Below are 112,108 nucleotides of genomic sequence, written 5' to 3'. Positions count from 1 at the left end.
GACCTACCTGGCCAAGCACCTGCAGGCCCTCGCCCGCGCGGGCATCGCCCGTCCGACCGAGGGTCGCGACGGCGGCTACGTCCTGATGCGCCCACCCGAGCAGATCTCGGTGCTCGACGTGGTCCAGGCGATCGACGGCCCGGAGCCGGCGTTCCGGTGCACGGAGATCCGCCAGCAGGGCGAGCTCGCCGCCCCTCCGGAGCAGTGCCGGAAGATCTGCGGGGTCGCGAAGGTGATGGCCGATGCCGAGCGGGCATGGCGCACCTCGCTGTCGGCGACGTCGATCGCCGATCTCGCCGGGTCGTTCGACACCAGCGGGATGCGCCGCGTGCTCCGCAGCTGAGCCGGATCGAGCCGGATCGAGCAGGAATCGAGAAGCACCCGGGGCCACGCCGGACCTAGCGTCGAGGACATGAACTCCATCGACACCCTCACCCTCGAGGTGGCCGACGTCGAGTCGGCCCGCGCCTTCTACGACGCCGCCTTCGGCGCCCTCCCGATCGAGCTCCGTGCCTCCGACTCGGCCACCAGCGGCTTCCGCGGTTACTCGGTCTCCCTCGTCGTCTCCCAGCCCCGACACGTCCGCGCCGTCTTCGACGCGGCCGTCGCGGCCGGTGCCACCGTCCTCAAGCCGGTCACCAGGTCGTTGTGGGGCGTCGGTGCCGTCGTCCAGGCGCCGGACGGCACCATCTGGAAGGCCGTCACCCAGTCCAAGAAGGACACGTCGCCTGCCACCGGTCGTCCGGAGGTCGACGAGGTCGTGCTGCTCCTCGGGGTGGGCGACGTCAAGGCCAGCAAGGCGTTCTACGTCGACAAGGGGCTGACGGTCGGCAAGAGCTTCGGTGGCAAGTACGCCGAGTTCGAGGCCCCCGCCGGTTCGGTCAAGCTCGCGCTCTACCCGCGCAAGGCCGCGGCCAAGGACGCTGGCGTGCCGGCCGACGGGTCGGGATCGCACCGGCTCGCGATCCGCAGCGGCGCCGGCAGCTTCACCGACCCGGACGGCTACGCCTGGGAGAGCGTCGAGGCCCGGCAGGACGCCTGAGCATGTGCCGGGTCGGGCGTCCCTACCCTGGGCTCATGAGCAGGTGGGACGACGGCACCGACGGCGTGGTCGAGCTGCCCGACGGGCGGTGCGTCCGCGGCACCGGCGCACGACGCCCGCGCGGCGACGTCCCGGCTCCCGAGCACGCCGTCTACCTGCTCGGCCGCGACCCGCAGGTCACCGGCTGGCCGAACCGGTGGGTGCGCTGGCCGGACTTCCGGCTGCCGTCCTCGACCGACGACGCGGTGGCCGCCCTCCGGGACGCGCATGCCCGTGCCGGGACCGAGCGGGTCGAGCTCGCCTGCGCCGGCGGCCGCGGCCGCACCGGCACCGCCCTGTCCGTGCTCGCCGTGCTCAGCGGCGTCGCCCCGGAGGATGCCGTCGCGTGGGTCCGCGAGCACTACCACCCGAAGGCGGTGGAGACCCGGGCGCAGCGGCGCTGGGTCGAGCGGGTCGGCGACCTACTCCTGGACTGAGCTGCTGGTCCCCAGCAGCGTGTGCAGCGCCTGCCGCCCGATCTCGATCGCGGTGCGGATCGCCTCGGCGTCGCGCGAGAGGCGGGTGACGTCCGGCGCCCCCAGCGGCGGTCGCAGCTGAGCGAGGTGCGGGATGCCCGCCGAGAGCTGCCGGTCGTCGTCGGCGTAGGTGTGGTGCCGGACGTCGTAGCTGCGCCGCGCGCCGCGTGCGAAGGCCAGGAAGTACGGCGCCAGCACGACCCCCTCGCCCCTGGTCGGGACCAGCCGCTGGTCCTCGCGGCGGGTGCGGAGGACGAGCACATGGGTCGCGCCTCCGGCGAGCGCCGACCGGTAGGGGACCGCTTCCGACAGCCCGCCGTCGACCCAGCTGCGACCGCCCAGGCGGACCGGGCGGCCGCTGAGCAGCGGCAGGCACGCGCTGGCGCGCAGTGCGGTCTGAAGGGTGCGCCGGTCGTGGATCAGCGGGGCCAGGTCCGTCGCCAGGCCGGAGCGGGCGTCGGTCGCGACGGGGTGGAACGAGATCGGGTTGGCGAGGATCGCGTCGAAGTCCATCGGCGTCACCTGCTCGTAGACGTGCTCGACGAGCACCCGCAGGTCGATCATCACGCCGCCGCGCAGCATCCGGCGGGCGTCGGTGACACCGGCGGCAGCCACCTCGTCCCACGCCCAGGACGGCAACCACCGCTGGGCTTCGCCGGTGAGCAGCCAGGCCGCGTTGAGCGCGCCGCCCGACGTCCCGTAGACCGCGTCGAAGCAACCGGTGAGCCCGGCCTCGTCCAGCCCGAGCGCCATCCCCGCGGAGTAGGCGGACCGGTTGCCGCCACCCTCGATCGCGAGCGCGACGCGGTAGCCGTCCTGGCGCGCGCCGGCGACGCTGCCGCTCTCACGGCGCGTCGCCAGCACCTCGAGGACGGAGGGGAGCCCGCTCACCCCCACGACTGTGCCACTCCGGACGTCGTCCGGCAGCCGATCACCGAACTAAGCAGCCGGCCGCTCGAGTCCCGGGGCCAGCAGCGGCCGGGCCAGCTCCCAGACGTCCTCGCCGATCGGTGCCGGTCGCAGCGTCTGTCCGTCGAGGTTGACGACGACCCGGCGGCCCTCGGCGTGCCGGACGCCGTGGTCGGTCGAGAGCACCTCGAACCCGTAGGTGACGCTGGTGCGACCGGCCCGCTCCACCCACACGTGGACGTCGACCTCGCAGATGCCGACGACCGGCTGGTGGTAGGTCATCGTCAGCTCCCGGATGACGAACACCTGCTCGCTCGGATCGAGCTCCCAGCCCACGCCGGACCAGAAGTCGATGACCGCGTTGTCGAAGAGGACGGCGTAACGAGCGTGGTAGAGCATCCCGTAGCCGTCGAGGTCGTCGAGGTAGATCCGCTTGCGGACGACGACACCGGTGCTGGTGTCGATGGTGCTGGTCGTGGCGTCGGCGGTCCCGGCCATGGTGGCTCCTCAAGAAATACGTTCGATCGGTCGTGTAGACCGTCAGCGTACGACCGATCGGTCGTTTACGTCCAGTCGTGCGTATAGTTGCGACCATGACCACCCCGACCCCCGCCCCCACCGCCGCGACGGACGGCCGCCGCGCCCGCGGCGATGCCACCCGGCGCCGGGTGGCGCGCGAGGCCTCGATGATCGCGACCGTCAGCGGGCTCGACTCGATCACGGTCGGCGGGCTGTCGGAGCGCACCGGCGTCAGCAAGAGCGGGATCCTCACCGTCTTCGGCAGCCGCGAGGCGATCCAGGTAGCCGCGGTCGCGGAGGCCCGGCGGATCTACCGCGAGGTCGTCATCGCGCCGGTGTGGGACCAGGAGCCCGGCGCCCCGCGGCTGCGCGCCCTGCTGGAGTCGTGGGTCGACTACCTGCGGGCCGGGGTCTTCCCCGGCGGCTGCTTCATCGCCGCGACCGCGGTCGAGTACGGCCACCGCACGGGCCCCGTCGCGGAGGCCGTACGTCGCCTCAAGCGCGAGTGGCTCGACCTGCTCGAGGCCGACCTGGTCACGGCCGGTTCGGCCAGCCCCGAGGACGACGCCTTCCGGATCGACGCCTACCTGACCGCCGGCAACACCCAGGACCAGCTGGCCGGCGACGAGACCTGGGCCGGCACCGACCGTGCGGTCCGACTGGCGCTCGCCGTCATCCCGGACTGAGCGCCACGGCAGAATGCCGGGCGTGAGCGACGAGAGCCCGGCCGACGGGCTGACCGAGGTCCTGGCCCGGCGGTTCCTGACCACCGATGCCGCGCGGCCGGAGAAGGTCGAGCGGTGGCACGCCCGGGGCCGCCGTACATCCCGGGAGAACATCGCGGACCTGGTGGACGCGGGCTCGTTCGTCGAGTACGGCCGGTTCGTCACCGCCGCCCAGGAGTCCCGCCGCGAGCTGGCCGACCTGGTCGTGGAGTCGCCGGCGGACGGCATCATCGGCGGCACGGCCACGATCGACGGAGCGCCGGTCGCGGTGCTGTCCTACGACTACCTGGTGATGGCCGGCACCCAGGGCATGCGCGGTCACCGCAAGTCGGACCGGCTCATCGAGCTGGCTGGGCGGATGCGGCTGCCGACGGTGTTCTTCACCGAGGGCGGCGGCGGTCGCCCCGGCGACACCGACATCCCCCTGGTCTCCGCGCTCGACGTCGGCTCGTTCGCGCTGTGGGGCGAGCTGGCCGGCGTGGTGCCCCGGATCGCCGTCGTGTCCGGTCGCTGCTTCGCGGGCAACGCGGTGCTCGCCGGGTCCGCCGACCTCCGGATCGCGACCCCTGAGGCGAACCTCGGCATGGCCGGACCCGCCATGATCGCCGGCGGCGGGCTCGGCGAGGTCGCCGCCGAGGAGATCGGACCGGTGTCGGACCAGGCCGCCAACGGCGTGCTCGACGTCGTCGTCGACGACGAGGAGGAGGCCGTTGCGACCGTACGGCGCGTGCTGGGCTACCTCCGCGGGCCCGCGGACCAGGGTCCGGCCGACGACCAGGCGGCGCTGCGCACGATGCTCCCGGAAAACGACCGCGAGGCGTTCGACGTGCGTCCGCTGGTGGAGGCCCTCGCCGACCACGACAGCGTCACCTGGCTGCGCGCCGACTGGGCGCCCGAGCTGGTCACCGCGTTCGCGCGGATCGACCGCGTGCCCGTCGGCCTGCTCGCCAACCAGTCGACGCACTCCGCCGGCGCGCTGACGAGCGAGGCGTCGGCGAAGGCCGCCGACTTCCTCGACCTCTGCGAGCAGTGGCGGCTCCCGGTCGTCTCGCTCGTCGACACCCCCGGCTTCATGGTCGGTCCCGAGGCCGAGCGCGGCGGCTTGGTGCGCCACGCGTCGCGGATGGTCAACGCCGGCGCCCGCCTCACCGTCCCCCTCGTCGGCGTCGTGCTGCGCCGCGGCTACGGCCTCGGCGCTCAGGCGATGCTCGGCGGCAGCACGCACCGGCCACTGCTGACCGTGGCCTGGCCGGGCGCCCACCTCGGCCCGATGGGTCTCGAGGGCGCAGTCCGGCTCGGGCTGGCGAAGGAGCTCGCCGCGATGCCGGAGGACGAGCGCGAGGCCGCCGTGGCCGAGCACACGGCGGCGCTCCGCAACCACGCGAAGGCCCTCAACGCAGCGCGGGTCTTCGAGATCGACGACGTCATCGACCCCGCCGAGACCCGGACCGTCGTCGCCGCGACGATCCGCCGCGCGCAGGCCTGACCTGCCACACCGGCCCGACTCAGAGGCTGACGGCCCCGGTGATCGTCGTCCGGGTGTCGCCGCCGATCCAGATGACGTCGGCGTCCGCCGGGTCGGAGTCGACGTGGATCCGTCCGGCCCGGCCGATCGCGGTGCCCTGCGCGGCGACGTACGACCGCGGCAGCGTGCCGTCGCCGATCAGCCACTGGGCGAGCCCGGCGTTGAGGGACCCGGTGACCGGGTCCTCGGGGATGCCGGCGTGCGGCGCGAACCCGCGCACCTCGACCTGCGCCTCGCCGCCCTCGGGGTGCGGGCCGACGACCCCGATGTCGAGACCCTCGCCGAACGCCGAGAAGTCCGGGGTGAGCGCCAGCACCGCGTCCGCGTCCCGAAGCCGTACGGCGACCCAGCCCGCGCCGTTGTCGACCCACCGGCTGTCGAGGACCGCGGCCCGGTCGATGCGCAGCGCGCGGACGATGCGGTCCAGGTCGATGGCCTCGACCGGGCCGGAGCGGATCAGCGGCGGGGCGGCGAACGCCAGCCGCTCGGTGCGGCGCAGCCGGACCAACCCGATCCCGCACTCCTGCACCAGCTGCCCGCCCTTCGGAACCCCGCCCGCCTCGAGCCACGCGTGGGCGGACCCCAGCGTCGGGTGGCCGGCGAAGGCCAGCTCGCCACCGGGGGTGAAGATCCGCAACCGGTAGTCGGCCGCGGGGTGGGTGGGTGTGAGCAGGAACGTCGTCTCCGAGAGGTTCGTCCACCGCGCGAACGCCGCCATCTGCTCGTCGGTCAGCCCCTCGGCGTCGTGGACGACCGCGACCGGGTTGCCGCTCAGCGCGGCGCTGCCGAAGACGTCGACCTGCCGGAACGGCCGGCCCGTCGGTCGCGCCGGCCGGCCGCTGACCGCGGCGGCGACCGCCGTCCGCGCGGGGTCGAGCTCGATCCCGAGCCGGCCGAGGACTGCCTGTGTCGTGCCGCTCTCCGCGCGCAGCAGGCCGAGCAACAGGTGCGCGCTGCCGATGCTGTCGTGACCGAGCCGAGCGGTCTCGCGCAGCGTCGCCTCCAGCGCCGCCTTGCTCTCGGTCGCGAACGGCACCTGCTTGACCTGGGGCTGGCGCCGCTTGCGGCGCGCGGTGGCCGGCGGAGGCGGTGGGGTCGCGTCGAGGTGGGCGGCCACCGTCCGCTCGGCCTCGGCGGGGTCGATCCCCAGCGCCTCGAGCACCTCGCGCACCCGGCCGTCCTCGACCCGCAGCACGGCCGCGAGCAGGTGCTCGGGCCCGATCTCGGTCGCCCCCGCCAGGATCGCCTGTCGCTGGGCGTCGACGAGCGCCTCGCGCGCCGGCCCCGTGAACCGCTCGAACATGGCGTCGAGCCTAGGTCGCCGCCGCCGCGGCGAGCGGGCGAGGGGTCAGCCCACCGGGCCCACCGGACCGACGAAGGGCAGCACGACCATGCACGGCACCGGCTTCCTGTGCGCCGGGTCGAGCGTGTTGAGGACGACCTGGGCCGCCACCGGGTCCGCCGCGATCTCGAAGTGCTCGCTGAGGTCGGTCTTGCAGAGGTCCTGCACGACGATGTTGCGCATCCCCGGCTCGCGCCCGCTCGTCCAGGGCACGACCAGCTGGTCGTACCTGGTCATGATGTTGGTGTACTCGATGTCGCCGACGAGCAGCCCGCCCTTGCGCAGCCGCTTCATGAAGTCCGAGCTGGCGGCGTACTGCCCGCAGGCCTGGCAGGTCGGGATGGCGTCCTCGTCGAAGCCGAAGACCTTGCCGAGCAGCCGGAACGCGTTGGCGATCTTGGTGCCGCGCCACAACGGTGCGAGCGAGATGTAGTTCTTCACGTACGGCGCGCCGCCCAGGAACTTCACGTAGTACTGGGGGACGACGGTGCCCTCCGAGTGGCCGACGATGTCGACCTGCTCGGCCCCCGTCGCGTCGAGCACGCGGTCGACGAACTCCTTGAGCTGCTGTGCGCTGCCCTCCATCGCCGCGAGCCCGCCGAGCTGGTCCTGGATGGGCAGCGCGTCGGGCAGCACCCCGTAGGTCAGCGCGAAGACGCAGTAGCCGTGGTTGGCCAGCAGCGGCGAGTAGGTCTGCCAGTTGGTGTTCTTGTTGCCGGCCGTCCCGTGCACGAGGACGACGGGACGCGGGTGCTGCTCGGTCGGCCGGCACGACCAGTCGTTGCCGCCGGGCGGGTCGGCGTCGATCCGGCCACCGGCCGTGACGGCGCTCAGGAGGAAGTTGTAGCTGACCCGCAGGTCACCGTCGGCTCCACCGGCTTCCCCTCGATCGGCGTAGCCGGCCGGCGCGAGGCCGCCGAGGAGTCCGACGAGGGCGACGATCGCGGTGACGGCCCTGCACAGGTGACGACGGCTCATGGGTTCCTCCGCTCTTCCGAGGAGCACAACTCCGGTCACCCGACACGGGTCACGCGGCGGATCAGCAGGCGTCGCCGTACGTCCCCCGGGAGAGCGCCGCGCCCTTCGGCGCGGTCCTGCCCCGCTTCAGGTCGTAGCCGCGCACCCAGTCGACCTTGACGACGGCTTTCCTCATCTCGGCGGTCCCGTCACCGACCAGGCTCATCCGGACCGTGAGCGGCACCCGCGGCACGGCCGCGCGGGCCGCGAGCGAGGCGATCGACCGGCCGTCGGAGAACCAGGTGATCCGGCGGTCGCGCACCTCGACGGCGAACGTGTGGGGGGTGCCGTCCTGCCGGTAGCCGCCGAAGGTCCTGCTCCACGCGGCTGCCCCGGCGTTGACGCCGACGGTGAGTCGGTCGTCGCCCGGTGAGAACCGGGCGACGGTGACGTTGTGCGCCCCGCAGTCGTACCCGGCGGGGTCCGCAGGCACCAGCTCCACGAGGAACGTGTAGTCGCGCCCCGAGGTCTCGTGCCGGAACGAGCGGGCGGACACCTCCCAGCGGCCGCGCCGCGCCGGTTGGTCCTGCAGCAGCAGCCGCGTGTCGCCGAAGTCCGGCTCGGCGGTGCCGTTGCGGACGAGGGCGCTGTGGAACTCGACCCCGCCGCCGTACTTCGCGACGCGGCCGGTGCCGTTGCTGCGCTCGACCCACCGGCCGGCGCCGATGTCGGCGCCGCGGTACGGCGCGCTGCCGATCGACTCCCCGAACTCCCAGGCGAAGTCCCAGAGCATCCGCCCCCACCCGTAGCTCTGCGCGGACGTGCGGCCGCCGCTCGAGCGCTCGGCCTGGACGCTGATCGAGGCGTGCGGGGTCTCAGCGACCCCCGGGGCCAGCGCGGCCGGGCCGGCGACGAGCGCCGCTGCGACCACGACGCCCCGCAGCAGCCGGCTGCGGAGAGAAGGGAACACGGTCATCACCCCGCCCCCACCGTGGTCTGCACGCGGACCGGCACGGCGGAGTAGACGCCTTCGTCGCTCACCGCGTAGACGGCGTACTTGTAGGTCCGGCCGGGGTCGACGTCGAGGTCGACGTAGGTGCCGACCGCTGCGCCGAGCCGGGCGACCACCTGCGACGGGTAGGCGGCGGAGGGGTCCTCGGAGTCGCGGCCGCTGCGCCGGGCGACCACGATCGCCGCGCGCTCCTCGTCGGCCGGCGCGATCCAGGTCAGCACCACCCGGTTCGCGGCCGCGACGGCGACCAGTGCGCCGAGCGGGCGCGGGCGGTGGACGAGCCGGACTCGCAGCGGCAGCGACGGGAACCAGCCGACCCGGTCGCCGTCCTCGGTCCAGTCGGCGAGGACGACGCGGTGGAATCCGTCGGTCTGCGGCAGGGCGCCCGGTCCGAACCGGCCGACGTCCACAGTGCCGTCGCGGCCGAGCGACCCGGTCGCGACGTCCGACCACACCTCGCCGCGGCGGACCTGCACGACCACCTTGCGGCCGGCGAGGACCGGCTTGCGCTCCCCGGCGGCGGCGCGGGTGGTGTCCGCAACCAGGGAGTACGCCTCGCCGACGACCGCGAACCCCCGCGGCAGCGGCACCTCGGCGGCGGACGGGTCGGAGGGGACCACCGCCACCTCGACGTCCTGGTGCACGGTCTCGAACCGGTGGGCCGGCGTCGCGCCACGGGCCCCCGCCACCCGGAAGTAGACGCCGTTCATCGCAGGCGCGGGGAAGTCGAAGTCGAACGAGCCGTCGGCCCGCGTGCGGAACGTGGAGTCCGGGACGTCGGCCCAGGCCGCGGCCGGGTTGCCCCGCCGCTGCAGGTGGACCTCCTGCACGCCGGTGCTCCCGATGTTGCCCTGCCAGTGGACCCGCTGGCCCCCGTAGCTGCCGGACCCGGGCGTCACCTCCAACGAGGGGTTCGACCCCGCTCCACTGCTGCTCGGCGCGAGCAGCAGCGCCACCACCAGGCCGACCACCGCCGTCCACCCTGCGAGGGCACGCCCGTGCGCGCGCTCCATCCCGTTCTCCCCCAGTCGATGCCTGTCCCGAACCTCGAGCATGCGTGCCCGCGGAGGCCAGGACCAGGGGTTCGGCGGAGGTCCGTCCGAACGATGTGGGACGTCCTCCGAGATGACCAGGCGGGGCCGACCGATCAGCCGATCAGCGGGTGCGGTACGCCGGCGCCCGGGCGTCGCGCTGCTCGGCCGACCGCTCCAGCAGCGGCAGCACCCGGGGCGCGACGACGGTGCCGAGCACCACGACGCTCGTCGTCCGTACGACGGACGGGGACCGGTTGAGCTCGAGCAGCGTCTCCTGCAGGTCGGCGTGGGAGGTCGCGCCGACCTTGCAGAGCACGTCGGCGGTGCCGGTCGTCACGTGGGCCTCGAGGATCGTCGGCAGCGCCTCGAGCTCGGGCGCGAGCTGGTCGAGGGCGCCCTGAGCGATCTCGAGGGTGACGAACGCCGACACGTGCTGCCCGGCGGCCTCGAGGTCGATGTCGGGACCGTAGCCGGTGACCACCCCGGTCGTCTCGAGCCGCTGGAGGCGCGCCTGCACGGTCGCCCGCGCCACCTTCGTGATCCGGGACAGCTCGAGGACGCCCGCGCGCGGGTGGTCGCGCAGCGCCGTGAGCAGGGCCAGGTCGAGCCGGTCGAGCGCCATGCTGTCCAGTATGACCAGTCCGGACGCGTCGTACTGCACACAAATGACCACATCGACCACCTCCTGATGGTTCGGTTGAGCAGCACGGCGGTGCGGAGTTGGCTGGGACCATGACCCTCGACCAGCTCACCGACACCGAACGCCTCGCCCAGCTGAGTCTCGAGCAGCTGCACCAGCTCGTGGGCCTCGTCGAGTACGACGACAGCCACGACCCGTTCCCCGTCACCGGTTGGGACGCGGTGGTGTGGGCGGTCGGCAACGCGACCCAGTCCGCCCACTTCTTCGCCTCCGCCTTCGGCATGGACCTGGTGGCCTACTCCGGCCCGGAGACCGGCAACCGCGACCGCAAGTCCTACGTGCTCGAGAGCGGCGCGGTGCGGTTCGTCGTCGAGGGCGGCGTCCACCCCGACAGCGAGGTGATCCGCCACCATGCGCGGCACGGCGACGGCATCACCGACATCGCGCTCGAGGTGCCCGACGTCGACCGCTGCATCGCGCACGCGGTGGCGCAGGGTGCCACCGTGCTCGAGGAGCCGCACGACGTCACCGACGAGCACGGCACGATCCGCCGGGCCGCGATCGCGACGTACGGCGAGACCCGGCACACCCTGGTCGACCGCAGCCGCTACCACGGTCCCTACCTGCCCGGCTACGTCGCGCGCAGCTCGTCGATCGTGCGTCCGGACGGCGCGCCGAAGCGGCTGTTCCAAGCCCTCGACCACGTCGTCGGCAACGTCGAGCTCGGCCGGATGGACGACTGGGTGGACTTCTACCGCCGGGTGATGGGGTTCGCGAACATGGCCGAGTTCATCGGCGACGACATCGCGACTGACTACTCCGCGCTGATGAGCAAGGTGGTCGCGAGCGGCAACCACCGCGTGAAGTTCCCCCTCAACGAGCCGGCGATCGCGAAGAAGAAGAGCCAGATCGACGAGTACCTCGAGTTCTACCGCGGCCCCGGCGCCCAGCACCTGGCGCTGGCGACCAACGACATCCTCACCGCGGTGGACCGGCTGCGCGCCAACGGCATCGAGTTCCTCGACACCCCGGACTCCTACTACGAGGACCCCGAGCTGCGGGCGCGCATCGGCGAGGTCCGCGCACCGATCGAGGAGCTGCAGGAGCGCGGCATCCTCGTCGACCGCGACGAGGACGGCTACCTGCTGCAGATCTTCACCAAGCCGGTCGGCGACCGGCCGACGGTGTTCTTCGAGCTCATCGAGCGGCATGGTTCGCTGGGGTTCGGCAAGGGCAACTTCAAGGCGCTCTTCGAGGCGATCGAGCGCGAGCAGGACAAGCGCGGCAACCTTTAGGTCCCGACAAGCTCGACCACCGAGCGGAGGAGTGATCGCATGGCGCACTACCAGCGGGTGGGCGACGTACCGCCGAAGCGACACACGCAGCACCGCGACCCCGACGGCAACCTCTACTACGAGGAGCTGATGGGGGAGGAGGGCTTCTCCTCCGACTCCTCGCTGCTCTACCACCGGCACGTGCCGTCGGCGATGGTTGACGCCCGCACCTGGGACCTGCCGGACCAGGCGACCGAGTCCAACGCGCCGCTCGCGCCGCGGCACCTCCGGCTCCACGACCTGTTCCCCGGCGAGTGCTGGCGGGACGTCGACGCGGTCACCGGGCGACGGCTGGTGCTCGGCAACGCGGACGTCCGCATCAGCTACGCCGTCGTCGGGCGGCCCTCGCCGCTCTACCGCAACGCCGTCGGCGACGAGGTGGTCTTCGTCGAGAGCGGCACGGCCACCGTGGAGACGGTGTTCGGCCACCTCGACGTCGACACCGGCGACTACGTGGTGATCCCGCGCGCGACCACCCATCGCTGGGTCCCCACCACGGGCGGCGAGCCGTTGCGGCTCTACGCCATCGAGGCCAACAGCCACATCGCCCCGCCGAAGCGCTACCTCTCCCGTTACGGGCAGCTCCTCGAGCACGCGCCGTACTGCGAGCGCGACCTGCGGGTTCCCACGGGTCTCGATACGTCCTCGCCCAGGGGCTCGGACCACTCGACCACCGAGCCGGTCGAGGTCTACATCAAGCACCGCGGCAACGGGCCGGGTGGCCTGGCCGGGTCGGTGCACGTGGTGCCGCACCACCCGTTCGACGTCGTCGGCTGGGACGGCTGCCTCTACCCCTACGTGCTCAACGTCGCCGACTTCGAGCCGATCACGGGTCGCGTGCACCAGCCGCCGCCGGTGCACCAGGTCTTCGAGGGCCACAACTTCGTGGTCTGCAACTTCGTGCCCCGCAAGGTCGACTACCACCCGCTCGCGGTGCCGGTGCCCTACTACCACTCCAACGTCGACAGCGACGAGGTCATGTTCTACGTCGCCGGCGACTACGAGGCGCGCAAGGGATCGGGCATCGGCATCGGCTCGATCACGCTGCACCCCGGCGGTCACGCGCACGGTCCGCAGCCGAGCGCGATCGAGGCGAGCCTCGGCGTGGAGCGGTTCGACGAGCTGGCGGTCATGGTCGACACGTTCCGGCCGCTCGAGCTCGGTGAGGCCGGGCGGGCCGGCGACGACGGCGAGTACGCCTGGTCGTGGGCCGGCGGCCGCCGGTGATCCCTGGCGGTCCGGCCCTCGGGTCGTTCGAGAGGGACGGCGTCGCCCGGCTCGGGATGCGGTACGGCGACCGGGTGCTCGACCTCGCGCCGGCGCTCGACCGCGCCCTGTCCGAGCGGGTCGCCGGCCCGAACCTCGACCGGCTGCTCGCCGCGGGGCGGGTGGTGTGGACCGAGCTGGCCGCCGCGGTCGCCGTGCTGGAGCCGCCGGAGGAGCACCTCCACGACCTGGCCGACGTCCGGCTCCGGCTCCCGTTCACGGTCGCCGACTACGTCGACTTCTACTCCTCCGAGCACCACGCCCGGAACCTCGGGCGGATCCTCCGCCCCGGTCAGCCCGAGCTGCCGGCGAGCTGGAAGCACCTGCCGGTCGGCTACCACGGCCGGGCCGGCACGGTCGTCGTCTCCGGCACCGACGTCGTCCGGCCGCGCGGGCAGCGGGTCTCGACAAGCTCGACCACCGGGGACCCGGTGTTCGGGCCCACGGTGAAGCTGGACATCGAGGCGGAGGTCGGGTTCGTCGTCGGCACCCCCTCGGCGCTCGGGACCCCCGTCCCCCTGGGGGCGTTCGCCGACCACGTGTTCGGCGTCTGCCTCGTCAACGACTGGTCGGCGCGGGACATCCAGGCCTGGGAGTACCAGCCGCTCGGACCGTTCCTCGGCAAGTCCTTCGCCACCTCGGTCTCTGCGTGGGTGACGCCGCTCTCCGCTCTCGAGGCGGCCCGGGTCGCACCACCGCCCCGGGACCCGCGTCCGCTGCCCTACCTCGACGACACCGGCGCGTCGCCGTACGGCCTGGACCTGCGGCTGGCGGTGCGGCTGAACGGCCACCTGGTGGCGGAGCCGCCGTTCGCGCAGATGTACTGGACGGCCGCGCAGCAGCTGGCGCACCTCACCGTCAACGGGGCGTCGCTGCGCACCGGCGACCTGTTCGCCTCCGGCACGGTCAGCGGCCCGGAGCCCCACCAACGCGGTTCCCTCGTCGAGCTCTCGTGGAACGGCACCGAGCCGATCACGCTGCCCGACGGCAGCGTCCGCACCTTCCTCGAGGACGGGGACGAGGTCGTGATCACCGCGACCGCTCCCGCGGTCGGCGGCGGGTCCCTCGAGCTGGGCGAGGTGCGCGGTCGCATCGTTCCGGGGTGAGGAGTGAGGAGGAGAATTGCCCGCACTGGTGCGGGATTCGCCTCCCCCGGTGGCTAGACTCGCGCGAATGACCGAGGCAGGCCGGCAGCAGGACGACTCCGTCGAGGCACTGCTCGAGGTGGTCGTGCTCAGCGCCGACGAGCTCAGCGGGTTCGCCAAGGTCGACCCGGCGACGGCGGACGAGCCGGTCGCGATCGGCGGCCGGCCGACCGAGGCCGAGCAGCAGGAGATCTCCTACGAGGAGTTCGGCGCCGCGTACGTCCGCCGGGTGCTCCACAAGGACCGCATCCTGACGATGGTCAACGAGCTGCTCGGCCCGGAGATCAGGCTCGGCCCGATCGGCGCCGGCCCGGGTCGCAGGGCCGCGACCGTCAGCGCGATCGGCACCTTCCGGCAGTGCAAGGGCGAGGAGATCCCCGGCGACCTGCTCTCCTACCGGGTGTTCCTCCCGATCAGCGTGGTCTTCGACGTCGACCTCCGGGTCGACAAGCACCGGTTCACCGCCGACGTCGTCGTGCCGATCATCCTGACCGTGCACACCATCGCGCCGCTGCGGGTGCGCATCGACATCACGGTGCCGGCCGACGACGAGGTCGCACTCACCCTGCAGAGCGACACCCGGCGCGGCGCGGTGCTGCAGAAGCTCGCCGGCCTCGAGAGCGAGCTGCGCCGGTTCCTGGTGAAGGTCGTGCGCACCGAGCTCGCCAAGCCGTACGTACGACGCGCCACCGACTTCGACATGGCCGCGCTCATCGACGACGCCTGGCCCGGCATCGCCGCCGTGATCCTCCCGCGGGGGCCGGAGGACCGGCTCGGCTAGCCGCTCCGGCCGGCCGGTCCGCCGCGCGCGGAACGGTCAACGGGGACTCAACCCGGACTCAACCCGCGGTGGGGACCGTGGTCTCGACATCCATCGACGAGACCCAGGAGCACCACCATGGCGCCACCGAGGGCGAGGGAACACCCTCGCCACACCCCTTCCCGACGCGGCCGAGCCCTCGCGCTCGTCGCCGCGACGACCCTCCTGCTCGGCTTCGCCGGCAGTGCGACCGCAGGTGTGGTCGTCACCGGCAAGCAGATCAAGGACGGGACGATCACCAGCGCGGACCTGCGTGACGCCGACCTGCAGGGGCAGGACTTCCGCGACGCGGCCCTGACCCAGGACGACTTCGACACCCTCGTCATCGGCCCCTCGGGCCCGAAGGGCGACCAGGGTCCGCAGGGAACGCCGGGCAGCGCCGGGCTCGTCTACGTCATCGAGCCGATGGCGATCCCGAAGAAGGCCACCCGGACCTGGGGCGCGAAGTGCCCCGCCGGCACCCGCGTGCTCTCCGGAGGGGGCTCCGCCGCCACCACCGGCATCGCCCTCCTGACGGAGACCGCGCCGATCGACGACGCCGGCACCGGCTGGTGGGTCGGCATCCGCAACGAGACCAACAGCAGCATCACGGGCTATGCCTGGGCGCTGTGCGTGGCCGCGTCATGAGCACCGCAGCCCGCACCAGGAAGAAGGAGGAGGACATGAAGCACGAGAAGTTCCGCAAGCTGGCGGCATCGACGCTGGTCGTCGGCGCACTCGGCGCGGCGCTGGGTGTCACCGGCGGCGCCCACGCCGCCGGCCTGATCACCGGTCAGCAGATCAAGGACGCGACCGTCACGACGAAGGACGTCCGCAACGGCACCGTCGGCACCGAGGACGTGGCGAACGGCAGCATCACGCCTGCCGACATCACGGGCGAGATCAGCGGCCCGAAGGGCCCGCAGGGCGAGCAGGGACTGACCGGTGCCCCGGGTCTCGCCTTCCACAGCTTCGCCGCAGCGCCGGCGGTCGACCTGCCCCCCGGAGGGGTCGCCACGTTCGTCGCGACCTGCGACCCGGGCCTGATCGCGGTCGGCGGCGGTGCCTTCACCCAGCGGCCGGGGCGCCGGCTGTGGGTGCTCGAGAGCGCGCCGCTCGGGCCGACCGGTGCCGAGCGCGGCTCGTGGGTGGCGCGGGTCCGCAACAACACCACGATCACCGTCCACACCCAGACCTGGGCCATCTGCGCGGAGGTGAAGTGATGGGCGGCAGGAACCTGCGGCGCGTCCGCTTCGTGCTGGTCGCCGCCCTGCTGCTGCTGGGGGTCACGGCGGGCAGCGCGACGGCCGGCGCCCTCATCACCGGGGCCCGGATCAAGGACGGCACCGTCGCCGGCGTCGACGTCCGCGACCAGAACCTGACCGGCGCCGACGTCGGCGACGGGAAGCTGACCATCAACGACGTGGGCGGACTCGCGCCCGGCCCCAAGGGCGACGCCGGGGCCCCCGGCTATCCCGGGGCCGACGGGGTGCCGGGCCTCGTCCAGCGCAGTGCCCCGCGCACCCTCGAGCCGGGCGAGCAACTGTCGTGGGTGGTCTTCTGCAACACCGGCGAGGCTGCCGTCAGCGGCGGGGTGTCCTCCGAGCGTCCCGACCTGGTCACGGTCGTGCGCTCCTTCGCCGACGGCTTCTTCTGGTCGGTCGAGGTCCTCAACGACTCGACGACGCAGGTCCGCGTCCACGGCTGGGCGATGTGCATCCCGGTCTAGCAGCTCCCGTCGAGTAGGCCGGGCCGCGTCGTCCGGAGGTCCACGAGACCTCCACGGCTCTTCCACGTCCGACGGCAACCGTGGTGCCACCACAAGGCAACCACCAAGGAGCACCACGATGGCCGTACGACGGGCAACGGATCGCCCTCACCACCCAGCCACATCGGGTCGCGCTCTCGTCCTCGCAGCCATGACGACCATGCTGCTCGGGTTCGCCGGGAGCGCGACCGCAGGTGTGGTCGTGACGGGCAAGCAGATCAAGGACGGATCGATCACGAACGCCGACCTGAAGGACGCGAGCCTGCAGGGCCGGGACGTCCAGGACGGGTCTCTCACCCAGTCCGACTTCACCATGCCCGTGATCGGGCCGGTCGGCCCGAAGGGCGAGCAGGGCGTGGACGGGACGCCCGGCCGCGCCGGTCTCGTCTACGTCGTCGAGCCGATGAGCATCCCCAAGGGCGCGACCCGGACCTGGGAGGCGAAGTGCCCCTCCGGCACCCGGGTGATCTCGGGCGGGGGATCGGCCGGCACGTCGGCCATCACCCTGCTGACCGAGTCGGCGCCGATCGACGACGCGGGCTCCGGCTGGTGGGTCGGGATCGAGAACCAGGCGAAGGGCACGGTGGCCGGATACGCCTGGGCGCTGTGCGTGACGGCGCCGTGAGCGCCAGGGGGAAGGTGGCCATCGAGAAGGGCCGCCGCCTGACCGGCTCGCTGCTCGTCGTCTGCGTGCTCGGCACGGCCCTCGGTGTCGCCGGCGGCGCGCAGGCGGCCGGACTCGTCACCGGCAAGCAGATCAAGGACGGCACGGTCACGACCAAGGACGTCCGGGACGCGACGATCACGACCGACGAGGTCGAGGGCAGCAGCATCACCCCGGTCGACATCGCCGGGGACGTCCGCGGTCCGAAGGGACCCCAGGGTGACCTGGGAGCCACCGGAGCTCCGGGCCTCGAGGTCGTGGACTTCGCCGAGGCGACCCTCGACCTCGCCGCCGGCGCCTCGGGGGTCCGGACCGCAACCTGCCCGCCGGGCCTGGTGGCCGTCAGCGGCGGCCCCGCCGCGGCTCAGGGAAGCCCGGTCCGGGTGCTCGACAACGCGCCGTACGGCACCGTCGGCAACGAGCGCCGCTCCTGGGTCACCCGGGTCCAGAACGACAGCCCCGTCACGGTGCGCGTGGACATCTGGGCCGCTTGCGCGGAGGTGCGCTGATGAGCATCCTGACTGCGACGAACGCGGAGCGCGTCCGCGTCGTGCTGGTCGCGACCCTGCTCCTGCTGGCGCTCACCGCCGGCAGCGCCACCGCCGGAGCGCTCATCACCGGGAAGCGGATCAAGGACGACACCGTCGCCGGCGTCGACGTCCGGGACCAGAACCTCACCGGTCGCGACGTGCGCGACGGCTCCCTGGACCCGACCGACGTCGGTGCCCTGGAGCCTGGCCCCCAGGGCGACCGGGGCCTGCCGGGATTCCCCGGCGCCAACGGGCTCCCCGGCCTGGTCCAGCGCAACGCCCCCCGCACCGTGCAGCCGAAGGAGCAGCTGCGCTGGACGGTCCAGTGCGGGCCGGGCGAGGCGTCCATCAGCGGAGGCGTCTCCTCCGATCGGCCGGACTCGGTGACGACGGCGCTGTCCTTCGTCGACGGGATCCACTGGACCGTCGAGGTGCGGAACGACGCCAACGTCCCGGTGAGCGTCTACGGGTGGGTCCTGTGCGTCCCCGCGTAAAGGAAGCAGAATCCGGGTGGACGTGGCCGCCGCGCCGCTTACGCTGACCGCCATGGAGCCCGCGTTCGGCGTCCTCGGCCCGCTGCTGGTGCGGGATCCCGCAGGCGACCCGGTCCCGATGGGCGGCCAGAAGCCACGTGAGCTCCTGGCCGCCCTCGTGCTGCACCGCGGGCAGATCCTCCCCGTCGACCGGCTGGTCGACCATCTCTGGGGCGAGGCCGCGAGCGCAGGTGCGGCGACCACGCTGCGCACGTACGTCGGTCAGGTCCGCCGGATCCTCGACCGGGCGGCGGTGCCGGCCACCCTGGAGAGCAGGGGCGGCGGCTACTGCTTCGACACCGACCCGACGGCCGTCGACGCCGAGCTGTTCGAGCGGCAGGTCCGCGAGGGCCAGCGCGTCACCGCGACCGACGGCCCGGCCGCGGCGGACGAGGTCCTCGGCCGCGCGCTCGACCTCTGGCGCGGCGACGTGCTCGTCGACCTCGGCCCGCCGGAGTTCGCCGCGCAGGCGGTGCTCCACCTCGGCGAGCTGCGGCTCGTCGCCTGGGAGACCTGGCTCGACGCGCAGCTGGCACTCGGCCGGCACCGGGCCGTGGTCACCCGGCTCCAGGCGCTCGTCGACGAGCACCCGTTCCGGGAGCGCTTCTCGGCCCAGCTGATGCTCGCGCTCTACCGCTCCGGCCGGCAGGCCGACGCGCTCGCCGTCTCCGCTGCGACCCGGCTCCGGCTGGCCGAGGAGCTCGGCCTCGACCCCAGCCCCGAGCTCCGCGACCTGGAGACCTCGATGCTCCAGCAGGACCCTGACCTGGACGCGGTCGGCGCCGCGGAAGCCACCCAACGCTGGTCCACCGTCTCGACCGCGGTCTCCGCAGCCGCCGCGGGCCCCGCGGCGCCTGGTCTCGAGGCCCACGCGGCGCGCTCCCTGGCCCAGGGCCACATGGAGCTCCTCGAGCGCGAGCACGAGCGGGCCCGGCTCTCCGAGGCCATCGCCGCAGCCGCACGGGGGGAGGGGTCCGGCCTCGCCGTCGCGGGTGATGCCGGCACCGGCAAGTCCACGCTGGTCCAGGTCGCCTGCGCCGACGGGCCGCGGATCCGTCTGCTGCGCAGCGGCTGCGAGGCACTCAGCACGCCGCGCAGCCTCGGGCCGCTGCGCGACATCGCCACCGAAGCCGGCTTCACCACGGTGCTGGGCGAGGACGACGTCGTCCTGACCCAGGTGTGCGAGGACGTGCTCCGGGCGCTGACCGAGGAGCCGACCGTGCTCGTCGTCGAGGACCTGCACTGGGTCGACGCCGCCACCGCCGACGTGCTGCGGTTCGTCGCCCGCCGCATCGGCACCGCGCCGCTCGCCCTGCTCGTCACCTACCGCGAGCACGAGATCGGGCCGCGGCACCCGGCGCGCCAGCTGCTCGGCGACATGGCCAACCACGAGCGTTTGAGCACGCTGACGCTGGCCCCACTGTCCGAGGACGGGGTGCGCCGCCTGGTGGAGGGGAGCGGGCTGGACCCGCACCAGGTGCACCGGCTCGCCGGCGGCAACCCGTTCTTCGTCACCGAGATCGTGAAGGACCCGGACCGGCCGTTGCCGCGGACCGTCCGCGACGCGGTGCTGGCGCGGACGGCCGACGTCACCGACGCCGACCTCGAGGTGCTGCAGCTGGTGGCGACCGCGCCCGACCGGCTCGACGACCGCGTGTTGCCCGTGCTTGACCTCGACCTCTCGGCGTTCGGCCGGCTCGAGGACACCGGGCTGCTCACCCATGCGCGCGGCGGGTTGGCCTTCCGCCACGAGCTCGCGCGTCAGGCGATCGAGAGCACCATCCCGATCGGCGCTGCGCCCAGGCTGCACCTGCGCGTCGTGGACGCCCTCGAGCGGGCCGGGGTGGTCGAGCCCGCGGTCCTCACCCACCACGCCGTCGCTGCCCGCGACGCCGAGCGGGCGCACCGCTACGCCATCGCCGCCGCGGACGAGTCGGTGCGGTCGGGCGCCCACCACGAGGCGGCGGCGTTCCTCCAGGTCGCGATCGACCACCTGCGCAGCACCGATCCCGCCGAGCGGGCTGCGCTCCTCCAGCGGCTCAGCTTCGAGCAGTACACCGTGAACACGCTGCCGGACGCCATCGCCAGCGCTCGCGCGACGGTGCCCCTGTGGCGTGCGGCCGGTGACGAGGCAGGGGTCGCCGCCGCGCACGAGCGGATCGCGGTGATGGAGTATTTCAGCGCGCACGGCGACGAGGCCGAGGACCTCGCGGACCGCGCGGCCCGCATCGCTGCGGACAGCGGGGCGAAGCTGGCGCACGGGTCGGCCCTCGCCACGCGGGCGTTCCTCGCCTACCACCGCAGCGACCTCGAGCTCGCGATGGCGTGCACGCAGCAGGCCGGGGCGCTCGCCGACGAGGTGGACGAGGAGTTCCTCCGGTCCCGGGCGCAGCTGATCCAGCACTTCGCGGCGCTGGCCACCGACGACCCGGCCGCTCGGGAGCCCCTGGCCGAGCACATCGAGCACGTGCGGCTGCAGGGGTGGGACGACATGGCGTCGACCGGCTACTCCCAGCTGGTGACACTCGACCTCGAGCACCGCCGGCTGTCGGAGGCCGACCGGGTGCTGGCGACGTCGCTGCCGTTCGCCGACGAGCGCGGCATCGAGATCTGCAGCTACTGGCAGACCAGCGTGCGCGCTCGGCTGCGGCACGCGCGTGGCGAGTGGGACGACGCCCTGGCCGACGTCGAGAAGGTCCTGGAGGGCACGAGCATGCCGGTGGCCCACCTGTGGCCGTCCCTCGTCGCCGCCCTGGTCTCCCTGCGCCGGACGGGCGAGCCCGACCGGTCTGCCCTCGGCCGCGCGTGGGAGCTGATGCGCACCATCGACGAGCCGCTGCGGAGGCTCCCGGTCTTCTCGGCCCTGGCCGAGGTGATGTGGCTGACCGGCGTGCCTGACGACCGGGTGACCGGCCAGGCGCCGCAGGAGCTGGCGGCGGTCCGCACGGTCCGCGGCGCGCACTGGGTGGTCGGCGAGCTGGGCGCGTGGCTCGACCGGCTCGGGATCCCGGTCGAGCGCGGGTCCGTGCCGGCCCCGTTCGCCCTGGCTGCGGAGGGCCGCACCGACGAGGCCGCCGCGTGGTGGGCCGGCAACGGTGAGCCCTACGCCGAGGCCCTGGTGCTGGCCGACTCCGGCGAGGAGCGGCACCGGGCGCGCGCCGTACGGCTGATGGAGGACCTGGGCGCCCGCGCGGCGGCCGCGCGGGTCCGCGACGGCATGCCGGTCACGCCTGCCGACCGGCGTTGAGAAGGGCCTCCACAGGACCTCAACCCGATCTCAACGGGCCCCGACGAACCTCTTCCTCAGAACCCCGAACTCTGAGGAGAAACCATGAGCACCACCCCGACCGCTCCGGTCGCCGCCGGCACCGACTGGGTCACGGTGAAGCAGAAGCACCGCGCGATGTGGGCCGCCGGCGACTACCCCGCCGTGGTCCGCGACCTGATCACCCCCGTCGGTGAGGTCCTGGTCGACGCCTGCGGCATCGAGGCCGGCCAGTCCGTGCTCGACGTCGCCGCCGGCACCGGCAACGCCGCGATCCCCGCCGCCGTGCGCGGCGCGAAGGTCGTCGCTTCCGACCTCACCCCCGAGCTGTGCGCCGAGGGCATGCGCGAGGCGCACCGTCGCGGCGTCGAGCTGTACTGGCACGACGCCGACGCCGAGGACCTGCCGTACGACGACGGCGAGTTCGACGTCGCCTTCTCCTCGGTCGGCGTGATGTTCGCGCCGCGGCACCAGCGTGCGGCCGACGAGATGCTCCGCGTGATCCGTCCCGGCGGCACCTTCGGCGTCCTCAACTGGACCCCCGAGGGCTTCATCGGCCAGATGTTCCAGGCCATGAAGCCGTTCGCGCCCGTGGCACCGGCCGGCGCCATGCCCCCGCCGCTGTGGGGCGACCCGGCGTACGTCGAGAAGCTGCTCGGCGACCGCGTCGAGTCCGTCACGTGGGAGCGCCAGCAGCTCGTCGTGACCCACTTCGCCACTGCCGCGGAGGTGCTCGACTACTTCAAGCGGAGCTACGGCCCCACGATCGTCACCTACCGCCACGCCGAGTCCCAGGGCACGGCCGCCGAGCTCGACGCCGCGCTGCTCGCCGTGATGAACGACCACCTGACCGTCGTCGACGGTCGCCCGACCATGCACTGGGAGTACCTGGTGCTGACCGCGAAGCGCGCCTGAAGGCGCCCGCCCGGATGCAGAGGAACCGCCATGTTCGCCCACCCCCTCCCCGACCCCGAGAGCCGCACCGAGCGGCGTAAGCGCCGCCCCCGGCGCAGCGACCGGCCCTCGGCCGGCCGCGGCCTCGCCGCCGCCGGCGTCGTCCTGGTCCACGACCGCCGGCTCTGAGCCGGCATCCCACGAGTCCCCACGAGAAACCCAAGAGAACCGACACAGAAAGATCCACCGATGAACACCTTTCGCATCATCCGTAACGTCCTCCCCGCAGCTGCGCTGATCGCGCTGCCGCTGGGCCTCGCCCCCCACGCCTCCGCTGCCGCCCCTGCCGGCACGAAGGTGACCATCGACCGCGCCGGCTCCGACCTGTTCGGCACCGTGTCGAGCAGCCGCGCCGCCTGTGAGGGCAACCGCACGGTCGTGCTCTACAAGCAGATCGGCACCAAGGGCGGCGGCAACGACGTCCGGGTCGTCTCCGACACCACCGAGGTCCAGAACGGCGTCGGCGTGTGGAGCACCGGCAACACCGGCCAGGCCGGGAAGTTCTACGCGAAGGTCAAGAAGACCGCGCGTTGCAAGGCGGCGGTCAGCGCGACCATCACGGTCCCGGAGAAGTGATCGCCGGCGTCACACGATGACGTCAGCACCTCCCCACAACTCAACATCTCCCCTGCAGGACGGGCGGGTGGGACCACGGTCCCACCCGCCCGTTCACCATGGGCGGGTCCCCTCGGGCGGGCTACCGTCGGGAGCATGGTCGAGAAGATCAGCGGCGAGGAGTTCACCCGGGCCGACGGCGTGGCCGAGTGGCGCGTGCTCGAGTCCGGGCAGGTCGGCACCACGTTCCGCACCGGCTCCTTCGACCGAGGCGTCGCGCTCGTCGTACGCATCGGGGAGCTGGCGGACGCCGCCGACCACCACCCCGACGTCGACCTCCGCTACCCGTCCGTGACCGTGCGGCTCTCGACCCACGAGGTCGACGGCCTCAGCGAGCGCGACGTCGCGCTGGCCCGCGAGATCACCGCCGCTGCCGCGGAGCTGGGAATCGAGGCCGAGCCCTCCGGTCCGGTCGTCGAGTAGCCCGAGCGCGCTAGCGCGAGGGCGTATCGAGACGCCTGCACTCGGGTGGCTTCCGCGGGGTTGTGGGTAGGTTGCGGCGTCTCGATACGTCGCTCGCTGCGCTCGCTCCTACTCGACGACCTGGGTGCTCGCTGCGCTCGCTCCTACTCGACGACCTGGGTGCTCGCTGCGCTCGCTCCTGCTCGACGACGTGGGCGGCGTCTCGATACGTCGCTCGCTGCGCTCGCTCCTACTCGACGACCTGGGCGCTCGCTGCGCTCCCTCCTACTCGACGACCTGAGTGCTCGCTGCGCTCGCTCCTACTCGACGACGTGGGCGGCGGTGGTCGTCGAGTAGCCCGAGCGCGCTAGCGCGAGGGCGTATCGAGACGCCTGCACTCGGGTGGTTTCCGCAGGGTTGTGGGTATGTTGCGGCGTCTCGATACGTCGCTCGCTGCGCTCGCTCCTACTCGACGACCTGAGTGCTCGCTGCGCTCGCTCCTACTCGACGACCGACGACGCTCCACGACGCCCGGCGACCGGAGTCAGCCCGCCGTGTGGCCCTGGTCGACGGTGAGGATGCTGCCGTGGACGGCGGCGGCGTCGTCGGAGGCGAGGAAGGCGACGACCCGGGCGACCTGGTCGGCGGACATGAAGCCGCGGAGGGCGGCGACGCGCATGATGAGCTCCCAGTCGGCGCCGTCGGGGACGTCGATGGTGTGCGCTTGCGGGGTGTCCATACCGCCGGGGCAGACGCAGTTGACCCGCACCGGGGTGCGGGCGTACTCGACGGCGAGGGCCTTGGTCATCCCGACGACGCCGTGCTTGGCGGCGGTGTAGGCGGCGGAGTAGGCCTCGCCGATCACGCCGGCCACGGACGCGACGTTGACGATGTTGCCGCTGCTCTCGAGCAGGTGGGGAAGCGCGGCCTGGGAGGTGAAGAAGACGCTGTCGAGGTTGACCGCGAGGTCGTTGCGCCACTGGTCACGGGTGACCTCGGTCGTACGGCGGAAGTCGTGCCGGCCGGCGTTGTTGACCAGCGCGTCGAGCCGGCCGTGCTCCGCGACGCACGCGGCCACGGCACCGGCGGCGGCGTCCGGGTCGGCCAGGTCGGCGCTGTGGGTGGAGATCGAGCCGGGCGCTTCGGCGGCGCTCGCCGCGACCTCGGACAGCCGGCCGGCGTCCCGCGCCACGGCCAGCACCTGTGCGCCCTCGGCGGCGAACAGCCGAGCGCACGCGGCGCCGAGCCCCGACGACGCGCCGGTGACGAGCACGACCTTGCCTGCGAACCGGTCCACGCCCGGAACGATAACGTGTTCTAGTTCCGGGTGGGTCGACCCGACCCCCGGTTCCGGCCAGAGGACCCGGGTACCGGACACCAATGACCGAGATCGCAATCATCATCGGAAGCACCCGGCCCAACCGGATGGGGGCGACGGTCGCCGACTGGGTCCACAAGGAGGCGGCGAGCCGTGACGCCTCCTACGACCTGATCGACCTCCGCGAGGTCGACCTCCCGTTCCTCGACGAGGGCACGCCGCCGTCGATGGGACAGTACGAGCACGAGCACACCAAGAAGTGGGCCGAGACCATCGCGCAGTACGACGGCTTCGTCTTCGTGACGCCCGAGTACAACCACGCCACCTCGGCGGCGCTGAAGAACGCGCTCGACTTCCTCTACGCGGAGTGGAACGACAAGGCGTGTGCCTTCGTGGGCTACGGCTCGCTGGGCGGCGCCCGCGCGGTCGAGAACCTGCGCGCGATCGCCAGCGAGCTCCAGATGGCCCACGTCCGCCAGCAGGTCGCCCTGTCGCTCTACAACGACTGGGAGGACTTCCAGGACTTCAAGCCGGAGCCCGCCAACGTCGAGGCGCTGGGCACGATGTTCGACCAGCTCGAGTCCTGGGCCGGCGCGCTCGCGACCGTGCGCAGCTGACCGAGCCGCAGCTGTCAGTCCGGCACGACCGCCGGCGGTGCTGCAGGATCGCCGGCCCCGGCCGAGGGGTCGATGGCCGCGTCGCCCGGGACGCCGTTGGCGGCGGGCGGGATCCGCCGCTCGAGCGCGTAGGCCATCGCCGCGATGCCGAGGCACCCGACCACCATCAGCCCGACGTACGCCGAGGCCAGGTCGTGCTCGAGCAGGAACCCCGCGACCACCGGCCCGGCGATCGCGCCGGCCTGGAACGCGCCGGCGCTGATCGCGTTGTAGCGGCCGCGGGTGTGGTCGGACGCGAGGTCGTTGGCGATCGCGGGCACCGTCGGCTGCATCAGCGTCTCGCCGAACGCGAAGACGCCCATGAAGGCCAGCATCCCGATCGCGGCGAGCGCGGAGGCGGGCACCAGCCCGGCTGCGCCGAGCAGCAGCCACGACGCCGCCCAGACGACGGCCATCACGGCGATCACGCGGGTGCGGCGGCGGCCGGAGATCCGGTTCAGCACCGTGAACTGGAGGACGACGATGACCGCGGTGTTGACGGCGAACGCGAGCCCGACGACCCGGGTCGACACCTCGGCGACCTGCCGCCCGTAGCCGGGGAACCCGGCCTCGAACTGGCCGTAGCCGACGAAGACCGCCACGAAGGTGAGCCCGCTCAGCCACAGCACCTCGGGCCGACGCAGGATCGCCCGGTAGCTCGGCGGCTCCGCCGTCCCGTCCTCGTCCGGCGGCTCGGCCCGCCCGCTGACCCGGCGCAGCGGTCCGAGCAGCAGCGCGGCCGGGATCAGGCCGGTGGCGGCGTCGAGCAGGAAGATCGCGGTGAAGGTGCTCGCGTCCGAGACGTCGACGTACAACCCGCCGACGATGCCGCCCACGCCGATGCCGAGGTTGACCAGGGCGAAGTTCACGCCGAAGTACTTCTGCCGCAGGTCGCCCTCGACCACCGCGGCGATGAGTGCGTTGAACGCCGGCCACGAGACCCCGAAGTTGATGCCGATCAGCACGAGCGCGACGGCGGCACCGGCCGGCGTGGTCGCGAAGGCGAGCAGCACGTTGCCGGCGGCCATCGAGGCGCAGCCGGCAAGCAGGACCGTGCGTGCCCCGAGCCGGTCGGTCAGCGACCCGCCCGGGCCGGTCACGACCAGCCCCGCGATCGCGATCAGGCTCATCAGGGTGCCGGACAGGCCGAGGTCGAACCCGCGCACCTCGTGGAGGTAGATGATCGTGAACGGCAGGGTCAGCCCGCGGCCGAGCGTCTGGATCGCCACGGTCGACAGCAGCCACCGACCCTCGGTCGGGAGCGACGACCAGAAGGCCCGGATCCCGATCACCCGGACATCGTGCAGCCGCCCACCGACATCGGCCGAATCGCTGGGTGGTCTGGGCGGTGGGGCCTACTCGGCTGCCGGCGCCTCGACGTCGTGCGCCCGGACCGCCTCGATCAGCTGGTCGAGCGCGGGGGCCGGCAGCGCGCCGGCCTGGCGGAACACGAGCTGGCCCTTCTTGAAGGCCATCAGCGTGGGGATCGAGGTGACCTGCGCGGCCTGCGACAACGCCTGCTCCTCCTCGGTGTTGATCGAGGCGAAGACCAGGTCGGGGTTGGCCTCGGAGGCCTTCTCGTAGATGGGGGCGAACATCCGGCACGGACCGCACCAGGACGCCCAGAAGTCCACGAGGACGACGTCGTTCTCGAGCACGGTCTGCTCGAAGGTCGAGGAGGTGAGGTCGATCGTTGCCATGATGGGCCAACGGTCGCACGGCGGGTGCTATTCCGGAAGTCGTTCCCGGGGACGATCAGCGCGCGGGGACCTCGCGGCTCCACATCACGTTGACGTCGACCGGGCCGGCGATGCCGGCGACGGTGCCGCTGTCGGTCCGCTGCCAGATCCACCAGGCCCGGTCGGGTCGCCCGTCCAGGCTCCGGACCCACTGCCGGTGGTCACCGAGCTCGTCGGCGAAGCCGTACCGCGCCTCGAGCTCAGGGAACAGGTACACGACCGGCTGCTTCCCGGTCGCCGCCTCGACCTCGTCGAGGAAGGTCCGCACCTCGGTGAGGAGCACGTCGCGAGGAGGCGGCCTCGGGCAGCTTCCCGCCAGCTCGAGGTCGACCGCGCCCGGCAGGAGGTTGCCTGCGCGGAGATCGCCGAGCACCGCCGCGAAGTGGGCAGCCTGCTCGGCACCGGACGAGCACAGCTGGAAGTAGTGGTACCCGCCCACGCGCAGCCCGAGGTCCAACGCCTCCGCGCGATGCCGGGCGAACGTGGGGTCGGTGTACGAGGTCCCTTCGGTCGCCTTGAGGTAGGCGAAGGAGATCCCGTCGCCGGCCACCGCCTGCCAGTCGATGGCCCCTTGGTGGTGGGAGGCGTCGATGCCCAGGTGTCGCACCCGTCGCGTGCGAGGCGAGGGCGCCGGCGGTGGTGCTGACGATGCGCGGGTCGACGTGGCGGTCGTCGGGACGGGCGGCGTGGCCGTCGTCGACGACGCGGCGCTCTGCGTTGCCGGCCCCGGCTGCTCGTCGCCGGCCGAGCAGGCGGTGAGCGCGAGCACCGTGGCGAGCAGGACGCCGCGGAGCCTCACGTCAGCGGCCGCTCTCCCGCGACGGGCACCACCGCGGCGGCGACCAGCCCGAAGCCGGCGGCGAGGCCGAAGGCGACACCGTAGCCCCAGGCGGTGATCGCGGCACCGGCGACGGGGGGTACGGCGGCCGCGACGACGTACTGCCCGGTGTTCTGGATGCCCAGCGCGCGGCCGGACCAGAAGGCGCCGGCGCGCTCGGCGACGGCGGCGTAGGCCAGCCCGTTGTCGGCGACGGTCACGGTGGAGGCGACGACGAGCAGCGCGACGGCGATCGCGACGACGACCGGGCCCGATCCCGCCGCCGCGACGCCGAGCGCGAGCATGGTCGCCGCAGCCGCCCAGGCGATCCACTGCATGGGCCGGGTCCGGCTGCGCACCAGGTCGGAGAGGTGGCCGGCGCCGATCCGTCCGACCGCGCCGAGCAGCTGGGTGCCGGCGACGACGATGCCCGCGAAGCCCGCCGCCCACCCCAGCTCGTCGACCAACCAGGTGAGGCCGAAGGTCCACACCACGAACTGCGGCACGACCAGCAGCATCGAGGTGGAGTGGATGCGCGCGAGGTAGCGGTCGGCGCGGTAGGGGTTGGGAGCTCCGGCGCGCTCGGTGGCCGGGGGCCGGGGCGGGTCGATCACCAGCAGCACGACGAGCACGAGCGCGACGGCGGCCGCGACCAGCGGCACCCACAGTGCGGCGGCGATCCCGTGGGCGTCGGCCAGGAAGGCCATCGTCAGCGCGCCGAGCCCCACGCCGAGCGGCTGCGCGCACTGGCGGATGCCCATGGCGAGCCCGCGGCGCTCCGGCGGGAACCAGCCGACCACGATCCGCCCGGACGCGGCGTTGGTCGCGGCCGAGCAGGCGCCCGCGAAGAAGAGTGCGGCCGCCACCTGCCACGGCCCGTCGACCAGGACCGCCGCGAGTCCGCCGGCGACCACGCCGCTCATCCCGGTCATCAGCGCGAACCGCTCGCCACGACGGTCCACCACCAGCCCCCACAGCACCAGCGTGAACATGAGGCCGGCCATCGGGGCGGCGGCGACGAGGCCGGCCTCCGCGAGCGACATCCCCTCGCGGTCGTGGAGCACCGGGATCAGGAACGCGGGCCCGTGCACCGTCGTCGCGGACGAGGCCTGCGCCGCCGTGCCGACGGCGAGCATGGCCCAGCGCCGCCGCAGCGAGACCTCGGCGTACGACGGCGCCTGGTCGACCTCGGGGAGCGGTGCGGGCACCGAGAAAGGCTAGTCGTCGTGGATGGGGTTCTTCGGCAGCTTCTTGACCCGTGAACGCCGCTTCGGGCGCTCGGGGATCATCGACCGCATCTCCTCAAGCTTCCCCCAGCACAGCAGCCGGTCGCCGTCCTCGAGGACGTGCCGCGGCCGCGGGTTCGGGATGACCTGCACGCCGCGGTGCAGCGTGAGGACGGTGATGTCGCGCTCGCTGAGGCCGGAGTCGCCGAGCGGCCGGCCGACCAGGTCCGCGTCGCCGTGCACGACGATCTCCGCGACGCCGTAGCCGGTCGACACGCTGAGCCGCTCGCGGACGTCGATGTGCGGGAACGCGACCTGGTTGTCGATGTAGTCGATGATCGCGCCGGCGACGTCGAGCTTGGTCGCGGTCTCGATGCCCTCCAGGCCGGGGGAGGAGTTGACCTCCATCACCAGCGGCCCCTTCCGGCCCTCGAGCATGTCGACGCCGGCGACCTTGAGGCCCATGATCTGGGCGGCGCGGACGGCGACCTGCTCGTACTCCTCGTCGAGCTCGACCCGCTCCACGCTGCCGCCGCGGTGCACGTTGGAGCGGAACTCGTCGCCCTGCGCGGACCGCCGCATCGCCGCCACCACCCGGTCTCCGACGACGAGGGCGCGGATGTCGCGGCCCTTGCTCTCCTTGACGAACCGCTGGATCAGCACGTTCTGCCGGGTGCTCTGCAGGGTCTCGATGATCGCCTCGGCGACCTTGATCGTCGGCGCCAGGATCACGCCGATGCCCTGGGTGCCCTCCAGCAGCTTGATCACGACCGGCGCACCGCCGACCCGCTCGATCGCGGGGATCACGTCGGCGCGGTCGCGCACGAACGTCGTCGCCGGCATCGCCACCCCGTGCCGCGACAGGATCTGGGTCGCGCGCAGCTTGTCGCGGGAGTTGGTGATGCCGCCGGCGGTGTTGGGCGTGTAGACGTCCATCTGCTCGAACTGCCGCACCACCGCGGTGCCGTAGTAGGTGATCGAGTTGCCGATCCGCGGCAGCACGGCGTCGTACGACGACAGCGGCCGTCCCCGGAACTGGAGGTCCGGCTCGTCCCCGGACAGGTCGATGCCGAACCGCAGCGTGTTGAGGACCTTCACCGTGTGGCCACGGTCGAGCGCGGCGGTCCGCAGCCGCTGCGTGCTGTAGCTGCGCGGGGCGCGCGAGAGGATCGCCAGCTTCACGTAGTGCCTGACCGGTCGGGGGACGGAAGGTGCCGACCCGGGTGGGTGCGGCCTGCTTGGATGGGGGTCGTGCCGAGATCCCATCTAACCAGCGTCGCCGGGTGGCGCGAGTGGGTGAGCCTCCCCGAGCTGGGGGTCGAGTGGATCAAGGCCAAGCTCGACACCGGTGCCCGAACCTCTGCGCTTCATGCGTTCGACCTCGAGCCGTTCGAGCGCGACGGCGCGCCGTGGGTCCGGTTCTCCATCCACCCCTGGCAGCGCAGCGCCGCCGACTCGATCACCGCCGAGCTCCCGGTCCACGACGTGCGCTCCGTGCGCAGCTCGTCGGGCCACGTCGAGGAGCGGTACGTCGTGCTCGTCGCGATCCGGATCGGCCTGCGCCGCGTCACCACCGAGCTCACCCTCACCCGCCGCGACGAGATGGGGTTCCGGCTGCTGGTCGGGCGCGAGGCGCTGCGGCAGGGCTTCGTCGTCGACCCCCGCCGGTCCTACCTCGGCGGCCGGCCCGAGCGGGTCGTCCGGCGGCGCAACCGCGGCCGCGGCGAGGACGACGCCTGATGGTGCGCGAGTCCTTCGCGATCGGCAGCGTCCGGGTGCGCGCCGGCGCCGCTCGCGACGTCGAGCTGCCGATCACCCGGCTGGTCACCGGCGGTGACGTCAGCCTCCCGGTCCGGGTCGTCCACGGTCGCGAGGACGGCCCGACGGTGTGGGTCAGCGGCGCCATCCACGGCGACGAGGTCATCGGCGTCGAGGTGATCCGCGAGCTGATCGCGACCCTGCAGCCCAAGGAGTTCCGGGGCACGCTGGTCGCCGTACCGGTCGTCAACGTGCTCGGCTTCATGGCCGGCGACCGCTACCTGCCCGACCGTCGCGACCTCAACCGCTCGTTCCCCGGATCCCCGCGCGGCTCGCTCGCCAGCCGGATCGCGCACCTCTTCATGACCGAGGTGGTCGCGAAGTGCGAGGTCGGCGTCGACCTGCACACCGCGGCCGACAAGCGCGCCAACCTGCCGCAGATCCGGGCCGACCTCGACGACCCGCGCACGCGCGCGCTGGCGGAGGCGTTCGGAGCGCCGGTGATGGTGCACGCGCGGCTCCGGGACGGCTCGCTGCGCCAGGCGGCGCTCGACGTCGGCGCCAAGGTGCTGCTCTACGAGGCGGGGGAGGCGCTCCGCTTCGACGACGAGCCGATCGCGACCGGCGTCGTCGGCATCCGCCGGGTGCTCGCGTTCCTCGGGATGATCGACCCGGACCCGGACGACGAACCCGGACCGACCCTCGAGTCGCGCAGCACCGGCTGGGTCCGCGCCCGCGGCACCGGGATCCTCAAGCTCGAGACCAAGCTGGGCGACGTGGTCGCCGCCGGCGACCGGCTCGGCGGACTCTCCGACACGTTCGGCCGCCGGGTCCGCCTGGTCCGCGCGGACCGCTCCGGCATCGTCGTCGGCCTCACCCGCGCGCCGATCGTCAACGCCGGCGACGCTCTCGTCCACATCGCGTCCGTGGAGCCGGCGGACCACTGAGCAATGCTGTCTGCCACCCCCCAGCCAACGATCGAGAGGACGCCGACATGGCGCTGAACCCGGTCGGCCAGATCCTGAAGAAGGCCGACAAGACGCTGGAGAGCGCGAACGAGACGCTCGTGACCGTCGGCGGCACCCTGACCACGGTCGAGGGGACGCTCGGCAGCGCCGACACGACGCTGGCCGAGACCAAGGAGGTCCTCGCCCAGGTGCAGGGCCTGCTCACCGAGCTGGCCGAAGAGATCGCGCTCGTCAAGCAGCTGCCCGAGCTCAAGGCGATGCTGGAGGAGGTCCACGCCGCGGTCGTCGGGAAGAGGTAGGTCGGCACCCGCTACCGTCCGGTCATGTCCCTCGCGACCCGGCTCAAGGCGGCGTACGGCGCCCTCGCGGTGGTCGACACCGCGCTCTCGATGTCGTCCCGCCCCGCCGCGCACAAGGCGCGGTTCGTCACCAAGCCGCTGCTGATGCCGACCCTGGCCGCCTCGCTCGCGGCCACGCCCGGCTCGTCGTCCGCGCGGCTCCCGGTGCTGGCGGCGCAGGCAGGCGGCTGGGTCGGCGACGTCGGCCTGCTCAGCGAGGAGCGCAAGCCGTTCGTCGTCGGCACCACCGGTTTCGGCCTCGGCCACCTCGCCTACCTCGCAGCGTTCGTGCCGCGCCGCCGCCAGGAGCCGACGCTCGCGCAGGACCCGCGGTCCCGCGCGCTGCTGGCGCTCTGGGCGACGAGCGCACCGCTGATGGCCTGGCGGTCCCGGCGCGACGGCGTCGCGCCCGTGGTCGCGACGTACTCCGCCACCCTGGTCGCGATGGTCGTCGCCGCCACCCGGCTCGACGCCGCCGAACGGCCGGCCGCGCGCCGGCTGATCGCGGCCGGCGCACTGACGTTCCTCGCCTCCGACTCGGTCCTCGGCGTCCGCAAGTTCGTGCTGACCGACCCCGACCCGCGGATCGAGGGCGCGGTGATGGCGACCTACACCGGCGCCCAGCTGCTCATCAGCGAGGGCGTCGGCCGCCTCTGACGCTTCGCCTAGGCTCGCCGCATGAGCCCGACGACCGAAGCTGCCGAGGGACCGCTCTACCTCGACAAGGCAGTTCCAGAGATCTATGCCGAGCTGGCCGACACCTCGAAGCAGATCCGCGCTGCGGCCGACGCCGCCGGGCTCAGCGAGAGCCTGCTCGAGCTGATCAACCTCCGCGTCTCCCAGATCAACGGCTGCGCCTACTGCCTCGACGTCCACAGCAAGAAGGCGCTGCGGCTGGGCGAGGACCCGCGCCGGCTCGCCGTGCTCCAGACCTGGCAGGAGACCGCGCTCTTCGACGACGCCGAGAGCGCCGCGCTCGAGCTGGCCGAGGTGGTCACCCGGCTGCCCGCCCCCGCGGTCCGCGAGGAGGTCGAGGACGCCGCCCGCCGGGTGCTCGGGGACGAGGCCTATGCGGTCGTCGCCTGGGCGGCGGTGATGATGAACTCCTTCAACCGGCTCTCGATCGTCAGCCACCACCCGGTGCGGTGACCGGAGGGCGAGCGCGGCGGTCGGACTAGGAGCCGAGCTCCAGGACGCCGAGCGGGAGCCCGGGGAGCACGTGCAGTGCCGGTGACGGGCGCTCCCACAGCGCGGGGACGTCGACGTCGGAGACCAGGTCCCCGCAGAGGTGCCGGCCGCTGTTGCTCGCGACCACGCGGCCCTGCTGGTTGACGACGGCCACGCGCCGCGATGCCGCGCGGAGGGACGGCATCAGGATCGACTCCGCGGTCTGGACACCGACGTCGGCACCGGCCACCCCCGCGAAGCGGCCTTCGAGCACGACCGGGGCGGTGTAGGTCATGTTGTAGTCGTCGGTGCAGACGTAGTCGATGTAGGGCCCGGTGACGTGGCGGTGCCCGGTGTCGCGCGGGACGACGTACCACGGCAGGAACTCGTAGTCGTAGAAGCCCGCACCGTCGGGGTCGGTCTGGCTCACCATCCGGTGCGAACGGCCGTCCTCGCCCGCCGCGAACCACTCCAGCCACCACGGTTGGTCGACGAGGAAGCCGACGGCGGCGACGAAGCCGGCGCCGCGCACCGGGTGCTGGGAGTCGCCGACGTAGCTGCCGGCCAGATCCTCGACCCCGGCCAGCCGGGCCCGGGTCCGTGCGCCGGGCCCGCCGACCTGACGCGCCACCAGCCCCGCGATCTGGTCGACGACGTGGAAGGCCGCCTCCACCATGCCGCCGAGGGTGGCGATCACGGCCTCCACGTCGGCCGCGACCTTCGGGTCGTGGGGTGCGGTCGGTGCGGTTGACGTCCTGGCCATCACAGCTCCTTGCTCAAGCGGTAGTCGATGAGCCGCTCGGTCGCGGCGGCGACCCGCTGCTCGGCAGTACGCCGCGCAAGATCGGCGTCACGCGCCTCGATCGCGTCGACGACGGCGTCGCAGCTGGTCACCATCTGCTCGTGGCTGTCGTCGTCGCCGAACGCGAGCCACAGCAGCGTCCCGAACTCGGCCTGGAGGCCGACCTCCTCGTGGTACAGCCGGGCCGACTGCGACGCGACCGTGACCTGGATGTGGAACTGCGCCTCGGCGCGCCGCCGGGCATCGGGCTTCTGGGCGTCGGCCAGGTGGGCCGCCGCCCGCCGGAGGTGACGCACGTCGTCGCTGTCGCAGCGCCGCGCCGCGAGCGCTGCCGCCGCGCCGGCGATCGCGGCGTAGAGGTCACCCACGTCGCGCAGCTCCAGCAGGCTCACCTCGGCCAGCCGCCGTTTCGCCAGGGCGGTCGGACCGTCCTCGGGCGCGCGGACGAAGCTCCCGCCCCCGCGCCCGCGCCGCGTCTCGATGAGCCCCTCCTGGCGGAGCACTGAGAGCGCTTCCCGGATGGTCACGGTGGAGACACCCAGCTGCTGGGCGAGGTCGGCCTCGCCCGGCAGCTGCTCGCCGTCGGGCAGCAGGCCGAGGGCGATGGCGTCGGTCAGGCGGCGGGCGACCCGGGCCGAGCGGCTGGTGCTGTCGAGCGGCGCGAACACGGCCGCAGTGGCGCGCCCGTAGAACTGGATCGCCATGACGAGCACACCTCCCTCGGATCGCCGTTGATCCCTCCCCACGAGGGGAGATCACGAATTGTGCCTGACCTATTGCCCTTTGAAAACTGATCTCATAGGTTTTCGGCCGACCAGAAGCACCACGTCTCGGAACCGCGCGGAGGTACCCAGGCATGAGCGACTCCAGGCTGGCCGGAGCTGCCGGAAACGGCGGGCTCGCCGTGCGCAACGTGATCGATGGGAAGCCGTGCGACGCCGAGGACGGCCGCACCAGCACGCTGGTCGAACCGGTGCGCGGCACTGTGCTCGGCACCGCGCCGGTGTCCGGTCCGGCCGACGTCGCGAAGGCCTACGAGGCCGCCGACCGCGCGCGCCGCGACTGGGGCAGGTCGACCCCGTCGGACCGCCAGCAGGCGATCCTCGAGCTGGCCCGGCTCGTCGCCGACCGTGCGGACGACCTGGTCGACGCCGAGGTCACCAACACCGGGAAGATCCGCTCGCTCACCAGGAGCGAGGAGCTCGACGTCGCCGTGGACCAGCTGCGGTTCTTCGCCGGTGCCGCGCGGATCTTCGAGGGCCGCGCCGGCGGTGAGTACCTGTCGGGCTTCACCTCCTACGTACGCCGCGAGCCGATCGGCGTCGTGGGCCAGGTGACCCCCTGGAACTACCCGCTGATGATGGCCGTCTGGAAGATCGGCCCCGCGCTCGCGGCGGGCAACACGGTCGTCATCAAGCCCAGCGACACCACGCCCGCCAGCACCGCGCTCCTGGGCGAGATCGCCCAGGAGGCGCTGCCACCCGGCGTGCTCAACGTGGTCTGCGGCGACCGCGACACCGGTCGCGCACTGGTCGAGCACCCCACGCCCGGCCTCGTCAGCATCACCGGCTCCACCCGCGCCGGCATCGAGGTCGCCCGGTCGGCGTCGGCCGACGTGAAGCGGACCCACCTCGAGCTCGGGGGGAAGGCACCGGCGGTGGTCTTCGCCGACGCGGACCTGGGCGAGGCGGCTGAGGGCATCGGCATCGGGGGGCTCTTCAACGCCGGGCAGGACTGCACCGCGGCCTGCCGGGTCCTGGTCCACGAGTCGGTCCACGACGCCTTCGTCGACGCGCTCACCGGGTGGATCGGCGACAACGCGAGGCCGGGCCTGCCCGAGGACGACGATGCCCTCTTCGGCCCGCTCAACAACGCCCACCAGCTCGACCGGGTCCAGGGCTTCCTTGCCGACCTGCCGGGTCACGCCTCGGTGGTGACGGGCGGCGGGCGGCCGGCCGGACTGCCGGACACCGGCTTCTACTTCGAGCCGACCGTCGTCACCGGCGTCCGTCAGGACGACCGGATCATCCAGGAGGAGGTCTTCGGACCGGTGATCACCGTGCAGTCGTTCACCTCCGAGGAGGAGGCGGTCGCCCTCGCCAACGACGTGCCCTACGGCCTCGCCTCCTCGGTCTGGACGGCCGACCACGGCCGCGCGATGCGGCTCTCGGCCGATCTCGACTTCGGCTGTGTCTGGGTGAACGCGCACATCCCGCTCGTCGCCGAGATGCCGCACGGCGGCTTCAAGATGTCGGGCTACGGCAAGGACCTCTCGGCCTACTCCGTGGAGGAGTACACCCGCGTGAAGCACGTGATGTCGGCGGTGGGCCGATGAATCACCCCACGAAGACCGAGCGGACCGAGGCGCCCGAGCGCGACCGGGAGGAGCAAGGTCCGCCCGCTGTCTCGCTGCGCGGGCTGCGCAAGGAGTTCGGCAGTGTGGTCGCGGTCGACGGCATCGACCTCGACATCGCCAACGGCGAGTTCTTCGCGATGCTCGGGCCCTCGGGCTCCGGCAAGACCACCGTGCTGCGGATGGTCGCCGGGTTCGAGGTGCCGACCGACGGTCGGGTCGAGCTCGGCGGCGTCGACGTCACCAGGCAGGCGCCGTTCTCGCGCGACGTCAACACGGTCTTCCAGGATTACGCGCTCTTCCCACACATGACCGTGGCCCAGAACGTCGAGTACGGCCTGCGGGTGAAGCGGGTGCCGCGCGCGGAGCGTCGTACCCGCGCCCAGGAGGCGCTCGAGAAGGTCCGGCTCGGCCAGTTCGGCAGCCGGCGCCCGGGCCAGCTCTCCGGCGGGCAGCGGCAGCGCGTCGCGCTGGCGCGGGCGATCGTCAACCGGCCGAAGGTACTGCTGCTCGACGAGCCGCTCGGCGCCCTCGACCTGAAGCTGCGCCGGGAGATGCAGGTGGAGCTCAAGCAGCTCCAGCGCGACCTCGGCATCACCTTCCTGTTCGTGACCCACGACCAGGAGGAAGCCCTCACGATGAGCGACCGGATCGCTGTCTTCAACGAGGGACGCATCGAGCAGGTCGCGACTCCGCGCGACCTCTACGAGCTGCCGGCCACGCCCTTCGTGGCCGGTTTCGTCGGCACGTCCAACGTGATCGACGGTGACGCTGCGACCAAGCTGCTCGGCGAGCCGGGCACCTTCAGCGTCCGGCCGGAGAAGATCCAGCTCCACCTCGACGCCGCGCACGTCCCGACACACCACGCGGTCACCGCCGCCGGCGTCGTCCGCGAGGTCGTCTACCTCGGCTCTGCGACCCAGAGCATCGTCGACCTCGACCACGGCGGCTCGCTGATCGTGCTCCGCCAGAACCAGCAGTCGTCCGAGGAGGGCGACGTGGCGGGCCGGGGCGCCCATGTCCACCTCAGCTGGTCCCGTGAGCACACCGTGTCCGTCGTGCCCGCGTCACCGGACGAGTGACCCCCTCGTCCACCATCTCCCAACCCGATCACCACGAGGAGCAGTCATGACCCATCGAAAGGTCCGGCGGTCCCGGATCGCGGCCGCGTGCGCGGCACTCACCCTGATCACCGCCGGGGCAGCGGCGTGCGGCACCGAGTCCGGTGACGACGACGGCGGCTCGGACGGCGGTGCCGGCTTCACCGCGCCCGACCTGCCCCAGCTCGAGGAGATCGGCGAGGGCGAGGGGGAGGTCAACATCCTCGCCTGGCCCGGCTACGTCGAGGACGGGTCCACCGACCCGGCCGTCGACTGGGTCACCCCGTTCGAGGAGGAGACCGGGTGCCAGGTCAACGTGAAGACTTTCGGCACCTCCGACGAGGCGGTCAACCTGGTCAAGGGCGGCGGCTACGACGTCGTGTCCGCCTCCGGTGACGCCTCGCTCCGCCTGATCGCGGCCGGTGACGTCGAGCCGGTCAACGTCGACCTGATCGAGAACTACGCCGACGTCTACGACTTCCTCAAGGAGCGTGACTGGAACTCCGTCGACGGCCAGATGTACGGCGTCCCGCACGGGTACGGCGCCAACCTGCTGATGTACCGGACCGACATCGTCGACCCGGCTCCCACCAGCTGGTCGGCGGTGTTCGAGGAGGACTCGCCGTACGCCGGCAAGATCACCGCCTACGACTCGCCGATCTACATCGCCGACGCCGCGCTCTACCTGATGAACACCCAGCCCGACCTCGGCATCGAGAACCCCTACGCGCTCGACGAGGACCAGCTCGCCGCCGCGGTGGACCTGCTCAAGCAGCAGCGCGAGCAGATCTCCGAGTACTGGTCGGACTACCTCAAGGAGGTCCAGGCCTTCACGACCGGTGACTCCGTCGTCGGCACGACCTGGCAGGTCATCGCCAACGTCGCCCAGGGCGAGAACGTCCCGGTCGAGGCGATCCTCCCCGACGAGGGCTCGACCGGTTGGTCGGACACGTGGATGGTCACCACCGAGTCGGAGAACAAGAACTGCGCCTACATGTGGCTGAACCACATCATCAGCCCCGAGGCGAACGCCGCCGTGTCGGAGTACTTCGGTGAGGCGCCGGCCAACCCGAAGGCGTGCGACATCGCCAGCGAGGGTCACTGCGAGACCTACAACGCCGGTGACGAGGAGTTCGCCGAGAAGCTCTGGTACTGGACGACCCCGGTCGAGGACTGCCTGGACGGGCGCACCGACGTGAAGTGCACCGACTACGGCGCCTGGACCCAGGCCTGGACCGAGGTCAAGGGCTGACACCGCCACGATGAACAGCGCCGCCGAGGGCACTGCGGCACGCCCGCACCTGCTCGCCCGCTTCGGGCGGGCGGCGGGGGGCCTGCCGCGCCGGGTGTCCACCGTCCTGCACCGCCACCCGCGGTTGCGCCTGGGGTTCCTCCTCGGGCCGCCGATGCTGTGGCTCGGCGTGGCCTACCTGGGTGCCCTCGGGGCGCTGTTCATCACCGCCTTCTGGGGACAGAACCCGTTCACGGGCGACGTCGTCCGGGAGTGGAACCTCGACAACTTCCGTACGCTGTGGGAGTCGGAGGTCTACCGCAAGATCGCGTTCCGGACGTTGGGCATCGCCGCCCTGGTGACGGTCGTCGACATCGTCATCGCGTTCCCGGTCGCGCTCTACATGGCGAAGATCGCCTCGCCACGGCTGCAGCGGATCCTCGTCATCGCGGTCCTGACCCCGCTCTGGGCCAGCTACCTGGTCAAGGCCTACGCCTGGCGGATCATGATGTCGGAGGGCGGCATCGTCGACGACCTGGGCGGCTTCCTCGGGCTCGACACCCCCGGCTACGGGCTCGCGGCCACGGTCATCACGCTGGCCTACCTGTGGCTGCCGTTCATGATCCTGCCGATCTATGCCGGCCTGGAGCGGCTGCCGGACTCGATGCTCGAGGCCTCGATGGACCTCGGCGCGAAGACGGGGCCGACGCTGCGCCGGATCGTGCTGCCGACGGTCTTCCCGGCCGTCGTCGCGGGCTCGATCTTCACCTTCTCGCTGTCGCTCGGCGACTACATCACCGTCCGTATCGTCGGCGGCGCCAACCAGATGCTCGGCAACGTCGTCTACGACAACGTCGGAGCTGCCAACAACCTGCCGTTCGCAGCCGCGGTCGCGACCATCCCGGTCGTCATCATGCTCGTCTACCTGGCTGCGGCCCGCCGTACCGGCGCCCTGGAGAACGTCTGATGCGCAGCACGTCCACCGCGATGTCGCCGGCGTTCAAGATGACGCTGCGCGTCCTCACCGCGCTCGCCCTCGTCGTGATCTACGTGCCGCTGCTGCTGGTCGTGGTCAACTCGTTCAACGCCAGCCAGACCTTCGCCTGGCCGCCCTCCGACCTCACCCTCGAGTGGTGGCGCAAGGCCGCCGACAGCGAGGGCGCGAAGGACGCGATCGTCACCAGCGTCCAGGTCGCACTGATCGCCTCGGCGATCTCGCTGGTGCTCGGCACGATGGCCGCGATGGCGCTGCAGCGCTACCGGTTCTTCGGCCGGGACACGGTCTCCCTGCTCATCATCCTGCCGATCGCGCTGCCCGGCATCGTCACCGGCATCGCGCTCAACAACGCGTTCCGCACGGTGTTCGGCCTCGATCTCGGCTTCCTCACGATCGTCGTCGCGCACGCGACGTTCTGCATCGTCACCGTCTTCAACAACGTGCTGGCGCGGCTGCGTCGGGTCGGCACGAACCTGGAGGAGGCATCGGCGGACCTCGGGGCGTCGACGTTCACGACGTTCCGGCTGGTCACCTTCCCGATGATGCGGTCGGCGCTGATCGCCGGCGGCCTGCTGGCGTTCGCGCTGTCCTTCGACGAGATCATCGTGACCACGTTCACCGCCGGACCGCAGGAGCAGACGCTCCCGATCTGGATCTTCAACAACCTGTTCCGCCCCAACCAGGCGCCGATCGTCAACGTCGTGGCGGTGGTGCTCATCCTGTTGTCGGTGATCCCGATCTGGATCTCCCAGAAGCTCGCCGGCGCCACCGACGGGCTCGCCGGTCGCTGACCGCCGGCCGGGGCCTCAGTCGGTGTCGCCGGTCGGCACGATGGCGGTGATCACGGTGCCGTCGGCCCGCTGGATGCCGGCGGGGTTCGGCGGCCCACCGTCGAGCATCGGGCCCTGGTGCGCCAGCGGTACGACGACGGCCGGCGCGTCCTGCTTCACCGTGACCAGCTCGCCACGCACGTCGAACGTGAGCGGGCCCGCGCCGTCCTCGATGCACAGCTCGAGCTCGTCGGTGCGGACGGTGACCCGGACCCGGGTGCCGTGCAGCGTGATCCGGTAGACCAGCGACGTCCAGGACGCGGGCAGCCGGGGGTCGATCTGCCACTGGCGCTCGCCGTTGTCGAACCCGTGGTCGCGGAAGCCGCCGAATCCGCACGCCAGCGCGCTCCACACCCCGCCGGTCGACGCGACGTGCACGCCGTCGGCGGTGTTGTTGTGCCGGTCGTCGAGGTCGACGAACAGCGCGGCGTGGAAGTAGCGCAGCGCCAGGTCGGCGTAGCCCACCTCGGCGGCGATGATCGACTGGACGACCGCGGACAGCGTGGAGTCACCGGTGGTGATCGGGTCGTAGTAGTCGAAGTCTGCCTTCTTCTCCTCCGCGGTGAACTCCTCGCCCTGGAGGAACAGCGCCAGCACCACGTCGGCCTGCTTGAGCACCTGGAACCGGTAGATCACCAGGGGGTGGTAGTTGAGGAGCAGCGGCCGCTTCTCCAGCGGCGTGTTCTCCAGGTCCCACATCTCCCGCTCGAGGAAGTGCGCGTCCTGCGGATGGATGCCGAGGAACTCGTCGAACGGGATCGCCATCGCGTCGGCGCACTCGCTCCACTCGATGGGCTCGTCGGGGTCCAGCGACGTGCGGCGCACCAGCTCGCGGTGGGCTTCGGGGTCGTCGCGCTCGAGCTGCCACACGGCGCGGGCCGCACGCCGCAGGTTGAAGCGCGCGAGCACGTTCGTGTACAGGTTGTCGTTGACGACCGTCGTGTACTCGTCCGGCCCGGTCACGCCGTGGATGTGGAAGGTCCGCCGCGACTCGTCGCGCCAGAACCCGAGGTCCGCCCACATCCGCGCGGTCTCGACGAGGACGTCGACCGCCTCGCGGGCGAGGAACTCGTGGTCGCCGGTCGCGCCGACGTACTGGCTGAGCGCGAACGCGATGTCGGCGTCGATGTGGTACTGCGCGGTGCCGGCGGCGTAGTACGCCGACGCCTCGTGACCGTTGATGGTGCGCCAGGGGAAGAGGGCGCCGCGCTGCGACAGCTCACGCGCCCGGGAGCGGGCCAGGGGGAGCTGCATGGAGCGGAACCGCAGGGCGTTCCGCGCCGCCCACGGCATGGTGTAGGTCAGGAACGGCATCACGTAGACCTCGCCGTCCCAGAAGTAGTGGCCGCCGTACCCCGACCCGGTGACCCCCTTCGCCGGGATGCCCTGGCCCTCGGCGCGCGCGGACGCCTGCGCGAGCGAGAAGAGGTTCCAGCGGACCGCCTGCTGCAGCGCCGGGTGGCCGGCGATCTCGACGTCGCTGCGCGACCAGAAGTCCTCGAGCCAAGCGCGCTGCTCGTCGTGCTGGTGGGCGACGCCCTGCTCGTGGGTGCGGTCCAAGGTCCGCGTGCAGCGGTCGATGAGCTCGCGCGGCGGCACCGACTTCGCGGTGTGGTAGCTGACCAGCTTGGTGAGCCGGATCGGCACGCCCGGCTCGGCGGCGACCCGGTAGATCACCTTGGCCAGGTCCTCCTCGGCCAGCACCTGGAGGGAGTACGACGACTCGGTCTCGAGCTCGTGGTCGGCGACGACGCCGATCGTCATCCCGCTCTCGACGGTGCGGTAGCCCAGCCCGATCCGGCCCGGCTGCTCGTCGTCGGGACCGTGCGCGAAGTGCAGCTCCGGGTCGAGCACGCGACCCCGGAAGCGCTCCGCCTTGCGCGGGTCCGCGGTGGCGGGCGCAGCGGCGACGAGGTCCTCGATGCGGGAGTCCTGGCGGTTGAGCAGCTGGGAGGAGATGGCCACCGAGGCGCGCTGGTCGAGCAGCGTGACCTCGAAGCTCAGCACGGCCAGGTGCCGCTGCGCGAGCGGCACCATCCGGGTGCTCCGCACCTGGACGTGCTTGCCGCCCGGCGTCCGCCAGACCAGGTCGCGGGAGAGCTCCCCGCTGCGGAAGTCGAGTGCCCGCTCGTAGGCGAGCAGGTCGGCCACCGAGAGCTGGAGCGGCTCGTCGTCGACGTACAGCCGGATCACCTTGGCGTCCGGGGCGTTGACGATGGTCTGCCCGATGCGCGCGAACCCGAACGCCTCCTCGGCGTGCAGGATCGGCCAGGTCTCGTGGAAGCCGTTGATGTAGGTGCCGTCGACGTGGGCATCGCGGCTCTCGGAGTAGTTGCCGCGCAGGCCGAGGTAGCCGTTGCCGACCGAGAACAGCGACTCGGTGGTGCCGAGGTCGGAGGCGTCGAACCGGGTCTCGACCAGCCGCCACTCGTCGACGGGGAACCGGGTGCGGTCCAGCGGGTCGGCGATCGGCGGCGCGACGTGCGACGGGCCGTCGGTGTGGTGCGCGCTCACCGCTGCTCGGTCCCGCCGTCGGGGAGCAGCTGCGCCAGGTCGGTCACGACCACGCCGGCGCCGGCCTCGGTCAGCGCTTCCGCGCCGGCGCCGCGGTCGACGCCGACCACCAGCCCGAACCGCCCGGCCGCGCCGGCTCGCACGCCGCTGATCGCGTCCTCGAGCACGACCGAGCGGGCGGCCGTCGCGCCGAGGTCCTCGGCGGCGGCGAGGAAGGTGTCCGGCGCCGGCTTGCCGGCCAGCTGCCGCTCGGCGGCGACGCCGCCGTGCATGACGGTGGAGAAGTAGTCGGTCACGCCGGCGGCCTCCAGCACCGCCGGGGCGTTGCGGGAGGAGGACACGATCGCCATGGGCACGCCCCGCTCACGGAGCGCGTCGAGCAGCCGCTTCGAGCCGGGGTAGGCCTCGACCCCGTCCTCGTCGAGCACCCTGTTGAAGTAGTCGTTCTTGCGGTTGCCCAGCCCGCACACGGTCTCCGCCTCCGGCGGGTCCGACGGCTCGCCTTCGAGGAGGTCGATGCCGCGGGCCTGTAGGAAGGTGCGTACGCCGTCGTACCGCGGCTTGCCGTCGACGTAGGCGAAGTAGTCGTCGTCGGTGTACGGCGACTGCCCGCCCACGGACGTCAGGTAGTCGTTGAACATCGCCGACCACGCCCGCATGTGGACCTCGGCGGTCGGCGTCACCACCCCGTCGAGGTCGAACAGCGCAGCGTCGTACTGGTCCCAGTCGATGGTGGCCACCCGTAAAGACTAGGGGAGTGGTCAGGGACACCCCGGAGGAGAATGGGTAGGAATACTCAGGCGGAGAGCGGGTGGTGTCTGGTGGAATACCGGGCATGGCGCTCCCCATCCCGCTCCCGGGCCCGCTCAAGCGCCGGGTCGCCAAGTTCCTTCTCGAGCGGACGATGAAGGACGGCATTGACCTGCGGAAGCTCCGCTTCCTCCCGGACTCCTTCACGCTGCCGATCAAGCGCGACGGGCTCGACCCGCTGCCGGCGCTGATGCAGGCGCAGGCCGAGGAGCCGGTGAAGAAGCTCGCGAACATGTTCGGCCGCGGCGTGTGGCTGGTGACCGGCTATCCCGAGGCGCAGGAGGTGCTGGCCGGGGACGCGGCAGTCTGGTCCAACGACCTGGGGCAGTTCGTCTCCCAGGAGGGACGGTCGGCCGAGGAGCAGATCGGCGGGCTCGGCATGACCGACCCGCCGCTGCACACCCAGCTCCGCAGGTACCTCACTCCCGAGTTCACGATGCGGCGGCTGGCCCGGCTCCAGCCCGGCATCGAGGCGATCGTGCAGAAGCGGCTCGACGCGATGGAGGCGGCCGGCGCCGGCGGCAGGTACGTCGACCTGGTCGAGGAGTTCGCGTTCGCGGTGCCGTTCGACGTGATCTGCGACCTGCTCGGCCTGCCGGTCGAGGACCGGGCCCGGTTCTTCGAGCTCGGCGTCGCCCGGTTCGACCTCAGCCAGGGCGGCGCCGGTGCGTTCGGCGCGGCCGCGCACACCCGCGACTTCCTCATCAACGCCGTCCGCCAGCAGCGGGAGCAGCCCGGCGACGGCCTCATCGGCGCCCTGCTCCAGGAGCACGGCGACGACCTCGACGACGTCACCCTCGGCGGCATCGCCGACGGCGTCTTCCTCGGCGGCTACGAGACCAGCGCCAGCATGCTGGCGCTTGGCACCTACCTGATCGCGACCACGCCCGAGGCCGGCCGGATGCTGCGCTCCGACCCGGAGTCCGTCGAACGGGTCGTCGAGGAGCTGCTCCGCCACCTGTGCGTGGTCCAGCTCGCGTTCCTCCGGTTCGCCAAGCAGGACGTCGAGGTCGGCGGCGTGCTGATCAAGGAGGGCGACGCCGTCGGCGTCTCACTCCTCGCCGCCAACCGCGACCCCCGTCTCGGCGAGAACCTGGAGGTGTTCGACCCGACCCGCGAGCCGGTCCGCCACCTCTCCTTCGGCTGGGGCATGCACCGCTGCGTCGGCGCCGAGCTGGCGCGGATGGAGCTGCGCACCGCCCTGCGGATGCTGGCCGAGCGCTTCCCCGACCTCACCATGGCCGCCGACATCGAGGACCTGGACTTCCGCAAGCTCTCGGCCGTGTACGGCGTCGAGGCGCTGCCGGTGCAGCTGGACGGCGCCCTCGTCGAGTCGGCCTGACCCCCCTCGGTCGTCGTATCGAGACGTTACTTCGAGGTGCTCAGCCGGTACTGGCGCACCGACAGCGGGGCGAAGACCGCCACGATCGCCACGACCCACAGGAGGGTGTAGACCTCCGGGTTCTGCATGGCCCAGGAGTCCGGCACCGCGATCTTCGGGTCGATGTTGCCGAACCGCTCCCGGCAGGCGAGCGCGACGGTGGACACCGGGTTCCACTCGACGAACGTCTTCAGCACCCCGGAGAACTGCTCCTGCGGCACGAACGCGTTGGACACGAACGTCAGCGGCATGATCACGATGAACGAGGCGTTGTTGACGACCTCGACGCTCGGCACGAGCAGCCCGACGTAGGCCATGATCCAGCTGATCGCGTAGGCGAAGACCAGCAGCAGCAGGAAGCCGAGCAGCGCGTCGAACAGCCCCTCCCGGATCCGCCAGCCGACCAGCAGGCCGGTGAGCGCCATGATCACCAGCGAGATCACGTTGTAGACGACGTCGGACGTCGTGCGACCGACGAGCACCGCCGACCGGGACATGGGCAGTGACCGGAACCGGTCGATGATGCCCTTCTGCATGTCGTCGGCGAGGCCGTAGCCGGTGAAGGTCGCGCCGAAGACCACGGTCTGGGCGAAGATGCCCGGGACCAGGAACTCCTTGTAGTCCACGTCTCCGGGCACGTCGATCGCGCCGCCGAAGACGTAGGCGAACAGCAGCACGAACATGATCGGGCTGATCAGGACGAAGACCAGGATGTCCGGGACCCGCTTGATCTTCACGAGGTTCCGCTGGGCGACGACCCAGCCGTCGGACAGGGCCTGCACCGCGCTGCTCACTTCGCCATCTCCTTCTCGTCGGACTCGTTCTCGTCGGACTCGGCCGCGTGCCCGGTGAGGGCGAGGAACACGTCGTCGAGCGTCGGCCGGCGCAGGCCCACGTCGAGCACCGTGACGGTCTCGCGCTCGAAGCCCTGCAGCACCCGGAGCAGCTCGCCGGTGGCGGTGCCGCGCACCGCCGCCGTCAGCTCCCTGCCGTTGTCGCTGACCTTCACCTCGCCGTCGGAGACCTCGGCCAGCACCCGGGTCGCGGCCTCGCGGTCCTCGACGTCGGCGAGCACGACCTCGATCCGCTCGCCACCCGTGCGGGCCTTGAGCTCGTCGGCGGTGCCCTGCGCGATCGCCTGTCCGTGGTCGATCACCACGATGTCGTCGGCGAGCTTGTCGGCCTCCTCGAGGTACTGCGTCGTCAGCAGGAGGGTCGCGCCGCTCGAGACCAGCTCGCGGATGACCTCCCACATGCCCTGGCGGCTCCGGACGTCGAGCCCGGTGGTCGGCTCGTCCAGCACGAGGACCGGGGGCTCGGCGACCAGGGCGCCGGCCAGGTCGAGGCGGCGGCGCATGCCGCCGGAGTAGCCCTTCGACGGACGGTCGGCGGCCTCGGTGAGGTCGAACCGCTCCAGCAGCTCGCGCGCCCGCTGCTGCGAGCGCGCCTTGCCGAGGTGGTAGAGGCGGCCGATCATCACCAGGTTCTCGTAGCCGGTCAGGTGCTCGTCGACCGCGGCGTACTGGCCGGAGAGCCCCATCTTGGAGCGCACCAGGGCCGGCTCCTTCAACACGTCGACACCGGCGATCTCGGCCGTGCCCGCATCGGGCTTGATGAGGGTCGTCAGGCACTTGACGGCGGTGGTCTTGCCGGCGCCGTTGGGCCCGAGCAGGGCGAGCACCTTGCCCTCGGGGACCGTCAGGTCGAGCCCCGCCAGGGCCTCGACGTCCTTGTAGCGCTTCACCAGTCCGCTCGCGCGGATCATGTCGCCCATCGCTTCCCTTCCGAAAACTGGTCCCCAGTGGTCAACAGCCTCGACCGTAGGGACCACCACCGACAACCGAATTCATCGCGAGACGCGATGGACGCCGACGAGAACCTGTTCCATCCTGTGCCGATGGGGACCGAGCCGACGACGGCGCGCTACCGGCCGGGTGGCGGACGCGCCTGGCGCGACCCGTGGTCGTCGTACGCCGCGCTCCGCGACCACGACCCCGTGCACCACGTCGTGCCGCCGGGCCATCCCGACCAGGACTTCTACGTGCTCTCCCGGCATGCCGACGTGCTCGCCGCCGCCGTCGACACCGAGACCTTCAGCAGCGCGCAGGGCTTGACCGTGACGTACGGCGAGCTGGCCAAGATCGGGCTCGAGGACAACCCGCCGTTCGTGATGACCGACCCGCCCGTCCACACCGCGTTCCGGCGGCTGGTCGCCCGCGGCTTCACGCCCCGGCAGGTCGCCGAGCTCGAGCCGGCGGTCCGGGCGTTCGTCGCCGAGCGGCTCGAACGGATCCGCGACGCCGGCGGGGGCGACGTCGTCGCGGAGCTGTTCAAGCCGCTGCCGAGCCTCGTGGTGGCGCACTACCTGGGCGTCCCGGAGGAGGACCGGCCGCGGTTCGACGCGTGGACCGACGCCATCGTTGCGGCCAACGCGGAGGGCGGCGCGAGCGGAGCCGCTCACGGGGCCGCGGCCGCGACCGTCGAGCTGATGGCGTACTTCTCCGCGTTGATGGACCGGCGCCGCTCCGAGCAGGCCGCCGGGATGACCGCCGACGACACGGTCTCCCACCTGGTCGCGGCCGCGGGGGAGGGCGAGCCGCGGACCGACGCGCTGGCGATCCTCGCCTTCGTCTTCACGATGGTGACCGGCGGCAACGACACGACGACCGGCCTGCTCGGCGGCACGATGGAGCTGCTCGCCGAGAACCCCGACCAGCACGAGGAGCTCGCCGAGTCGCCGGGGCTGGTGCCCGACGCGGTGGAGGAGATGCTGCGCCTCACCTCACCCGTGCAGGGCCTGGCCCGCACCACGACGCGCGACGTCGACCTGCACGACACGGTGGTCCCGGCCGGCCGCCGGGTGCTGCTGCTGTACGGCGCGGCCAACCGCGACTGGCGCAAGTACGGCGCCGACGCCGAGCAGCTCGACATCCGTCGCCGGCCCACCCAGATCCTGACCTTCAGCCAGGGCCATCACCACTGCCTCGGCGCCGCCGCCGCCCGGCTCCAGGCGCGGGTGGCCCTCGAGGAGCTGGTGACCCGCATCCCGCGGTTCACCGTGGACCCCGACGAGATCGTGTGGGCCCCGGGCGCCTACGTGCGGCGTCCGCTGAGCGTGCCGCTCACCGTCGGCTGAGGGTCGCGATGAGTCCGGGTGACCGGGGGAGTCTGCATCGGGCATGAGCAACGAGACCCACGGCGTCGGTCCCCTGGACGTGACGTTCACCGAGACGCTCCGGCTGAGCCCGGCCAAGGGCGGCTGGACCTACCTGGTCTGGCCCGACTCCCCGACGTACTTCGGCACCCGCGGCAGGGTGAAGGTGCGCGGCACCATCGACAACGAGCCCTTCGAGTCGTCGTTCATGGCGCTCGGCGACGGCAACCACAAGCTTCCCGTCGCCAACGCGCTGCGGGTCGAGAGCGGCAAGAAGGCCGGCGACGAGGTGGTCGTGCACCTCGTCGAACGGCTGGCCTGAGGGTCGTCATCGCCACCGCGGGCCCTGGGTCACGCTGGCGATGACGACTCACCCGGCCGCGCCAGCCGGTACCGCCAGAACACGGGCACGGCGACCGCGGCTGCTGCGGTGAGCACGACCACCAGCACCCCGCCGCCCGCAGCGGCGACGGCGGTGCCGACGAGGGCGGCGGTGGCGCCGTGGGCGACGTCGGCGATGCGGGGGCCGCCGGCGACGACGACGATGAAGATGCCCTGCAGCCGGCCCCGGACCTCGTCGGCCGCGGAGGACTGCAGGATGCTCTGGCGGAAGGCGGCCGAGGCCATGTCGGCCGCGCCGCCGACGATGAGCATGACGACGGCCGCGGAGAGCATCCAGACCGCCGCGCCGGGGGCGGAGTCGGCGACCGCGACCGCGACGCCGAAGCCGACCATCGCCAGGCCCCACACGATGATGCACCAGACGACGGCCTGCCCCTGGGCGGTGATGCGGGAGACCCAGCCCGAGAAGATGCCGCCGATGACGGCGCCGGCGGGGATGCCTGCGAACAGCAGTGCGAAGGCGAGGCCGCCCTCCTCCGGTCCGGCGAAGCTCTCGTGCGCGATCTCGGGGAAGAGTGCCCGCGGCATCCCGAACACCATCGCGATGATGTCGACGAGGAACGACATCAGCAGCACGGGGTGGCCGCGCAGGTAGGCGATGCCCTCGATGACCGACCGCAGCCCCGGCGGTCGGCCGGTCGCCCCTTCGACCGGCAGCGCCGGCAGCCGCACCACCGCCGACAGCGTGGCCAGCAGGCAGAACGTGTCGATCAGGTAGAGCCACGAGTAGCCGAGCACCGGGATCAGCGCACCCGCCACGAGCGGGCCGGCGATCGCGCCGGCCTGGAACACCGTCATGTTGAGCGAGTTGGCGGCGGGCAGGAGGTCGTCGGTCAACAGCTTCGGGAGGATCGCGCTCCGGGTGGGCTGGTTGACCGCGAAGAACGCCTGCTGCACCGAGAACAGCCCGAGCAGCAGCCACACGTTGCCGGACCCCACTGCCGCCTGCAGCCAGAAGAACGCGCTGGTGACGATGAGGCCGGTCGTCGTCACCACCAGCAGCGTGCGGCGGTCGAAGTGGTCGGCGAGCGCGCCACCCCACAGCCCGAACACGACCAGCGGCACGAGGCCGAAGACGCCGGTGAGGCCGACGTACGCCGAGGAGCCGGTCTCGGCGTAGATCTGCGCCGGCACCGCGACCACCGTGAGCTGGGCGCCGATGACCGTGATGATGTTCGCGGTCCAGAGCCTGCGGAAGTGCGGGTCGGCCAGTGGCCTGGTGTCGGCCAGGAACCCCTTCATCCGCACCGGATCAGGCTATGAAGTCACCCGTCGTAGGCGACGTGCGGGGTCCACTCCTCGTCGGGCCGCGCGACCGCCTGCCACATCGCCTCGGCGATCGGCGGAGGGGAGAACGGGCCCTCCCGGCCGAGCACTCCGTTGACCTGTACGGCGACCGCGCGGTGCTGGGGCGCCAGCGTTGCGTCGAGGCTGGTGACCAGGTTGCGGACGGCTGCCTTCTGCACGCCCAGCGACGCCGCGGCCTTCGACGGCTTGTCCGCCGCCGCGCTGCCGGTGACGAGGACCCGCGCGCCGTCGGCGAAGAACGGGTGCGCAGCCTGGACGGCGGGCAGGAGCGCGCCCGCGCCCAGGGTGACGTCCTCGAGCAGCTCGGGGACGGTGAGGTGCAGCGGGTCCTTCTCGCGCCACGCGCTGGGGTTGAAGTGGAGCACGTCGATCCGTCCGTGCTCGGTCCCGACGCCGGCGATGATCCCCGTGATCGCCGCGGGGTCGGTGAGGTCGACCCCGACGCCCTGGGCCTGGTGGCCCTCCCCGGCCAGGGTCTCGGCCAGCGGCTCCGCGTCCGCCCGGCTCTTTCCGGCCAGCACCGCGACGTACCCCTCCTGCGCGAACCGGCGGGCCACCGCCAACCCGAGTCCGGGACCGGCACCGAGGACGACGTAGACGGGAGAGGTCATGCGGCAAACCCTAGGCCGCCTCCGTGCGGCTGTCCCGGTCGTCGAGTAGTCCGAGCGCGCTAGCGCGGGACGTATCGAGACGCCGCGACGTGCCTGCCACCGTCCCCGCCGTCCGCGTCCGTCTCCAGGGGTCTCGATACGCGCGTCACGGCCTCGCAGGCTCAGCCGTGGGGCTACTCGACCTTCGCGGCCGCTCACTGCAACGGCGGCCAGCAGTAGCGGTAGTAGGGGAGGTCGGGCAGCGGCTCGCCCTGCCAGTCGCCGTCGACCATGGATCCGACCGTCTCCGCGCCGCGCAGCACCGCGCGGAGGATCCCCTTGTCGAGGGCGCTCTGCTGCGCGATCGGGTCACGGAGCGTGATCCGGTTCGACAGCGACGCCTGGAGCACCTCGCGCTCGTAGGCCGCCCAGCGCTCGCGACCCGCGACGTAGTCGAGGCTGTCGCGGTAGACGACGACGATGCGCGAGCCACCGCGGTACCGCTTGCGCACCTTGCCGTCGGCGCACATCTCCGGCTCCGCGCTCCCCGTGCTGAAGAACCCGGCGAAGCCGCCGCGGATGTCGCTCGGCTGGTCGAGGGTGACCTGGGCGCTGTAGCAGTCCGACGGGCGGACCCCGACGACCGCCAGGTAGGACTCGAGCAGCTCGGCGCCGGTGCTCGGCAGGTAGGGGAACGGCGAGGGCACGAGGAACCGCTTGTCCGGCTGCGGAGCGACCACCCGCCGGACGTCGCTCCAGTTGAGGACCTCGACGTGGACGCCCGGGGCCGGCAGCACCTGCAGCGGCCGCTGCCTCTCCATCTGCGCAGCGATGCCGGCGCCGAGGTGGGAGGGATGCAGCACGACCTGGGAGCCGACGCCGATGACGACGTACGGGTCGGTGCCGTCCTCCGAGGACCCGGTCGAGGCGTCCACGACCGGGATCCGCGCGATGCCGAGGCACTGCTCCGGCCCCACGTCGGCGGCGCGGAGGTAGTCGAGGCCGAGGTCCTCGTCGACGATCGACGGCTCGCCCGCGAGCCGGGCGGCCCACCGGACGCGGGCGTCGAAGACCGCACCGAACGCCGGCGGCGCGGGCGGCATGCCCGGCGCCGCCGCGTGCACGACCTCCCACTCGACCACGGCGGCACGGCCGATGCCCCACGAGCCGACGATGTGGTCGGGCACCCGGTAGATCCCGTAGACGAGGTCCGGTCGGGCCGAAAGACCGGCTTGCCCCAGCCAGTTCGCGAGGTCCTGCACGAAGCGCTTGCGGTCGAGCGCGAGACGGGTCATGACGACCGGCCAGCGTTGCGGGGCGAGGTACGGCGTGCGCGCCTCCGCCCGTTGCGCCCGCTCGTGGGCGTACTGCGCCTCGCGGTCGCCGCTCACCGGCGGTGTGGGTGGCGACGGCGCGGCCTTGCGCCCGAACGGGTTGCTCAGTGCCACCCGGAGCTCGAACCTGCTTGCCTGCAGCTGGTTGTGGAGGTCGAGGTCGGTGAGCCGCTCGCGGTCCGGGAGCGGGCCGTAGAGGTGGTCTCCCGCCGGCCCGAACAGCACCCGGCGGGCCCGTTCGGCCTCGATGATCCGGTCGGCGACGGCGGCCTGCTGCCGCCGCGCCTCCTCGACCTGCGCCTCGTACTGGGCGCGCTGCTCCGGCGTCCATCCCGCCATCTGCTCCTCGGTGAGGCGCCCGCCGTTGGCGATCGACTGCCGGCTCAGCTCGATGCCGCGCTTGATGTTGGCCGGGCTCATCGCCTGCGCGGCTTGCCTGAGCTTCTCGAACGCCATGCTGCGAGTGTCGACCCGCGGCGCGGCCGGCGCCAGATCCTCCGAAAATCTCGTGGCAGGCTGTCGTATCCGTGGAGGCACGTTCGTAGCGAGGTTGAGTGGCGGCACCCGGCCGCCCTGCACACCCGGAACGAGGAGAACGAGATGACGCACTACCTGATGTCCGTGCACGGCCCCGCCGAGCGGGAGGAGTACGGCAACTACGGCTCGAAGGAGGCGATGGAGCAGGCGTTCGCGGACACCGGTGCCTTCAACGAACGGATCAAGGCGGAGGGCTACTGGGTCTTCGGTGGTGGCCTGCTGGATGCCTCGACCGCCACCGTGGTCGACGGTCAGGGTGAGACCCCGGTGATGACCGACGGTCCCTACCTCGAGACCAAGGAGCTGATCGGTGGCTTCTGGGTGATCGACGCGCCCGACCTCGACGTCGCGCTCCGGCTCGCGGCAGAGGCCTCCAAGGCCTGCCGCGGCAAGGTCGAGGTCCGCCCCTTCGAAGGGCTGGCCTGATCCGTTGCCCGGGTCGACCGCAGCGATCGAGCAGGTCTTCCGCGAGGAGTACGGCCGGCTGATCGCCTCGCTCGTCCGCCGCTTCGGCGACATCGACATCGCCGAGGACGCGGCGGGCGAGGCGCTGGTCGTGGCGTTGGAGAAGTGGCCGGAGTCCGGCGTACCTCCCAACCCCGGCGGGTGGTTGACGACCACGGCCGCCAACCGGGCGATCGACAAGCTGCGCCGCGAGAAGCTGCGGGACGACAAGCACCGACAGGCAGTCGACATGTACGACGACACCCCTCACGAGTCGCTCGGGATCTTCGAGCAGGACGAGGACGACCGGCTGCGGCTGATGTTCACCTGCTGCCACCCGGCGCTTGCGCCCGAGGCGCGGATCGCACTGACGCTGCGGCTGCTCGGTGGGCTGACGGTCGAGGAGATCGCGCAGGCGTTCCTCGTGCCGGAGACCACCATGGGTCAGCGGATCACGCGCGCGAAGAAGAAGATCGCCGCGGCCAGGATCCCCTACAAGATCCCCGACGCCTCCGACCTGCCGGAGCGGGTCTCGACGGTGCTGACCGTGCTGTTCCTGGTCTTCAACGAGGGCTACCTCTCCACCGGCGACGGCTCGCCGATCCGCGCCGAGCTCACGGCCGAGGCGATCCGGCTGGCGCGGATCCTCCGTTCGTTGATGCCCGAGGAGCCGGAGGTGACCGGCCTGCTGGCGCTGCTCCTGCTCACCGAGGCTCGCCGCGAGGCCCGGGTGCGCGGCGGTGAGCTGGTGCGGCTCGACGACCAGGACCGCGGCGGCTGGGACCGGGAGCTGATCGCCGAGGGGCACGCGCTGGTCCGCGAGTGCCTCGCTCTCGACCGGCCCGGGCGCTACCAGGTCCTGGCGGCGATCAACGCGGTCCACACCGACGCCCCGACCGCAGAGGCGACGGACTGGGCGCAGGTCGCGGCGCTCTACGACCAGCTCCTGCGGATCGACCCGTCGCCGATCGTCGCCCTCAACCGCGCGGTCGCGATCGCCGAGCTCGACGGGCCGGAGGTGGCGCTGGCCCAGGTCGACCGGCTCGGGCAGGACAGCCCGGTGCTGGCGTCGTACCACGCCTTCCACGCGACCCGCGCCGACCTGCTCCGCCGGCTCGGGCGCAGCTCCGAGGCGCGGGAGGCGTACGACGCCGCGCTCGCCGTCTGCGACAACACGGCCGAGCGCGCCTACCTCAGCCGGCGACGCGGCGAGCTGGTCTGAGCCGGCACCGGGTAGGGGAGCTCAGGGGAGCACGATCTCCTCGTCGCCGCCGATCCCGTCGACGACGGTCGTGCACGTGTCGGTCCCGAGCGTGCAGGTGACCAGCCAGCGCGGTGGGGTCGACCGGGGGATCTCGGTCTCCGGGTCGAAGTCGTCGGGTCGGCGCCACGGGGTCGAGAACGCGTAGGTGATCGTCCCGTCCGTCCCGAAGGCGATCTGGTCCGGTGCGTCGTCGGGCTCGAGTCCCGAGGGCACGCGGTCGCCCGTCGCGACGTCGAAGACGCGGACCTGGCTGCCGATCCCCGACTGGGAGACGGCGTAGCGGGCCCCCGGCACCAACACCTGGCCCTTGTCGTCGGTCGTCAGCTGCGTGCCTGCCTCCACGTCGAGGAGGTGGGTGTCCCCGGTGGTGACCCGCTCCGGTTCCGCGCCGGCGGCCACGTCCCACCGGTAGTCGCCGTCCGGCCCGGTGTAGTAGACCGAACCGTCGTCGATCGCGATCGGGGCCGGTTCCGCGCCGAAGACCTGCCGCCGCGGGAGGTCGACCGGCAGCTCGCGCCGGCCCACCTCCTCGCCGGTGCGGGTGTCGAGGACGACCAGCTCGGGCGCCTCGCCCTCGCTCCCGACCGCCCACGCCACCCACCCGGTGTCGGGGTCGGTGACCAGCCGACGCCCCAGGGTCTGGGTGCCGATCTCGGACTGCGTGCCGTCGTCGGTGACGTGGACCAAGGTCGACTCGGCCTGCTCGCCGAGCTCCGGTGCCGCGACCTCGAGCACGACGCCGTCGCCGACGTCGACCATCGTCCACGGTCGCGCGATCTCCACCTCGGCGTGCGCCACGTGCAGCACGCCGTCGCCCCACCAAGCGACGGGGGCGGGGTTCTCGACCTGCCGCGCGGGCTCGGGTCGGCCGTCCTCGTCGCCACCCACCAGGCCGACGGTGACCACGCCCGCGACCGTGACGACCGCGGCCGCGGCGGCGAGCCCGGCGACCCGGGCCCGGCGGCGGCGGACGGCTCCGGCGTGCACCTGGAGGACGGGCGGCGGTCCGACAGCGATGTCGTCCCGCACTCGGTGCAGGGCCTCGAGGACCTGTTGCTCGTTCACGATGCCTCCTCCTCGCGAAGGTCGGTCAGCTGGATCCGGTCGAGCGCGCGGGCGACGCGGCTCTTGACCGTGCCGACCGGGATGCCGAGAGTGGCGGCCACCTGCGCCTCGGTGAGGTCGGCGACGAAGCGCAGCACCAGGACCGTGCGGTGCTCCGGGCTCAGCCGGTCGAGCGCGGCGACGACCGTGCGGCGCAGCACCACGACGTCCGCCGGGTCACCGTGGTGCGCGTCATCGGGCAGGGTCTCGGTCGGCCGCTCGCCCCACCACTTGCGACGTCGGCTCTTCGACCAGCAGTTGAGGATCGTGCGGTAGACGTAGGCGTCGACGTCGTCGGCGCGCCGTACCCGGTCCCACGAGGACAAGCAGCGGATCAGCCCGGTCTGCACGACGTCCTCGGCCTCGTGCGGCGAGCAGCCGAGCAGGACGAGGGAGCGCACGAGCGAGGACCAGCGCGCCGACATGTAGGCGTCGAAGCCCTCGTGTGCCTCGTGCTCCTGCCCGCTCATCCTCACCTCGTCCGTCCCGGTCCGACCGTGGCCCACTCATCCGACCAGACCCCTCGGGGAATGGCGATGGTTCCCGTGGATCTGCCGACCTAGGGTGGGAGCGTGACCCTCGAGCCTCTCGCCCTGCCCTCGTCCGACGACCCCAGCGGCTGGGGGGAGTGGGTCCGGTCCCGTTCCTCCGAGGAGCTCGACCGGGCGCGCGCCCTCGTCGACCGGCTGCGCGACGACCCGCCGGCCGAGCCGGTCGAGGTGCTGCGGACGTGGGACCGGGCGACCGGTCACCTCGGGGGTGTCGCGGCCATCGGGTCCCTCATCGGCAACGTGCACCCGGACCAGTCGGTCCGCGACATCGCGGACGCGGCCGAGCAGGACGCCGACAAGCTCGCGACCGAGTGGAGCCTCGACCGGACCCTGTACGACGTCTTCTCCGGCCTCACCGCCGAGGGCCTCGACCCGGCCGCCGCCCGGCTGCTGACCAAGGTGCAGAAGGACTTCCGCCGGTCCGGTGTCGACAAGGACGACGAGACCCGCTCGCGCATCTCGGCGATCCGCGACCGGCTGACCGCGCTCGACCAGGAGTTCAGCAAGCTCACCCGCGACGACGTGCGCACCATCCGGGTCGCGCCGGAGCAGCTCGCCGGGCTGCCGGAGGACTGGCTGGCCGGCCACCCGGCCGAGGACGACGGCCTGGTCACCGTCACCACCGACTATCCCGACGCGATCCCGGTCCGGATGTTCGCGCACGACCAGGAGGTGCGCCGCGAGATCCAGACGGCGTTCCTCCAGCGGGGATGGCCGGCAGCGGAGCCGCTGCTGGAGGAGATGTTCGCGCTGCGCCAGGAGCTGGCCTCGCTGGTGGGCTACCCCGACTGGCCGTCGTACGACGCCGACGTGAAGATGATCGGCGACGGCGCGGCGATCCCGGAGTTCATCGAGAAGATCACCGCCGCGGCGACCGGGCCCATGGAGGCCGACCTCGCGCTCCTGCTCGAGCGCTACCGCCGCGACTTCCCCGACGCCACCGAGATCCCGCTCTACGACTCCTTCTACTACCAGGAGCAGGTGCGCCAGGAGCAGTACGACGTCGACGGCCAGCGGGTCCGCACCTACTTCGACTTCAGCAAGGTGCGGCAGGGCCTGCTCGACGTGACCGGCCGGCTGTTCGGCCTGCGCTACGAACCGGTCGACGTGCCGGTCTGGCACGAGGAGGTCACGGCGTACGACGTCTTCCGGGTCTCGACAGGCTCGACCACCGCCGACGCCGGTGCGTCGATCGGCCGGATCTACCTCGACCTGCACCCGCGCGAGGGCAAGTACAAGCACGCCGCGCAGTTCACGCTGACCGAGGGTGTGGCCGGGGAGCAGCTGCCGGAGGGCGTGCTGGTCTGCAACTTCTCCCGCGGCCTGATGGAGCACGACCACGTCACGACGCTGTTCCACGAGTTCGGCCACCTGCTGCACCACGTGCTCGCCGGCCACGGCGAGTGGTACCGCTTCGCCGGCGTCGCCACCGAGTGGGACTTCGTCGAGGCGCCCAGCCAGATGCTCGAGGAGTGGGCCTGGGACCCGGCCGTCCTCCGCAGCTTCGCCACCGACGAGGCCGGCGAGCCGATCCCGGTCGAGCTGGTCGAGGCGATGCGCCGCTCCGACGACTACGGCAAGGGCATCTACGCCCGCACCCAGATGTTCTACGCCGCGATGTCGTACTGGTTCCACGCCGACGAGGCGCGGCGCGCGGCCGGCGAGGAGGTCCCCTCGCTCACCGACCGGATGATCGACTTCCAGCGGCGGTACGGCGCGCTGCCCTACCTCGAGGGCACCCACATGTTCGCCGCGTTCGGCCACCTCGGCGGCTACAGCTCGGCCTACTACACCTACATGTGGTCGCTCGTGATCGCCAAGGACATGTTCAGCGCGTTCGACACCGCCGACCTGTTCGCCGACGACGTCGCGGCTCGCTACCGCGACCGGGTGCTCGCCCCGGGCGGCACCAAGGACGCCGCCGACCTGGTCGCCGACTTCCTCGGTCGGCCGTACTCGTTCGACTCCTACGCCGCCTGGCTGGCGCGCTGACGCCGGTGCCTTGAGAAGCGGGCTGTGATCGCCTACCATAACGATATATCGCGACATGATTCCGAAAGATCGCGATCACACACGTCGGGAGGCAAGCCATGCACGGCTTCAACAAGAGCTTCGGCCCGCTCTGGGCCGCACTGGGGGACTGCGGTCCCCACCAGCACCAGCACCGACCCGGCCCGTGGGGCGGCGGGCCGTGGGAGCACCGCGGGTCGCACCACCGGGGCGGCGGGCCGGGCGGGCCACCGCCGTGGCTCGCCGGGCTGTTCGGCATGGGCCGTCCGGAGGGCGGCCGGGGCGCACGGGTACGACGGGGCGACGTCCGCTCCGCGATCCTCGACGTGCTCCACGACGCCCAGCAGCGCGACGAGTCGATCAACGGCTACCAGGTGATCCAGCAGATCACCGAGAAGAGCGGCGGCGCCTGGCGCCCGAGCCCGGGGTCGGTCTACCCGACGATCCAGCAGCTCGAGGACGAGGGCCTCGTCGAGACCGACGACGAGCGCGGCCGGCGCTCGCTCCGGCTCTCGCCCGAGGGTGCGACGTACTGCGCCGAGAAGGCCGACGAGCTGGCCACCGTGTGGCGCCCGTTCGAGGCCGCCGAGTCCGCCTGGTCCGGCGAGCACGCCGACATCAAGGCCGAGATCCCGCAGGTGATGAGCGCGGTCTGGCAGATCGTCACCGCGGGCGACGACGCCCAGCGCCGCGCCGCGGTCGAGGTGCTCGTCGACGCCCGGCGCCGGCTCTACGGCATCCTCGCCGACGGTCCGGCGGCCGAGGAGACCACCGACCGCGAGTGACCGGTGGCCGCTACTAGGCTGCCGGGGTGAGGACCGTACGCCGAGCCACCGCCGTCGCGGCCGTCGGACTCCTCCTCGGCGGCTGGGTGCCGCCGGCCTCGGCCGAGGTCGACCTCGGCGGCCAGCCGGTCGACGGCAGCACCAACCCGGCCGAGCCGACGGAGATCGGCGCCGGCCTGTGGACGACGTCGCTGGGCGTGCAGGCGCAGGCGCAGTACTTCACCTACGAGCGGCAGGTCCAGGACAGCACGATCCACGTCGGGGTGATGGGCGCTCCGCAGAACCCCGACGGTGACGGCCTCGAGCTCTCCGCCAGCGTCCCCGGCACGGACGACCCGTCGCCGGTCGACTGCGGCGGCGACTACGACACCAGCGCCTCCTCGACCCCGCACGCGGTGATCGGGGCCGCGGAGGTCGTCGGCGACGAGAGCGACGAGTGCCGTGAGGCCGCCCTGGTCACGATCATGGTGCGCCGCTACTCCAGCAGCAGCGCCGGCGAGCTCCCGGTCGGGATCAAGGTCGTCGAGGAGGCGCCGGTCAGCGACCCGGGGGAGCGGCTCCCGGAGGACAGCGAGCTCACGATCCAGCCGCCCGACCCGGTCGAGCCGGCGGACGAGCCGCAAGGCGCGGAGTCCTTCGACGACGCGCCGGTGGTGGACGCGAGCAGTGGACCCGTCACGATCGCGGCCGAGGTCACCGAGGGCACCGAGGAGCTGTGGCGGGTCCCGCTGGACTGGGGCGACCGGTTGGCCGTCAGCGCCGATCTCGCGGCGACCGAGGACGAGGAGCTCGCCAGCACCACCGTCCAGCTCCACCTCGTCCAGCCGAGCCGCGACGTGTTCGACCCGACCGCCGGCGACGACTACTCCTACGCCGACTTCGGCCCGGAGGACGAGCGCGCGGTCGTCGGCACCTATCCGCTGCGCTACGAGAACCGCGTCGACGACCTGCTCCCGACGCTGCCCGGCGACCACTGGGTCTCCCTGAGCGTCGAGGGGCCCGACGAGGGCGTGGCGGCCGTCGACGTCCCGGTCGAGCTGACCCTCGAGGTGACCTCCACCGATGCCGCCCCGCCGACCTACCAGGACGCAGTGATCGGCCAGGGCGGCGATGCCGGGCCGGAGGGCTACAGCCCCGAGGTGCCCTACCTCGTCGGCGACGGCGAGTTCGCCGCCGACGCGTCGGGCAACCCGTTCACGCCCGACGACGCGGACGACGAGTGGTGGGGCGCGCGGCGAGCCGCCGGCCTCGGTCTCGGCGTCGTCAGCGTGGCCTGCTGCGTCGCCGGCGCCGTCTGGCTGCGCTCTCGGCGGACTAACCGAGCAGCAGCCAGCCGCTGACCGCCAGGCCGAGCAGACCCACGACCAGCAGCAGCACGGGCGCCAGCACACCCGCCGAGGACGGCGCGGTCACCGGCTGGTGCACGGTCTCGGCGTGGGTCGGCGGCGGCGGGGGCATCGTCGGCGGCATCGCAGGCGGCGGGGTGGGCGCCGACGGGGGCGGCGGCCACGGCGCGGTGGCCCGCGGCTCGGTGCCGCCCGTGCGCTCCGGCAGCGGCGGTGACACGTCGTCGATCGAGATCGGGTCGGCCGGGTCGGGCGGCAGCTCGAGCAGCAGCCGCAGGGCGGGGTGCGCGCGGAGCCGCGAGGCGGTCGGCCGCGCCGTGGGGTCGTACGACGTCATCGCGGCGATCAGGTCCACCACGGCGTCGTGCGCGGGGTCGCCCGTGCGCAGCACCGTCGGCTCGACCGGCACCGGCTCGCGCGGCGGCTTGGTCGCCGTCAGCAGCTCGAGGGTGACCATGCCGAGCGCGTAGATGTCCGCGCTGGGGTGCGGGTCGGCGCCGTGCTGCTGCTCGGGCGGCATGTAGCCGGGCGTCCCGATCACCATCGCGACGTGGGTGAGCCGGGCCTCGTCGGTCGGCACCGCGATGCCGAAGTCCCCGAGCCGCAGGTGCGGAACCCCGCGGCCGGTCGGCTCGAGCAGCAGGTTCCCGGGCTTCACGTCGCGGTGGACGATGCCGGCCTCGTGCACGGCCTCGAGCGCCTGCAGCGTCTGGTCGACCAGCCGGCCGATCCAGCGCGGCGGGAGCGCGCCGTACTTCTTGAGGAGCATCGACACCGAGCCGCCGGCGACCAGCGGCATCGTGAACAGCACCCGGTCGTCGACGCCCGCCCACGACTGCGGCGTGACGATGTGGGTGTGGTCGATCCGCAGCGACTGCTCGCGGACGAACCGCAGCAGCATCGCCGCGTCGCTCTGGTGCAGCATCTTGGCGGCCTTCAGCTGACCGTCCGTCCGGTCCAGCACCCGCCACACGGTGCCCATGCCGCCCGAGGCGATCGGGTCGATCAGCTCGTAGCGACCCGCGAACACCTCACCCATGCGGGCGAGCCTACGACGAGGTCAGGCCAGCTCGATGGCGCGGTTGACCCACACCGACTGGGTCACCATGCCGACCTTCTCGTAGAGCGTGAGCGCGCCGGTGCGGGAGTCGGTGGACAGGCAGGAGCTCACGGCACCGTGCTCACGGCCGGACCCGAAGGCAGCGACGAGCAGTGCCTGGGCCAACCCGCGGTTGCGGTGGTCGCGGCTGACCGCGAGCCGGGACACGTAGGTCTCCTTCTTGCCATCGATCTCGCTGAGCGTCGAGAAGACACTGCCGACCACGTCGCCCTCCGGGCCGACGACGACCTGCAGGTGCCACGGTTCGAAGCCCGGGCGCTGCCACACCTCGGCGCCGAAGTCCTCGAGGCTGGACCGCTCGCGGTCCGACCACTCGAGGAACGCGTCCTCGGTCACCTGCCAGACCTGCGCGCGGTCGGCCTCGGTGGCGATCCGCAGGGAGTAGCCCTCGGGCAGCGGCCGCTCCTCGATCGTCCGGCCCTCCGGAAGGCGGAGCACCCAGCTGGTCCAGCGAACGTGGTAGCCGAGCTCCGCGAGCAGCCGGTCGCCCGCCGAGCCCTCCGGCACCGGCATGCCGACGATCTTCGCGCCGCGCTCGCGGGCCAGGTCGCGGACCCAGCCGGCGAGCCAGGTGCCGATGCCGCGCCCGCGCACGTCGGGGTGCACGGCGACGTCGTAGCGGTCCGCACCCATCAGCTCGGCGTACGCGACGATCCGGTCGCCGTCGGCGGGGTCGAGGACGCCCACGGAGCTGCCGGCGAGGTCGTACGACGGCCGCTGCCACTCCGCGATGATGTCCTCCTCCTCGATCTCCACCGAGCCGATGTCGTGGAGCTCGGCGTCGGCCATCAGCCGGTAGATCGCCGCGGAGTCCGACGGCTGGAGCGGGCGGGTGGTGAGCGCGGGAGGCAGTGAAATGACAGACACCCGGGGAGTGTCCTCGACCCGGGTGCCTGTCGCGAGCGATTTAACGGCTCACGCGTTGCGGCTCACGCGTTGCGGATGGCGGAGACGTCGAACTCGAGCTTGATCTTCTCGGAGACGAGGAGACCGCCGGTCTCGAGCGCGGCGTTCCAGGTCAGGCCCCAGTCCTTGCGGTTGACGACGGTCTCGCCCTCGAAGCCGATGCGGAGGTTGCCGAACGGGTCCTTGGCGGAGCCGCCCTCCTCGAACTCGATGGTCACGGGGTGCGTCGTGTCCTTGATGGTGAGGTCGCCGACCACGGTCCACTCGTCGCCGTCGCGGCTGACCGAGGTGGAGGCGAAGGTCCACTCCGGGTAGGTCTCGGTGTCGAAGAAGTCGGCCGACTTGAGGTGGCCGTCGCGGTCGGCGGTGCCGGTCTCGACGCTGGCGGCGTTGATCGTCAGCTTGACCCACGACTGGGCGGGGTTCGCGGTGTCGATGTGGGCGGTGCCCTGCCAGTCCGTGAACGAGCCACGGACCTTGGTGACCATCGCGTGCCGGGCGACGAAGCCGAGCCGGCTGTGCGAGGGGTCGATGGTGTAGTCGCCGCTGATGTCGGTCAGCGCGGGGTTGATCGTCTCGGTCATCGTTCCTCCTGGGTTCGCGGGCCCCGAGGGCCGCTTGGTTGAAGTCTCAACCAATCCAACCCAAGCGGACCACGGTCCTATTCCGTCTGCAAGTAAAATCCTCGAATCGGCAGTTTCTACCCGATTTCGGGCAAGAAGTTGGATTTCGCGTCGTGATGGGCTCAAGATCGACGGGTGCAGCCCGATCCCCGCCTCGTCCGCCACGTCGTGGCGACCACCGGCCTCCAGCCGGCGGAGGCAGCGCGGGTGATCGAGGACGTGCTCGCCTTCCACCAGGAGCCGGTCGAGGCCTACGTCCGGCGGCGGCACGGGGAGCTCAAGCTCCACGGCGCCAAGAACGCCGAGATCTTCACGACCCTGCGCGACGAGCTGGCCGACCGCCCGGTCGCCGCGCCCGACCTCTCCGAGCGCCAGCTGCGCCGGATCATCTACGGATAGCGGGGACGCGCGAGCGGACCCGCTGATGGTGGTCGAGCGAGCCGCGCGGCTGAGGAACGAAGCCGTGACCGGCGTGCCGAGACCACAAGAGCTGAAAGGAACAAGATCGAATGTGCGGCATCGTCGGATACCTCGGCCCCCACCAGGCGGCCCCGCTGCTCCTCGAGGGGCTCGGACGGCTCGAGCACCGCGGCTACGACTCGGCGGGCGTCGCGGTCCTCGGCCCCTCGGGCATCCGCACCGCGAAGCGGGCGGGCCGGGTGCGCGACCTCGGTGACCAGCTGCCGAAGCGGTTCACCGGCAAGGTCGGCATCGGCCACACCCGCTGGGCGACGCACGGACCGGCCAACGACACCAACGCGCACCCGCACGTGGACAGCAAGGAGCTGGTCGCGGTCGTCCACAACGGGATCATCGACAACGCCGCGGCGCTCCGCGACGAGCTGGCCGAGGCCGGCGTCGACCTGGTCTCCGACACCGACACCGAGGTGCTGGCCCACCTGGTCGCGCGCTCGGAGGCCGACACCCTCGAGGGCAAGGTCGCCGAGGCGTTGGGCCGCATCGACGGGACGTACGGCGTCGCGGTCGTCCACGTCGACTTCCCCGACCGGATCGTGGTGGCACGCAACGGCAGCCCCCTCATCATCGGCGTGGGGGACAAGGAGATGCACGTCGCGTCCGACCTGGCTGCACTGGTGCGGTACACGACGACGGTCGCCCACCTCGACGACGGCGAGATGGCGACGATCACCCCGAACGGCTTCACGACGTACCGCCTCGGCGCGAGCGGCATCGCCGCCACCGACCGGCGTCCCGCGGTGGTCGACATCGACCCCGCGTCGTACGACGCCGGTGACCACGAGTCGTTCATGCGCAAGGAGATCCTCGAGCAGCCGGCCGCCGCCGAACGGGTGCTGCGCGGCCGGCTGGACGAGCGGTTCGCCACCGGCCACCTCGGCGGGCTCAACCTCGACGCCCGGGAGCTGCGGGCCATCCGCCGGGTCAAGATCCTCGGCTGCGGATCGGCCTACTACGTCGGCCAGATGGGCGCGACGCTCGTCGAGGAGCTGGCGCGGATCCCCGCCGACGCCGAGGCCGCCTCCGAGTTCCGCTACCGCAACCCGATCATCGAGCCCGACACGCTCTACGTCGCGGTCAGCCAGTCCGGCGAGACCATCGACACCCTGCTCGCCGTGCAGGAGATCCGCCGCAAGGGCGGCTACGCGATCGGCCTGGTCAACGTGGTCGGGTCGGCGATCGCCCGCGAGGTCGACGGCGGCATCTACCTGCACGCCGGGCCGGAGGTCGCCGTCGCGTCGACCAAGGCGCTCACCAACATGTTCCTGGGCTTCGCGATGCTCGCGCTCCAGCTGGGTCGGGTGCGCGACCTGTCGATCGCCGACGGCCGGCGGCTGATCGCCGCGCTCGAGGAGCTGCCCGGGAGGATCGAGCAGGTGCTCGCGACCGAGGAGCGGCTCGAGGCGGTCGCGCACCGACTGGCCGACGCCGAGAGCCTGTTCTTCGTGGGGCGGGTGCGCGGCTTCCCGGTCGCCCGCGAGGGTGCGCAGAAGTTCAAGGAGATCAGCTACCGGCACGCCGAGGCCTACCAGACCTCCGAGCTCAAGCACGGTCCGCTCGCGTTGATCAATCCTGCGGTCCCGACGGTCGCGATCGTGCCGGCCGACGAGCTGGTCGAGCGCAACGTGGGTGCACTGCACGAGATCGCGGCGCGCAACGGCCCGCTCGTCGTCGTCACCCACGAGGGCGTGGACCTCGGCGGGCTGCCGGCGAACGGGGTCGAGCGGATCGTCGTACCTCGCAGCGAGCGGGAGCTCGACCCGATCCTGCTGACCATCCCGCTCCAGCTGCTGGCCTACCACGCGGCCAAGCGGCTCGGCCACGACATCGACAAGCCCCGCAACCTGGCCAAGTCTGTCACCGTGGAGTGACGGCACCGCTCCAGAGGCTGGGCGCGTCCCCGTACGGTCGGTCCATGACGCGGCTCGCCGACTGGGTGCTGGGACACCGGCTCCTGATCGCGCTCTTCTGGATGGCGATCGCCGTCGGCGGCGCCGTGACCGCGCCGACGACGACCGACCGGCTCGGCTACGAGTTCGCACTGCCCGACCAGCCGGCCTACGAGACCAACCAGGACATCCTCGCCGAGACCGGCAACGGCGGCGAGGACCCGCTGCTGCTGACCGCGCAGGGCGACGGCGCGGCGGCAGCCGTGACCCGAGCGGCCGAGCAGGTCGTCCGGACCGCTGAGGGCGCCCGCGTCGTCACGCCCGACCAGGCCGACTTCCTCGCCGCCGACGACACCGCGGTCGCCGTCGTCTACCCGCGGGTGACGCCCGGGCAGGAGCCGTACGCCGCCGCGGTACCCGCGATCGAGAAGGTGCTGGAGAACGGTGCCGGCGACGGGCCGCAGGTGCGGCTGACCGGGTTCGAGCTGCTGACCGAGGGCGGGGAGTCCTCCGGCGACCGCGGCGTGCTCGCCGAGGTCCTGCTCGGTGGCGGCGGGGCGCTGCTGGTGCTGGTGCTGGTGTTCGGATCCCTGCTCGCCGGGGTGCCGCTCCTCGTCGCGGCCGTCGCGATCCTCGGCACCTTCCTCGCCCTGCTGGGCCTGACCGGCCTCACCGACGTGGTCTTCGTCGTGCAGTACCTCGTCGCCCTCATCGGCCTCGGCGTCGCGATCGACTACTCGCTGCTGCTGGTGACGCGGTGGCGGGAGGAGCTGGCCGACGGGGCGGAGAACGACCAGGCCGTGCGGACGGCGATGGCGACCGCCGGCCACAGCGTGCTCTTCAGCGGCGTCACCGTCGCGGTCTCGCTCGCCGCCCTCGTCCTGGTGCCACTCCCGTTCCTGCGCAGCATCGGCTTCGGCGGGCTGCTGATCCCGCTGTTCAGCGTGGCGACCGTGCTCACGCTGGTGCCGGCGCTGCTGAGCGCGTTCGGACCGAAGCTGCTCTGGCCGCGCGGCACCCGCGCCAGGGCCCGCTCGCCGTTCTGGACCCGGGTCGCGAAGGGCGTCGTCCACCGGCGCTGGCCGACGATCGCGCTCACCTCGGTGGTGCTGGTGCTGCTGGCGCTGCCGGTGCTCGGGCTGAGCCTCGGCTCGCCACAGCTGACCGGTGTCTCGTCGTCCTCACCCGAGTCCCGGTCGCTCACGGCCGCCGTCGACGCCGGGGTGCCGGTCGGCGTCGTACGTCCGGTCGACGTGGTCGTGCCGGCCGACGGCGACGGGGAGGCCCGCGACGCGGCCGAGGAGCTGGCGGGGATCGACGGGGTCGCCGGCGCCGTCGCCCCCGAGGGCGACGGCTGGCAGGTCGGCGACCAACGGCTGGTGCAGGTCTACCTGGCCGAGGACCCGGCGTCCGAGGACGGCCGCGCGGCGCTGGACCGGGTGCGCGACGCCGCCCCCGACGCCGACGCGGTGGGCGGCACCGCGGCGGAGGACGTCGACTTCGTCGGAGCGGTCTACGGCAACATCATCTGGGTCGTCCTCGCCGTCGTCGTCGTGACGTTCCTGCTGCTGGCACACGCCCTCCGCTCGCTGTGGCTGCCGGTCAAGGCGCTGGTGCTCAACGTCATCTCGATCGCCGCGGCCTACGGCATCACCGTGCTGATCTGGCAGGACGGCTACGGCTCGGACCTGCTGTTCGGGCAGGAGGCGACCGGCGCGGTCACCGCCTGGGTGCCGATCGCGGCGTTCGCGTTCCTCTTCGGGCTGTCGATGGACTACGAGGTCTTCATCCTGTCCCGGATGCGCGAGGCGTACGACGACCACGGCCGCACCGACGACGCCGTCGTCGACGGCATCGCCCACACCGGACGGCTGGTCACGTCGGCGGCACTGATCCTCTTCCTGTCGTTCGTGGCGCTGGCGACAGTGCCGTCGATCGACGTGAAGATCCTCGCGACCACGCTGGCTCTCGGCATCCTGCTCGACGCGGTCGTGGTGCGCGGTCTCCTCGCGCCGGCGCTGGTCGCCGTGCTCGGCGAAGCGAACTGGACGCTGCCGTCCCCGCTCGCACGGTTGCTGCGCGTCCGCCGGTCCTGACCGACACCGCTGGTTCGCTGCCGGTCAGGCGGCCCAGGGCGGCGTCCCGACGGTGGTGCCGTCGGCCATCGTCGCGGAGAAGCCGGCGCGGATCGCGACCTGGAGCCGGGCTGGCCGCCCGCCGGTGTTGGCGAGCCGGATCGGCTCGCCCGCCGGCACGATCGCGGCGTCACCCGCGGTGAGGTCGGGGCCATCGGGCGCGAGCCGGACGCTGCCGTCGAGCACGACGAAGACCTCGTCGTGGTCGAGCGTGTGCGGGTCGCCGGCCACGTCGGCGTCGACGGTCACCTGCCACACGCAGGTCTCGACGGACCCGAGAGCCGGCGAGGCGAGCGAGGTGAAGCGGATGCCGGGAAGCTCGAAGGTGGGGGCGGCGGCGGATCGGGTGATCTTCATGGTTTGCTCCTCAGATAGACAAGTACACTTGTGTAAGGTGACTTGGCTATCATGCAGGAGTGGCGACCGCTGAGCAACCTCGCGGGAAGGACGCAGGGTCCGACCTCGGCATCCTGGTGCTGGTCGCCTACCAGGGCTTCGTCCGGCAGCTGCACGTCGCGATGGCCGAGCAGGGGTTCGACGATCTCGGCCGCTCCGACGGGGTCGTGATGCGGGTGCTGAACAGCAGCCCGCGCAAGGTCAGCGAGCTGTCCGCGCTGCTGGAGATCACGCCCCAGGGGACCGCGCAGATCATCGAGGACATGGAGCGCCGCGGCTACGTCGTACGCCGTCCCGACCCGGATGACGCCCGCGCCCGCCTGGTCGACCTGAGCCCGCGCGGTCGGAAGGCGATCGACGCGGCGCGGGCGTTCCACCGCGCGTTCGAGACGCGGATGCGCCGGCGGCACGGGGCGGCCGCGATCGACGGGTTCCGTGCCGTGCTCTCGGACATGGCCGAGGCAGCACCCGGGGGGCTCGACCGCGAGCTCCGCGCCCTCTACCTGTGACGGGGCGCACCGCGCTCACAAATGCGCAATCGCGCGCCGCGGCGACTACCGTTGTCGGGTGAACGACGTAGCACCCGACCAGTCCGCCCCCGCACCGGTGACCGACTTCGCCGACCTCGGCCTCGGCTCCAAGGTGCTCAAGGCGCTGTCCGAGGTGGGCTACGAGGAGCCGTCGGCGATCCAGGCGCAGACCATCCCGCACCTCCTCGAGGGCCGCGACGTGATGGGCCTCGCGCAGACCGGCACCGGCAAGACGGCCGCGTTCGCGCTCCCGATCCTCGACCGTCTCGACATCTCCCAGAAGTCGCCGCAGGCCCTCGTCCTCGCACCCACCCGTGAGCTCGCGCTCCAGGTCTGCGAGGCCTTCGAGAAGTACGCCGCCACCACCCGCGGCGTGCACGTCCTGCCGGTCTACGGCGGCCAGGGGTACGGCGTGCAGCTGTCCGCGCTGCGCCGCGGCGTGCACATCGTCGTCGGCACCCCGGGCCGGATCATGGACCACCTCGACAAGGGCACCCTCGACCTCACCGAGCTGAAGTACCTCGTGCTCGACGAGGCCGACGAGATGCTCAACATGGGCTTCGCCGAGGACGTCGAGACGATCCTCGCCGACACCCCGGACACCAAGCAGGTCGCCCTGTTCTCGGCCACCATGCCGAAGCAGATCCGCGCCCTGTCGAAGAAGTACCTCAAGGACCCGGTCGAGATCTCGATCGAGCGCAAGACCCGCACCGCGGAGAACATCAAGCAGCGCTACCTGATCTGCAGCTACCCGCAGAAGGTCGACGCCCTCACCCGCATCCTGGAGGTCGAGAACTTCGAGGGGATGATCGTCTTCGTCCGCACGAAGAACGAGACCGAGACCCTCGCCGAGAAGCTCCGCGCCCGCGGCTTCGGTGCCGCGGCCATCAACGGCGACGTCCCCCAGGCCGTGCGCGAGCGCACCGTCAACCAGCTCAAGGACGGCAAGCTCGACATCCTGGTCGCGACCGACGTGGCGGCCCGCGGCCTCGACGTCGAGCGGATCACCCACGTCGTCAACTACGACATCCCCACCGACACCGAGTCCTACGTGCACCGCATCGGCCGCACCGGCCGGGCCGGCCGGAGCGGCGACGCGATCTCGTTCGTCACCCCGCGCGAGCGTTACCTGCTCAAGCACATCGAGAAGGCGACCCGCCAGCCGCTCGAGCAGATGCAGCTGCCGAGCGTCGACGACGTCAACGCCACCCGCCTCGCCCGCTTCGACGACAAGATCACCGAGGCGCTGGAGTCGCCGCAGATCGGGTTCTTCCGCGACGTCATCGGCCACTACGTCAAGAACCACGACGTCCCCGAGGCCGACGTCGCCGCGGCGCTCGCGATCGTGCTCCAGGGCGACACGCCCCTGGTGCTCGAGGAGGAGCCGCAGCGTCCGCGCCGCGACTACGACGACCGCGGCGGCCGCGACGGTGCCGACCGGGGCCGCCCCGACCGCGGGCCGCGCCAGCGCAGCGACAAGCCGATGGCGTCGTACAAGATCGCGGTGGGCAAGCGGCACCGCGTCGAGCCCCGCCAGATCGTCGGCGCCCTCGCCAACGAGGGCGGCCTCGGCCGCAACGACTTCGGCCGGATCACGATCCGCCCCGACTACTCGCTCGTCGAGCTCCCGGCCAAGCTGCCGGGGCCGGTCTGGGAGAAGCTCAAGGAGACCCGCATCAGCGGCAAGCTGATCGAGCTCCAGCGCGACTACGGTCCGCCGAACAAGGGCGGCAAGCGCAAGCCCCGCGACTGACCCGTCGCAAACTCGCGCTCAGATCCCGCCGAGCCGTCGCAAACTCGCACTCAGACCCCGCCGAGCCGTCGCAAACTCGCATCCAGATCCCGCCGAGCCGTCGCAAACTCGCGCCGGGTCGGCCCTCTGGGCCGTGAGTTCGAGCCGGGTCGGCGCCTTTGAGGCGCGAGTTTGAGCCGGGTCGGCGCCCCTGAGGTGTGAGTTTGAGCCGGGTCGGCGGTCAGCTCGCGTCTTGTCGGGCTTGGTGCACGTCGAGGTGCAGCAGTCGTGCGGTGAGGTCGACGAGCGGGCCGAGCAGCAGGATGACGGCGAGGGTGCCGGCGCCGACGGTGGCGCCGAGCAGCCAGCCGACGAGCGCGCCGCCGCCCTGCACGGCGCTGTAGCTCCACTTGAACGGCACCGGCGGGTCCCAGGCGAGACCGGCCGCTTCGGCCGGCCCGGCGCCGGTGCGGCTGCCGAGGTAGGCAGCGATGCCGAGTGCGAGGACGGGGAACGCGACAACCAGGAAGCCGATCCGGGCGGCCAGGCTGTCGGGGGTGCTCAGCACCTCGAGGGTGAGGGCCACGGTCGCACCGACGAGCACCACCTGCACGATCGTGCCGATGCCGGGATAGACCTTGCGCGCCGCCGCCGTGGCGACGAACGCGACGCCCACGATCAGGTTGGCGAGCCAGAACGTCATGCCCGAGGACAGCGAGATCCCGTTCACCAGCGTGGAGTAGCCGTCGGACCCCAGGTCGGCGGTGAGCAGCAGGCCGACGCCGATGCCGAGCACGATGCAGCCGCCGAGCAGCAGGACGGAACGTCGTACCCAGGTCACCGGGCCACCCTTCCACGAAGGACGCCGACCGCGATCGGACACAATGCTCGCCATGGGGGGTAGAAGTCTGGTCGTGGCGTCGGCATTCCTGGCCGGCGTGCTCGCCGGCTGCGCCGAGCCCGCCGACCCGGCGGATCCCGAGGGCAGGGGAGCCGGGGAGCCGACCGCGAGGACCTCCCCGACCGAGCCGGGGCAGCGTCCGGACAAACCGGGGAAGACCACGAAGCCTGCGGCCGCCGAGGGCGGCGCCCGGTTCGAGGTGCCGGACGCGGTGATCCTCGAGCAGCTCCGCCGCGCCGCGGAGCGGATCGCGCAGAACTACACCGCCCCGCCCACGCCCACCCCGGTCGACATCGACCCCGGCACCAATCGCGCGCTCGGCTATCAGCTGATGCTCGACTTCGGCTTCGCCGAGGAGCAGTGGCAGTACCTCGACGCCCTCTGGCACCGCGAGTCCGGCTGGAACCACCTCGCCGACAACCCCACCTCGAGCGCCTACGGCATCCCGCAGTCGCTGCCGGGCAGCAAGATGGCGGTGGTCGGTGACGACTGGCGCACCAACCCCGAGACCCAGATCCGCTGGGGCCTGGCCTACATCGCCGCGCGGTACGGCACGCCGGAGCAGGCCTGGGCCCACAGCGAGCGCACCGGCTGGTACTGAGCCCTACGGGTGGTGCGAGAAGTTCTCGATGACCAGCACCTGGATCTCGCCGACCACGCCACCGAGGATCGCGCCGACGGCGATCATCAGCGGCTCGTCGTCCTTGAAGACCGGACGGAGGATCGACTCGTACTGCTCGTTGTCGAGCTGGCCCATCTTGTCGACGATCGTCCCCTCGAGGTCGATGACGCTCATCGTGTAGTCCTGCGCATCGGCGAGGGTCTCGGGCAGCCGCTCGATGATGAGCCGCGCGGCGGAGTCCTTCATCGCGCGGTAGCGGGCACTGCCGACGGCCAGCGAGACCAGCGGAGTCGCGACGCCGGCCTGGGCGTCGATGGCGGCGTGCACCTCCTTGGCGATCAGCGCGTAGAGCTTGTCCGCGCCGGGGCCGTTGAGGATGCCCTCGAAGAGGTTCTCGGGGGAGAACAGGTCCTCGGCCAGGATCTTCGCGTAGTCCCGGGTGATCTTGTCGCGCTGGGCGTGGAGCAGGCCCTGGAACGTGAAGAGGCCGAAGTACCGCCGGGGCCGGATCGGGCGGAAGAGCATGTTGAGCGCGATGTAGTCGCTGATGAACCCGACGCCGAACCCGAACGCGGGCATGATCCACGGGTTCTTGAAGAGCGCCCAGGCAACCAGCTGCACGAGGCCGATCCCGAGCCCGAAGTAGATGCCGCTGCGCCGTACGAACGCCATCGCGTCGGTGCTGAGGGACCGCATCAGGTCGTTGAGCTTGTCCTTGTTGCGGATCAGCGTCGTGACGGCGAGGAACTGGATGTCGACGTACCGGTTGAGGTCGGCCTTCATCTCCCGCAGCAGCCGCTCGCCGACCCGCGGCGCCTGGCTGACGATGCGGGCCTGGATCGCGCGGCGGCCGGCCTCGGGCAGCGACGCCCAGAGCCCCGGCCGGATCTGCTCGGCCAGCTCCTCGGTGATCTCGGCGATCGCGGCGACGAGCGGCTCGCGCAGGTTCTCGAGCACCTCGTCCGGGTCGATCCGGTCGAGCAGCTCCTCGGGCTTGAGCAGGTTGGTGGTGAGCAGCTCGATGGTCGTCGCGGCGACCTTGCCGGCCCGGCGCGGCACGATGCCCTGCCAGCCGAACGGGCCGATCCCCTTGTACTCGACGGGGCGGTAGAGCATCTCGAGGGCGACGATCTTCGTGCTCCAGCCGACGAACGCGGCCACGAACGGCATCGAGACGTAGACCAGCCAGTTGACCGAGAAGTCGTCCTTGATCTCCGACCAGGTCTGGATCAGGGGAAGCAGCGCGGGCGCGAGGCCCGCAGTCACAGCCGGCCCCCGGTGGCCGCCTCCCAGAGCGACCGACCGAGGGCGGTCACGCGCACGGTGCGCTTGTCGACCCGAGCCGACAGCGGGCCACGGCTGCCCGCCTTGATCGCCTTCAGCACGTAGGTCTCCGCCATCAGGATCTCGTAGTCCTGCTTCATCGAGGGGTCCTCCGGGCCGCGCTCGAGCAGGCCGAGGGAGAGCAGGTGGGAGACGTACGTCGGCGTCATCGCCGGCAGCGCGAGGTTGGCCGTCCGCCCGACCAGGGAGGCGTTGGCCAGGATCACCCGCCCGGGCCCGCCGGTCGCCGTACGGGCGCGGACGGTGACGAGCGGCGAGGCCGAGCCGTCGGACAGCGCGCTGATGACACGCGCCTCGTCGGGCACCAGCTGGTCGATGATGTGGTGGAACAGCTCGGCCTGGCCGCCGTCCGTGCTCTGGTCGAGCGCGCGGTCCAGCAGGCTGCGCATCTTCTGGTCGAGGCTCGCGGACGGCCGCGGTCCCTCCAGCTCGAGCGGAGCGCGCTGCGGCGCGGGAAGCCGGGAGCTGAGCAGCCTCATCGCCTGCTGCTCGGCGAGTCCTGCGACCTTCAGGCCGACCTTGGCCGCCGCGACGGTCCGCGGCACCAGGCCGAAGGGGTCGAGGAGGGAGGCCATGGCCGAACGCTACCGACCGGGACCGGACACGAGGGACCGGACGAGGGTGACGACGTCGTCGGCGATGCCGCGTACGCCGGGGATGCGGGTCGCGCGCAGGAGCTTGTCGAGGATCGGGACCGCCTGGCGCACCAGCTGGCGGGTGCGGGTGCGGCCCGAGCTGTCGTCGTACACCCAGAACAGGACCATCCCCATCTGCACCAGCCACAGCAGCAGCGGCAGCTCCTGGCGCAGGGCGGGTGCGACCTTGAGGTCCGAGCCGTCGACGACCCGGCGCATCAGTGCGATGGCTGCCTCGCGCGTCGGCGCCGACTCCGGGGAGAACACCGAGAGCGGGCTGGTCGGCTCGGCGGCGTGCTTGAAGAACTTGCCGGCGAACTCGTGTGACGACTCGGCCACGTCGAGCCAGACCTCGAGCACGCCAGTCAGCCGAGGGACGAAGGCCTGCTCGGTGGCGAGCACACCCTCGCAGCCCTCGAGGTGGGCGGCGAAGATCTCGTCGTAGAACGCGAGGACGAGGTGCTCCTTGGACCCGAAGTAGTAGTAGGCGTTGCCCACCGAGACCCCGGCCTCCTTGGCCACGGCGCGCATGGTGGTGGCGTCGTAGCCGCCGGTCCGGAACAGCTTCGTCGCCGCCGCGACGATGGCGGCGCGGGTCTGCTCGGACTTGCTCACGACCGCCAACCTAGATCAGCCCCTGCCGGCGGTGCCGGTCCGGTGCTGGGCCGCCGCCCAGGCCTCGAGCTGGGTCTCGTAGGCCCGCGTCCGCTGGGTGTCCACCACGTGCCGGCGGCGGATGGCCGAGAACGCCTTCACGTTGACCACGTGGAGCAGACCGAGGACCAGCAGCACCACCCCGACCTTGAGGCTGAGCGACTCCACGAGCGCCTCGGCGGTCCCGACCCCATCGCCGGCGCGCAGGTAGAGCAGCACGAACCCGGCGTTGAGCAGGTAGAAGCCGACGACCAGGAGCCGGTTGGTCGCGGTCGCCACCGCGGGGTCGCTGAAGACGTCGGTCAGGAACACCTGGCCGTTTCGGGCCAGGGTGCGGCCGACCGCGACGATGACCGGCACGCAGACGACGAGGTAGAGCAGGTGGTGGGCGAGGGTCCAGTTCATGTGCGCCTCCCGAAGTTGAACGTGTTCAAATACTGGCTTGGCTCACAGTACCCCACTTTTGAACACGTTCAAACCTTGGCGCGGCAGCGGTTCACATCGGCAGCGCGATCCCGTTGTCCTCCGCCGCCAGCTCGCGGTCCGCCGAGGCGGCGGCGGCCATCCCGGCGGCCGCAGCGACGAGGACGGCGGCCATCGGCATCGGCAGTCCCGCCTGCTGGGCGATGTCGCCGGCGGCGTACACGCCCGGGCGGCTGGTGCGGCCGAGCGCGTCGACGATGATCGCGCCGACCGGTGAGCGGTCGAGGCCGAGCTGCTCGGCGAACGGAGCGGTGGGCGCCCAGGTGGTGTGCACGAACAGCCCGCCGAGCGGGACCGGCGCGGCGCCGTCGAGGAGGACCTCGAGGCTGCCCCCTGCGGGCCCGACGCCGGTGACGGGCTCGGTGCGCACCTCGACGCCCATGCGCTTCAGGGTGTCGGCGACGTCGGCGTCGAGCTCGACGCCGTCGGTGAGCACCACCCGGTGGCTCGCGATCCGCTCGAGCATCGCCGCTCGCAGCGGCAGGCTCGCGTCGGCGCCCAGGAGCCCCACGTGCTGGCCGGTGAACTCGTGGCCGTGGCAGTAGGGGCAGTGCGCCACCAGGTCGCCCCACAGGTCCGCGAGCCCCGGCACGTCCGGCAGCGTGTCGGCAACGCCCATCGCCAGCACCACCCGGCGTACGGCGACGTCGCCGACGCTGGTGTGGAGGGTGAACCCGTGGTCGGTCGCCTCGATCGTCGTGACCTCGGCCTCGACGAGGTCGACCGACGCGTAGTGCTCGAGGTCGGCGCGGGCGGCGGTGCGGAGCTCGGCGGGCGGGGTGCCGTCGTGGCCGAGGAAGTTGTGCATGGCGGTCGCCGGGTCGTTGCGGTAGCGGTCGGTGCCCAGGACCACCGTCGGGCGGTTCATCCGGCCCAGGGTCTGGGCGGCCTGCAGTCCGGCCGCACCGGCGCCGACCACGGCGACGTCGTACGTCTCGTTCATCTGCTGTCCTCTCATGTGTGAACACTTGCGCTGGTCAGCAGCGTGCGACTTAATGTCAACATGAAGTCAAGTCGTGCCGAGATCCGCTGGACGGTGGGCGAGCTCGCCGACCGCTTCGAGCTGCCGACCCACGTGCTGCGGCACTGGGAGTCGATGGGCCTGCTCGCGCCCGAGCGGGACGCCGCGGGCCGGCGCCGCTACCGCGAGGACGACGCCTATCGGGTCGCGGCGATCGTCTCCAGCAAGGCGGCCGGCATGAGCCTCGAGCAGATCCGCTCGCTGCTCGACTCCGAGGCCGAGGGCCGTCACAAGATCCTCATCGACCACCTCGCCGACCTCGAGGCGCGGATGGCGGAGATGGAGCGCTCCCGCCACCTGACCCAGCACGCGTTGGAGTGCCGGGCGCACGACGTCGCGAACTGCCCGAACTTCCGGTCGCACGTGGCCGACCTGGTCGCCGGCACCCGGCGCGGGCTGCACCCGCAACGGCACGCGACGGAGCACCCCCGGCAGCACCCCGTCGCTGACCCTGGTCAACGGGGGCGCTCCCGTGCTTGAGTGACCTGCGTCACATCTGGTACGGCCCGTACCCCGGGTCGTCGTCTCGGCGAAAGGTCATCCATGCCTGCATCCCGCTCCCGGCTGCTGCCGGCCGCGATCCTGTCGGTCCTCGCGGCCCTGCTCGCACTCACCCTCCAGGCCCCGGCAGCACACGCCGCCGGCCCGTCGTACGTCGCGCTCGGCGACTCCTACGCCTCCGGCGTGGGCACCCGCTCCTACATCAGCGACGGCTCGAGCTGCCAGCGCTCGACGTACGCCTACCCCTACCTGGTGGCCCAGCAGCGTGGCTACTCGCTGAGCTTCCAGGCGTGCTCGGGAGCGACGACCTCGACCGTCACCAACAGCCAGCTGAGCGCGCTCAGCTCGACGACGCGGTACGTCACGATCTCCGTCGGTGGCAACGACGCCGGGTTCTCCAGCGTGATCACCGAGTGCGCGCTGCCGGGCTGGATGTCCAACTGCGACGGCAAGATCAACACCGCCCAGTCGTTCATCAACAACACGCTGCCGGGGCGGCTGAGCACGCTCTATGCCGCGATCCGGTCGCGCGCGCCGGGCGCCGTCGTCGTCGTGACCGGCTACCCGCGGCTGTTCCAGGGCGAGGACTGCAACGCGGCGACGTTCTTCTCCCCGGCCGAGGAGACCCGGCTCAACCAGACCGCCGACCTGCTCAACGCGAAGCTGTCGGCCGCCGCGTCGGCCCGCGGCTTCAAGTTCGCCAACCCCACCAGCCGCTTCATCGGGCACGCGGTGTGCGACGACGTCGAGTGGCTCAACGGCCTGTCGAACCCGATCAGCGAGAGCTACCACCCCAACCGGGCCGGGCAGTCGTCCGGCTACACGCCGATCGTCAGCCCGCTGCTGGTCGGCTGACCCTCACCCCTGCATCGGGCGATAGACCAGGATCGCGCCCGCGGCCGGGTCGCCGTCGACGTCGACCAACGACAGCTCGTACGAGCGACCCGGCCAGACCACGTCGTTGATCGCATGAGCACCGGCGCCACCGGCGAGACCGTCGCTCGTCCGGACCGGCCCGAGGTCCTCCCTGATCTCGAGCCACGCCCCGTCCGGTCCCGGCACCATGCCGAGCACCCGCGGACCGTCGAGGTCGTCGAGACGGTGACGCCGGCCGACCGCGTCCTCGAGCTGCCACAGTCGACCGTCGCGCTCGATCACCTCCGGGACCTCGGCCCCGCGCACGACCGTGCCCGCGGACGAGCCGTAGGCAGCGGCGCCGAGGACGGTGCCGGGGAAGGCGACGACCTCCTCGCCGTACAGCCGGTCGGTCGTCCAGATCCGGACCTCGTGCCGGCCGCTCTCGGTCCCACCGCTCGACACGTAGCCGCCCCCGGCGGGGTCCTCGTCGTCGACGTCGCGGCAGCGCCCGGACTCGGTCGCGCCGTCATCGATCGACATCACGAAGTAGACCCCCGGCGCCCCGTTGCTGTCGCAGTGTCGCGCCACGTCGATGTCCGTCAGCCGGCCCGTCACCGTGAACGACGCCTCGGCCGCGCCAGGGCGGGCGAACACGGCGCCGAGGCGGGGCTTGCCGGCCACCCGGTCGCGGAACACGACGGTGCCGCTCGTGTCCGCGAGGCCGGGGGCCAGGTCTGCCGTGCGTTCGTACGTCGCGAGGCCGACCCGGGTGTCTCCCGAGCCGCCGGTGACGGTGAGGGTGAGCGTCCCGTCATCGCCGATGGGGAACGGGTCGTCGAGACGACTCGGTCCGACCACCCGCGCCAGCAGCACGCCGTCCAGCCGCAGGGCAGCGGTCGAGCCCGGCGGCAGGTCGTCGACCGCGACCGTGACGGCGCGGGCGGCTCCGGAGGCAGGGAGGTCGAGCTCCACGTGGCCCTCGCCCGGCTCGGACTCAGCGCTGGTCTCGAACCGGTAGGGGAAGTCGAGGATCCGGACCTCCCGAGGGACGACGTGGCCGGCGACCTCGAGCTCGTCGTTCGGGGCCGGACCGTCGTCCAGCGCGGGCAGCACGCCGAACCCCACGACCGCGGCGACCGCGGCCGCCGCGGCGGCGAGCCCCGCCTGCCGCCGCCGGCGGCGGGTCCGGATCCTGCCCTGGACCCCGGCGGCGCGGGCCGGGTGCTCGTCGTGGGCGACCGTGGCCGCGTCGGCGGCGAGCGCGGCCCTGAGGTCGTCGATCGTGTTCATCGCAGCTCTCCCGTCTGCTCGTTCCGCTCCTCGGCCAGTGCGGGGTCGATCCGCAGCTTGCCCAGTGCCTTGCTCAGCTGGCTCTTGACGGTCCCCGTGCTGCACCCGAGGGTGGCGGCGGTCTCGGCCTCGGACAGGTCCTCGAAGTACCGGAGCACGACGACCGCCCGCTGCCGCTTCGGCAGCCGGCCGATCGCCGCCGCCAGGTCGTGCCGCTCCGCGGCGGTGGCCGTCGCGTCGTCCCGGACCGGGGAGTCCGGCAGGTCGTGGCTGGGCCGCTCGCCGTTCCACCTCCGCCGCCACCAGCTGGCATAGGTGTTCACGAGGATCTTCCGCACGTAGGGCTCCGGGCGGGACTCGATCCGCGACCAGGAGAACCATGCCTTGCTGAGCGCGGTCTGGAGGAGGTCCTCGGCGAGCGCGTGGTCCCGCGTCAGCAGGTAGGCCGTGCGGAGGAGGGCCTGCGACCGCGACCCGACGAACTCGTCGAAGTCGGCACGATCGGACACCCGGCTCCCCCGTTCAGCGGTCATCGTCGTCATGTCCGGTGGGACCGTCGAGCCCGCGGGATCGGTTGCCTGCGTCGCCCGAGAAGAATTCCGACCGGCTGGTAGAACCTTCGCATGCGACGGATCTCGGCAGCGTCGGTCGGTACGGCGGTCGGCGTGCTCGCGCTCGCCGGCCTGGCCGGGTGCAGTGGCGACGACGACGGCGACGGCGGCGGCTCGACCGATGCGGTGACCGCCGTGCTCGCCGACCTGACGGCGGGTCTCACGGACCCCGAGACGCTGGCAGACGTGCGTTGGTTCAAGGGCGGGGACGGTGCCGGCGCCCGCTACGAGGAGATCGTCGACGGCATGGCGGGGATCACGCCCGCCGTGACCGCCGACGACGTCGAGGTCGACGGGGACACCGCGACGGCGACGTTGGCCTGGTCGTGGCCGGTCGTCGAGGACGCCGAGCCCTGGACCTACGAGACGGCGGTCGAGCTGCGCGACGCCGACGGCTGGCAGCCGGTGTGGACGCCGGGGCTCGTCGAGCCGAGCCTCGAGGAGGACGAGGTCCTCGACGCCACCACCGCCCCGGCCGACCGCGGGGACATCATCGGAGCCGAGGGCCAGGTCCTGGTGACCGAACGACCGGTGCTGCGGTTCGGCATCGACCGGGTGCGCGTCGACCTGCCCGCGGCAGCCGAGTCGGCGCGAGCACTGGCGCAGCTGGTCGGCGTCGACGTGGCGCCGTACGTCAAGGCCGTGCGGGCCTCCGGCGACCGCGCCTTCGTCGAGGCCATCTCGTTCCGCGAGGACGAGGTGCCGCCGGCCGTGCTGTCGTCGTACGAGGACATCGACGGGGCGATCGCCCTCGCCGACGAGATCGCGCTGGCACCGACACGGGAGTTCGCGGCGCCGATCCTCGGCCGGGTCGGGCCGGTCACCGCGGAGATGATCGAGGAGGACCCCGACCGCTACCGGGTCGGTGACATCGCCGGCGTCAGCGGCCTCCAGGCACGGTACGACGAGCGGCTCGGTGGCACGCCCGGGCGGGTCGTCGAGGCCGTCTCGGAGACCGAGGCCGAGGCCGGGCGAGAGTTGTTCCGCGTCGACACCGTCGACGGCGAGCCGCTCGAGCTGACCCTCGACCGGCATCTGCAGCAGGAGGCCGAGCGGGTGCTCGCCGGCGTCGGCCCGGCCAGCGCGATCGTCGCGATCCGGCCGAGCGACGGGGCGATCCTCGCCGCCGCCAACGGGCCGGGCACCGGCGGTCAGAACTTCGCGACCTACGGGCAGTTCCCGCCCGGGTCGACCTTCAAGCTCGTCAGCAGCCTGGCCCTGCTGCGCGCCGGGCTGGACCCCGACAGCACCGTCAGCTGCCCGTCGACGCTGACCGTCGACGGCAAGGAGTTCGGCAACTACAGCGACTACCCGAGCTCGGCCACCGGCGACATCCCCCTGCGCACCGCCCTCGCGCAGTCGTGCAACACGGCGTTCATCGGCGCGCGGGACGAGCTCGGCGACTCCGACCTCGCCGCGGCTGCCGCCAGCCTCGGCTTCGGTGTCGACCACGACCTGGGCTTCCCCGCCTACTTCGGCAGCGTCGAGCCGCCCGCCAGCGAGACCGAGGCCGCCGCCGACCTGATCGGCCAGGGCACCATCCTCGCCTCGCCGATGACGATGGCCACGGTCATCGCGTCCGTGCAGGAGGGGGCTCTCGTCGTACCCACCCTCATCGCGGACTACGAGGTCGCGCCCCACGACCACACGGCGCTGACGGACGAGGAGGCGCAGCAGCTCAGGGAGATGGCGCGCGGCGTCGTCACCGGCGGCAGCGGCTCGCAGCTCGCCGACGTGCCCGGACCGCCGGTCATCGCGAAGACCGGCACGGCGGAGTTCGCCGCCGAGGACGGCAGCATCCAGACCCATGCCTGGATGGTCGCCGCCCAGGGCGACCTCGCGGTCGCCGTGTTCGTCGGCCTCGGCGAGTCCGGCTCCCGCACCGCCGGGCCGCTGCTCGAGGAGTTCCTCCGCGCTGCGGGGTAGGTCGAAAATCAAGCGAGCCCCGGGGCTGCATGGGGTCAGCGGCCGGGGCTCGGTCGCATCGTAGAGTGCTCCCTCCGAGACGACGCGACGAGCCTACCTGTCGTTTCCCGATGTGGCACGAAACCGGAGAAGATTGACGCCACCGAGGGGGCGCCGGAGACAGAATTCCCAGCCCGGTGCCACAGTGGCCCCATGAGCACCGAGACCCTGCCCGCGGACCGTCGTCAGCTGTTCATCGGAGGCCAGTGGCGCGCCGCGTCGGAGGGCGGGCGCTTCGACGTCCTCGACCCGGCCGACGGCTCGGTCCTGGCCGACGTCGCCGACGGCACCGTCGACGACGCCCGGGCCGCGCTCGACGCCGCCGTCGCCGCGCAGGACGAGTGGGCGGGCACCGATCCCCGGGAGCGCGGCGAGATCCTGCGCCGCGGTTTCGAGATGGTCACCGGCCGGGCCGACGAGGTTGCCCGGCTGATGAGCCTGGAGATGGGCAAGACGATCACGGAGGCCAAGGGCGAGGTGACGTACGGCGCCGAGTTCCTCCGCTGGTTCTCCGAGGAGGCCGTGCGCATCCACGGCCGGTGGATGAAGGCGCCGACCGGGAACACCCGGCTGCTCACGATCAAGAAGCCGGTCGGCCCGTGCTTCTTCATCACGCCGTGGAACTTCCCGCTCGCGATGGGCACCCGCAAGATCGGCCCCGCCGTCGCCGCGGGCTGCACGATGGTCGTCAAGCCCGCGTCGCAGACGCCGCTCACGATGCTGCTGCTCGCGGACATCCTGACCGAGGCCGGCCTGCCGGACGGCGTCCTCAACGTCGTCACCACCACCAGCTCGAGCAAGGTCGGTGAGGCGCTGATCGCCGACCCGCGGCTGCGGAAGCTGAGCTTCACCGGGTCGACCGAGGTCGGCAAGGGCCTGGTGCGCCAGGCGGCCGACCAGCTCCAGCGGGTCAGCATGGAGCTCGGCGGCAACGCCCCGTTCCTGGTGTTCGGCGACGCCGACGTCGACGCCGCCGTGGACGGCGCGATGATCGCCAAGATGCGCAACATGGGCGAGGCCTGCACGGCCGCCAACCGGTTCCTCGTCGAGGAGTCGGTCGCCGAGGAGTTCGCCGCGAAGCTGGCCGAGCGGATGGGCGCGCTCACGCTCGGCCGGGGGCAGGACGACGGCGTCGACGTCGGCCCGCTCATCGACGAGAAGGCGGTCGAGAGCGTCACCGCCCTCGTCGACCAGGCGGTCTCGGCCGGCGCCCGGGTCGTGACCGGTGGCACCGCCCCCGACGGTCCCGGCTACTTCTTCAGCCCGACCGTCCTCGCCGACGTGCCACCCGACGCCGACGTCAACCGCGAGGAGATCTTCGGCCCGGTCGCGCCGATCACGACGTTCACCTCCGAGGAGGAGGCGGTGACGCGCGCCAACGAGTCGGAGTACGGGCTGACGGCGTACGTCTACACCCGCGACCTCGGCCGCACCATCCGGATGGCGGAGTCGCTGGCCTTCGGCATGGTCGGCGTCAACTCCGGCCTGGTCTCCAACCCCGCAGCACCGTTCGGCGGCGTGAAGGCCAGCGGGTTCGGCCGCGAGGGAGGCTTCGAGGGCATCGAGGAGTACCTCGACACGACGTACGTCGCCCTGCCCGGCGGCTGACCGCGCCGCTGCTGCCACACTCACGCCATGAAGGTGCGGGGAGCGATCGCGGAGAAGTACGCCGAGTTCGCGACCTACGCCGCCGACGACTCGCCGTGCTTCGAGGACTGGGCGCTCGGCGTCGCCCACGACCCAGCGGCGCACGAGTGGCTGGCCACGCTCCCGGACGTGAAGCAGCAGCCGAACTTGGTGTTCGCGGCCGCGCGCTGGCACGGCGTCCCTGCGCCGGCGCCGTACGACGCGCTCCGGTCGGCGCTCCTCGCCGACGACGGCTCGATCCGCGCGACGATCCTCGACCGTGCCACCCAGACCAACGAGGCCGGCCGGATGGCGACGCTGCTGCCGGCGATCGTCCTCGCGGCCGAGGGGCGCCCGGTCGCGCTGCTCGAGGCCGGCGCGAGCGCCGGGATCTGCCTCTTCCCGGACCGGTGGAGCTATGAGTGGTCGACCGCGGACGGCGTCCGCCGGCTCGCGCCCGACCCGGCCGCGCCGACCCTGACCTGCGCCGTCACCGGCCCAGCCCCGTTGCCCGCCGAGCTGCCGGACGTCCGCTGGCGCGGCGGCATCGACCTCAACCCGCTCGACGTCCGCTCCGAGGCCGACCTGTCCTGGCTGCTCACGCTCGTCTGGCCCGAGCACGACGACCGTCGCGCCCAGCTCGCCCGGGCGATCGAGGTCGCCCGCGCCGACCCGCCCACCCTCCACCAGGGCGATCTCCTCGACCTGCTGCCGGGCGTGGTCGACGAGGCCGCGGCGGCGGTGGGTCCCGACGGCCTCGTGATCGTCTTCCACTCCGCCGTCATCGCCTACCTCGACGACGCCGCCCGCGACCGCTACGACGAGCTCGTCCGCGGCTTGGTCTCCGCCGGCCGGTGCCGATGGATCAGCAACGAGGGGCGGCACGTCCTCCCGACCGTCACCGCCACCGGACCGCCTCCGCCGAGCGGGCAGTTCGTCCTCGGGCTCGACGGCGTCTCGCTCGGCCACACCCACGGGCACGGGCGGACGCTGCACTGGTGGGAGTGACGCTGCGCGGGGCTTGATGGGTGGGTCGTGCGGGTGGGGCGGTGGTGCCGGTAGGTCCTCGGCCTGCGCGGGAGGGCTCGCGCCGGCGGGGCAACCACATCCGTCCCCCAGCAGCGCGGTCGCTTCGCTCCCGCGGTGCTGGGCGCCGCAGCCAGACCCATCCACGCCCCGCCGGCGCGACCCTCCCGCTTGACCTGGACCTCCCGGCCCCACCGCCCGGCGAGCACGACCGACCCCTCGGGGTGGGTGGGTTCCCACCTGTCGTGCTCGCCGGTGACCGGCCACGTGGCACATCGAAACCACGTCCACCCCGTCGTGGAGCCGGGTGTGGCGCGGGCGTGGCCTGCCCTCCCCTGGCCGGTGCGGGGCGTGGGCCCCGGTGGGCGAGTCCGGGCCCCGCCGGCTCCGAAGGCGGGCTCGTCGGCCTCGGCGTGCCCGGCCGGCGTTGCGCGTGACTCGGGCGGCCGGGCCCTGGTTGATCTGGCCGGCGGAAAAGGCCCGGCTTTGAAGCCGACCGGGGCCCACGCCCCGCGCCGGCCCGACCCGGGCAGTCCACGCCCGACACACACCGACCGGCGCAACCCACCAAGCCCCGCGCAGCGGCTTGACTTCAAGCGGACTTGAACTTGTCCACTGATCCTCATGAGAGCGATCAGGTTGCACGAGCTCGGACCCGCGGAGAACCTCGTCCTCGACGAGCTGCCGGACCTGGAGCCCGGGGCCGGGCAGGTGCGGATCGCGGTGGCGGCAGCCGGCGTCCACCTCCTCGACACCACGCTCCGGCGCGGGGAGCCGGGGCCGATCCCGGCGCCGGCGCTGCCGACGATCCCGGGGCGCGAGGTCGCGGGGGTCGTCGACCGGGTGGGGCCGGGCGTGCACGAGGGGTGGGTCGGTCGGCGGGTGGTGGCGCACCTGGGGCCGGTGCCGGGCGGGTACGCCGAGCAGGCGGTCTGCGACGTCGACCTGGTCTACGAGGTGCCCGCGTCGATCTCGCTGCCCGACGCGATCGCGGCCGTCGGCACCGGTCGGACGGCGCTCGGCGTGGTCGAGCTCGAGCCGCCCACTGCTGACGACGTCGTGCTGGTGCCGTCGGCCGCCGGCGGGCTCGGGTGGCTGCTCGCCCAGTCCGCGCTCGAGGCCGGGGCCCAGGTGGTCGTGGCCGCGCGCGGGGCGGAGCGGGTCGCGAAGCTCGCCGACCTCGGCGCCCACCTGGTCGTCGACTACGGAGAGCCGGACTGGCAGCGGCAGGTGCGGGCGTCGTACGACGGTCCCGACGGCGTCACGCTGGTCTACGACGGCGTCGGCGGTGCCGTGGGTCGGACCGCGCTGGAGCTGCTCCGGCCCGGCGGGCGGCTGGTGATGTTCGGGTACTCGGCAGGCTCGCCGACACAGCTCACGACCAGCGACCTGGTCGAGCGGGGGATCTCCGCGGGGTGGTCGCTGGGGCCGCGGATGGCGGCGCTGCCGGGCGGGATCCCGGGGCTCGCGTTCCGGGCGATCGAGCGGGTGGCGGCGGGACGCTGGCGACCGCTGGTGACGTCGTACCCGCTCGCCGAGGCGGCCCGCGCGCACGCCGACCTCGAGGGCCGCCGGGCGCTCGGGAAGGTGGTGCTGGAGCCGGCGATGAATCCGGTAGGCACTGTCGGTCCTGACCGTCAGACTGTTCTTCAGGAGACCCCATGACCGATCAGCTGACCACGCCCGCACCCGCGCCCGAGAGCCCGCAGCCGCCCTCGCCGCGTCGGCTGCCGCGCGCGCTCACGCCGTTCCGGCACTCCGCCTACCGGCGACTCGGCATCGCGCTCGTGCTGGGCGCCTTCGCCGGCGGTGTCTGGGTGGTGGCGCTGGTCTGGGAGGTCATCCGGATCGGTGGCGGCGCCGGCCAGCTGTCGGTGGTGTCGACGGCGGGAGCCGTCGGCGTGCTGCTCCCCGCGCTCCTCGGTGGCGTGGTCGCCGACCGGGTGCCGCAGAAGCTGATCCTGCTCGTCGTCGCGGCGGTCGAGACCACGGGTATGGCGATCGTCGCCCTGTTGTCGTGGACCGACCGGACCGAGGTCTGGCACCTGGCCGTGGTGTCGTTCGCGACCGGTGCGGCCATGGCGTTCTACTACCCCGCCTACTCCGCCTGGCTGCCCGCGCTGGTGCCCGAGGAGGACCTGATGGCGGTCAACGGGTTCGAGGGCATGGTGCGACCGACGGTCGGCCAGGCGCTCGGGCCCGCGCTGGCCGGCATCGTCGTCGGCGCGGTCTCGACGTCCGCTGCGCTCGGGCTGGCCGCCGCCTTCCACGTGCTGGGCATCATCGCGCTGACGGCGGTGCCGCTCACCGCCGTCCGCCGGGCGTCCGTCGACGACGAGGAGGAGGCGGCTCCCGCCTCGGTGCTCGCCGACATGCGCGAGGGCTTCGCCTACATGGTCCGGACGCCCTGGCTCCTCGCCACGCTGCTGTTCGCCTCGGTGATGCTCCTGGTGATGATGGGCCCCCTCGAGGTGCTCATCCCGTTCCTGGTCAAGGACAAGCTGGACGGCGGTCCCGGTGACCACGCAGCCGTGCTCGCGGCCTTCGGCATCGGCGGTGCGGTCGGCTCGATGGTCATGGCCTCGCTGCAGATGCCGCGTCGTTACCTCACCTGGATGAACCTGATGTGGGGGCTGGCCTGCCTGCCCTTCTTCGTCATGGGCATCGCGGGCCACATCTGGGTGATCGTCGCGATGGCCTTCCTGTCCGGCGTGCTGTTCTCCGCGCCGATGGTGATCTGGGGGACCCTGCTGCAGCGCCGGGTGCCGCCCCACCTGCTCGGACGCGTCGCGTCGCTCGACTTCTTCGTCTCGATCAGCCTGATGCCGGTGTCGCTGGCGCTGGCCGGTCCGGTGGCGAGCTGGATCGGCGTCGAGGCGACGTTCACCATCGCTGCCGTGGTGCCGGTGGTCGCAGCCGTGCTCGCGGTGTGGCTGGCCAAGCTGCCGGCCGACGAGCTCGCGAACCCGTTGCGGGACGCACCGCAGGCAGAGCCGGAGGCGTCAGTCCGCTAGGGCCGCGAGGATCTCGGCGTTGTGGCGGTAGCCGTGGGCCTCGTAGCCGATGACGGTGACCCACGGCGCGAGCGAGAGCACCAGCAGGCACCAGGTCAGCTCGACGTCGCCGGCGGCCATGACGACGGGAACGACCAGCAGTGCGATCGTGCCGACGACGAGGAGCACGTGGAAGGGGTCGATCGAGCGGCTGACGACGGCGTAGAAGACGTAGAGCGCCACCAGGTAGAAGCCGAGCGGGACCGCGACGGTGAGCACCGTGCCGACGAGGCCGATGTGCGACTCGTGGGCGAGGAAGTACGCCGCCACGTGCACGCCCGCCCCCACCGCGACGATCGCGCCGAACAGGACCATGTGGCCGTAGCCCCAGCCGAACGAACGGTCCGGACGCGCGTGCAGGATCTCACCGTGGGGGATCGAGAAGTAGGTCCACCACATGCCGAACGTCAGCGCGGTGCCGGCGGCCGCCAGCAGCGCGACGTCGAGGTCGATGCCGTGCTCGGCCAGGGCGGTCAACGTCGCCATCGTGCCGATCAGCCCCTCGCCGAGGGCGATGATCACCATCAGCCCGTAGCGCTCCGCGATGTGGTGCGGGTGCCACGGCGTCGCGAGGCGCCGTTCGGCGATGACCGGCGCTGCCACCTCGATCACCAGCGGGATGCACACGAGGAGGAACGTCGTCGTCACCGGGAGGTCGACGAGGGCGAAGAAGCACCACATCACCTGCGACACGAGCAGGCTGCCCATGTAGAGCGCGTGCGTGCTGCGGCGGTCGGGGTCGCTGCGCGTGGCGCGCCACCACTGGAACAGCAGGCCGGCTCGCATCACGACGTAGCCCCACACCATCACGTCGTTGTCGAGGGTGTCGCCGTGGTGGATCGACTCGAACATCGCGGGCAGGCCGAGGGCGAACACCAGGACCCCGACCATCTGCACCATCGTCGTCAGCCGGAACAGCCAGTCGTCGGTGTCGTAGGCGGAGGCGAACCAGGTGAAGTTGATCCAGGCCCACGAGATCGCGAACGTCGCGAACGCGAAGCCGACGATGCCGGCGCCGACGTGGTCCTCGGCGAGTGCGTGGGCGAGCTCGTTGGCCGCCGTGCCGAACGCCACGACGAACGTGAGGTCGAAGAGCAGCTCGAGGGTGGTCGCCGCGCGGTGCTCCTCGTGAGGGTCACGGCCGGACATCGGCCGGGTGCGGTGCCGCAGGGACGGGACGTCGGGCATGGGCCCGAGTCTAGGAGCGGTACGACGCCGCGCGCCGCCCCAGCAACGCGAGCATCCGCCGCTCCGGGCCGGCGTCGGCGGGGACCGGCACGGGTGGACCGAACTCGCCGTGCTGCTCGAGCGCGAGGGCGAGGGCGGTCGGCATCAGCGCGTCGGCGAGGTCCGCGGCGACCGGGAGGTCCGCGCCCGTCGTACGCCCGACGTCCCAGCCGTGCACCGCGATCTCGACGGCCGCGAGCCGGGCGATGGTGCGCACCGGCATCGGCCGGCCGCCGACCGCGACGGTCGGCGTGGTCGCGCCGGCCCAGGCGCCGAGCAGGTCGCACGCCTTGACCTGGAGCGACCGGATCCGCTCGCCGACCGGCGCCGGTGCGGCGCTGTGGAGGTCGATGGTGCCGTGCGCTCCCTCGGCGAACGCGTCGAGGGAGTCCTCCATGTGGCCGAGCAGGTCGCCGAGGTCCCAGCGCTCACAGGGTGTCGGGAGGTGGAGGTGGGCGGGCGTCACGGTCGCGAGCGTGCTGCGGGTGTAGGCGAGCGCGCGCTCGAGGAGCTCCACCCCCGGGTCCGGTGCGGAGGGGGGACCGGGGAGTGCGGACACCGGATCAGCCGGCGGGGGCGAGGTCGGGCTGCCAGTCCGCCTCGAGCCGTTCGGGGAGGCCGAACCGCCGGAAGTGCTCGGCGCCGAAGAAGGCGGTGACGTGGCGGACCTTCGACCCGGCGAGGCTGAGCACCTGCATGTGGAACGGCTCGAAGTGCCCCTCGGGCTGGCGCATGTAGAGGCCGAACGCGGGCTGGCCGTTGGCGACCGTCCGCAGCATCGGCATGTCGTGGCTACCGCCGGGGCACTGCCGCTCGATGAGCTCGCCGATGTTCTCGGCGCCGCGGTAGTGGTTGAGGAACGGCGGCATGTCCCAGGTGGCGTCGTACTGCAGCAGCTTGACGATCCGGTCGACGTCCTTGGCCCAGAACGCTTCGAGGTAGGCGTCGAGCATCAGCTGCTGCGCGTCGTCGAGGTCCTGCTCGACGGTGTCCGGCGTGAGGCCCCGGTCGTCGAGCTGCGCGTGGGCCCGCTGGAGCGCGGAGTTGACCGCCGCGGCCGTCGTGTCGAGCGCCGCCGCGGTCTCCGCGGCCGACCAGCGCAGCACGTCGCGGAGGATGAGCACGGCGCGCTGCCGCGCCGGGAGGTGTTGGAGGGCGGCCACGAACGCGAGCCGGATCGTGTCGCGCTCGGCGACCTCGACCGCGGTGTCCGGGATCGGCTCCAGCCACGGGATCTCGGCGTCCTGCTCGAGCGCGTCGCCGGCGACGGAGTCCGCCGTACCGAGACCCGCGGGCAGCGGTCGGCGCGGCCGGCCCTCGAGGTTGGTGAGGCAGACGTTGGTGGCGATCTTGTAGAGCCAGGTGCGCACCGAGCTGCGGCCCTGGAAGCTGGCCGAGGCCTTCCACGCGCGAAGGAACGTCTCCTGCACCAGGTCCTCCGCCTCGTGCACCGACCCGCTCATCCGGTAACAGTGCGCCATCAGCTCCCGCTGGTAGCGCCCCGTCAACGTGTCGAAGTCCGCGAGCTCGTCGCTCGCCTGGTCGGTCAGCTGCTCGGTCACCATCGTTCCCATCGCCCTACCCCCGGATCCTCGTGAGTCTGCCTGATGGGTGGACCCGGGTAAACCGGGAAACTCATCGGTCGGGGGCGGGGCGACTCGAGCAGCTACGAGTGCGCTGCGCGCGCGAACCCCAGCGCCCGCTCCGCCAGCGGTACGACGACCGGCCGGTCGGCCGGGATGAGCCCGACCCGGGTCCGGCGGTCGAGCAGGTCGTCGACGGTGGCGGCGCCCTCGTGGGTGACGCCGAAGACCAGCTCGGCGAGGGTGACGGGGATGGTCGGCGAGGGCGGGGCGAGCAGCTCGTCGACGGTGAGGCCGGTGACCTCGCGGGCGGTGGCGAGGACCAGGTCGGCGTCGGTGCCGAACCGTCGCACCAGCCGCGCCTCGCCGGGGGAACCGGCGCGCTCGGCCCGCTCGGCGAGCTCGGTGCGCGGCGCTGCGCCGGCGAGGGGGAGGGTGGCCGTGACGCAGGGACCGGCGGACAGGCCGGCGTGCGCGACCGCGGCGTCGACGGCGTCCTCCGCCATCCGGCGGTACGTCGTCAGCTTGCCGCCCACGATCGTGACGACTCCTGACGGGCTGGTGAGCACGGCGTGCTTGCGGGACAGGTCGGCGGTGGACTCCTCGCCGGTGGACCCTGCTGGACCGGTCGACGTGTCGAGCAGCGGCCGGAGGCCGGCGTACGCCCCTACCACGTCGGACCGCCGCAACGATCGGGAGAACGAGGCCGCGACGACGTCGAGCAGGAAGCCGATCTCGACCTCGGTCGGCTGGGCGACATCGGGCACCGGGCCGTCGGCGGGCTCGTCGGTGAGGCCGACGTAGACCTGGCCGTCGGGCTGCGGCAACACCAGCACGAACCGGTTGCGCTCACCGGGGATCGGCGCGAACACCGCGGCGCCCAGACCGGGCAGGCTCTCGCCACGCAGCACGAGGTGGGTGCCGCGGGAGGGTCGCAGCCGGATGTCCTCGACCAGGTCGCCGGCCCAGACGCCGGCGGCGTTGACGACGACGCGGGCTCGGACGACCGTGGTCGCGCCCGTGAGCTCGTCGCGCAGCGCGACCTCGGTGCCGCTCGCCGACGTCACCCGGGTGTGGGTGTGCACGGCGGCGCCGCGCTCCACCGCGGTGCGGGCGATCGTCGTGACCAGCCGGGCGTCGTCCTCCAGCTGCCCGTCCCACCCGAGCACGGCGCCGCGCAGCCCGTCGGGCCGCAACGTCGGGGCCAGGCGGCGGGTCTCGGCGGCCGTCAGCTTCCGCGGCCGGGGAAGGGTGTCGGCGCTGGTGCCGGCCACCCGGCGCAGCAGGTCGCCGCCCAGCAGGCCCGCCCGGGCCAGGGCCCCCATCGGCCGGCTGACACCGGCCGCGAGCGGCAGCAGCGTCGGCATCGGCCGGGTCAGGTGCGGGGCGGTCGTCTCCATCAGGATGCCGCGCTCGACCGCGCTCTCGTGGGCGATGCCGACCTGGCCGCTGGCGAGGTAGCGCAGCCCGCCGTGCACCAGCTTGGACGAGAACCGCGACGTGCCCCAGGCGAGGTCGAACGCGTCGACGGCCAGCACGCTGAGCCCGCGGCTCGCCGCGTCGAGCGCGACCCCGGCGCCGGTGACGCCGAGGCCGACCACCACGACGTCGACGGACTCCGGGACGCCGGCCAGGCCGGGGATGATGCGTCGGGTCATGGCCGCAGCGCCCTCTCGATCAGCTGGTGGAGCTCGCCGTCGAGCTCCTCGGCGGAGACGTCGTCGTCGGTCATCGTGTGCGCGGAGAGCACGAACCCGTGGGCGGCGAGCACGACGCTGCGAGCCAGGGCGGCGGGGTTGCCGGTCCGCACGGTGCCGTTCGCCTGACCGGCTTCGATCACCGCGACGAGCAGGCCGAGGATCAGCTCCTGTGACCGGCCGCGCCGGGCCAGCAGGTAGGGGAGGATCAGCTCGGGGTCGAGCTCGACGATCCGCACGAACAGCTCGTTCTCGCGCAGCACGGTCACCGCTCCCAGCACGCCGTCGGCGATCTGTGCGGGCGTGGGACCGCCCCCCGCCTGCGCTGAGCTCGAAGCGTCGTACCCCAGCGTCGGCTGGGTCGACGCCACCAGCTCGCCCCACTCGCGGGTCATCAGGTCGCCCAGCAGCTCCGGCATGTCGGACCAGGTGCGGTAGATCGTCATCCTCGAGACGCCCGCCCGCCGCGCCACCTCGGTCAACGTGGTCCGGCGCCAGCCGACGTCGAGGATGCACGCGCGGGCCGCGTCGAGATAGGCGTCCCGCGGCTCGGGGTTGTGACGATGTGACGACATATGTCACACTGTAACACATGACCGAGACGCAGCACGATCTCCAGCTCCAGCCCGAGATGCCGCCGACGCGGTGGGGCGACCCCGCCCACGCCGGCCCGCTCCCGGACGGGGTGCGCGACCTCGTGAGCCTCGTCTTCCCCCTCGTCGAGACCCCTGCCGCGGCCGAGGTCGCGGTGCCGGCCCCGGCGCTCCCCGCCGATCTGGTCGACGGCCTGCGCGAGCTCCTCGGCGAGGAGCACGTCGTCCTCGACGACGCCGTCCGCCGCAACCGCACCCGCGGCAAGTCGACCCCCGACCTGCTCCGCCAGCGCGCCGGCGACCTCGCCGACGTCCCGGACGTGGTCGTCCGACCGGGTGGGCACGACGACGTGCAGGCGGTGCTCGACTACGCGGCCGAGCACCGGATCGCGGTGGTCCCGTTCGGCGGCGGTACGTCGGTGACCGGCGGCCTCGCGGTCGAGCGCGACGGCTACACCGGAGTCGTGTCCCTCGACCTCGGCCGCATGCGCAGCCTGCTCGCCCTCGACCCGGTCTCCTCGACCGCGACCCTCGGCCCGGGACTGCGCGGTCCCGAGGCCGAGGCGCTGCTCGCCGAGCACGGGCTGATGCTCGGCCACTTCCCGCAGAGCTTCGAGTTCGCGACCATCGGCGGCTTCGCAGCGACCCGGTCGAGCGGCCAGTCGAGCGCGGGCTACGGCCGGTTCGACGCCATGGTCGTCGGCCTCCGCGCCGCCACGCCGAGGGGCGAGGTCCGGCTCGGCGGCACCGCGCCGTCCAACGCGTCGGGTCCCGACCTGCGCGAGCTGTTCCTCGGCTCCGAGGGCGCGTTCGGCGTCATCACCGAGGTCACGGTCCGCGTCCGGCCGCTGCCGGAGGTCAAGGAGTACGAGGGCTGGCACTGGCCCTCGTTCGCGGCCGGCGCCGACGCGATGCGCGCGCTCGCCCAGGGTGACCTGTTGCCGACCGTGCTCCGCCTCTCCGACGAGAACGAGACCGCCATCAACCTGGCCCGTCCCGACGCGATCGGCGGCGAGGGTTCTGCTGGGCCCGGGGGAGGCGGCTGCCTGATGATCGTCGGCTACGAGGGCACCCCCGCGGCGGTCGCCGCGAAGAAGGTGGCCGTCGCCGCGGCCCTGACCGACCTCGGAGGCACCCCGCTCGGCGCGGAGCCTGGCGAGGCCTGGGCGGCCGGCCGCTTCAACGCGCCGTACCTCCGCGACTCCCTCCTCGACGTGGGCGTCATCGTCGAGACCCTCGAGACCGTGACGTTCTGGTCCAACCGCGAGCGGCTCTACGCCGCGGTGAGGTCGGCGCTGGAGTCCGCGCTCGGCGAGGGCACGATGGTGCTCTGCCACATCTCGCACGTCTACGCGACCGGCTGCTCGCTCTACTTCACCGTCGCGGCCGCCGGCGGGACACCCGGTGCCGGTGGGGAGGGCCGGCTCGACCGTTGGCTCGCCGCGAAGACCGCCGCCAACGACGCGATCGTCGCCAGCGGCGCCTCGATCACCCACCACCACGCGGTCGGCACCGACCACCGCGACTGGCTGCAGCCGGAGATCGGCGACCTCGGCGTCGCGGTCCTCCGGGCGGTCAAGCGGGAGCTCGACCCGGCCGGGATCCTCAACCCCGGGGTCCTGATCCCGTGACCGGGCAGCGGCGGGCATTCACGTTCCTCGTCAACCCCAACTCCGGCGGCGGCGCCGCACCCAAGGTCGTCGTACCCCTCGCGCGCCGGCTCCGCGAGGCCGGCGCCGACACCGAGGTGAGCTACACCAGCTCGCCGTCGGTCGTTCCCGACCTCGTGCAGGCCGCCGTGGCCGACGGCCGCGTCGTCGTCTCGGTCGGCGGCGACGGGATGCTCTCCTCGGTCGCCGGGGCGGTTGTCGACGCCGGCGGCGAGCTGGCGGTCATCCCGGCCGGCCGCGGCAACGACTTCGCGCGGATGCTCGAGGTGCCCACCGACGAGGCCGGCCAGGCGGCGCTGCTGCTGGACGGTACGCCGACGCAGGTCGACCTGCTGCGTGCGGCCGTCCCGGGCCGTCCCACCGCGCTGGTCGCCGGGTCGGTCTACGCCGGCGTCGACGCGCGCGTCGCCGCGATGGTCGACCGCTCGCACCGGCTGCCGAAGGCGCTGCAGTACCCGGTCGCCACCGTCCGCGGGCTCGCCACCTACCGGCCGGTCGAGGTCACCGTCGAGGTCGACGGCGAGTCCTCGACCCACCGCGCCGCCAACGTCGTCGTCGCGAACTCCCGCTTCTACGGAAAGGGCATGGCGATCGCCCCGGACGCCTCGGTCGACGACGGCGAGCTCGACGTCGTCGTGATCGAGGCCGCCCGCCGGCTCGACCTGATCCGCTCGCTGCCCAAGGTCTACGACGGCTCTCACGTCGCCCTCGACGCGGTGACCGTGCTGCGCGGACGGAGGGTCACCCTGTCCGGGAGCTACGCCGGCACCGGTGCCGCGGTGCCCGTCGGCGCCGATGGTGAGGCGCTCGGCGACCTCCCGGCCGCCGCCGCCGACCCGCTCGTCGTCGACATCCGGCCGGGCGCCCTCACCATCCTGCGCTGAGCCGCTCCACGGTGGTCGTCATCGCCAGCGCGGTCCAGGGGTCACGCTGGCAATGACGACCCCGCGAGGGACCAGACGAGGAGCTCGGTGGGGACGCCCGCCCGGACCTCGTGCTCCGGCTCGTCGACGAAGCAGAACGCGTCGCCGGCCTCCATCGGTGCGGCGAGCGAGGAGCGCAGCAGCGCGCCCGAGGCGACGTAGGCGTGCACGCGGGCGGCGGCCGGCAGGACCAGCGTCTCGTTGGCGTCGAGCCGGGCGACGGCGTACGACGCGCCGGCCGTGCCGGACGCGACCTCGGTCCCGTCGCCGACGACCGGCACCAGCCCGGCGCCGGGCACGGCGTCGGCCGCCGCACCGGCGCGCTGGTAGCGCGGCGGCGTGCCGGTGGCGTCGGGCCGCAGCCAGACCTGGACGAAGCGGGCGGCGCCGGGGGCCGCGACCTCGCTGTGCTGCACGCCCGACCCGGCGGTCAGCACAGCCACTTCACCCGCGTCCAGCGTCGCCTCGGTGCCGAGCGAGTCGCGGTGCTGCAGCGAGCCGGAGAGGACGTGGGTGACGATCTCCAGGTCGGAGTGCGGGTGCTCCTCGAAGCCCTTGCCGGTGCCGAGCAGGTGGTCGTCGTGGCAGACCATCGGTCCGAACGACAACCAGGCCGGGTCGTAGTGCGGCCCGAACGAGAACCCGTGCTGCGTACGACGCCCCGGCTCGCGCTCGACGAACCGGCTGGAACTCCTGCGGATCTCGACGCTCACAGGAGAGGATTGTGCCGTGACGAAGCCGGCGCAGCTGCCCGGGCTGCCCGCCGACTTCCGTTTCGGCATCGGCACCTCGGCGTACCAGGTCGAGGGCGCGGTCGACCAGGGCGGCCGCGGTTCGAGCATCTGGGACACCTTCTGCTCCGAGCCGGGTCGGATCGCCGACGGAAGCAGCGGCCGGGTGGGGTGCGACCACTACCACCGCCTGGACGAGGACATCGACCTGGTGGGGGCGCTGGGCGTCGACGACTACCGGTTCTCCATCGCCTGGCCACGGGTGTTCCCGTCCGGGCGCGGCAACGTCAACGCGGCCGGTCTCGACTTCTACGACCGGATGGTCGACAAGGTGCTCGAGGCCGGCGCGAAGCCGACCGTCACCCTCTACCAGTGGGACCTGCCGCAGGCCCTCGAGGACGACGGCGGGTGGCTCAACCGCGCGACGGTCGACCACTTCGCGGACTACGCCGAGATCGTCGGCGCCCGCCTCGCCGACCGCGTCGAGCACTGGATCCCGGTCAACGAGCCCAGCGTCGTCACGACCTTCGGCTACGGGTCCGGCGAGCACGCGCCGGGCAAGAAGCTGATGCTCGACGGGGCGCCGGTCGCCCACCACCTGCTCCTCGCGCACGGCCGTGCGGCGATCGCGCTGCGGGCCGCCGGCGCCACCAGCATCGGGTGCGCCAACAACCACGCCCCGGTCTGGCCGGCGTCCGACGACGACGCCGACGTCGGGGCGTCGAAGATCTTCGACGCCCTCTGGAACGGCCTCTACGTCGAGCCGATGCTCCTCGGCCGCTACCCCATCGACCTCGCTCCGCTGCTCGAGCACGTCGTGTTCGAGGGCGACCTCGCGACGATCCGGCAGCCGCTCGACTTCTACGGCGTCAACTACTACACGCCGATCCGGATCGGGGTGAGCGACGCCGAGGCACCGATGCCCTTCGAGTTCCGCGAGGTGGTCGGCTACCCGGTGACCGGCGTCGGCTGGCCGGTCGTGCCGGACGGCCTGCGGGAGTGGCTCATCATGTTCCGCGCCCGGCTGCGCGCCGCCGTTCCCCCGATCTACATCACCGCCTCCGGCTGCTCCTACTCCGCCGACCCCGACGCCGACGGCATCGTCGACGACCAGGAGCGGATCGACTACCACGCCGCCCACCTGACCGCCGTCGCCGAGGCGATCCGGATGGGCGTCGACGTGCGCGGCTACTTCGCCTGGTCGCTGCTCGACGACTTCGCCTGGCCGCTCGGCTACCGCGGCCGGTTCGGGTTCGTCCACGTCGACCACGTCACCCAGGAGCGCACCCGCAAGCGGTCGTTCGACTGGTACGCCGAACTGATCCGCACTATTCGCGCGGGGAACGACTGAGTGGCAGACAAGAACCTGGAGGCGATCAGTCGCGGACAGTGGCTCAGGGAGGAGTTCCCGGTCGCCGGATGCGTCACCGTGGTGGTGGGGAACGGAGCGGAACCCGTCGCGGCGGCGTTCGGGTTCGACCTGGAGTCACCGCGCCCTGTCGATCGTGGCAACATCGATGATCAGGCTGTGGGTGTCGCGACGGCTGTCACCGCTGACGGTGCGCCGGCCGTCGTCGTGTCGGAGGACAACGGGTTCGAGGGGTCGCGCACCCTGGTCCTAGGGCCGGCGTCGCGCGGTGGACGGGCGGCCAGCATCTACTGGAACGTCAACGAGATGGTCGTCTTCTCGTGCGCGAGGAACGGGAGGGTGCTGTTCTCCGACGAGGTGGCCTTCATCGACGACGTGAGAGAACTGCCGAAACCCCTGCGCCCGCTCGCCGCGCTGGCTGCGGACGAGGAGCTGGACCTCGACTGGGTGGCGGTGGGAGCCGCGATGGTCGAAGTGTTCACAGACGTGCGTCTCGAGCCGGAGCACGTCTCGCCCGACACCGTCTACGCGCTGACCCCCCAGGTCGACCGGCCGCCGGTCCAGACGCTCGACAACGCGCTGCTGGCTTCCCAGCACGGTCCGCTCGTGCAGAAGATCGGGGAGCTCTCCACCGACCACCGGCGCGCGCTGGTGCACACGATCGCTGGCCTCGCAGCCGAGCGCGCAGACGTGAGCGAAGCGCCCGGCGTCTCCGACCTGCTCGCGAGCGTGACCGCATCGTCCGCTGGCACCGTCAACCCTCGGTTCGAGACGATCCGCCGCGCCTGGGAGAAGGAGTCGCACCGCCTGGACGACCGCTGGAGCGACGCGCAGAACACCGGCGACGACCCGCCGTCCAAGGAAGAGCGCCGACGGGCCAATGCTCGCCGGTGGGCTGGACTAGTGCTTGCGTACGCCTGCGATCCAGACGACCTGTCCGCGGCGCTGGGGTCGGTGTTCTGGGCGGCGCCGATCTTTCGGGCGGATCAACTCCAGCGCGAGTTCTTCGGCATGGTCCGGCAGCTCGCTCGCACGGCACCTGCCGGATGGCGCGAGATCGTCGAGACGCTGCCGCCCGCCCCGACCGGTGCCGACAGGCAGCGGGCGGCCGAGGCCGAGGTCGCCGCGCGTGCAAGGCAAGCCGCTGAGGAAGAAGAGGCGTGGATCTGGGGCGGGTACAAGCCGACGCAGCGGATGAAGGACGCGGCGGGTCCCCACCGCGCCCTCCGAGCCGGCGACGGACCCACACTGGAAAGGCTTTCGCGCCTGCCCGATGACGTGCTGGTACGGGTCGCTGGTTGGGCAGCGCTCAGGACGCTCGAGGAAGGCGGACTGCTGGACCGGTCTTGGTTGAGGGCTGAGGTCGCCGCCCTGCGGACGATGTCCGACGGAAGACTGCCGGCGATCCCGCGTGCTGCTGCTGATCATCGGCTCGGCGAGCTGTGGCGCGACCTTGCCGCTGATCCCGACCTGGTGCTCCCGACCTATGTCGATGCTGACGGTGACCGAGTTTCGAAGGCCCACGCCGCCCTCCCGGTGATCACCGTGGTGCGTGCTGACCACCCCTTGGCGCTGGCCTGCTCGGCAGTCGAGGACGCGCACTGGACCTTCGGTCCTGGGTTTCCGGCGTTCGTCGCGGAACTGTGGGAGCGATTCGAGCGATCCTCCTAGCGTCCTGCGGTCGGGGGGCACGGGAAGCCCCGAGCGCAGGACGCAACGGCGCTCGGTCTCAGACGAGCGCCTTCGCCATCCGCCGCACGATCTCGGTGAGCCGGTCGGCGCTGGTGGCGAGGTTGAGGCGGACGTGGCCGGGGAGGCCAGGGTGGTAGTCGTGGCCGGGCGCGAGCCGGACCCGGCCGTGCTCGAGGGCGACGGCGGCGGGGTCGTCGTGGCCGTAGGCACGGAGGTCGATCCAGGCGAGGTACGTCGCCTCGAGCGGCCGCATCCGGGCGTCGGGCAGGTGCTCGGCGAGGAGCTCGACGAGCAGGTCGCGCTGGGAGGACAGCCGGACGCGGAGGGCGTCGAGCCAGTCGTCGCAGTCGGTGTAGCCGGCGACCGCCGCCACCACGCCGAGCGGTGACCAGGAGTCGTTGCGCGCCATCGGCACGTTGCGGAGGGCCGCGTTGGCGGCGGGGTCCGGCGCGATGATCTGCGCGCACTTCAGGCCCTGGGTGTTGAACGCCTTGGAGCCCGCGACCACCGCGACGGCGTGGTCGGCCGTACCGTCGAGCGACAGGTAGGGGACGTGCGGTGGCGAGCCGTCGAGCACCAGCGGGGCGTGGATCTCGTCGGAGACGACGCGCGCGCCGTGGCGTCGTACGACGTCGCGGATGCCCTCCAGCTCGGCCCTGGTGAACACCCGGCCCCACGGGTTGTGCGGCTGGGTGAGCAGCAGGGTCCGGGCGCCGGCGGCGAACAACCGGTCGAGCTCGTCGAGGTCGATCTCGGCGCGCTCGGCGTCGGGGTCGACGACGAGGTCCACCCGCTGCCGCCCGGTGATCTCCGCGATCGCGAGCTGCGGGGTGTAGCCGGGGATCGGCATGACGACCGGTCCCGGGTCGGACAGGACGTCGAGGGCCAGCCGGACGCCGGCGGTCACGTCGGCGGTGGGGATCACCCAGCGCGGGTCGACCTCGTGACCGAACTGACGCGCCGCGAACCCGGCGTACGCCTGCCCGACCGGGCCGCCCTCGTCGAAGTCGGGGTAGCCGGTCAACCCGCGAGCGACGGCCTCCCGGAGCGCCGCCTCGATCGCGGGCGGCCACGCGTAGTCGTTCTCCGCCACCCAGGCGGGCAGCACGTCCTCGTCGACCAGGCCCCACTTGCAGGGGAGTGCGTACCGGAGCTCCTCGTCGGTGCGGTCCACGATCACGGGACCAGCCTAGGCAGGGTGCGCTAGCCGTTCTCCACGGCCGAGTCGACCAAGTGGTGGATCTCCTCCATCGTGTCGCGCAGCGGGCCGAGGGAGCGCTCGGCCTGGCAGAGGGCGATCGCGCCCTCGATGGCGGCGACGACGAACATCGCGAGCCGGGATGTGCGGGCCGGGTCGACACCGGCGTCCGCCATCACATCGGCCAGCGCGGCCTGCCAGGACTCGAGCACCTCGGTGGCGACGACGCGCAGCGCCTCGTCGTCGGCGGTCGCGACCGCGAAGACCGGGCAGCCGGTGAGGAAGCCGCTGCCCTCGAGCACCTCGCGCCACTCGTCGCCGAACGCATCGAGTGCTGCGACCGGACCCCGCTCCCGGCCGACCTCGATCCGCCGGGTCACCGCCGCGCCGACCGAGCGCAGCGCCTCCTCGATCAGCTGCTGCCGACCGCCGGGGAAGTGGTGGTAAGTCGACCCGATCGGCACCCCGGCCTCCTTGGCCAGGTCGCGCAGGCTCATCGCGCCGACGCCGCGGGTGCCGATCATCCGCGCCGCGCCGTGGATCATCCGGGTCCGGGTGTCGCGTGCCACATCCCCATCCTATTGGCAGCTCTATGACAACTGTCATAGACTCCCGTCATGATCTATGACACTCGTCATAACACGAGGCAGACGGTGCTCGCCGACGACGGCCGCGCGCTGCCGATCACCACGTTCGAGCCGGAGGGCGAGCCGCGCGGAGTCGTGCTCGTCGTACCGGCCATGGCGACGCCGTCGTCCTTCTACTCCTCCTTCGCCGCCCACCTCGCCGCGCGCGGCCGACGCGCGGTGACCTTCGACTACCGCGGCACCGGGAGCCCGGCCGAGATGAAGGCGGAGACCGCCGATGTCGATCGTTGGTTCGCCGACGTGCGCGCGATCCTCGACGTGGTCGCCGACGACGCCGGCGACCTCCCCGTCACCTGGATCGGGCACAGCCTCGGCGGGCAGATGGTGCCGTTCGTCGACCACACCCGACTGGCATCGATCATCACCGTGACCGCCGGCGACGGCTACTGGCGGCGCAACCAGCCCGGCGTCCGCTGGCTCGCTCCGGTCATGTGGCGGGTCATCGCGCCGCTGGCGATGCGGGTCGCCGGCTACTACCCGGGCCGCCGCCTCAACCTCCTCGGCGACGTGCCGTCCGGCGCGATGCGGCAGTGGTCGCGGTGGTGCCTGCACCCGGAGTACCTCCAGGTCGACCACCCGGAGGCGCCCGCTCTCTTCGCCGAGGTCAAGGCGCCGATGATGTCGCTGTCGTTCACCGACGACGAGCTGATGAGCGCGGAGAGCATCCAGCACCTCCACGACTGGTACTCCTCCGCCGACATCGTCCGCCAGCGCTACACCCCCGCTCAGCTCGACGGTCGCCACCTCGGCCACCACGGCTTCTTCCGCAGCGCCCACGCCGACCTCTGGGACGAGCTGCTCGAGCCCTGGCTGGCCGGCTGACGACGCACCCGGGAAAATCGTCGTGAATCCCCCGAGATGACGACGGAATTCCCCGGTGCGTGGCCACTCAGAGGCCGGCGGCGACCTCGGTGCCCTGCTTGATGGCGCGCTTGGCGTCGAGCTCGGCGGCGATGCCGGCGCCGCCGATGACGGTGCGGTGGGGGAGGCCGGGGGCGGCGAGGTCGCGGACGGACTCCTGGCCGGCGCAGAGGACGACGTGGTCGACCTCGATGACCTCGGGCTCGCCCTCCACGGTGAGGTGCAACCGCAGGCGCTCGCCGGAGCCGGTCGGCTCGATGCGGTCGTACGACGCGCCGCTGATCTGCCGCACCGCGGACTGCTTGAGCACGGCCCGGTGCGCCCAGCCCGACGTCTTCCCGAGGCCCAGGCCGATCGGGGACTTCTTGCGTTGCAGCAGGGTGACCTCGCGCTGCGGCGCGCGCGGCTTCGGCTCGGTGAGGCCGCCGCGGTGCAGGCTCGGGTCGGCCACGCCCCAGTGCGCCATCCAGTCCTCGGGCGTCTCGCCCGGGTCGTGGGTCAGCCACACCGACATGTCCACGCCGATGCCGCCCGCGCCGATCACGGCCACCTGCCGCCCGGGCACGACGGCACCGGACAGCACCTCGTCGTACCGCAGCACCCGCGGATGCTCCACGCCCGGGATCGACGGGATTCGCGGTCGCACCCCGGTGGCGACCACCACCTCGTCGTACGACGTCAGCTCGGCCTCGCCCGCCTCGACTCCCAGTCGGACGTCGACGCCCAGCACCTCGAGCCGGCGGCTGTAGTAGCGGAGCGTGTCGCGGAAGTCCTCCTTGCCCGGCACCTGCATCGCGAGCTTGAACTGCCCGCCGAGGTCGGACGACTTCTCGAAGAGCGTGACCGAGAGCCCGCGCTCGGCCGCCGACACCGCCGTGGCCAGCCCGGCCGGTCCGGCTCCGACGACGGCGACCGACTTCTTCACCCGCGTCGGGCGCAGCACGAGCGTGGTCTCGTGGCAGGCGCGCGGGTTGACCAGGCACGACGCCTTCTTGTTTCGGAAGACGTGGTCCAGGCAGGCCTGGTTGCAGGCGATGCAGGTGTTGATCTCGTCCGCGCGCCCGGCCGCCGCCTTGTTGAGGAAGTCGGGGTCCGCGAGCAGCGGCCGCGCCATCGAGACCAGGTCGGCCTTGCCGGAGGCGAGGATCTCCTCCGCCGCCTCGGGGGTGTTGATCCGGTTCGACGCGCAGACCGGCACCGAGACCTCGGCCTTGAGCCGTGCGGTGTGGTCGACCCAGGCCTCGCGCGGCACCTGCGTGATGATCGTCGGCACCCGCGCCTCGTGCCAGCCGATGCCGGTGTTGAGCACGGTGACGCCGGCGCCCTGCAGCAGCAGCGCGAGCTCGACGACCTCCTCCCAGGTCTGGCCGTCCTCGACCAGGTCGAGCAGCGAGATCCGGTAGACGATCGGAAAGTCGCCGCCGACGAGCTCACGGGCACGCTGCACGATCGCGACCGGGAAGCGCATCCGTTTCCGCGCCGTACCTCCCCACGCGTCCGCCCGGTCGTTGGTGCGCGCGGCGAGGAACTGGTTGATCAGGTAGCCCTCCGACCCCATGATCTCGACCGCGTCGTAGCCGGCCTTCTGCGCGAGGCCGACGGCGCGCGCGAAGTCGGAGACCGTCCGGTCGACGCCCTTGGTCGACAAGGCGCTCGGACGGAACGGTGTGATCGGCGACTTCCTGCTCGACGCGCTGACGCTGAACGGGTGGTAGCCGTAACGGCCGGCGTGCAGCACCTGCAGCGCGATCGCACCGCCCTCCTCGTGCACCGCGCCGGTGATCTCGCGGTGCCGCATCGCCTGCAGCCGGGTGGTCAGCTCCGAGGCGAACGGCTTGAGCCAGCCGCGCTTGTTGGGCGCGTAGCCGCCGGTGATGATCAGGCCGGTGCCGCCGCGAGCCCGCTCGGCGAAGTACGACGCCAGCTTGCTCGTGTTGAGCGCGCTGTCCTCGAGGCCGGTGTGCATGCTGCCCATGACCAGCCGGTTGCGCAGGGTCAGCGAGCCGAGCGTGAGCGGCTCGAGCAGGTGGGGGTAGCTCATGGGTGTGCCTCCAGGTACTCGGTGAGCCACGCGATCCAGGTCTCCTCCATGAGGATGCCGCCGCGCAGCACGAGGTACTGGTCGAGCTCGAGCCCGGCCAGCGGCTCCCTGTCAGGGGGGCCGTCGGGATAGTCCCGCTTCATCAGCTGCCGGTAGTGGTCCAGCCGGGTGTGGTGGTCGGCGAGCCGGGCTCGGACGACGTCGAGCACCGCCTCCCGGTCGCCGAACGACGCCCCGCGCAGCTTGACCGCGAGGTCGCTGCGCAGCGGGGTGTCGGGTGTCGGCTCGGCCAGCCAGTCCGCCAGCGCGGTGGCGCCGAGCGTCGTGACCTCGTAGACCTTCTTGTCCGGCCGGCCCCGCTGGGCGACGGTCTCGACCCGGACCCAGCCGTCGTTCTCCATCCGCCCGAGCACGCGATAGATCTGCTGGTGCGTCGCGCTCCAGAAGAACCCGATCGAGCGGCCGAACCGCTTCGCCAGCTCCAGCCCCGATGCGGGCTGCTCGCGCAGGGCGACGAGGAGGGCGTGCTCGAGGGCCATGGCGCGAGTGTGGAGCACCTATGCAACGAGTTGCAAGCCCACGGCTCGGGATGTGACCACCCGCACCGCGCCGACGGCCTACGATCGCGCCATGCGCCTGACAGCCCGCCGCTTCCTCCCCGTCGCCTCCGCCGTCGCCCTCACCCTCGCCTTCGTGGCCTGCGCGCCGGAGGAGGAGGCCGAGGACAAGACCGGTGACGTCGCCGAGGCCGACGAGTGCGCGACCGACGAGCTGGTGCTGAAGGAGGACGGGGTGCTGACGATCGGCACCGACTCCCCGGCGTACGACCCCTGGTTCAACGACAACGACCCGAGCAACGGCAAGGGCTTCGAGTCTGCCGTCGCGTACGCCGTGGCCGAGGAGCTCGGCTTCGACGCCGACCAGGTGAAGTGGATCAAGGTCGGCTTCAACAGCCTGGCCAAGCGCGGTGAGAAGCCGTTCGACTTCGACATCAACCAGATCTCGATCACCCCCGAACGCGACGAGGTCGTCGACTTCTCCGAGGGCTACTACTCCGCGGCGCAGGCCGTCATCGCGCTCAAGGGCAGCCCGGCCGCCGACGCCACCAGCCTCGAGGACCTCAAGGGCCTCAAGCTCGGCGCCCAGACCGGCACCACCTCGCTGACCGCGATCCGCGAGGTCATCCAGCCCGACCAGGAGCCGGCCGTCCTCGACGACACCAACGTCGCCAAGCAGCAGCTGCAGAACGGCCAGCTCGACGCGATCCTCGCCGACCTGCCGACCGCGTTCTACATCAGCGCGGTCGAGATCCCGGACTCCACGCTGGTCGGGCAGTTCCAGGTGGAGGGCGAGGCGACCGAGGAGTTCGGCATGCTCTTCGAGCAGGGCAGCGAGCTGCTGCCGTGCGTCAACCTCGCGCTGCAGTCGCTGAAGGAGGACGGGACCCTCGCCGAGATCGAGCAGCAGTGGCTGTCCGACGTCGTGAGCGTCCCCGAGCTGCAATGACACCGTGGACGCCGAGCGCCCGCGAGCTCGAGCGGCGCCGCGTCCGCACCGGCCTGACCCGGCGTCGGGTCCTCGTGGGCTCGGTCGCGACCGCGGTCGTGGTCGGCGGCCTCGCCGCCGTCGTCTTCCTGTCCCCGGGCTGGCCCCGGGTGCGCGCGACCTTCTTCGACGGGTTCCACGCCCGCGAGTCGCTGCCGGCGATCGTCGACGGCTTCTGGATCAACGTGAAGATGTTCCTCATCGCCGAGCCGATCATCCTGGTGCTGGGCCTGGCGATCGCGATCACCCGCAGCTCGCGGTCGCCGCTGCTGGTGCCCCTGCGAGGGATCGCCGTGGTCTACACCGACGTCGTGCGGGGCATCCCGACCCTGCTCCTGGTGTTCCTCTTCGCGTTCGGCATGCCGGAGCTCGACCTCCAGGGCCTGCCCGACGGGGCGTTCTTCTGGGCGACGGTCGCGCTGATCGTGTCCTACTCCGCCTACGTCGCCGAGGTGTTCCGCTCCGGCATCGAGTCCGTCCACCCCTCGCAGTGGCTCAGCGCCGAGGCACTCGCGCTGACGCGCGGCCAGGCCCTGCGCCACGTCGTCGTGCCGCAGGCGGTGCGCCGCGTCGTGCCCCCGCTCCTCAACGACTTCGTCTCGCTGCAGAAGGACACCGCCCTGGTCGCGTCGGTCTCGATCTTCGACGCGCTCTTCACCGCGCGCGACTACGCCAACTACAACTTCAACTTCACCCCCTACGTCGTCGTCGCCTGCTTCTTCATCGCGATGACGGTGCCGCTCGCGCGGCTCTGCGACTGGCTGGCGAGGCGGGTCGCCCGCCGCGAACGGGCAGGTGTCCCGTGACCTCACCCCCCGTCATGGAGGTGAAGAGCCTCCGCAAGACGTACGGCGACCGCGTGGTGCTCGACGACGTCTCGCTGACCGTCGGCGCCGGCGACGTGATCTGCCTGATCGGCTCGTCGGGCTCGGGCAAGTCGACGCTGCTGCGCTGCCTGGCGCTGCTGGAGGAGATCGACGACGGCGTGATCGAGCTGGACGGCCGCGAGATCTCCGACCCGCTCGTCGACCCGCGCGAGGTGCGCAAGTCGATGGGCGTGGTCTTCCAGGCCTACAACCTGTTCCCGCACCTGTCCGTGCTCGCCAACTGCACCCTGGCGCCGCGCAAGGTGCACGGGCAGAGCAGGGCAGCGGCCGAGGCGAAGGCCCGCGAGCTGCTCGAGCGGTTCGGGCTCGCTGAGCACCTCGACAAGCACCCCGACCGGCTCTCGGGCGGCCAGCAGCAGCGGGTCGCGCTGGTGCGGGCGCTCTGCACCGACCCCGAGCTGCTGCTGCTCGACGAGATCACCGCCGCGCTCGACCCCGAGCTGGTCGGCGACGTGCTCGGCATCGTCCGCGACCTGGCCGCGGGCGGGACGACGATGGTGCTCGCGACCCACGAGATGGCGTTCGCCCGCGACGTCGCGACCAAGGTCTGCTTCCTCGACGGCGGACGCATCATCGAGTCCGGCCCGCCCGAGCAGGTGCTGGTCGAGCCGGAGCAGCCGCGCACGCGGGAGTTCCTGCGGCGGGTGCTCCCGGGATGACCGGCGCCAGGGCCGCGGCCCACGGGCAGGCGTCGTACGACGTCCGCCTCGACTGGGGCCCGACCGGCGGGGCCGCGGTGGCTGCCGGGGCCGACGTCGCGGTCGTCGTCGACGTGCTGTCCTTCACCACCACGCTGGGCATCGCGGTCGGCCGGGGCACCCGCGTCTACCCGTTCCCGTGGAAGGACGAGCGGGCGGCGGCGTTCGCGGCGGAGCGCGACGCGGTACTGGCCGTGGGCCGGCTCGAGGCGGGTCTCGACAAGCTCGATCACCGAGGTGACCAGCCGCCCAGCCTGTCGCCCGCCCAGCTGCTGACGTCGACGCCGGTGGCGCGGCTGGTGCTGCCCTCGCCCAACGGGTCGACGATCTGCGCAGCACTGGAGGACGTGACGGTGGTCGGCGCGTCGTTGCGCAACCGCACGGCGGTCGCGCGCTGGCTGGCGAAGCGGGTCGTCGGCGGCGCCCGGGTCGCGCTCGTCCCCTCCGGCGAGCGGTGGCCCGACGGGTCGCTGCGGCCGGGCCTCGAGGACCTCTGGGGCGCCGGCGCCGTCCTCGCCGCCCTCGATCTCGACGGGGTGCGGATGAGCCCCGAGGCGCGGCACGCCCTGCGGTCGTTCGAGGACGTGCAGGACGACCTCGCCGGCGCGCTCGCCGAGTGCGCGAGCGGCCGGGAGCTGGCGGCGGTCGGCTACGAGGCGGACGTCGTGGCCGCGGCCGACATCGACGCGGACGACGCCGTCCCGGTGCTCACCGCCGACGGGTTCGTCGCCGCCGACTGACGGGACCGGCGGGCCCGACCGGGCTCAGAGCGGTCGGGCGAAGACCTGGGTCCAGTACTTGCGGCCGGCGCCGTCGGTCGCGATCCCGATCCCGATGTGCCGCAGCCGGCAGTTGAGGATGTTGCGGCGGTGGCCCTCGCTGCGCATCCAGCCGCGGACGACGGCCCGGGGCGAGGCGTGGCCGTAGGCGATGTTCTCCGCAACCATCGACCAGCGGTACCCCTCGCGCGACACCCGGCTCCCCAGGTCCGGCTCGCCCGATAGCTGGTGGTCGAGCCTGCCCTGGTTGCGCATCTTGTTGGTGTGCTTCTGCGCGGCGCGCATCAGCGCCGGCCGGGAGCGGAGCGGGTTGCACCCCCGCGCCTCGCGCCGGGCGTTCGTGAGCGCGATGACGCGCGCCTTCGCGCCGCCCCCGCGGGCGGCGCGGTCGGACCCGTTGGACGCTGCCGCGGCGGGCGCCGGGGCCGGCGCGACGACGAGTGCTGCGGCGAGGACGGTGAGGACAGCCAGTACCTTGCGCATGACCTCCAGTGTTGCGGCCGCGGCAAACGGCGTCGCACGTCGGTTCGGATAGCCTGCCGAGGTGACGGTGAGGCAGGCCGCACTCCTCCTCGCGCTCGTCGCGGGCTGCGTCGGAGCCGCTGTCGGCGGCTTCCCCGACCTGCACGTCTACCGCTACGGCGGCGAGTCCGTGCTCGACCGGTGGCCGGTCTACGGCTCCGACGACCCGGTCACCGGCTACCCGTTCACCTACCCGCCGATCGCCACGGTCCTGTTCGTGCCGCTCGCGGTCGTCCCGGGTTGGGTCGCCGCGGCCGGGTGGACCGCGGCCGGCGCCGCGTGCCTGGCCGCCACCGTCGTCGTCGTACGACGGGCGCAGGGTCGGCCGGTCCCCGGCGGGCCCGTCGTCGTGGTCTGCGTGGCGGCGCTCGGCACGGAGCCGGTCTGGCAGAACGCCGCGTTCGGGCAGGTCAACCTGCTCGTGATGGCTGCGGTGCTGGTCGACCTGCTCGGTCGCGAGCGGCGCTGGTCGGGCACGCTGATCGGCCTCGTCGCCGCCGTGAAGCTGACCCCGCTCGTGTTCGTCGTGCTCCTGGTGCTGGTCGGCCGCCGCCTCGCCGCCGCCCGTGCCCTCGTCGTCTTCGCGGCTGCGGCCGGGATCGGGCTGCTGGCGGTGCCGGGAGCGTCGACGTACTGGACCGACCAGCTGCTCGATCCGACCCGGGTCGGCCCGCCCGCCCTCGCCCACAACCAGTCGGTCACCGGCGCGCTGACCCGGCTGCTCGACGGGCCGCCGGACACCTGGCTCTGGATCGCGGTGGCCGGCCCGGTCGCCGCCGGCGTGCTGGTCGTCGCCGCCGGCTGGTGGCGGCGCGGCGACCGGGCGCTCGCCGCCTGCCTCGGCGCCGTCGCGATGCTGCTCGCCTCGCCGGTCTCGTGGTCGCACCACTGGGTCTGGGCGGTGCCGGTCGCGCTGGTGCTGTGGGAGCGGAACCGGTGGGCGGCCGCGGGATGGGCGCTGGTGTTCGTGGCCCGGCCGGTGCTGTGGCCGCCGTGGGGCGAGGGCCGCGAGCTGGACTGGTCGCCGGTCGAGCACGTGCTCGGCAACGGATACTCGCTGGCGGCCCTGGCGCTGGCGGGCTGGGCCGCGTTCGCGCTGGTCAGGGGACGGGAGCAGGAGCCGGAGACCGCGCTGCGCCGTACCCCGTAGGCTCCTTGTTCGTGAGCATCCTGGACGACGCCCGCGAGGGCATGGACACCGACATCAGGCCGCAGGACGACCTCTTCGGCCACGTGAACGGACGCTGGCTGGTGGAGACGGAGATCCCGTCCGACCGCTCGAGCTGGGGCCCCTTCGTGGAGCTGGCCGACGTGTGCGAGCAGCAGGTCCGCGACATCATCACCGAGCTGGCCGACGGCGTCGCCGACGGGACCGGGGGTGCGGACGCGGCCGACGCGGAGAACGCGCGCAAGATCGCCGACCTCTACAACTCCTTCATGGACACCGAGCGGATCGCGACCCTCGGCCTCGGGCCGGTGCGGGCGCTGCTCGAGGCGGCGTCCGGGCTGCGCGACGTCCGTGACCTGGCCGCGTTCCTCGGCGAGTTCGAGCGGGTCGGCGGCTACGGGGTCTTCGGCTCCTACGTCGACACCGACGACCGCAACTCCGACCGCTACCTCTTCCACGTCGTGCAGGGCGGCCTCGGCCTGCCGGACGAGAGCTACTACCGCGACGACAAGTTCGCCGAGATCCGCGCCGCCTACGCCGCCTACCTGACCAAGCTGCTGACGCTCGGCGAGCACGCCGATCCCGAGGGCGCGGCGCAGCGGATCCTCGACCTCGAGACCGAGCTGGCCAAGGGCCACTGGGAGCGGGCCGAGACCCGCGACGTGCAGAAGACCTACAACCTGCGCACCGCCGACGAGCTCCGTGCGATGTGCCCCGCGTTCGACTGGGACGCCTACGTCACCAACCTGGGCGGTGCTCTCGACGGCGAGCAGGCGACGATCGCGGAGGTGTGCGTGCGGCAGCCGTCGTACCTCGAGCACCTCTCGACGGTCCTCACCGAGGCGCCCATCGAGACCTGGCGCGAGTGGATGTACAGCCGCGTGCTGCGCTCCGCGGCGCCGTACCTCACCGACGAGCTCGTCGAGACCAACTTCGACTTCTACGGCCGCACCCTCTCCGGCACCCCGGAGCTGCGGGCCCGCTGGAAGCGCGCGGTGTCGTTCGTCGAGGGCGCGGTCGGCGAGGCCGTGGGCAAGGAGTACGTCGCCCGCCACTTCCCGCCGGAGTCCAAGGCGATGATGGACGACCTGGTCGCCAACCTGCTCGCCGCCTACCGGGTCTCGATCGAGGCGCTGGACTGGATGACCGAGGAGACCAAGCAGCGCGCGTACGAGAAGCTCGAGACCTTCCGGCCGAAGATCGGGTACCCGGAGAGGTTCCGCGACTACTCCGCCCTGCCTGTCGTCGCCCACGACCTGGTCGCGAACGCCCAGGCCTCCGCGGCCTTCGAGACCGACCGGCAGCTGAACAAGATCGGGTCGCCGGTCGACCGCGACGAGTGGTTCATGCTGCCGCAGACCGTCAACGCCTACTACAACCCCGGCACCAACGAGATCTGCTTCCCCGCGGGCATCCTGCAGAAGCCGTTCTTCAGCCCCGACGCGCACCCGGCCGAGAACTACGGCGGCATCGGCGCCGTGATCGGCCACGAGATCGGCCACGGCTTCGACGACCAGGGGGCGCAGTACGACGGCGCCGGCAACCTCAACGACTGGTGGACGCCCGACGACAAGGCCGCCTTCGAGGTGAAGTCGAAGACCCTGGTCGAGCAGTACGACGACTTCGAGCCGCGCAACCTGCCGGGCGAGAAGGTCAACGGTTCACTGACCGTCGGCGAGAACATCGGCGACCTCGGCGGTCTCACCATCGGCCACAAGGCGTTCGTGATCGCGCAGGAGTCGGCCGGAGCCGAGGCGACGATCGAGGACCGCCGGAAGCTGTTCATGAACTGGGCTTACGTCTGGCGGACCAAGCGGCGCAAGGAGCAGGAGCAGCAGTACCTCACCATCGACCCGCACAGCCCGCCGGAGTTCCGCGCCAACATCGTGCGCAACCTCGACGAGTTCCACGAGGTCTTCGGGACCAGCCCCGGCGACGGCCTCTGGCTCGACCCCGCGGACCGCGTCCGCATCTGGTGAGGTCGGCCGCGGGGGTGCTGGACTAGTCCACTCGGTAAAAAGTTCACCGACATTTTCCGGATCTGCACTTCCCGCGGTCGCCGACCGACTAACTTTCTACTCGCCGCCGCAAGTGACCCGAGACGCTTGCGGCGGCCTTCATTTTTCCGCGGAACCCCCCGAGGAAGATCGCCGGCAGCAGGACCCAGATCGGCCAGAAGTAGCCGAACCCGGTCAGCGCCCAGATCGCGACGCAGACGACGGACGCCCGGGCGAGGCCGTCGGGCGAGCAGGGGCCGACGCGGTCGGGACGGTCCTCCGGCCCGGGCCGGCCCGGGGTGTAGGGCTGGTAGCTCGTCGGTGTCTGGCTCATGCCACCCATGACACCCCCAACCCGCCCGCCGCACATCTATCTGCGGTCAGAACTTCCCGTCGGTCCTGAGGGAGAGATCGGCGTCTCCCGGTCGTCGAGCAGGCCGAACCTGTCGGTCGTCGAGTAGCCCGAGCTTGTCGGTCGTCGAGTAGCCCGAGCCCGCGCTTGGTCGTCGAGTAGCCCGAGCGCTCTGGCGCCCCTCGGTCGTCGAGTAGCCCGAGCGCTCTGGCGCCCCTCGGTCGTCGAGTAGCCCGAGCGCTCTGGCGCGAGGGCGTATCGAGACGCGGTGAGATCCCTGCGGCCTTGCGGCCGTGGATGGTGGCGACCGAAAGGGCTTTGGACGGAGGGGAGGGGGCGGGTGGTTGCGCGCCGCCGCCGACCTGCCGGTCGGTCGTCGAGTAGGCCGAGCGCTCTGGCGCGAGGGCGTATCGAGACGCGGTGCGATGCCCGCGGCCTTCGGGCTGTGGGTGGTTGCAACCGAAAGGGCTTTGGATGGGAGGGAGGGGACGGGCGGCTGCGCGCCGCCGCAGGCCTGCCGGTCGGTCGTCGAGTAGGCCGAGCGCTCTGGCGCGAGGCCGTATCGAGACGCCGGTGAGATCCCTGCGGCCTTCCGGTCGGGGGTGGTCGCGACCGAAAGGGCGTTGGACGGGAGGGAGGGGGCCGGTGGTTGCCCGCCGCCGCTGGCCTGCCGGTCGGTCATCGAGTAGTCCGAGCGCTCTGGCGCGAGGCCGTATCGAGACGCGGCGCGATCCCTGCGGCCCTGCGGCTGCGGGCGGTCGCGACCGAAAGGGGCTTTGGACGGGAGGGAGGGGGTGCGGGGCTGCCCGCCGCCGCCGGCCTGCCGGTCGGTGGTCGAGTAGTCCGAGCGCTCTGGCGCGAGGCCGTATCGAGACGCGGTGAGATGCCCGCGGCCTTCGGGCTGTGGGTGGTCGCGACCGAAAGGGCTTTGGACGGAGGGGAGGGGGCGGGCGGTTGCGCGCCGCCGCCAGCCTGCGGGTCGTCCTCGGTGGTCGAGTAGGCCGAGCGCTCTGGCGCGAGGACGTATCGAGACCCCGCAAGCCAAGAAACCGCCGTACTTTTCGGGTAATCCCCCTTCCATCTTGAGTCGAACTGGTGTACGATCGACGTACGTCGAACCCCTCGACCAGCCGTCCACGAGACTCAGATCTAGGACACCCCGGCACCAGGCCACCGGACCCATCGCCTGAGCAGCTGGGAG

Annotated in this window: 111 protein-coding genes (1 of these 111 cut by a window edge); 63 read left to right on the top strand and 48 right to left on the bottom strand. The window is 72.3% G+C overall.

Features of this window, described 5'->3' with window-relative positions; translation table 11 throughout:
- From DJ010_RS12315 to DJ010_RS12305, 3 genes are all read left to right on the top strand, one after another.
- A protein-coding gene (locus tag DJ010_RS12315) for an RrF2 family transcriptional regulator (protein ID WP_245927534.1) crosses the window boundary here: on the top strand, positions 1–343 show its 3' portion. The gene continues 104 nt to the left of window position 1, outside the view; only the last 343 of its 447 coding nucleotides appear in the window; the start codon falls outside the window, past its left edge; it ends in the stop codon at positions 341–343.
- A gap of 69 nt (positions 344–412) precedes the next feature.
- Positions 413–1,042: a VOC family protein gene (locus DJ010_RS12310; RefSeq protein WP_109694117.1), complete on the top strand. Its 630-nt coding sequence runs from the start codon at positions 413–415 to the stop codon at positions 1,040–1,042.
- Between the two features lie 35 nt (positions 1,043–1,077).
- Entirely contained in the window at positions 1,078–1,518 is a 441-nt protein-coding gene (locus DJ010_RS12305; RefSeq protein WP_109694501.1) for a protein-tyrosine phosphatase family protein, read from the top strand.
- Here the strand turns inward: DJ010_RS12305 and DJ010_RS12300 are convergent.
- Together DJ010_RS12300 and DJ010_RS12295 are read right to left on the bottom strand one after the other, a co-directional pair.
- Positions 1,504–2,448, bottom strand: a complete 945-nt coding sequence (locus DJ010_RS12300; RefSeq protein ID WP_245927498.1) for a patatin-like phospholipase family protein — start codon at positions 2,446–2,448, stop codon at positions 1,504–1,506. The genes DJ010_RS12305 and DJ010_RS12300 overlap by 15 nt on opposite strands.
- Positions 2,449–2,496: 48 nt before the next feature.
- Complete coding sequence (locus tag DJ010_RS12295) at positions 2,497–2,964, bottom strand: acyl-CoA thioesterase (RefSeq protein ID WP_109694115.1); 468 nt, start codon at positions 2,962–2,964, stop codon at positions 2,497–2,499.
- Between the two features lie 95 nt (positions 2,965–3,059).
- Here DJ010_RS12295 and DJ010_RS12290 point away from each other — a divergent pair, with 95 nt between their 5' ends.
- Together DJ010_RS12290 and DJ010_RS12285 are read left to right on the top strand one after the other, a co-directional pair.
- On the top strand, positions 3,060–3,671 hold the full coding sequence (locus DJ010_RS12290) for a TetR/AcrR family transcriptional regulator (protein ID WP_109694112.1): 612 nt from the start codon (positions 3,060–3,062) through the stop codon (positions 3,669–3,671).
- 22 nt (positions 3,672–3,693) lie between these two features.
- Positions 3,694–5,196 carry an acyl-CoA carboxylase subunit beta gene (locus tag DJ010_RS12285; protein ID WP_109694497.1) on the top strand — a complete coding sequence of 501 codons (1,503 nt, stop codon included), beginning with the start codon at positions 3,694–3,696 and terminating at the stop codon, positions 5,194–5,196.
- 19 nt (positions 5,197–5,215) lie between these two features.
- Here DJ010_RS12285 and DJ010_RS12280 read toward each other — a convergent pair whose 3' ends face one another.
- From DJ010_RS12280 to DJ010_RS12260, 5 genes are all read right to left on the bottom strand, one after another.
- Complete coding sequence (locus DJ010_RS12280) at positions 5,216–6,538, bottom strand: PhzF family phenazine biosynthesis protein (protein ID WP_109694111.1); 1,323 nt, start codon at positions 6,536–6,538, stop codon at positions 5,216–5,218.
- A gap of 45 nt (positions 6,539–6,583) precedes the next feature.
- Entirely contained in the window at positions 6,584–7,555 is a 972-nt protein-coding gene (locus DJ010_RS12275; protein ID WP_109694106.1) for an esterase/lipase family protein, read from the bottom strand.
- Between the two features lie 61 nt (positions 7,556–7,616).
- Positions 7,617–8,510 carry a LamG domain-containing protein gene (locus DJ010_RS12270; protein WP_109694104.1) on the bottom strand — a complete coding sequence of 298 codons (894 nt, stop codon included), beginning with the start codon at positions 8,508–8,510 and terminating at the stop codon, positions 7,617–7,619.
- A complete protein-coding gene (locus tag DJ010_RS12265; RefSeq protein WP_109694102.1) occupies positions 8,510–9,559 on the bottom strand; it encodes a hypothetical protein in 1,050 nt (349 codons plus the stop codon). Before DJ010_RS12265 ends, DJ010_RS12270 begins: the two co-directional genes overlap by 1 nt.
- 142 nt (positions 9,560–9,701) lie before the next feature.
- Entirely contained in the window at positions 9,702–10,202 is a 501-nt protein-coding gene (locus DJ010_RS12260) for an Lrp/AsnC family transcriptional regulator (protein ID WP_109694495.1), read from the bottom strand.
- Between the two features lie 110 nt (positions 10,203–10,312).
- Here DJ010_RS12260 and hppD point away from each other — a divergent pair, with 110 nt between their 5' ends.
- From hppD to DJ010_RS12190, 15 genes are all read left to right on the top strand, one after another.
- On the top strand, positions 10,313–11,515 hold the full coding sequence (hppD, locus tag DJ010_RS12255; protein ID WP_109694100.1) for a 4-hydroxyphenylpyruvate dioxygenase: 1,203 nt from the start codon (positions 10,313–10,315) through the stop codon (positions 11,513–11,515).
- A 39-nt stretch (positions 11,516–11,554) separates the two neighbouring features.
- The gene (locus tag DJ010_RS12250; RefSeq protein WP_109694097.1) at positions 11,555–12,781 is read left to right on the top strand and encodes a homogentisate 1,2-dioxygenase; all 1,227 of its coding nucleotides are present in this window, start codon (positions 11,555–11,557) and stop codon (positions 12,779–12,781) included.
- The gene (locus DJ010_RS12245; protein ID WP_245927496.1) at positions 12,760–13,926 is read left to right on the top strand and encodes a fumarylacetoacetate hydrolase family protein; all 1,167 of its coding nucleotides are present in this window, start codon (positions 12,760–12,762) and stop codon (positions 13,924–13,926) included. The genes DJ010_RS12250 and DJ010_RS12245 overlap by 22 nt, the downstream gene beginning before the upstream one ends.
- 67 nt (positions 13,927–13,993) lie before the next feature.
- Positions 13,994–14,746 carry a hypothetical protein gene (locus tag DJ010_RS12240; protein WP_109694095.1) on the top strand — a complete coding sequence of 251 codons (753 nt, stop codon included), beginning with the start codon at positions 13,994–13,996 and terminating at the stop codon, positions 14,744–14,746.
- A gap of 117 nt (positions 14,747–14,863) precedes the next feature.
- Entirely contained in the window at positions 14,864–15,412 is a 549-nt protein-coding gene (locus DJ010_RS12235) for a hypothetical protein (RefSeq protein WP_146207334.1), read from the top strand.
- A complete protein-coding gene (locus DJ010_RS12230; protein WP_146207333.1) occupies positions 15,409–15,987 on the top strand; it encodes a hypothetical protein in 579 nt (192 codons plus the stop codon). The genes DJ010_RS12235 and DJ010_RS12230 overlap by 4 nt, the downstream gene beginning before the upstream one ends.
- Positions 15,987–16,493, top strand: coding sequence for a hypothetical protein (locus tag DJ010_RS12225; protein ID WP_109694088.1), 507 nt, complete (start codon positions 15,987–15,989; stop codon positions 16,491–16,493). Before DJ010_RS12230 ends, DJ010_RS12225 begins: the two co-directional genes overlap by 1 nt.
- Positions 16,494–16,683: 190 nt before the next feature.
- Positions 16,684–17,157, top strand: a complete 474-nt coding sequence (locus DJ010_RS12220) for a hypothetical protein (RefSeq protein WP_109694085.1) — start codon at positions 16,684–16,686, stop codon at positions 17,155–17,157.
- Positions 17,154–17,705, top strand: a complete 552-nt coding sequence (locus tag DJ010_RS12215; protein WP_146207332.1) for a hypothetical protein — start codon at positions 17,154–17,156, stop codon at positions 17,703–17,705. Before DJ010_RS12220 ends, DJ010_RS12215 begins: the two co-directional genes overlap by 4 nt.
- Positions 17,705–18,220, top strand: coding sequence for a hypothetical protein (locus tag DJ010_RS12210; RefSeq protein ID WP_109694081.1), 516 nt, complete (start codon positions 17,705–17,707; stop codon positions 18,218–18,220). Before DJ010_RS12215 ends, DJ010_RS12210 begins: the two co-directional genes overlap by 1 nt.
- A 52-nt stretch (positions 18,221–18,272) precedes the next feature.
- The gene (locus DJ010_RS12205) at positions 18,273–21,506 is read left to right on the top strand and encodes an ATP-binding protein (RefSeq protein ID WP_146207331.1); all 3,234 of its coding nucleotides are present in this window, start codon (positions 18,273–18,275) and stop codon (positions 21,504–21,506) included.
- A gap of 84 nt (positions 21,507–21,590) precedes the next feature.
- The gene (locus DJ010_RS12200; RefSeq protein WP_109694076.1) at positions 21,591–22,439 is read left to right on the top strand and encodes a class I SAM-dependent methyltransferase; all 849 of its coding nucleotides are present in this window, start codon (positions 21,591–21,593) and stop codon (positions 22,437–22,439) included.
- 30 nt (positions 22,440–22,469) lie between these two features.
- Positions 22,470–22,607 carry a hypothetical protein gene (locus tag DJ010_RS22095; RefSeq protein WP_158283009.1) on the top strand — a complete coding sequence of 46 codons (138 nt, stop codon included), beginning with the start codon at positions 22,470–22,472 and terminating at the stop codon, positions 22,605–22,607.
- 60 nt (positions 22,608–22,667) lie between these two features.
- Entirely contained in the window at positions 22,668–23,054 is a 387-nt protein-coding gene (locus DJ010_RS12195; protein ID WP_109694074.1) for a hypothetical protein, read from the top strand.
- 135 nt (positions 23,055–23,189) lie between these two features.
- Complete coding sequence (locus DJ010_RS12190) at positions 23,190–23,516, top strand: 4a-hydroxytetrahydrobiopterin dehydratase (RefSeq protein ID WP_109694072.1); 327 nt, start codon at positions 23,190–23,192, stop codon at positions 23,514–23,516.
- Between the two features lie 523 nt (positions 23,517–24,039).
- Here the strand turns inward: DJ010_RS12190 and DJ010_RS12185 are convergent.
- The gene (locus DJ010_RS12185; protein WP_109694070.1) at positions 24,040–24,792 is read right to left on the bottom strand and encodes an SDR family NAD(P)-dependent oxidoreductase; all 753 of its coding nucleotides are present in this window, start codon (positions 24,790–24,792) and stop codon (positions 24,040–24,042) included.
- 83 nt (positions 24,793–24,875) lie between these two features.
- On the opposite strand from DJ010_RS12185, the gene DJ010_RS12180 reads away from it, so the two are divergent.
- On the top strand, positions 24,876–25,430 hold the full coding sequence (locus tag DJ010_RS12180) for an NADPH-dependent FMN reductase (RefSeq protein WP_109694068.1): 555 nt from the start codon (positions 24,876–24,878) through the stop codon (positions 25,428–25,430).
- Positions 25,431–25,444: 14 nt separating this feature from the next.
- Here DJ010_RS12180 and DJ010_RS12175 read toward each other — a convergent pair whose 3' ends face one another.
- The 5 genes from DJ010_RS12175 to rimK all read right to left on the bottom strand — a co-directional run bounded on the left by DJ010_RS12175 (position 25,445) and on the right by rimK (position 30,433).
- Positions 25,445–26,761, bottom strand: a complete 1,317-nt coding sequence (locus DJ010_RS12175) for an MFS transporter (RefSeq protein WP_245927491.1) — start codon at positions 26,759–26,761, stop codon at positions 25,445–25,447.
- 63 nt (positions 26,762–26,824) lie between these two features.
- Positions 26,825–27,169, bottom strand: coding sequence for a thioredoxin (gene trxA, locus DJ010_RS12170; protein ID WP_109694064.1), 345 nt, complete (start codon positions 27,167–27,169; stop codon positions 26,825–26,827).
- 55 nt (positions 27,170–27,224) lie between these two features.
- Positions 27,225–28,007, bottom strand: a complete 783-nt coding sequence (locus tag DJ010_RS12165; RefSeq protein WP_109694062.1) for a glycoside hydrolase family 25 protein — start codon at positions 28,005–28,007, stop codon at positions 27,225–27,227.
- A complete protein-coding gene (locus DJ010_RS12160; protein ID WP_245927489.1) occupies positions 28,004–29,233 on the bottom strand; it encodes an MFS transporter in 1,230 nt (409 codons plus the stop codon). Before DJ010_RS12160 ends, DJ010_RS12165 begins: the two co-directional genes overlap by 4 nt.
- A gap of 9 nt (positions 29,234–29,242) precedes the next feature.
- The gene (gene rimK / locus DJ010_RS12155; RefSeq protein WP_109694060.1) at positions 29,243–30,433 is read right to left on the bottom strand and encodes a 30S ribosomal protein S6--L-glutamate ligase; all 1,191 of its coding nucleotides are present in this window, start codon (positions 30,431–30,433) and stop codon (positions 29,243–29,245) included.
- Between the two features lie 69 nt (positions 30,434–30,502).
- Between rimK and DJ010_RS12150 the strand changes: the two genes are divergently transcribed.
- The 5 genes from DJ010_RS12150 to DJ010_RS12130 are packed head-to-tail and all read left to right on the top strand — an operon-like array spanning position 30,503 to position 33,464.
- Entirely contained in the window at positions 30,503–30,991 is a 489-nt protein-coding gene (locus DJ010_RS12150; RefSeq protein ID WP_245927487.1) for an ATP-dependent zinc protease family protein, read from the top strand.
- Positions 30,991–31,956, top strand: a complete 966-nt coding sequence (locus tag DJ010_RS12145) for a succinylglutamate desuccinylase/aspartoacylase family protein (protein ID WP_109694057.1) — start codon at positions 30,991–30,993, stop codon at positions 31,954–31,956. Before DJ010_RS12150 ends, DJ010_RS12145 begins: the two co-directional genes overlap by 1 nt.
- A gap of 47 nt (positions 31,957–32,003) precedes the next feature.
- Positions 32,004–32,276, top strand: a complete 273-nt coding sequence (locus tag DJ010_RS12140) for a hypothetical protein (protein ID WP_109694055.1) — start codon at positions 32,004–32,006, stop codon at positions 32,274–32,276.
- A gap of 24 nt (positions 32,277–32,300) precedes the next feature.
- Positions 32,301–32,972, top strand: a complete 672-nt coding sequence (locus DJ010_RS12135; RefSeq protein WP_109694052.1) for a lysoplasmalogenase — start codon at positions 32,301–32,303, stop codon at positions 32,970–32,972.
- Positions 32,973–32,993: 21 nt separating this feature from the next.
- Positions 32,994–33,464, top strand: coding sequence for a carboxymuconolactone decarboxylase family protein (locus DJ010_RS12130; RefSeq protein ID WP_109694050.1), 471 nt, complete (start codon positions 32,994–32,996; stop codon positions 33,462–33,464).
- 25 nt (positions 33,465–33,489) lie between these two features.
- On the opposite strand, the gene DJ010_RS12125 is transcribed toward DJ010_RS12130, so the two are convergent.
- Together DJ010_RS12125 and DJ010_RS12120 are read right to left on the bottom strand one after the other, a co-directional pair.
- Positions 33,490–34,245, bottom strand: coding sequence for a PDC sensor domain-containing protein (locus tag DJ010_RS12125; RefSeq protein WP_109694048.1), 756 nt, complete (start codon positions 34,243–34,245; stop codon positions 33,490–33,492).
- A complete protein-coding gene (locus DJ010_RS12120; RefSeq protein ID WP_109694489.1) occupies positions 34,245–34,988 on the bottom strand; it encodes a FadR/GntR family transcriptional regulator in 744 nt (247 codons plus the stop codon). The genes DJ010_RS12125 and DJ010_RS12120 overlap by 1 nt, the downstream gene beginning before the upstream one ends.
- Before the next feature lie 152 nt (positions 34,989–35,140).
- Here DJ010_RS12120 and DJ010_RS12115 point away from each other — a divergent pair, with 152 nt between their 5' ends.
- Genes DJ010_RS12115 through DJ010_RS12095 form a run of 5 tightly spaced genes read left to right on the top strand, consistent with a single transcriptional unit; the run spans position 35,141 to position 40,756 of the window.
- The gene (locus DJ010_RS12115) at positions 35,141–36,619 is read left to right on the top strand and encodes a gamma-aminobutyraldehyde dehydrogenase (protein WP_109694046.1); all 1,479 of its coding nucleotides are present in this window, start codon (positions 35,141–35,143) and stop codon (positions 36,617–36,619) included.
- Complete coding sequence (locus DJ010_RS12110) at positions 36,616–37,719, top strand: ABC transporter ATP-binding protein (protein WP_109694044.1); 1,104 nt, start codon at positions 36,616–36,618, stop codon at positions 37,717–37,719. The genes DJ010_RS12115 and DJ010_RS12110 overlap by 4 nt, the downstream gene beginning before the upstream one ends.
- Before the next feature lie 46 nt (positions 37,720–37,765).
- Positions 37,766–38,989, top strand: a complete 1,224-nt coding sequence (locus DJ010_RS12105) for an ABC transporter substrate-binding protein (protein WP_109694042.1) — start codon at positions 37,766–37,768, stop codon at positions 38,987–38,989.
- Between the two features lie 10 nt (positions 38,990–38,999).
- Positions 39,000–39,935: an ABC transporter permease gene (locus DJ010_RS12100; RefSeq protein WP_109694040.1), complete on the top strand. Its 936-nt coding sequence runs from the start codon at positions 39,000–39,002 to the stop codon at positions 39,933–39,935.
- Positions 39,935–40,756: an ABC transporter permease gene (locus DJ010_RS12095; protein WP_170124640.1), complete on the top strand. Its 822-nt coding sequence runs from the start codon at positions 39,935–39,937 to the stop codon at positions 40,754–40,756. The genes DJ010_RS12100 and DJ010_RS12095 overlap by 1 nt, the downstream gene beginning before the upstream one ends.
- A 15-nt stretch (positions 40,757–40,771) precedes the next feature.
- Here the strand turns inward: DJ010_RS12095 and DJ010_RS12090 are convergent, their stop codons facing one another.
- On the bottom strand, positions 40,772–43,309 hold the full coding sequence (locus DJ010_RS12090; protein WP_245927485.1) for a glycoside hydrolase family 65 protein: 2,538 nt from the start codon (positions 43,307–43,309) through the stop codon (positions 40,772–40,774).
- The gene (locus tag DJ010_RS12085) at positions 43,306–44,040 is read right to left on the bottom strand and encodes an HAD family hydrolase (protein ID WP_109694481.1); all 735 of its coding nucleotides are present in this window, start codon (positions 44,038–44,040) and stop codon (positions 43,306–43,308) included. Before DJ010_RS12085 ends, DJ010_RS12090 begins: the two co-directional genes overlap by 4 nt.
- A gap of 104 nt (positions 44,041–44,144) precedes the next feature.
- On the opposite strand from DJ010_RS12085, the gene DJ010_RS12080 reads away from it, so the two are divergent.
- Complete coding sequence (locus tag DJ010_RS12080) at positions 44,145–45,461, top strand: cytochrome P450 (protein ID WP_211318766.1); 1,317 nt, start codon at positions 44,145–44,147, stop codon at positions 45,459–45,461.
- Between the two features lie 26 nt (positions 45,462–45,487).
- Here DJ010_RS12080 and DJ010_RS12075 read toward each other — a convergent pair whose 3' ends face one another.
- Positions 45,488–46,294, bottom strand: a complete 807-nt coding sequence (locus tag DJ010_RS12075; RefSeq protein ID WP_109694038.1) for an ABC transporter permease — start codon at positions 46,292–46,294, stop codon at positions 45,488–45,490.
- A complete protein-coding gene (locus tag DJ010_RS12070) occupies positions 46,291–47,274 on the bottom strand; it encodes an ATP-binding cassette domain-containing protein (RefSeq protein ID WP_109694036.1) in 984 nt (327 codons plus the stop codon). Before DJ010_RS12070 ends, DJ010_RS12075 begins: the two co-directional genes overlap by 4 nt.
- Positions 47,275–47,397: 123 nt before the next feature.
- Here DJ010_RS12070 and DJ010_RS12065 point away from each other — a divergent pair, with 123 nt between their 5' ends.
- Entirely contained in the window at positions 47,398–48,636 is a 1,239-nt protein-coding gene (locus DJ010_RS12065) for a cytochrome P450 (RefSeq protein ID WP_109694478.1), read from the top strand.
- Between the two features lie 43 nt (positions 48,637–48,679).
- Entirely contained in the window at positions 48,680–48,976 is a 297-nt protein-coding gene (locus tag DJ010_RS12060) for a DUF1905 domain-containing protein (protein WP_109694034.1), read from the top strand.
- 29 nt (positions 48,977–49,005) lie between these two features.
- Here DJ010_RS12060 and DJ010_RS12055 read toward each other — a convergent pair whose 3' ends face one another.
- From DJ010_RS12055 to DJ010_RS12045, 3 genes are all read right to left on the bottom strand, one after another.
- A complete protein-coding gene (locus tag DJ010_RS12055) occupies positions 49,006–50,298 on the bottom strand; it encodes an MFS transporter (protein ID WP_109694032.1) in 1,293 nt (430 codons plus the stop codon).
- Between the two features lie 23 nt (positions 50,299–50,321).
- On the bottom strand, positions 50,322–50,975 hold the full coding sequence (locus tag DJ010_RS12050; protein WP_109694030.1) for an SDR family NAD(P)-dependent oxidoreductase: 654 nt from the start codon (positions 50,973–50,975) through the stop codon (positions 50,322–50,324).
- A 194-nt stretch (positions 50,976–51,169) separates the two neighbouring features.
- Positions 51,170–52,744, bottom strand: coding sequence for a hypothetical protein (locus tag DJ010_RS12045; protein ID WP_109694027.1), 1,575 nt, complete (start codon positions 52,742–52,744; stop codon positions 51,170–51,172).
- A 144-nt stretch (positions 52,745–52,888) separates the two neighbouring features.
- Here DJ010_RS12045 and DJ010_RS12040 point away from each other — a divergent pair, with 144 nt between their 5' ends.
- Both DJ010_RS12040 and DJ010_RS12035 read left to right on the top strand, forming a co-directional pair.
- Positions 52,889–53,251 carry a YciI family protein gene (locus tag DJ010_RS12040; RefSeq protein WP_109694025.1) on the top strand — a complete coding sequence of 121 codons (363 nt, stop codon included), beginning with the start codon at positions 52,889–52,891 and terminating at the stop codon, positions 53,249–53,251.
- 4 nt (positions 53,252–53,255) lie between these two features.
- Positions 53,256–54,491: an RNA polymerase sigma factor gene (locus tag DJ010_RS12035; RefSeq protein WP_109694022.1), complete on the top strand. Its 1,236-nt coding sequence runs from the start codon at positions 53,256–53,258 to the stop codon at positions 54,489–54,491.
- A 21-nt stretch (positions 54,492–54,512) separates the two neighbouring features.
- Here the strand turns inward: DJ010_RS12035 and DJ010_RS12030 are convergent, their stop codons facing one another.
- Positions 54,513–55,598: a hypothetical protein gene (locus DJ010_RS12030; protein ID WP_109694020.1), complete on the bottom strand. Its 1,086-nt coding sequence runs from the start codon at positions 55,596–55,598 to the stop codon at positions 54,513–54,515.
- On the bottom strand, positions 55,595–56,107 hold the full coding sequence (locus DJ010_RS12025) for a SigE family RNA polymerase sigma factor (RefSeq protein WP_109694018.1): 513 nt from the start codon (positions 56,105–56,107) through the stop codon (positions 55,595–55,597). The genes DJ010_RS12030 and DJ010_RS12025 overlap by 4 nt, the downstream gene beginning before the upstream one ends.
- A 102-nt stretch (positions 56,108–56,209) precedes the next feature.
- On the opposite strand from DJ010_RS12025, the gene DJ010_RS12020 reads away from it, so the two are divergent.
- The 3 genes from DJ010_RS12020 to DJ010_RS12010 all read left to right on the top strand — a co-directional run bounded on the left by DJ010_RS12020 (position 56,210) and on the right by DJ010_RS12010 (position 60,323).
- Positions 56,210–58,180 (top strand): M3 family metallopeptidase, encoded by a 1,971-nt coding sequence (locus tag DJ010_RS12020; protein ID WP_109694016.1) that lies wholly within the window; start codon positions 56,210–56,212, stop codon positions 58,178–58,180.
- 98 nt (positions 58,181–58,278) lie between these two features.
- A complete protein-coding gene (locus DJ010_RS12015) occupies positions 58,279–58,983 on the top strand; it encodes a PadR family transcriptional regulator (RefSeq protein WP_109694014.1) in 705 nt (234 codons plus the stop codon).
- Positions 58,984–59,009: 26 nt separating this feature from the next.
- Positions 59,010–60,323: a hypothetical protein gene (locus DJ010_RS12010; RefSeq protein ID WP_109694012.1), complete on the top strand. Its 1,314-nt coding sequence runs from the start codon at positions 59,010–59,012 to the stop codon at positions 60,321–60,323.
- On the opposite strand, the gene DJ010_RS22450 is transcribed toward DJ010_RS12010, so the two are convergent.
- The 3 genes from DJ010_RS22450 to DJ010_RS11995 all read right to left on the bottom strand — a co-directional run bounded on the left by DJ010_RS22450 (position 60,298) and on the right by DJ010_RS11995 (position 62,939).
- Positions 60,298–61,368, bottom strand: coding sequence for a serine/threonine-protein kinase (locus DJ010_RS22450; RefSeq protein ID WP_211318765.1), 1,071 nt, complete (start codon positions 61,366–61,368; stop codon positions 60,298–60,300). The genes DJ010_RS12010 and DJ010_RS22450 overlap by 26 nt on opposite strands.
- 21 nt (positions 61,369–61,389) lie before the next feature.
- Positions 61,390–62,316 carry a GNAT family N-acetyltransferase gene (locus DJ010_RS12000; protein ID WP_245927484.1) on the bottom strand — a complete coding sequence of 309 codons (927 nt, stop codon included), beginning with the start codon at positions 62,314–62,316 and terminating at the stop codon, positions 61,390–61,392.
- 62 nt (positions 62,317–62,378) lie between these two features.
- On the bottom strand, positions 62,379–62,939 hold the full coding sequence (locus DJ010_RS11995) for a YceI family protein (RefSeq protein WP_109694010.1): 561 nt from the start codon (positions 62,937–62,939) through the stop codon (positions 62,379–62,381).
- A gap of 174 nt (positions 62,940–63,113) precedes the next feature.
- Here DJ010_RS11995 and DJ010_RS11990 point away from each other — a divergent pair, with 174 nt between their 5' ends.
- From DJ010_RS11990 to DJ010_RS11980, 3 genes are all read left to right on the top strand, one after another.
- Entirely contained in the window at positions 63,114–63,377 is a 264-nt protein-coding gene (locus DJ010_RS11990; RefSeq protein ID WP_109694008.1) for a hypothetical protein, read from the top strand.
- 110 nt (positions 63,378–63,487) lie between these two features.
- Positions 63,488–65,326 (top strand): glutamine--fructose-6-phosphate transaminase (isomerizing), encoded by a 1,839-nt coding sequence (glmS, locus tag DJ010_RS11985; RefSeq protein ID WP_109694006.1) that lies wholly within the window; start codon positions 63,488–63,490, stop codon positions 65,324–65,326.
- 44 nt (positions 65,327–65,370) lie between these two features.
- A complete protein-coding gene (locus tag DJ010_RS11980; protein ID WP_109694004.1) occupies positions 65,371–67,440 on the top strand; it encodes an MMPL family transporter in 2,070 nt (689 codons plus the stop codon).
- Between the two features lie 24 nt (positions 67,441–67,464).
- Here DJ010_RS11980 and DJ010_RS11975 read toward each other — a convergent pair whose 3' ends face one another.
- A complete protein-coding gene (locus DJ010_RS11975) occupies positions 67,465–67,836 on the bottom strand; it encodes a cupin domain-containing protein (RefSeq protein ID WP_109694002.1) in 372 nt (123 codons plus the stop codon).
- A gap of 59 nt (positions 67,837–67,895) precedes the next feature.
- On the opposite strand from DJ010_RS11975, the gene DJ010_RS11970 reads away from it, so the two are divergent.
- Positions 67,896–68,384 (top strand): MarR family winged helix-turn-helix transcriptional regulator, encoded by a 489-nt coding sequence (locus DJ010_RS11970; RefSeq protein ID WP_109694000.1) that lies wholly within the window; start codon positions 67,896–67,898, stop codon positions 68,382–68,384.
- Positions 68,385–68,442: 58 nt separating this feature from the next.
- Positions 68,443–70,158: a DEAD/DEAH box helicase gene (locus tag DJ010_RS11965; protein ID WP_109693998.1), complete on the top strand. Its 1,716-nt coding sequence runs from the start codon at positions 68,443–68,445 to the stop codon at positions 70,156–70,158.
- A 220-nt stretch (positions 70,159–70,378) separates the two neighbouring features.
- On the opposite strand, the gene DJ010_RS11960 is transcribed toward DJ010_RS11965, so the two are convergent.
- On the bottom strand, positions 70,379–70,978 hold the full coding sequence (locus DJ010_RS11960) for a YczE/YyaS/YitT family protein (protein WP_109693996.1): 600 nt from the start codon (positions 70,976–70,978) through the stop codon (positions 70,379–70,381).
- 73 nt (positions 70,979–71,051) lie between these two features.
- On the opposite strand from DJ010_RS11960, the gene DJ010_RS11955 reads away from it, so the two are divergent.
- On the top strand, positions 71,052–71,639 hold the full coding sequence (locus DJ010_RS11955) for an aggregation-promoting factor C-terminal-like domain-containing protein (protein WP_109693994.1): 588 nt from the start codon (positions 71,052–71,054) through the stop codon (positions 71,637–71,639).
- A gap of 3 nt (positions 71,640–71,642) precedes the next feature.
- Here the strand turns inward: DJ010_RS11955 and DJ010_RS11950 are convergent, their stop codons facing one another.
- The 5 genes from DJ010_RS11950 to DJ010_RS11930 all read right to left on the bottom strand — a co-directional run bounded on the left by DJ010_RS11950 (position 71,643) and on the right by DJ010_RS11930 (position 75,734).
- Positions 71,643–72,926: a hypothetical protein gene (locus DJ010_RS11950; RefSeq protein WP_245927482.1), complete on the bottom strand. Its 1,284-nt coding sequence runs from the start codon at positions 72,924–72,926 to the stop codon at positions 71,643–71,645.
- Entirely contained in the window at positions 72,923–73,579 is a 657-nt protein-coding gene (locus DJ010_RS11945) for an Abi-alpha family protein (RefSeq protein WP_109693992.1), read from the bottom strand. The genes DJ010_RS11950 and DJ010_RS11945 overlap by 4 nt, the downstream gene beginning before the upstream one ends.
- 9 nt (positions 73,580–73,588) lie before the next feature.
- The gene (locus DJ010_RS11940) at positions 73,589–74,254 is read right to left on the bottom strand and encodes a TetR/AcrR family transcriptional regulator (RefSeq protein ID WP_109693990.1); all 666 of its coding nucleotides are present in this window, start codon (positions 74,252–74,254) and stop codon (positions 73,589–73,591) included.
- A gap of 15 nt (positions 74,255–74,269) precedes the next feature.
- On the bottom strand, positions 74,270–74,698 hold the full coding sequence (locus tag DJ010_RS11935) for a hypothetical protein (RefSeq protein ID WP_109693988.1): 429 nt from the start codon (positions 74,696–74,698) through the stop codon (positions 74,270–74,272).
- A 91-nt stretch (positions 74,699–74,789) separates the two neighbouring features.
- Positions 74,790–75,734 carry an NAD(P)/FAD-dependent oxidoreductase gene (locus DJ010_RS11930; RefSeq protein WP_211318764.1) on the bottom strand — a complete coding sequence of 315 codons (945 nt, stop codon included), beginning with the start codon at positions 75,732–75,734 and terminating at the stop codon, positions 74,790–74,792.
- Positions 75,735–75,779: 45 nt separating this feature from the next.
- On the opposite strand from DJ010_RS11930, the gene DJ010_RS11925 reads away from it, so the two are divergent.
- Positions 75,780–76,277, top strand: coding sequence for a MerR family transcriptional regulator (locus DJ010_RS11925; RefSeq protein ID WP_109693984.1), 498 nt, complete (start codon positions 75,780–75,782; stop codon positions 76,275–76,277).
- Positions 76,278–76,340: 63 nt separating this feature from the next.
- Positions 76,341–77,153, top strand: a complete 813-nt coding sequence (locus DJ010_RS11920; protein ID WP_109693982.1) for an SGNH/GDSL hydrolase family protein — start codon at positions 76,341–76,343, stop codon at positions 77,151–77,153.
- A gap of 3 nt (positions 77,154–77,156) precedes the next feature.
- Here DJ010_RS11920 and DJ010_RS11915 read toward each other — a convergent pair whose 3' ends face one another.
- Both DJ010_RS11915 and DJ010_RS11910 read right to left on the bottom strand, forming a co-directional pair.
- Positions 77,157–78,446 carry a hypothetical protein gene (locus tag DJ010_RS11915; RefSeq protein ID WP_109693980.1) on the bottom strand — a complete coding sequence of 430 codons (1,290 nt, stop codon included), beginning with the start codon at positions 78,444–78,446 and terminating at the stop codon, positions 77,157–77,159.
- On the bottom strand, positions 78,443–78,979 hold the full coding sequence (locus DJ010_RS11910; RefSeq protein ID WP_245927481.1) for a SigE family RNA polymerase sigma factor: 537 nt from the start codon (positions 78,977–78,979) through the stop codon (positions 78,443–78,445). The genes DJ010_RS11915 and DJ010_RS11910 overlap by 4 nt, the downstream gene beginning before the upstream one ends.
- Positions 78,980–79,069: 90 nt before the next feature.
- On the opposite strand from DJ010_RS11910, the gene DJ010_RS11905 reads away from it, so the two are divergent.
- The 5 genes from DJ010_RS11905 (at position 79,070) to DJ010_RS11885 (ending at position 86,688) form a co-directional block, all read left to right on the top strand.
- Positions 79,070–80,983: a penicillin-binding transpeptidase domain-containing protein gene (locus DJ010_RS11905; protein ID WP_211318763.1), complete on the top strand. Its 1,914-nt coding sequence runs from the start codon at positions 79,070–79,072 to the stop codon at positions 80,981–80,983.
- A 192-nt stretch (positions 80,984–81,175) separates the two neighbouring features.
- Positions 81,176–82,630 (top strand): NAD-dependent succinate-semialdehyde dehydrogenase, encoded by a 1,455-nt coding sequence (locus tag DJ010_RS11900; RefSeq protein WP_109693976.1) that lies wholly within the window; start codon positions 81,176–81,178, stop codon positions 82,628–82,630.
- A gap of 27 nt (positions 82,631–82,657) precedes the next feature.
- On the top strand, positions 82,658–83,656 hold the full coding sequence (locus DJ010_RS11895) for a DUF2332 domain-containing protein (RefSeq protein ID WP_109693974.1): 999 nt from the start codon (positions 82,658–82,660) through the stop codon (positions 83,654–83,656).
- A 642-nt stretch (positions 83,657–84,298) separates the two neighbouring features.
- The gene (locus tag DJ010_RS11890; protein WP_109693972.1) at positions 84,299–85,339 is read left to right on the top strand and encodes a zinc-binding dehydrogenase; all 1,041 of its coding nucleotides are present in this window, start codon (positions 84,299–84,301) and stop codon (positions 85,337–85,339) included.
- Positions 85,336–86,688 carry an MFS transporter gene (locus DJ010_RS11885; RefSeq protein WP_109693970.1) on the top strand — a complete coding sequence of 451 codons (1,353 nt, stop codon included), beginning with the start codon at positions 85,336–85,338 and terminating at the stop codon, positions 86,686–86,688. The genes DJ010_RS11890 and DJ010_RS11885 overlap by 4 nt, the downstream gene beginning before the upstream one ends.
- Here DJ010_RS11885 and DJ010_RS11880 read toward each other — a convergent pair.
- The 5 genes from DJ010_RS11880 to DJ010_RS11860 form a co-directional block, all read right to left on the bottom strand.
- Positions 86,677–87,915, bottom strand: a complete 1,239-nt coding sequence (locus tag DJ010_RS11880; RefSeq protein WP_245927479.1) for a low temperature requirement protein A — start codon at positions 87,913–87,915, stop codon at positions 86,677–86,679. The two genes, DJ010_RS11885 and DJ010_RS11880, sit on opposite strands and share 12 nt — an antisense overlap.
- A gap of 10 nt (positions 87,916–87,925) precedes the next feature.
- A complete protein-coding gene (locus DJ010_RS11875; protein WP_158283008.1) occupies positions 87,926–88,471 on the bottom strand; it encodes a TIGR03086 family metal-binding protein in 546 nt (181 codons plus the stop codon).
- 46 nt (positions 88,472–88,517) lie between these two features.
- Positions 88,518–89,528 (bottom strand): sigma-70 family RNA polymerase sigma factor, encoded by a 1,011-nt coding sequence (locus tag DJ010_RS11870; protein WP_211318762.1) that lies wholly within the window; start codon positions 89,526–89,528, stop codon positions 88,518–88,520.
- A 92-nt stretch (positions 89,529–89,620) separates the two neighbouring features.
- Positions 89,621–91,195 (bottom strand): glycerol-3-phosphate dehydrogenase/oxidase, encoded by a 1,575-nt coding sequence (locus DJ010_RS11865; RefSeq protein ID WP_109693966.1) that lies wholly within the window; start codon positions 91,193–91,195, stop codon positions 89,621–89,623.
- Positions 91,192–91,809, bottom strand: coding sequence for a TetR/AcrR family transcriptional regulator (locus DJ010_RS11860; protein ID WP_109693964.1), 618 nt, complete (start codon positions 91,807–91,809; stop codon positions 91,192–91,194). The genes DJ010_RS11865 and DJ010_RS11860 overlap by 4 nt, the downstream gene beginning before the upstream one ends.
- Before the next feature lie 17 nt (positions 91,810–91,826).
- Between DJ010_RS11860 and DJ010_RS11855 the strand changes: the two genes are divergently transcribed.
- Together DJ010_RS11855 and DJ010_RS11850 are read left to right on the top strand one after the other, a co-directional pair.
- Entirely contained in the window at positions 91,827–93,458 is a 1,632-nt protein-coding gene (locus DJ010_RS11855; protein ID WP_245927478.1) for an FAD-binding oxidoreductase, read from the top strand.
- Complete coding sequence (locus tag DJ010_RS11850; RefSeq protein ID WP_109693962.1) at positions 93,455–94,381, top strand: diacylglycerol/lipid kinase family protein; 927 nt, start codon at positions 93,455–93,457, stop codon at positions 94,379–94,381. The genes DJ010_RS11855 and DJ010_RS11850 overlap by 4 nt, the downstream gene beginning before the upstream one ends.
- A 41-nt stretch (positions 94,382–94,422) precedes the next feature.
- Here the strand turns inward: DJ010_RS11850 and DJ010_RS21820 are convergent, their stop codons facing one another.
- Positions 94,423–95,133, bottom strand: coding sequence for a pirin family protein (locus DJ010_RS21820; protein ID WP_158283007.1), 711 nt, complete (start codon positions 95,131–95,133; stop codon positions 94,423–94,425).
- 16 nt (positions 95,134–95,149) lie between these two features.
- Between DJ010_RS21820 and DJ010_RS11840 the strand changes: the two genes are divergently transcribed.
- The gene (locus DJ010_RS11840; protein ID WP_109693960.1) at positions 95,150–96,502 is read left to right on the top strand and encodes a GH1 family beta-glucosidase; all 1,353 of its coding nucleotides are present in this window, start codon (positions 95,150–95,152) and stop codon (positions 96,500–96,502) included.
- Entirely contained in the window at positions 96,503–98,191 is a 1,689-nt protein-coding gene (locus tag DJ010_RS11835; protein WP_109693958.1) for a DUF6461 domain-containing protein, read from the top strand.
- A gap of 58 nt (positions 98,192–98,249) precedes the next feature.
- Here DJ010_RS11835 and DJ010_RS11830 read toward each other — a convergent pair whose 3' ends face one another.
- Together DJ010_RS11830 and DJ010_RS11825 are read right to left on the bottom strand one after the other, a co-directional pair.
- Positions 98,250–99,392, bottom strand: a complete 1,143-nt coding sequence (locus DJ010_RS11830; RefSeq protein ID WP_109693956.1) for a MalY/PatB family protein — start codon at positions 99,390–99,392, stop codon at positions 98,250–98,252.
- A 23-nt stretch (positions 99,393–99,415) separates the two neighbouring features.
- On the bottom strand, positions 99,416–99,979 hold the full coding sequence (locus DJ010_RS11825; protein ID WP_109693954.1) for a TetR/AcrR family transcriptional regulator: 564 nt from the start codon (positions 99,977–99,979) through the stop codon (positions 99,416–99,418).
- Between the two features lie 48 nt (positions 99,980–100,027).
- Here DJ010_RS11825 and DJ010_RS11820 point away from each other — a divergent pair, with 48 nt between their 5' ends.
- The gene (locus DJ010_RS11820) at positions 100,028–100,879 is read left to right on the top strand and encodes an alpha/beta hydrolase family protein (RefSeq protein WP_109693952.1); all 852 of its coding nucleotides are present in this window, start codon (positions 100,028–100,030) and stop codon (positions 100,877–100,879) included.
- Between the two features lie 67 nt (positions 100,880–100,946).
- Here DJ010_RS11820 and DJ010_RS11815 read toward each other — a convergent pair whose 3' ends face one another.
- A complete protein-coding gene (locus tag DJ010_RS11815) occupies positions 100,947–102,959 on the bottom strand; it encodes an FAD-dependent oxidoreductase (protein WP_109693950.1) in 2,013 nt (670 codons plus the stop codon).
- Complete coding sequence (locus DJ010_RS11810; RefSeq protein ID WP_109693948.1) at positions 102,956–103,498, bottom strand: PadR family transcriptional regulator; 543 nt, start codon at positions 103,496–103,498, stop codon at positions 102,956–102,958. Before DJ010_RS11810 ends, DJ010_RS11815 begins: the two co-directional genes overlap by 4 nt.
- Positions 103,499–103,589: 91 nt before the next feature.
- Here DJ010_RS11810 and DJ010_RS11805 point away from each other — a divergent pair, with 91 nt between their 5' ends.
- From DJ010_RS11805 to DJ010_RS11790, 4 genes are read left to right on the top strand one after another with little or no spacing between them, the layout of a single operon-like run.
- On the top strand, positions 103,590–104,465 hold the full coding sequence (locus DJ010_RS11805) for an ABC transporter substrate-binding protein (RefSeq protein ID WP_109694465.1): 876 nt from the start codon (positions 103,590–103,592) through the stop codon (positions 104,463–104,465).
- Entirely contained in the window at positions 104,462–105,310 is an 849-nt protein-coding gene (locus DJ010_RS11800; RefSeq protein ID WP_109693946.1) for an amino acid ABC transporter permease, read from the top strand. The genes DJ010_RS11805 and DJ010_RS11800 overlap by 4 nt, the downstream gene beginning before the upstream one ends.
- A 14-nt stretch (positions 105,311–105,324) precedes the next feature.
- Positions 105,325–106,050 (top strand): amino acid ABC transporter ATP-binding protein, encoded by a 726-nt coding sequence (locus DJ010_RS11795; RefSeq protein WP_109693944.1) that lies wholly within the window; start codon positions 105,325–105,327, stop codon positions 106,048–106,050.
- Positions 106,047–106,829, top strand: coding sequence for a 2-phosphosulfolactate phosphatase (locus DJ010_RS11790; protein ID WP_109693942.1), 783 nt, complete (start codon positions 106,047–106,049; stop codon positions 106,827–106,829). The genes DJ010_RS11795 and DJ010_RS11790 overlap by 4 nt, the downstream gene beginning before the upstream one ends.
- 24 nt (positions 106,830–106,853) lie before the next feature.
- On the opposite strand, the gene DJ010_RS11785 is transcribed toward DJ010_RS11790, so the two are convergent.
- Positions 106,854–107,351: a CAP domain-containing protein gene (locus DJ010_RS11785; protein ID WP_109693940.1), complete on the bottom strand. Its 498-nt coding sequence runs from the start codon at positions 107,349–107,351 to the stop codon at positions 106,854–106,856.
- 61 nt (positions 107,352–107,412) lie between these two features.
- Between DJ010_RS11785 and DJ010_RS11780 the strand changes: the two genes are divergently transcribed.
- Together DJ010_RS11780 and DJ010_RS11775 are read left to right on the top strand one after the other, a co-directional pair.
- Positions 107,413–108,540, top strand: coding sequence for a glycosyltransferase 87 family protein (locus DJ010_RS11780; RefSeq protein WP_109693938.1), 1,128 nt, complete (start codon positions 107,413–107,415; stop codon positions 108,538–108,540).
- 11 nt (positions 108,541–108,551) lie between these two features.
- Positions 108,552–110,537, top strand: coding sequence for a M13 family metallopeptidase (locus DJ010_RS11775; protein ID WP_109694463.1), 1,986 nt, complete (start codon positions 108,552–108,554; stop codon positions 110,535–110,537).
- An 88-nt stretch (positions 110,538–110,625) separates the two neighbouring features.
- Here DJ010_RS11775 and DJ010_RS11770 read toward each other — a convergent pair whose 3' ends face one another.
- Positions 110,626–110,889, bottom strand: a complete 264-nt coding sequence (locus tag DJ010_RS11770) for a 2TM domain-containing protein (protein ID WP_146207329.1) — start codon at positions 110,887–110,889, stop codon at positions 110,626–110,628.
- Positions 110,890–112,108: the final 1,219 nt, after the last annotated feature.

Source organism: Nocardioides silvaticus, assembly GCF_003160695.1.
GTDB classification, from domain to species: domain Bacteria; phylum Actinomycetota; class Actinomycetes; order Propionibacteriales; family Nocardioidaceae; genus Nocardioides; species Nocardioides silvaticus.
The sequence above is the reverse complement of the archived record's forward strand: the minus strand, read 5'-3'. Positions and strand labels throughout refer to the sequence as shown.

Coding starts and splice junctions, on each gene's coding strand:
- DJ010_RS12310 (WP_109694117.1), top strand. CDS start 413: ATGAACTCCATCGACACCCTCACCCTCGAGGTGGCCGACGTCGAGTCG.
- DJ010_RS12305 (WP_109694501.1), top strand. CDS start 1,078: ATGAGCAGGTGGGACGACGGCACCGACGGCGTGGTCGAGCTGCCCGAC.
- DJ010_RS12295 (WP_109694115.1), bottom strand. CDS start 2,964: ATGGCCGGGACCGCCGACGCCACGACCAGCACCATCGACACCAGCACC.
- DJ010_RS12290 (WP_109694112.1), top strand. CDS start 3,060: ATGACCACCCCGACCCCCGCCCCCACCGCCGCGACGGACGGCCGCCGC.
- DJ010_RS12280 (WP_109694111.1), bottom strand. CDS start 6,538: ATGTTCGAGCGGTTCACGGGGCCGGCGCGCGAGGCGCTCGTCGACGCC.
- DJ010_RS12275 (WP_109694106.1), bottom strand. CDS start 7,555: ATGAGCCGTCGTCACCTGTGCAGGGCCGTCACCGCGATCGTCGCCCTC.
- DJ010_RS12270 (WP_109694104.1), bottom strand. CDS start 8,510: ATGACCGTGTTCCCTTCTCTCCGCAGCCGGCTGCTGCGGGGCGTCGTG.
- DJ010_RS12265 (WP_109694102.1), bottom strand. CDS start 9,559: ATGGAGCGCGCGCACGGGCGTGCCCTCGCAGGGTGGACGGCGGTGGTC.
- DJ010_RS12260 (WP_109694495.1), bottom strand. CDS start 10,202: ATGGCGCTCGACCGGCTCGACCTGGCCCTGCTCACGGCGCTGCGCGAC.
- hppD (WP_109694100.1), top strand. CDS start 10,313: ATGACCCTCGACCAGCTCACCGACACCGAACGCCTCGCCCAGCTGAGT.
- DJ010_RS12250 (WP_109694097.1), top strand. CDS start 11,555: ATGGCGCACTACCAGCGGGTGGGCGACGTACCGCCGAAGCGACACACG.
- DJ010_RS12240 (WP_109694095.1), top strand. CDS start 13,994: ATGACCGAGGCAGGCCGGCAGCAGGACGACTCCGTCGAGGCACTGCTC.
- DJ010_RS12235 (WP_146207334.1), top strand. CDS start 14,864: ATGGCGCCACCGAGGGCGAGGGAACACCCTCGCCACACCCCTTCCCGA.
- DJ010_RS12230 (WP_146207333.1), top strand. CDS start 15,409: ATGAGCACCGCAGCCCGCACCAGGAAGAAGGAGGAGGACATGAAGCAC.
- DJ010_RS12225 (WP_109694088.1), top strand. CDS start 15,987: ATGGGCGGCAGGAACCTGCGGCGCGTCCGCTTCGTGCTGGTCGCCGCC.
- DJ010_RS12220 (WP_109694085.1), top strand. CDS start 16,684: ATGACGACCATGCTGCTCGGGTTCGCCGGGAGCGCGACCGCAGGTGTG.
- DJ010_RS12210 (WP_109694081.1), top strand. CDS start 17,705: ATGAGCATCCTGACTGCGACGAACGCGGAGCGCGTCCGCGTCGTGCTG.
- DJ010_RS12205 (WP_146207331.1), top strand. CDS start 18,273: ATGGAGCCCGCGTTCGGCGTCCTCGGCCCGCTGCTGGTGCGGGATCCC.
- DJ010_RS12200 (WP_109694076.1), top strand. CDS start 21,591: ATGAGCACCACCCCGACCGCTCCGGTCGCCGCCGGCACCGACTGGGTC.
- DJ010_RS22095 (WP_158283009.1), top strand. CDS start 22,470: ATGTTCGCCCACCCCCTCCCCGACCCCGAGAGCCGCACCGAGCGGCGT.
- DJ010_RS12195 (WP_109694074.1), top strand. CDS start 22,668: ATGAACACCTTTCGCATCATCCGTAACGTCCTCCCCGCAGCTGCGCTG.
- DJ010_RS12190 (WP_109694072.1), top strand. CDS start 23,190: ATGGTCGAGAAGATCAGCGGCGAGGAGTTCACCCGGGCCGACGGCGTG.
- DJ010_RS12180 (WP_109694068.1), top strand. CDS start 24,876: ATGACCGAGATCGCAATCATCATCGGAAGCACCCGGCCCAACCGGATG.
- trxA (WP_109694064.1), bottom strand. CDS start 27,169: ATGGCAACGATCGACCTCACCTCCTCGACCTTCGAGCAGACCGTGCTC.
- DJ010_RS12145 (WP_109694057.1), top strand. CDS start 30,991: ATGGTGCGCGAGTCCTTCGCGATCGGCAGCGTCCGGGTGCGCGCCGGC.
- DJ010_RS12140 (WP_109694055.1), top strand. CDS start 32,004: ATGGCGCTGAACCCGGTCGGCCAGATCCTGAAGAAGGCCGACAAGACG.
- DJ010_RS12135 (WP_109694052.1), top strand. CDS start 32,301: ATGTCCCTCGCGACCCGGCTCAAGGCGGCGTACGGCGCCCTCGCGGTG.
- DJ010_RS12130 (WP_109694050.1), top strand. CDS start 32,994: ATGAGCCCGACGACCGAAGCTGCCGAGGGACCGCTCTACCTCGACAAG.
- DJ010_RS12125 (WP_109694048.1), bottom strand. CDS start 34,245: ATGGCCAGGACGTCAACCGCACCGACCGCACCCCACGACCCGAAGGTC.
- DJ010_RS12120 (WP_109694489.1), bottom strand. CDS start 34,988: ATGGCGATCCAGTTCTACGGGCGCGCCACTGCGGCCGTGTTCGCGCCG.
- DJ010_RS12115 (WP_109694046.1), top strand. CDS start 35,141: ATGAGCGACTCCAGGCTGGCCGGAGCTGCCGGAAACGGCGGGCTCGCC.
- DJ010_RS12110 (WP_109694044.1), top strand. CDS start 36,616: ATGAATCACCCCACGAAGACCGAGCGGACCGAGGCGCCCGAGCGCGAC.
- DJ010_RS12105 (WP_109694042.1), top strand. CDS start 37,766: ATGACCCATCGAAAGGTCCGGCGGTCCCGGATCGCGGCCGCGTGCGCG.
- DJ010_RS12100 (WP_109694040.1), top strand. CDS start 39,000: ATGAACAGCGCCGCCGAGGGCACTGCGGCACGCCCGCACCTGCTCGCC.
- DJ010_RS12095 (WP_170124640.1), top strand. CDS start 39,935: ATGCGCAGCACGTCCACCGCGATGTCGCCGGCGTTCAAGATGACGCTG.
- DJ010_RS12080 (WP_211318766.1), top strand. CDS start 44,145: ATGGCGCTCCCCATCCCGCTCCCGGGCCCGCTCAAGCGCCGGGTCGCC.
- DJ010_RS12070 (WP_109694036.1), bottom strand. CDS start 47,274: ATGGGCGACATGATCCGCGCGAGCGGACTGGTGAAGCGCTACAAGGAC.
- DJ010_RS12065 (WP_109694478.1), top strand. CDS start 47,398: ATGGGGACCGAGCCGACGACGGCGCGCTACCGGCCGGGTGGCGGACGC.
- DJ010_RS12060 (WP_109694034.1), top strand. CDS start 48,680: ATGAGCAACGAGACCCACGGCGTCGGTCCCCTGGACGTGACGTTCACC.
- DJ010_RS12055 (WP_109694032.1), bottom strand. CDS start 50,298: ATGAAGGGGTTCCTGGCCGACACCAGGCCACTGGCCGACCCGCACTTC.
- DJ010_RS12050 (WP_109694030.1), bottom strand. CDS start 50,975: ATGACCTCTCCCGTCTACGTCGTCCTCGGTGCCGGTCCCGGACTCGGG.
- DJ010_RS12045 (WP_109694027.1), bottom strand. CDS start 52,744: ATGGCGTTCGAGAAGCTCAGGCAAGCCGCGCAGGCGATGAGCCCGGCC.
- DJ010_RS12040 (WP_109694025.1), top strand. CDS start 52,889: ATGACGCACTACCTGATGTCCGTGCACGGCCCCGCCGAGCGGGAGGAG.
- DJ010_RS12025 (WP_109694018.1), bottom strand. CDS start 56,107: ATGAGCGGGCAGGAGCACGAGGCACACGAGGGCTTCGACGCCTACATG.
- DJ010_RS12015 (WP_109694014.1), top strand. CDS start 58,279: ATGCACGGCTTCAACAAGAGCTTCGGCCCGCTCTGGGCCGCACTGGGG.
- DJ010_RS22450 (WP_211318765.1), bottom strand. CDS start 61,368: ATGGGTGAGGTGTTCGCGGGTCGCTACGAGCTGATCGACCCGATCGCC.
- DJ010_RS11995 (WP_109694010.1), bottom strand. CDS start 62,939: ATGACCGAGACGATCAACCCCGCGCTGACCGACATCAGCGGCGACTAC.
- glmS (WP_109694006.1), top strand. CDS start 63,488: ATGTGCGGCATCGTCGGATACCTCGGCCCCCACCAGGCGGCCCCGCTG.
- DJ010_RS11980 (WP_109694004.1), top strand. CDS start 65,371: ATGACGCGGCTCGCCGACTGGGTGCTGGGACACCGGCTCCTGATCGCG.
- DJ010_RS11975 (WP_109694002.1), bottom strand. CDS start 67,836: ATGAAGATCACCCGATCCGCCGCCGCCCCCACCTTCGAGCTTCCCGGC.
- DJ010_RS11945 (WP_109693992.1), bottom strand. CDS start 73,579: ATGGCCTCCCTCCTCGACCCCTTCGGCCTGGTGCCGCGGACCGTCGCG.
- DJ010_RS11935 (WP_109693988.1), bottom strand. CDS start 74,698: ATGAACTGGACCCTCGCCCACCACCTGCTCTACCTCGTCGTCTGCGTG.
- DJ010_RS11930 (WP_211318764.1), bottom strand. CDS start 75,734: ATGAGAGGACAGCAGATGAACGAGACGTACGACGTCGCCGTGGTCGGC.
- DJ010_RS11925 (WP_109693984.1), top strand. CDS start 75,780: ATGAAGTCAAGTCGTGCCGAGATCCGCTGGACGGTGGGCGAGCTCGCC.
- DJ010_RS11920 (WP_109693982.1), top strand. CDS start 76,341: ATGCCTGCATCCCGCTCCCGGCTGCTGCCGGCCGCGATCCTGTCGGTC.
- DJ010_RS11915 (WP_109693980.1), bottom strand. CDS start 78,446: ATGAACACGATCGACGACCTCAGGGCCGCGCTCGCCGCCGACGCGGCC.
- DJ010_RS11910 (WP_245927481.1), bottom strand. CDS start 78,979: ATGACCGCTGAACGGGGGAGCCGGGTGTCCGATCGTGCCGACTTCGAC.
- DJ010_RS11905 (WP_211318763.1), top strand. CDS start 79,070: ATGCGACGGATCTCGGCAGCGTCGGTCGGTACGGCGGTCGGCGTGCTC.
- DJ010_RS11900 (WP_109693976.1), top strand. CDS start 81,176: ATGAGCACCGAGACCCTGCCCGCGGACCGTCGTCAGCTGTTCATCGGA.
- DJ010_RS11895 (WP_109693974.1), top strand. CDS start 82,658: ATGAAGGTGCGGGGAGCGATCGCGGAGAAGTACGCCGAGTTCGCGACC.
- DJ010_RS11890 (WP_109693972.1), top strand. CDS start 84,299: ATGAGAGCGATCAGGTTGCACGAGCTCGGACCCGCGGAGAACCTCGTC.
- DJ010_RS11885 (WP_109693970.1), top strand. CDS start 85,336: ATGACCGATCAGCTGACCACGCCCGCACCCGCGCCCGAGAGCCCGCAG.
- DJ010_RS11880 (WP_245927479.1), bottom strand. CDS start 87,915: ATGCCCGACGTCCCGTCCCTGCGGCACCGCACCCGGCCGATGTCCGGC.
- DJ010_RS11870 (WP_211318762.1), bottom strand. CDS start 89,528: ATGGGAACGATGGTGACCGAGCAGCTGACCGACCAGGCGAGCGACGAG.
- DJ010_RS11865 (WP_109693966.1), bottom strand. CDS start 91,195: ATGACCCGACGCATCATCCCCGGCCTGGCCGGCGTCCCGGAGTCCGTC.
- DJ010_RS11860 (WP_109693964.1), bottom strand. CDS start 91,809: ATGTCGTCACATCGTCACAACCCCGAGCCGCGGGACGCCTATCTCGAC.
- DJ010_RS11855 (WP_245927478.1), top strand. CDS start 91,827: ATGACCGAGACGCAGCACGATCTCCAGCTCCAGCCCGAGATGCCGCCG.
- DJ010_RS11820 (WP_109693952.1), top strand. CDS start 100,028: ATGATCTATGACACTCGTCATAACACGAGGCAGACGGTGCTCGCCGAC.
- DJ010_RS11815 (WP_109693950.1), bottom strand. CDS start 102,959: ATGAGCTACCCCCACCTGCTCGAGCCGCTCACGCTCGGCTCGCTGACC.
- DJ010_RS11810 (WP_109693948.1), bottom strand. CDS start 103,498: ATGGCCCTCGAGCACGCCCTCCTCGTCGCCCTGCGCGAGCAGCCCGCA.
- DJ010_RS11805 (WP_109694465.1), top strand. CDS start 103,590: ATGCGCCTGACAGCCCGCCGCTTCCTCCCCGTCGCCTCCGCCGTCGCC.
- DJ010_RS11800 (WP_109693946.1), top strand. CDS start 104,462: ATGACACCGTGGACGCCGAGCGCCCGCGAGCTCGAGCGGCGCCGCGTC.
- DJ010_RS11795 (WP_109693944.1), top strand. CDS start 105,325: ATGGAGGTGAAGAGCCTCCGCAAGACGTACGGCGACCGCGTGGTGCTC.
- DJ010_RS11790 (WP_109693942.1), top strand. CDS start 106,047: ATGACCGGCGCCAGGGCCGCGGCCCACGGGCAGGCGTCGTACGACGTC.
- DJ010_RS11785 (WP_109693940.1), bottom strand. CDS start 107,351: ATGCGCAAGGTACTGGCTGTCCTCACCGTCCTCGCCGCAGCACTCGTC.
- DJ010_RS11770 (WP_146207329.1), bottom strand. CDS start 110,889: ATGAGCCAGACACCGACGAGCTACCAGCCCTACACCCCGGGCCGGCCC.